Source organism: Fluviirhizobium alvei, from assembly GCF_030551875.1.
Classification (GTDB): Bacteria; Pseudomonadota; Alphaproteobacteria; order Rhizobiales; family Rhizobiaceae; genus Rhizobium_E; species Rhizobium_E alvei.
In genome coordinates this window covers 1-112471 of record NZ_JAUOZU010000006.1, presented here as the reverse complement: position 1 = coordinate 112471, position 112471 = coordinate 1, and the positions used below count along the sequence as shown (strand labels likewise).

At 60.2% G+C, this 112471-nt stretch carries 111 protein-coding genes (1 of these 111 cut by a window edge); 46 read left to right on the top strand and 65 right to left on the bottom strand.

Translation table 11 applies throughout. The features are described 5' to 3' along the window. Positions 1–311, top strand: the 3' portion of a protein-coding gene (locus Q4481_RS06975; RefSeq protein WP_304375609.1) for a DinB family protein. Its footprint begins 205 nt before the window's first position; 311 of the gene's 516 nt are visible here — the last part of the coding sequence; its start codon lies off the left edge, out of view; its stop codon occupies positions 309–311. Between the two features lie 33 nt (positions 312–344). Here the strand turns inward: Q4481_RS06975 and Q4481_RS06970 are convergent, their stop codons facing one another. Continuing rightward, the gene (locus Q4481_RS06970; protein WP_304375608.1) at positions 345–1940 is read right to left on the bottom strand and encodes a methyl-accepting chemotaxis protein; all 1596 of its coding nucleotides are present in this window, start codon (positions 1938–1940) and stop codon (positions 345–347) included. After that, positions 1941–2258 (bottom strand): hypothetical protein, encoded by a 318-nt coding sequence (locus Q4481_RS06965; RefSeq protein WP_304375607.1) that lies wholly within the window; start codon positions 2256–2258, stop codon positions 1941–1943. 258 nt (positions 2259–2516) lie between these two features. Here Q4481_RS06965 and Q4481_RS06960 point away from each other — a divergent pair, with 258 nt between their 5' ends. Beyond that, on the top strand, positions 2517–4394 hold the full coding sequence (locus Q4481_RS06960) for an ABC-F family ATP-binding cassette domain-containing protein (protein WP_304375606.1): 1878 nt from the start codon (positions 2517–2519) through the stop codon (positions 4392–4394). A gap of 350 nt (positions 4395–4744) precedes the next feature. Here the strand turns inward: Q4481_RS06960 and Q4481_RS06955 are convergent, their stop codons facing one another. Together Q4481_RS06955 and Q4481_RS06950 are read right to left on the bottom strand one after the other, a co-directional pair. Next, on the bottom strand, positions 4745–5188 hold the full coding sequence (locus Q4481_RS06955; protein WP_304375605.1) for a hypothetical protein: 444 nt from the start codon (positions 5186–5188) through the stop codon (positions 4745–4747). A gap of 231 nt (positions 5189–5419) precedes the next feature. Further along, entirely contained in the window at positions 5420–6274 is an 855-nt protein-coding gene (locus Q4481_RS06950; RefSeq protein WP_304375604.1) for a LysR substrate-binding domain-containing protein, read from the bottom strand. A gap of 93 nt (positions 6275–6367) precedes the next feature. On the opposite strand from Q4481_RS06950, the gene Q4481_RS06945 reads away from it, so the two are divergent. From Q4481_RS06945 to Q4481_RS06925, 5 genes are all read left to right on the top strand, one after another. Further along, the gene (locus Q4481_RS06945) at positions 6368–6775 is read left to right on the top strand and encodes a tautomerase family protein (RefSeq protein WP_304375603.1); all 408 of its coding nucleotides are present in this window, start codon (positions 6368–6370) and stop codon (positions 6773–6775) included. 115 nt (positions 6776–6890) lie between these two features. Next, positions 6891–7817: a Gfo/Idh/MocA family protein gene (locus tag Q4481_RS06940; RefSeq protein ID WP_304375602.1), complete on the top strand. Its 927-nt coding sequence runs from the start codon at positions 6891–6893 to the stop codon at positions 7815–7817. Positions 7818–7904: 87 nt separating this feature from the next. Beyond that, positions 7905–9305, top strand: coding sequence for a TadE/TadG family type IV pilus assembly protein (locus tag Q4481_RS06935; RefSeq protein WP_377353450.1), 1401 nt, complete (start codon positions 7905–7907; stop codon positions 9303–9305). Between the two features lie 11 nt (positions 9306–9316). After that, positions 9317–9826: a TadE/TadG family type IV pilus assembly protein gene (locus Q4481_RS06930; protein WP_354542186.1), complete on the top strand. Its 510-nt coding sequence runs from the start codon at positions 9317–9319 to the stop codon at positions 9824–9826. Continuing rightward, complete coding sequence (locus tag Q4481_RS06925; RefSeq protein ID WP_304375599.1) at positions 9826–10437, top strand: TadE/TadG family type IV pilus assembly protein; 612 nt, start codon at positions 9826–9828, stop codon at positions 10435–10437. The genes Q4481_RS06930 and Q4481_RS06925 overlap by 1 nt, the downstream gene beginning before the upstream one ends. Before the next feature lie 7 nt (positions 10438–10444). Here Q4481_RS06925 and Q4481_RS06920 read toward each other — a convergent pair whose 3' ends face one another. After that, a complete protein-coding gene (locus tag Q4481_RS06920) occupies positions 10445–10891 on the bottom strand; it encodes a DNA polymerase III subunit chi (protein WP_304375598.1) in 447 nt (148 codons plus the stop codon). 3 nt (positions 10892–10894) lie between these two features. Continuing rightward, positions 10895–12394, bottom strand: a complete 1500-nt coding sequence (locus Q4481_RS06915; protein WP_304375597.1) for a leucyl aminopeptidase — start codon at positions 12392–12394, stop codon at positions 10895–10897. A 120-nt stretch (positions 12395–12514) separates the two neighbouring features. On the opposite strand from Q4481_RS06915, the gene Q4481_RS06910 reads away from it, so the two are divergent. From Q4481_RS06910 to rsmA, 7 genes are all read left to right on the top strand, one after another. Further along, positions 12515–13282, top strand: a complete 768-nt coding sequence (locus tag Q4481_RS06910) for a phosphatase PAP2 family protein (RefSeq protein WP_304375596.1) — start codon at positions 12515–12517, stop codon at positions 13280–13282. Positions 13283–13342: 60 nt separating this feature from the next. Next, positions 13343–14518 carry an LptF/LptG family permease gene (locus Q4481_RS06905; RefSeq protein ID WP_304375595.1) on the top strand — a complete coding sequence of 392 codons (1176 nt, stop codon included), beginning with the start codon at positions 13343–13345 and terminating at the stop codon, positions 14516–14518. After that, on the top strand, positions 14518–15606 hold the full coding sequence (gene lptG, locus Q4481_RS06900) for an LPS export ABC transporter permease LptG (protein WP_304375594.1): 1089 nt from the start codon (positions 14518–14520) through the stop codon (positions 15604–15606). The genes Q4481_RS06905 and lptG overlap by 1 nt, the downstream gene beginning before the upstream one ends. Beyond that, positions 15606–17936, top strand: a complete 2331-nt coding sequence (locus Q4481_RS06895; protein WP_304375593.1) for an LPS-assembly protein LptD — start codon at positions 15606–15608, stop codon at positions 17934–17936. The genes lptG and Q4481_RS06895 overlap by 1 nt, the downstream gene beginning before the upstream one ends. Before the next feature lie 101 nt (positions 17937–18037). After that, positions 18038–18967: a SurA N-terminal domain-containing protein gene (locus Q4481_RS06890; protein ID WP_435532491.1), complete on the top strand. Its 930-nt coding sequence runs from the start codon at positions 18038–18040 to the stop codon at positions 18965–18967. 2 nt (positions 18968–18969) lie between these two features. Beyond that, entirely contained in the window at positions 18970–19989 is a 1020-nt protein-coding gene (gene pdxA / locus Q4481_RS06885; protein WP_304375591.1) for a 4-hydroxythreonine-4-phosphate dehydrogenase PdxA, read from the top strand. Beyond that, on the top strand, positions 19989–20819 hold the full coding sequence (gene rsmA, locus Q4481_RS06880) for a 16S rRNA (adenine(1518)-N(6)/adenine(1519)-N(6))-dimethyltransferase RsmA (RefSeq protein ID WP_304375590.1): 831 nt from the start codon (positions 19989–19991) through the stop codon (positions 20817–20819). The genes pdxA and rsmA overlap by 1 nt, the downstream gene beginning before the upstream one ends. 62 nt (positions 20820–20881) lie before the next feature. Here the strand turns inward: rsmA and Q4481_RS06875 are convergent, their stop codons facing one another. From Q4481_RS06875 to fabD, 8 genes are all read right to left on the bottom strand, one after another. After that, positions 20882–21352: a calcium-binding protein gene (locus Q4481_RS06875; RefSeq protein ID WP_304375589.1), complete on the bottom strand. Its 471-nt coding sequence runs from the start codon at positions 21350–21352 to the stop codon at positions 20882–20884. Between the two features lie 136 nt (positions 21353–21488). After that, complete coding sequence (gmk, locus tag Q4481_RS06870; RefSeq protein ID WP_304375588.1) at positions 21489–22136, bottom strand: guanylate kinase; 648 nt, start codon at positions 22134–22136, stop codon at positions 21489–21491. Between the two features lie 4 nt (positions 22137–22140). Then, positions 22141–23028, bottom strand: coding sequence for a YicC/YloC family endoribonuclease (locus Q4481_RS06865; RefSeq protein WP_304375587.1), 888 nt, complete (start codon positions 23026–23028; stop codon positions 22141–22143). Between the two features lie 31 nt (positions 23029–23059). Continuing rightward, positions 23060–24268 carry an endolytic transglycosylase MltG gene (gene mltG / locus Q4481_RS06860; RefSeq protein WP_377353443.1) on the bottom strand — a complete coding sequence of 403 codons (1209 nt, stop codon included), beginning with the start codon at positions 24266–24268 and terminating at the stop codon, positions 23060–23062. A gap of 104 nt (positions 24269–24372) precedes the next feature. After that, positions 24373–25635 carry a beta-ketoacyl-ACP synthase II gene (gene fabF, locus Q4481_RS06855; RefSeq protein WP_304375586.1) on the bottom strand — a complete coding sequence of 421 codons (1263 nt, stop codon included), beginning with the start codon at positions 25633–25635 and terminating at the stop codon, positions 24373–24375. Between the two features lie 91 nt (positions 25636–25726). Beyond that, the gene (locus Q4481_RS06850) at positions 25727–25963 is read right to left on the bottom strand and encodes an acyl carrier protein (protein WP_304375585.1); all 237 of its coding nucleotides are present in this window, start codon (positions 25961–25963) and stop codon (positions 25727–25729) included. A 316-nt stretch (positions 25964–26279) separates the two neighbouring features. After that, positions 26280–27017: a 3-oxoacyl-[acyl-carrier-protein] reductase gene (fabG, locus tag Q4481_RS06845; RefSeq protein WP_304375584.1), complete on the bottom strand. Its 738-nt coding sequence runs from the start codon at positions 27015–27017 to the stop codon at positions 26280–26282. Positions 27018–27035: 18 nt separating this feature from the next. Beyond that, positions 27036–27980: an ACP S-malonyltransferase gene (gene fabD, locus Q4481_RS06840; RefSeq protein ID WP_304375583.1), complete on the bottom strand. Its 945-nt coding sequence runs from the start codon at positions 27978–27980 to the stop codon at positions 27036–27038. A 171-nt stretch (positions 27981–28151) separates the two neighbouring features. On the opposite strand from fabD, the gene Q4481_RS06835 reads away from it, so the two are divergent. Beyond that, the gene (locus Q4481_RS06835; RefSeq protein WP_304375582.1) at positions 28152–29198 is read left to right on the top strand and encodes an aldo/keto reductase; all 1047 of its coding nucleotides are present in this window, start codon (positions 28152–28154) and stop codon (positions 29196–29198) included. 290 nt (positions 29199–29488) lie between these two features. After that, positions 29489–30739, top strand: a complete 1251-nt coding sequence (locus Q4481_RS06830; RefSeq protein WP_304375581.1) for a TadE/TadG family type IV pilus assembly protein — start codon at positions 29489–29491, stop codon at positions 30737–30739. 66 nt (positions 30740–30805) lie between these two features. Here Q4481_RS06830 and Q4481_RS06825 read toward each other — a convergent pair whose 3' ends face one another. Next, positions 30806–32500 (bottom strand): cation:proton antiporter domain-containing protein, encoded by a 1695-nt coding sequence (locus Q4481_RS06825; protein WP_304375580.1) that lies wholly within the window; start codon positions 32498–32500, stop codon positions 30806–30808. A 553-nt stretch (positions 32501–33053) separates the two neighbouring features. Between Q4481_RS06825 and rpsF the strand changes: the two genes are divergently transcribed. The 6 genes from rpsF to Q4481_RS06795 all read left to right on the top strand — a co-directional run bounded on the left by rpsF (position 33054) and on the right by Q4481_RS06795 (position 38727). Beyond that, positions 33054–33482, top strand: a complete 429-nt coding sequence (gene rpsF, locus Q4481_RS06820; RefSeq protein ID WP_304375579.1) for a 30S ribosomal protein S6 — start codon at positions 33054–33056, stop codon at positions 33480–33482. A gap of 12 nt (positions 33483–33494) precedes the next feature. Further along, positions 33495–33743 carry a 30S ribosomal protein S18 gene (rpsR, locus tag Q4481_RS06815; RefSeq protein WP_304375578.1) on the top strand — a complete coding sequence of 83 codons (249 nt, stop codon included), beginning with the start codon at positions 33495–33497 and terminating at the stop codon, positions 33741–33743. 183 nt (positions 33744–33926) lie between these two features. Further along, positions 33927–34895 carry a DUF2232 domain-containing protein gene (locus Q4481_RS06810; RefSeq protein ID WP_304375577.1) on the top strand — a complete coding sequence of 323 codons (969 nt, stop codon included), beginning with the start codon at positions 33927–33929 and terminating at the stop codon, positions 34893–34895. Positions 34896–34907: 12 nt separating this feature from the next. Then, complete coding sequence (gene rplI / locus Q4481_RS06805; protein WP_304375576.1) at positions 34908–35483, top strand: 50S ribosomal protein L9; 576 nt, start codon at positions 34908–34910, stop codon at positions 35481–35483. Between the two features lie 244 nt (positions 35484–35727). Next, the gene (locus Q4481_RS06800) at positions 35728–37002 is read left to right on the top strand and encodes a cyclopropane fatty acid synthase (protein ID WP_435532492.1); all 1275 of its coding nucleotides are present in this window, start codon (positions 35728–35730) and stop codon (positions 37000–37002) included. 225 nt (positions 37003–37227) lie between these two features. After that, positions 37228–38727 carry a replicative DNA helicase gene (locus Q4481_RS06795; RefSeq protein WP_304375575.1) on the top strand — a complete coding sequence of 500 codons (1500 nt, stop codon included), beginning with the start codon at positions 37228–37230 and terminating at the stop codon, positions 38725–38727. A gap of 2 nt (positions 38728–38729) precedes the next feature. On the opposite strand, the gene Q4481_RS06790 is transcribed toward Q4481_RS06795, so the two are convergent. After that, a complete protein-coding gene (locus Q4481_RS06790; RefSeq protein WP_304375574.1) occupies positions 38730–39170 on the bottom strand; it encodes a GNAT family N-acetyltransferase in 441 nt (146 codons plus the stop codon). Continuing rightward, the gene (locus Q4481_RS06785; protein ID WP_304375573.1) at positions 39167–39568 is read right to left on the bottom strand and encodes a rhodanese-like domain-containing protein; all 402 of its coding nucleotides are present in this window, start codon (positions 39566–39568) and stop codon (positions 39167–39169) included. Before Q4481_RS06785 ends, Q4481_RS06790 begins: the two co-directional genes overlap by 4 nt. Before the next feature lie 86 nt (positions 39569–39654). Here Q4481_RS06785 and ftrA point away from each other — a divergent pair, with 86 nt between their 5' ends. After that, a complete protein-coding gene (gene ftrA, locus Q4481_RS06780) occupies positions 39655–40647 on the top strand; it encodes a transcriptional regulator FtrA (protein ID WP_304375572.1) in 993 nt (330 codons plus the stop codon). Between the two features lie 12 nt (positions 40648–40659). On the opposite strand, the gene Q4481_RS06775 is transcribed toward ftrA, so the two are convergent. The 3 genes from Q4481_RS06775 to Q4481_RS06765 form a co-directional block, all read right to left on the bottom strand. After that, on the bottom strand, positions 40660–40962 hold the full coding sequence (locus Q4481_RS06775; RefSeq protein WP_304375571.1) for an AzlD family protein: 303 nt from the start codon (positions 40960–40962) through the stop codon (positions 40660–40662). Next, positions 40959–41612 carry an AzlC family ABC transporter permease gene (locus Q4481_RS06770; RefSeq protein ID WP_304375570.1) on the bottom strand — a complete coding sequence of 218 codons (654 nt, stop codon included), beginning with the start codon at positions 41610–41612 and terminating at the stop codon, positions 40959–40961. The genes Q4481_RS06775 and Q4481_RS06770 overlap by 4 nt, the downstream gene beginning before the upstream one ends. A 139-nt stretch (positions 41613–41751) precedes the next feature. Further along, positions 41752–42612 (bottom strand): AraC family transcriptional regulator, encoded by an 861-nt coding sequence (locus Q4481_RS06765; RefSeq protein ID WP_304375569.1) that lies wholly within the window; start codon positions 42610–42612, stop codon positions 41752–41754. A gap of 114 nt (positions 42613–42726) precedes the next feature. Here Q4481_RS06765 and alr point away from each other — a divergent pair, with 114 nt between their 5' ends. Then, complete coding sequence (gene alr / locus Q4481_RS06760) at positions 42727–43845, top strand: alanine racemase (protein WP_304375568.1); 1119 nt, start codon at positions 42727–42729, stop codon at positions 43843–43845. Between the two features lie 97 nt (positions 43846–43942). On the opposite strand, the gene Q4481_RS06755 is transcribed toward alr, so the two are convergent. Then, positions 43943–46180 carry a molybdopterin-dependent oxidoreductase gene (locus Q4481_RS06755; RefSeq protein WP_304375567.1) on the bottom strand — a complete coding sequence of 746 codons (2238 nt, stop codon included), beginning with the start codon at positions 46178–46180 and terminating at the stop codon, positions 43943–43945. A 181-nt stretch (positions 46181–46361) separates the two neighbouring features. On the opposite strand from Q4481_RS06755, the gene Q4481_RS06750 reads away from it, so the two are divergent. Next, positions 46362–47060, top strand: coding sequence for a phosphatidylserine decarboxylase (locus Q4481_RS06750; protein ID WP_304375566.1), 699 nt, complete (start codon positions 46362–46364; stop codon positions 47058–47060). Positions 47061–47072: 12 nt separating this feature from the next. Next, positions 47073–47942, top strand: coding sequence for a CDP-diacylglycerol--serine O-phosphatidyltransferase (gene pssA / locus Q4481_RS06745; RefSeq protein WP_304375565.1), 870 nt, complete (start codon positions 47073–47075; stop codon positions 47940–47942). Between the two features lie 45 nt (positions 47943–47987). Here pssA and Q4481_RS06740 read toward each other — a convergent pair whose 3' ends face one another. From Q4481_RS06740 to Q4481_RS06700, 9 genes are all read right to left on the bottom strand, one after another. Next, positions 47988–50126: an AMP-binding protein gene (locus Q4481_RS06740; RefSeq protein ID WP_304375564.1), complete on the bottom strand. Its 2139-nt coding sequence runs from the start codon at positions 50124–50126 to the stop codon at positions 47988–47990. Positions 50127–50288: 162 nt separating this feature from the next. Further along, the gene (locus Q4481_RS06735; RefSeq protein ID WP_304375563.1) at positions 50289–51026 is read right to left on the bottom strand and encodes an SDR family NAD(P)-dependent oxidoreductase; all 738 of its coding nucleotides are present in this window, start codon (positions 51024–51026) and stop codon (positions 50289–50291) included. A gap of 83 nt (positions 51027–51109) precedes the next feature. Continuing rightward, entirely contained in the window at positions 51110–52600 is a 1491-nt protein-coding gene (gene purF / locus Q4481_RS06730; RefSeq protein ID WP_304375562.1) for an amidophosphoribosyltransferase, read from the bottom strand. 64 nt (positions 52601–52664) lie between these two features. Beyond that, complete coding sequence (locus Q4481_RS06725) at positions 52665–53288, bottom strand: CvpA family protein (protein ID WP_304375561.1); 624 nt, start codon at positions 53286–53288, stop codon at positions 52665–52667. 93 nt (positions 53289–53381) lie between these two features. After that, on the bottom strand, positions 53382–54785 hold the full coding sequence (gene radA / locus Q4481_RS06720; protein WP_304375560.1) for a DNA repair protein RadA: 1404 nt from the start codon (positions 54783–54785) through the stop codon (positions 53382–53384). A gap of 93 nt (positions 54786–54878) precedes the next feature. Next, positions 54879–55961: a calcium-binding protein gene (locus Q4481_RS06715; protein ID WP_304375559.1), complete on the bottom strand. Its 1083-nt coding sequence runs from the start codon at positions 55959–55961 to the stop codon at positions 54879–54881. 113 nt (positions 55962–56074) lie between these two features. Beyond that, positions 56075–56647, bottom strand: coding sequence for a regulatory protein RecX (locus tag Q4481_RS06710; RefSeq protein WP_304375558.1), 573 nt, complete (start codon positions 56645–56647; stop codon positions 56075–56077). A 1-nt stretch (position 56648) separates the two neighbouring features. Then, the gene (locus Q4481_RS06705) at positions 56649–58538 is read right to left on the bottom strand and encodes an ABCB family ABC transporter ATP-binding protein/permease (RefSeq protein ID WP_304375557.1); all 1890 of its coding nucleotides are present in this window, start codon (positions 58536–58538) and stop codon (positions 56649–56651) included. 105 nt (positions 58539–58643) lie between these two features. After that, positions 58644–60929, bottom strand: coding sequence for a LysM peptidoglycan-binding domain-containing protein (locus Q4481_RS06700; protein ID WP_304375556.1), 2286 nt, complete (start codon positions 60927–60929; stop codon positions 58644–58646). Between the two features lie 255 nt (positions 60930–61184). Between Q4481_RS06700 and Q4481_RS06695 the strand changes: the two genes are divergently transcribed. Beyond that, on the top strand, positions 61185–61799 hold the full coding sequence (locus Q4481_RS06695) for an LOG family protein (RefSeq protein ID WP_304375555.1): 615 nt from the start codon (positions 61185–61187) through the stop codon (positions 61797–61799). Between the two features lie 18 nt (positions 61800–61817). Here the strand turns inward: Q4481_RS06695 and rarD are convergent, their stop codons facing one another. Further along, positions 61818–62726 carry an EamA family transporter RarD gene (gene rarD / locus Q4481_RS06690; protein ID WP_304375554.1) on the bottom strand — a complete coding sequence of 303 codons (909 nt, stop codon included), beginning with the start codon at positions 62724–62726 and terminating at the stop codon, positions 61818–61820. Between the two features lie 193 nt (positions 62727–62919). On the opposite strand from rarD, the gene Q4481_RS06685 reads away from it, so the two are divergent. From Q4481_RS06685 to Q4481_RS06670, 4 genes are all read left to right on the top strand, one after another. Then, a complete protein-coding gene (locus tag Q4481_RS06685; RefSeq protein ID WP_304375553.1) occupies positions 62920–63468 on the top strand; it encodes a sigma-70 family RNA polymerase sigma factor in 549 nt (182 codons plus the stop codon). Next, the gene (locus tag Q4481_RS06680; protein ID WP_304375552.1) at positions 63455–64225 is read left to right on the top strand and encodes an anti-sigma factor family protein; all 771 of its coding nucleotides are present in this window, start codon (positions 63455–63457) and stop codon (positions 64223–64225) included. The genes Q4481_RS06685 and Q4481_RS06680 overlap by 14 nt, the downstream gene beginning before the upstream one ends. Positions 64226–64253: 28 nt before the next feature. Further along, the gene (locus Q4481_RS06675; protein ID WP_304375551.1) at positions 64254–64973 is read left to right on the top strand and encodes a Bax inhibitor-1/YccA family protein; all 720 of its coding nucleotides are present in this window, start codon (positions 64254–64256) and stop codon (positions 64971–64973) included. Positions 64974–65090: 117 nt separating this feature from the next. Then, positions 65091–65678, top strand: coding sequence for a DUF2076 domain-containing protein (locus Q4481_RS06670; RefSeq protein ID WP_304375550.1), 588 nt, complete (start codon positions 65091–65093; stop codon positions 65676–65678). Positions 65679–66021: 343 nt separating this feature from the next. On the opposite strand, the gene Q4481_RS06665 is transcribed toward Q4481_RS06670, so the two are convergent. From Q4481_RS06665 to cysS, 14 genes are all read right to left on the bottom strand, one after another. Next, positions 66022–66882 carry a hypothetical protein gene (locus tag Q4481_RS06665; RefSeq protein WP_304375549.1) on the bottom strand — a complete coding sequence of 287 codons (861 nt, stop codon included), beginning with the start codon at positions 66880–66882 and terminating at the stop codon, positions 66022–66024. A gap of 74 nt (positions 66883–66956) precedes the next feature. Then, positions 66957–68012 carry a glycosyltransferase family protein gene (locus tag Q4481_RS06660; RefSeq protein ID WP_304375548.1) on the bottom strand — a complete coding sequence of 352 codons (1056 nt, stop codon included), beginning with the start codon at positions 68010–68012 and terminating at the stop codon, positions 66957–66959. Next, complete coding sequence (locus Q4481_RS06655) at positions 68009–68953, bottom strand: aminoglycoside phosphotransferase family protein (RefSeq protein ID WP_304375547.1); 945 nt, start codon at positions 68951–68953, stop codon at positions 68009–68011. The genes Q4481_RS06660 and Q4481_RS06655 overlap by 4 nt, the downstream gene beginning before the upstream one ends. Then, positions 68950–69591 carry an HAD family hydrolase gene (locus Q4481_RS06650; protein ID WP_304375546.1) on the bottom strand — a complete coding sequence of 214 codons (642 nt, stop codon included), beginning with the start codon at positions 69589–69591 and terminating at the stop codon, positions 68950–68952. The genes Q4481_RS06655 and Q4481_RS06650 overlap by 4 nt, the downstream gene beginning before the upstream one ends. Positions 69592–69761: 170 nt before the next feature. Continuing rightward, positions 69762–70424, bottom strand: a complete 663-nt coding sequence (locus tag Q4481_RS06645) for a hypothetical protein (RefSeq protein WP_304375545.1) — start codon at positions 70422–70424, stop codon at positions 69762–69764. A gap of 1 nt (position 70425) precedes the next feature. Then, positions 70426–72042 (bottom strand): citramalate synthase, encoded by a 1617-nt coding sequence (cimA, locus tag Q4481_RS06640; RefSeq protein ID WP_304375544.1) that lies wholly within the window; start codon positions 72040–72042, stop codon positions 70426–70428. A 45-nt stretch (positions 72043–72087) separates the two neighbouring features. Next, positions 72088–72471 (bottom strand): VOC family protein, encoded by a 384-nt coding sequence (locus Q4481_RS06635; RefSeq protein WP_304375543.1) that lies wholly within the window; start codon positions 72469–72471, stop codon positions 72088–72090. Between the two features lie 15 nt (positions 72472–72486). Beyond that, entirely contained in the window at positions 72487–73443 is a 957-nt protein-coding gene (pip, locus tag Q4481_RS06630; RefSeq protein ID WP_304375542.1) for a prolyl aminopeptidase, read from the bottom strand. Beyond that, positions 73440–73931, bottom strand: coding sequence for a GFA family protein (locus tag Q4481_RS06625; protein WP_304375541.1), 492 nt, complete (start codon positions 73929–73931; stop codon positions 73440–73442). Before Q4481_RS06625 ends, pip begins: the two co-directional genes overlap by 4 nt. Then, positions 73928–74443 (bottom strand): GFA family protein, encoded by a 516-nt coding sequence (locus Q4481_RS06620; protein ID WP_304375540.1) that lies wholly within the window; start codon positions 74441–74443, stop codon positions 73928–73930. Before Q4481_RS06620 ends, Q4481_RS06625 begins: the two co-directional genes overlap by 4 nt. A 126-nt stretch (positions 74444–74569) precedes the next feature. After that, positions 74570–75040, bottom strand: coding sequence for a GFA family protein (locus Q4481_RS06615; protein WP_304375539.1), 471 nt, complete (start codon positions 75038–75040; stop codon positions 74570–74572). Beyond that, complete coding sequence (locus tag Q4481_RS06610) at positions 75037–75450, bottom strand: type II toxin-antitoxin system VapC family toxin (RefSeq protein ID WP_304375538.1); 414 nt, start codon at positions 75448–75450, stop codon at positions 75037–75039. Before Q4481_RS06610 ends, Q4481_RS06615 begins: the two co-directional genes overlap by 4 nt. Continuing rightward, on the bottom strand, positions 75450–75695 hold the full coding sequence (locus Q4481_RS06605) for an AbrB/MazE/SpoVT family DNA-binding domain-containing protein (protein ID WP_304375537.1): 246 nt from the start codon (positions 75693–75695) through the stop codon (positions 75450–75452). The genes Q4481_RS06610 and Q4481_RS06605 overlap by 1 nt, the downstream gene beginning before the upstream one ends. A 59-nt stretch (positions 75696–75754) precedes the next feature. After that, positions 75755–77164: a cysteine--tRNA ligase gene (gene cysS, locus Q4481_RS06600; RefSeq protein ID WP_304376068.1), complete on the bottom strand. Its 1410-nt coding sequence runs from the start codon at positions 77162–77164 to the stop codon at positions 75755–75757. A gap of 323 nt (positions 77165–77487) precedes the next feature. On the opposite strand from cysS, the gene Q4481_RS06595 reads away from it, so the two are divergent. Next, a complete protein-coding gene (locus tag Q4481_RS06595; RefSeq protein ID WP_304375536.1) occupies positions 77488–77655 on the top strand; it encodes a hypothetical protein in 168 nt (55 codons plus the stop codon). Between the two features lie 26 nt (positions 77656–77681). On the opposite strand, the gene Q4481_RS06590 is transcribed toward Q4481_RS06595, so the two are convergent. Beyond that, the gene (locus tag Q4481_RS06590) at positions 77682–78293 is read right to left on the bottom strand and encodes a LysE/ArgO family amino acid transporter (RefSeq protein WP_304376067.1); all 612 of its coding nucleotides are present in this window, start codon (positions 78291–78293) and stop codon (positions 77682–77684) included. Between the two features lie 319 nt (positions 78294–78612). Here Q4481_RS06590 and Q4481_RS06585 point away from each other — a divergent pair, with 319 nt between their 5' ends. Then, positions 78613–80769, top strand: a complete 2157-nt coding sequence (locus tag Q4481_RS06585; RefSeq protein ID WP_304375535.1) for a calcium-binding protein — start codon at positions 78613–78615, stop codon at positions 80767–80769. A gap of 62 nt (positions 80770–80831) precedes the next feature. On the opposite strand, the gene Q4481_RS06580 is transcribed toward Q4481_RS06585, so the two are convergent. Continuing rightward, positions 80832–81617 (bottom strand): SOS response-associated peptidase, encoded by a 786-nt coding sequence (locus Q4481_RS06580; protein WP_304375534.1) that lies wholly within the window; start codon positions 81615–81617, stop codon positions 80832–80834. Between the two features lie 95 nt (positions 81618–81712). Here Q4481_RS06580 and Q4481_RS06575 point away from each other — a divergent pair, with 95 nt between their 5' ends. The 8 genes from Q4481_RS06575 to Q4481_RS06540 all read left to right on the top strand — a co-directional run bounded on the left by Q4481_RS06575 (position 81713) and on the right by Q4481_RS06540 (position 86521). Beyond that, on the top strand, positions 81713–82117 hold the full coding sequence (locus Q4481_RS06575; RefSeq protein WP_304375533.1) for an NUDIX domain-containing protein: 405 nt from the start codon (positions 81713–81715) through the stop codon (positions 82115–82117). Then, positions 82114–82530: a TIGR02301 family protein gene (locus tag Q4481_RS06570; protein ID WP_304375532.1), complete on the top strand. Its 417-nt coding sequence runs from the start codon at positions 82114–82116 to the stop codon at positions 82528–82530. The genes Q4481_RS06575 and Q4481_RS06570 overlap by 4 nt, the downstream gene beginning before the upstream one ends. 104 nt (positions 82531–82634) lie before the next feature. Next, a complete protein-coding gene (locus Q4481_RS06565; RefSeq protein WP_304375531.1) occupies positions 82635–82892 on the top strand; it encodes a hypothetical protein in 258 nt (85 codons plus the stop codon). 17 nt (positions 82893–82909) lie between these two features. Continuing rightward, positions 82910–83656, top strand: a complete 747-nt coding sequence (locus Q4481_RS06560) for a hypothetical protein (protein WP_377353590.1) — start codon at positions 82910–82912, stop codon at positions 83654–83656. A gap of 61 nt (positions 83657–83717) precedes the next feature. Then, positions 83718–84563 carry a CAF17-like 4Fe-4S cluster assembly/insertion protein YgfZ gene (gene ygfZ / locus Q4481_RS06555; RefSeq protein WP_304375529.1) on the top strand — a complete coding sequence of 282 codons (846 nt, stop codon included), beginning with the start codon at positions 83718–83720 and terminating at the stop codon, positions 84561–84563. Beyond that, positions 84560–85171: a YfbR-like 5'-deoxynucleotidase gene (locus Q4481_RS06550; RefSeq protein WP_304375528.1), complete on the top strand. Its 612-nt coding sequence runs from the start codon at positions 84560–84562 to the stop codon at positions 85169–85171. Before ygfZ ends, Q4481_RS06550 begins: the two co-directional genes overlap by 4 nt. A 7-nt stretch (positions 85172–85178) precedes the next feature. Further along, positions 85179–85691 carry a tyrosine phosphatase family protein gene (locus Q4481_RS06545; protein WP_304375527.1) on the top strand — a complete coding sequence of 171 codons (513 nt, stop codon included), beginning with the start codon at positions 85179–85181 and terminating at the stop codon, positions 85689–85691. Positions 85692–85783: 92 nt separating this feature from the next. After that, positions 85784–86521: a sulfotransferase family protein gene (locus Q4481_RS06540; RefSeq protein WP_304375526.1), complete on the top strand. Its 738-nt coding sequence runs from the start codon at positions 85784–85786 to the stop codon at positions 86519–86521. 34 nt (positions 86522–86555) lie between these two features. On the opposite strand, the gene Q4481_RS06535 is transcribed toward Q4481_RS06540, so the two are convergent. Beyond that, entirely contained in the window at positions 86556–87068 is a 513-nt protein-coding gene (locus tag Q4481_RS06535) for a hypothetical protein (RefSeq protein WP_304375525.1), read from the bottom strand. Between the two features lie 216 nt (positions 87069–87284). On the opposite strand from Q4481_RS06535, the gene Q4481_RS06530 reads away from it, so the two are divergent. Beyond that, positions 87285–89600 (top strand): Tex family protein, encoded by a 2316-nt coding sequence (locus tag Q4481_RS06530; protein WP_304375524.1) that lies wholly within the window; start codon positions 87285–87287, stop codon positions 89598–89600. Positions 89601–89766: 166 nt separating this feature from the next. On the opposite strand, the gene Q4481_RS06525 is transcribed toward Q4481_RS06530, so the two are convergent. Further along, complete coding sequence (locus Q4481_RS06525) at positions 89767–90321, bottom strand: hypothetical protein (protein ID WP_304375523.1); 555 nt, start codon at positions 90319–90321, stop codon at positions 89767–89769. A gap of 116 nt (positions 90322–90437) precedes the next feature. Then, positions 90438–91436 (bottom strand): glutathione S-transferase family protein, encoded by a 999-nt coding sequence (locus Q4481_RS06520; protein ID WP_304375522.1) that lies wholly within the window; start codon positions 91434–91436, stop codon positions 90438–90440. Positions 91437–91666: 230 nt separating this feature from the next. Between Q4481_RS06520 and Q4481_RS06515 the strand changes: the two genes are divergently transcribed. Then, on the top strand, positions 91667–92980 hold the full coding sequence (locus Q4481_RS06515) for an RsmB/NOP family class I SAM-dependent RNA methyltransferase (protein ID WP_304375521.1): 1314 nt from the start codon (positions 91667–91669) through the stop codon (positions 92978–92980). Between the two features lie 574 nt (positions 92981–93554). Here the strand turns inward: Q4481_RS06515 and Q4481_RS06510 are convergent. The 12 genes from Q4481_RS06510 to rpoZ form a co-directional block, all read right to left on the bottom strand. Continuing rightward, positions 93555–95588: a YgiQ family radical SAM protein gene (locus tag Q4481_RS06510; protein WP_304375520.1), complete on the bottom strand. Its 2034-nt coding sequence runs from the start codon at positions 95586–95588 to the stop codon at positions 93555–93557. A gap of 309 nt (positions 95589–95897) precedes the next feature. Next, positions 95898–96329 (bottom strand): endonuclease domain-containing protein, encoded by a 432-nt coding sequence (locus tag Q4481_RS06505; protein WP_304375519.1) that lies wholly within the window; start codon positions 96327–96329, stop codon positions 95898–95900. A 476-nt stretch (positions 96330–96805) separates the two neighbouring features. Continuing rightward, a complete protein-coding gene (gene era / locus Q4481_RS06500; protein WP_304375518.1) occupies positions 96806–97729 on the bottom strand; it encodes a GTPase Era in 924 nt (307 codons plus the stop codon). Continuing rightward, entirely contained in the window at positions 97726–98460 is a 735-nt protein-coding gene (rnc, locus tag Q4481_RS06495; protein ID WP_304375517.1) for a ribonuclease III, read from the bottom strand. The genes era and rnc overlap by 4 nt, the downstream gene beginning before the upstream one ends. Beyond that, positions 98457–99212 carry a signal peptidase I gene (gene lepB / locus Q4481_RS06490; protein WP_304375516.1) on the bottom strand — a complete coding sequence of 252 codons (756 nt, stop codon included), beginning with the start codon at positions 99210–99212 and terminating at the stop codon, positions 98457–98459. Before lepB ends, rnc begins: the two co-directional genes overlap by 4 nt. Before the next feature lie 65 nt (positions 99213–99277). Then, positions 99278–99679, bottom strand: a complete 402-nt coding sequence (gene acpS / locus Q4481_RS06485) for a holo-ACP synthase (protein ID WP_304375515.1) — start codon at positions 99677–99679, stop codon at positions 99278–99280. Between the two features lie 139 nt (positions 99680–99818). Beyond that, a complete protein-coding gene (locus Q4481_RS06480) occupies positions 99819–99983 on the bottom strand; it encodes a DUF3563 family protein (protein ID WP_304375514.1) in 165 nt (54 codons plus the stop codon). Positions 99984–100105: 122 nt separating this feature from the next. Beyond that, positions 100106–100561 carry a DsrE family protein gene (locus tag Q4481_RS06475; RefSeq protein ID WP_304375513.1) on the bottom strand — a complete coding sequence of 152 codons (456 nt, stop codon included), beginning with the start codon at positions 100559–100561 and terminating at the stop codon, positions 100106–100108. A 30-nt stretch (positions 100562–100591) separates the two neighbouring features. Further along, positions 100592–101203 carry a hypothetical protein gene (locus tag Q4481_RS06470; RefSeq protein WP_304375512.1) on the bottom strand — a complete coding sequence of 204 codons (612 nt, stop codon included), beginning with the start codon at positions 101201–101203 and terminating at the stop codon, positions 100592–100594. 98 nt (positions 101204–101301) lie between these two features. Then, the gene (locus tag Q4481_RS06465) at positions 101302–102234 is read right to left on the bottom strand and encodes a calcium-binding protein (RefSeq protein WP_304375511.1); all 933 of its coding nucleotides are present in this window, start codon (positions 102232–102234) and stop codon (positions 101302–101304) included. 129 nt (positions 102235–102363) lie between these two features. Beyond that, a complete protein-coding gene (locus tag Q4481_RS06460) occupies positions 102364–104592 on the bottom strand; it encodes a RelA/SpoT family protein (RefSeq protein ID WP_304375510.1) in 2229 nt (742 codons plus the stop codon). Positions 104593–104697: 105 nt separating this feature from the next. Then, the gene (gene rpoZ / locus Q4481_RS06455) at positions 104698–105099 is read right to left on the bottom strand and encodes a DNA-directed RNA polymerase subunit omega (RefSeq protein WP_304375509.1); all 402 of its coding nucleotides are present in this window, start codon (positions 105097–105099) and stop codon (positions 104698–104700) included. Positions 105100–105514: 415 nt separating this feature from the next. Here rpoZ and Q4481_RS06450 point away from each other — a divergent pair, with 415 nt between their 5' ends. Further along, positions 105515–106096, top strand: coding sequence for a LabA-like NYN domain-containing protein (locus Q4481_RS06450; protein WP_304375508.1), 582 nt, complete (start codon positions 105515–105517; stop codon positions 106094–106096). A 218-nt stretch (positions 106097–106314) separates the two neighbouring features. Here the strand turns inward: Q4481_RS06450 and smpB are convergent, their stop codons facing one another. Both smpB and dapA read right to left on the bottom strand, forming a co-directional pair. Then, the gene (gene smpB, locus Q4481_RS06445; protein ID WP_304375507.1) at positions 106315–106794 is read right to left on the bottom strand and encodes an SsrA-binding protein SmpB; all 480 of its coding nucleotides are present in this window, start codon (positions 106792–106794) and stop codon (positions 106315–106317) included. A gap of 1 nt (position 106795) precedes the next feature. Then, on the bottom strand, positions 106796–107680 hold the full coding sequence (dapA, locus tag Q4481_RS06440) for a 4-hydroxy-tetrahydrodipicolinate synthase (RefSeq protein ID WP_304375506.1): 885 nt from the start codon (positions 107678–107680) through the stop codon (positions 106796–106798). A gap of 199 nt (positions 107681–107879) precedes the next feature. Here dapA and Q4481_RS06435 point away from each other — a divergent pair, with 199 nt between their 5' ends. Both Q4481_RS06435 and Q4481_RS06430 read left to right on the top strand, forming a co-directional pair. Next, positions 107880–110021 carry a lytic transglycosylase domain-containing protein gene (locus Q4481_RS06435; protein WP_304375505.1) on the top strand — a complete coding sequence of 714 codons (2142 nt, stop codon included), beginning with the start codon at positions 107880–107882 and terminating at the stop codon, positions 110019–110021. Positions 110022–110120: 99 nt separating this feature from the next. Then, positions 110121–111014, top strand: coding sequence for an alpha/beta fold hydrolase (locus Q4481_RS06430; protein WP_304375504.1), 894 nt, complete (start codon positions 110121–110123; stop codon positions 111012–111014). Positions 111015–111085: 71 nt separating this feature from the next. On the opposite strand, the gene Q4481_RS06425 is transcribed toward Q4481_RS06430, so the two are convergent. Continuing rightward, complete coding sequence (locus Q4481_RS06425) at positions 111086–112090, bottom strand: porin (protein ID WP_304375503.1); 1005 nt, start codon at positions 112088–112090, stop codon at positions 111086–111088. Between the last annotated feature and the right edge of the window lie 381 nt (positions 112091–112471).

Sequence of the window (112471 nt, the reverse complement as noted above, 5' to 3'; positions counted from 1 at the left end):
CGCTCGATGAGATCCTGTTTACCGATTTCGACGGTCTGCGCGAGGCGCGCCAGGCGCAGGATGAAATCCTCATCGACTATATCGAAAAGCTCGATGAGACCGCACTCGATGGAGACTTCAGCTTCACACCACTCGTGTCGCCGGAGCCGATCACCCAGAAGCTTGGGCCGACCCTTTCGCATGTTTTCAACCACCAAACCCACCACCGGGGTCAGGTGCATATGATGCTGACGATGCTCGGAAAGCCTTCGCTCGCTCTCGATCTTGTCTATTTCCTGCGCGGCGAAGAGGGGCGTAAATTCATGATGTGAAAAGGGGCCGTCGCCGGCCCCTCGTCAAGTGGATCAGGCGGCCCGCCGGCTCGGCGTTCGCCCCTGTCGATCGGCCATGCGGAACTGTTCCATCAAGCTATCAAGCGCATCGGCTTCGGCGGCCAGGGCATGAACCGCTGCCGTGGATTCCTCGACCATGGCAGCGTTCTGCTGGGTTCCCTGATCGATCGTATGCACGGACTGGCTGATCGTCGACAGGCCGGCCGACTGCTCCCGGGTCGCATTGACGATCTGCTCCACCTGCCCGGCGATCGCTTTGACCTCGTCGCCAATGCGCTGCAGCGCCTGCCCGGTTTCGCCGACCAGATCGACGCCATGGGCGACTTCGCCGGCAGAGGCATTGATCAGTGCTTTTATTTCCTTGGCGGCATTGGCGGAGCGCTGGGCAAGTTCACGGACTTCCTGGGCAACGACCGCGAAGCCCTTGCCGGCTTCACCGGCGCGCGCGGCCTCGACCCCGGCATTAAGCGCCAGCAGATTGGTCTGGAAGGCGATATCGTCAATGACGCCGATGATCTGGCCGATCTGCTGCGACGAACCTTCGATACGGCTCATGGCCTCGACAGCGTTGGAAACGATCTGGGCCGATTTCTCCGCACCACGCATGGCATTTTCAACCAGCCGGTTGACGTTTTCGGCGCGCGTCGCCGTCTGCTGCACTGTCTCGGAGATCTCGGTAATGGCCGCAGCCGTTTCCTCGACGCTGGCCGCCTGATGTTCGGTCCGGCTGGCCAGCTGGTTGTTGGCATCGCGGATCGAAGCCGCCCCGCCCCGCACGTTGGCCGCCGTCGTACCGACTTCGCGCATCGTCGAATCGAGCTTGCCGATCGCATTGTTGAAGGTCTGTCGCAATCCGTCGATGCGTCCGAACAACGGCGTGTCGAGCCGATAGGAAAGATTGCCGGCGGCCAGTTCGTTGAGTGCGGAGGCCAGTTGATCGACGGCGAGGTCCGTCTGGCGCGCCTCCTCAACCTTTTCGGCTTCGCGGCGGCTACGCTCATCCGACATCATGGCATCGGCGCGGCGGGCTTCTTCGGCCCGTTCGGCGGCTTCCGCCTGCGCAGCAATCGCGGCATCTGCCGAGCGACCGGCTGCGCCGAACGAGGCGAAAACAGCCCCTGTGAGTGCGATCAGCACGCCGGATTGCAGGATGAGGATGACGGCATGCAGCAGCACGCGGCTGAAATCCGATTGCCCCGGAAAGACGGCTGACGGCAAGAGGAAATAGAGAACGAGGTGATGCACCGCAACGACGGCGGCATAGCCAATGATCGCGCGCCAATCGATCCATGCCGCACAGATTGCCAGCGTAGCAAAGAAGTACATATGCATGTCGATCTGGTAAGGCCCGCCCTGGAACTGGAACACCAGGATCGCCACCTGCGCTGCAAGGGCGATCGAGGACAGGGTGCGCATGGTGGGGCCAGCGCGCTCGCGCATCCAGATCGCCGTGATCATCGCCGCAATCAAGCCGCTGGCAATGCAGGCGACATAGGTTCCGTCATGGGCGAGCAGAACGGCTGCGAAGAGCGACAGGACGACATTGCACCAGATCAGGGCTACAACGCCATAGGACGCCTTGAGGCGCAAATGATCAAGAGCATTCATTCAGTTTCCCTCCGTACATCCGGCAGCCAGGGCGTGATCGAGCACAAGCACCGCGCCAGCCTCAATCAGACGGCTGGCAAAATTGTTTTCATTGGAATGCGCGACCGCCAGCCATTCGAAACGCGTTGACGAGACAAGCGTCCCCCCGGCGTCCCCGATGATCGCGACTAGCGTCGCGGGATCACTTTCCGGATTGGCCATGACCAGCAGGAATTCACCCCTCGGATAGGCGATGACTGCGAACATGGCCATCAGGCAGAAGCAGAAACCGAACAGAACCAACCGGAAATCCGGTTTGTTTTCATCAGATTGGCTCATGCACGAACCTACCGTCCCAACACGCACTCTCGTCACCGAGGGCAAAACCCATTGGCTCAAATTATAGGCAATTGGACAATATTCCCTTAAGAAAGCGGATTTTTCGGACAGAAAGAGCCAGATCCGAAAGGATTGGGCGGAATGACACCAAATGACGGCAAATATTGATTTTCGTCATTTCGTAATTGCGACGCCGGCGTGACAACAAACCGGCGGAATCACGTTTCCTTCCGGCAGAATTTCCGCTAAAGCCACGGCATGATTACGATTACTGACCTTACGGCCCGCATTGCCGGGCGGCTTCTGCTTGACAATGCCAGCCTCTCGTTGCCCGCGGGTGCCAAGGCCGGTCTTGTCGGCCGCAATGGTGCCGGAAAATCGACGCTCTTCAAGATCATTACCGGGGAAATGGCGCCGGAAACCGGCACGGTGAACTATCCGCGCAATGCCCGCATCGGCCAGGTCGCGCAGGAAGCGCCCGGCACCGATGATCCGCTGATCGAGATCGTGCTTGCCGCCGACAAGGAACGGGCCGCTCTGCTCGCCGAGGCTGAAGTCGCGACCGACGCGCACCGGATCGCCGAGATCCAGGTCCGGCTGGCCGATATCGGCGCCTATTCGGCCGAAGCGCGCGCCGCATCCATTCTTGCCGGTCTCGGCTTCGACGAAGCTGCGCAGAAGCGCCCGGCCCGGAGTTTTTCGGGCGGCTGGCGCATGCGTGTGGCGCTAGCGGCCGTTCTCTTTTCCGAGCCCGACCTGCTGCTGCTCGACGAGCCGACCAACTATCTCGATCTCGAAGGCACGCTCTGGCTTGAGGATTATGTGCGGCGCTATCCGCATACGGTCATCATCATCAGCCATGATCGCGACCTGCTCAACAATGCCGTCAATTCGATCGTGCATCTCGACCAGCACAAGCTGACCTTCTATCGCGGCCCCTACGACCAGTTCGAGCGCCAGAAGGCCGAGGCCGAGGAATTGCAGATGAAGGCGCGCGCCAAGAACGAGGCGCAGCGCAAGCATCTGCAGAGCTTCATCGACCGGTTCAAGGCGAAGGCTTCGAAAGCCAAGCAGGCGCAGAGCCGCGTGAAGGCACTTGAACGCCTTGGCACTGTGGCCGCCGTGGTGCATGACCATGTGCAGGGCTTCACCTTTCCCGAACCGCTCAAGGAAGCCGCCTCGCCGATCATCGCCGTCGAGGGCTGCAGCGTCGGTTATGCGCCCGGCCAGCCGATCCTGCGCAATCTCAATCTCCGTATCGATACCGATGACCGCATCGCGCTGCTCGGCTCGAACGGCAACGGCAAATCCACCTTCGCCAAATTCATCTCGGGACGGCTCAAACAGGAAGCCGGTCGGATGACGGTGGCGCCGAACCTGAAGATCGGCTTCTTCGCCCAGCACCAGCTTGATGACCTGATCCCGGAACAATCCGCTGTCGAACATGTGCGACGGCTGATGCCGGCCGAACCGGAAGCCAAGGTGCGTGCCCGCGTTGCCCAGATGGGTCTGGCGACCCAGAAGATGGACACCGCCGCCAAGGATCTGTCGGGTGGCGAGAAAGCGCGCCTCTTGATGGGGCTCGCCGCCTTCGAAGCGCCGAACCTGCTGATCCTCGACGAACCGACCAACCATCTCGACATCGACAGCCGCCGGGCGCTGATCGACGCGCTCAACTCCTATTCGGGCGCCGTCATCCTTATCAGCCATGATCGCTATCTGATCGAAGCGACGGTCGACCGGCTATGGCTGGTGCGCGACGGCACCGTGAAAGCCTATGACGGCGATCTCGACGAGTATCGCGACCTGATCGTGGGCTCGAGCCGCAAGCCGAAAAAGGACAGGACCGAGCCTGCGCCGGTGATCGAAGAGGCTGCAAAGCCTGCCGCCGCACGCAAGCTCAATCCGATCGCGGTCAAGAAAAAGATCGATGAACTCAGTGACTTGATGGCAAAGATCGAGAGATTGATTCAAGGCATTGATACGGAACTTTCAGATCCCGCCATCTATGCGAAGAACCCGAACCGCGCGGCTGACCTCACCAAGGCGCGGGCGAATGCCGCCGACAAACTCGCCAAGACGGAAGAAGAGTGGCTGGAACTCTCGACCGAATATGAGGATGCGCTTTCGGGCTGAGATCGCTCAAAGTGGCAGTTTTCTTCCGCTATGAGCAGCAGATGCTTGGAATGACGCTGAGGGACGGCATCGCTTGACCGGCGCAAGGAGGCTGGAAATCAGCGAACGCGCCGACGCCATTGCGGCTGTCGACAATGGCGTGAAGATCTGTGTCGCGTCACAGCTATCGGCGTCTGAGCTATCCTGGCCCTTCGTTGATCAAGCTGTTGACAATATGGCGGCGCCCTTTCCCGGGACAAAGATGGCACGGCGGCCTATCTGCGCGGTGTAGCTACCGATCAATTGGTGGAACAAATGCGCAAGAGCAATAACCTACACAGCGAGGAAACCATTACCCTCAAAGGGTCGAGTTAATCACCCCACCCCGGCACGGGGAACTTTCCAGACGTCTTCAAATCAAAAGACGTCATAATCCATCCACTTCCGTCGCTCATAAATGTATATCTTAGAAATAGAAAATGATTCTCCGGAACGTCTTGGTTCGGAAAATACAAATAGTACGTAACAATTTGTATGGATTGACCATATTTCTTTACGGATATTTCGTCATTTACATCAGCCGGCCCGCTTTTTGTCAATGAACTCAGCGCCGCCCTCAGCTGCTCTAAGTTATATTGAACAGAAGGCATTGGCGCCAGGCTGCTCTCGATCGCCGCTACCGCCGCATCTGGTTTTGCTTTAGCCACAAAAGTGCTTATCTCCCTACTCGTGGCGCTGGGATCAACAACGGCGGAAACAGCCGGACTAACCTGAAGAGATGTCAATAGGGAAATCAAATAAAATATTTTGTTCATGATGCATCCACAGCACTAAGACTCAACGTCAATACACTTTATGCTGATTGTCCGCCAACATTCAACTCAATGTAGGTTTCCCTACCCCTAAGAGGAACCTAAGCGCGTTGTTAACCTGGTGCAGTTCTCACCAAGGCGCGGGCGAATGCCGCCGACAAGCTCGCCAGGACCGAAGAAGAGTGGCTCGAACTCTCCACCGAATATGAGGATGCGCTTTCGGGGTGAACCCATTCAGAGTGGCAGTTCGGCGGCAAGCAGCTCGGCCAGCTGTCTGGCCGGAGTTCCGCTCTCAGCCCTCAGACGCAGCGAGAAGATGGCGGGCGCCGTGTCTGGAAGACCAAGGCCGGGCGGCGCTATGGCAAGCCCGGGCCCCAGCCACCGTTTGGTTCGCAGCGTCACGGCCAGTCCCGCCAGCACTGCCGTCTTAAGTCCTGCCAAAGTCTGGCTGGTTGCGGCGATCCGGTAGCCTCGCCCGACACGCGCAAGTGCTGCGAGCGCTTCGGTTCGAAAGCCACAGGGCGGATCGAGAAGTGCCAGCGGCACATCTTCGGGCTTCTGCTGGCCTGCCAATCCATCGTCAGCGGCAAACCAATGCGTCTGGTCCTCAATGAGCGCCAGTTCATGCCGGTCGGCTTCCCCACGCATCGCGAGCGCAATGTCCGTCTCGTTTGCCGCGAAGGCCGCATTGATTTCCGACGTGCGTCCGATCCGGACCTCGATCCTGACGAGCGGGCTCGTCTCGGCAAACAGCCTGAGCAAGCGCGGAAGGCTGGACTCGGCAAAATCCTGGGTCGCCGCGAGCGTCACGCGACCGGCAAGCTTTTGGCCGCGTAAACGCAGCAGCGAATTGCGGTTCAATGCGAGAATTTCGCGGGCCATCCCCAAAAGCTCGGTACCGGTTTCACTCAGCACCCGGCCACGGCCGGCGGGGGCGAGCACCGCCTCGCCCACGATGTCCTCGAGCCGTTTAATCTGTGCCGTGACTGCCGAAGGCGTTCGCCCCACGATCGCGGCGGCGCGCACGAGGGAGCCGGTTTCGGCAAAGGCAACAAAGGTGCGCAGCAGGTCGGGCTCGAGATCCATCATTTCATTTTTCTGGAAATATTCTTGCAATATTATGCGATTTTTTCGCATCGTTCAACGGGCGAGAAAGATCCTGTCAAAACCAGGGAGACAGAGATGCCCATCATTACCGTAACCATCAGCGCCAGGCCCGACCCCAAGCGCTCCACCCGGATTGCCACCGAGATCACGGAACTCACCCATCTTTATCTGCGCAAGGACAAGACGATCACCGCCGTTGCCCTGCAGCATATCGATCCGGACCATTGGTTCACCGCCGGCCAGCCCCTTTCGGAGCAGGAAAAGTCTTCGTTCTGGCTCGATATCAAGGTGGTCGATGGATCGAACACCAAGGACGAACTCGCAGCCTATCTAACCCAGGTCTACCAGGCGATGGCAGCCATTCTCGGCAATCTCCATCATGAGAGCTATGCCCTCGTGCATGAGGTGCCGGCGTCAGCCTATGGCTTTGGTGGCCTGACGCAGGAATACCGCTACATTCAAGCAAAGTTGCCCGGCTCGTGACCTTTGCGACCGCCAAGCCCGCCTGAAAAAGCGTCGCTTCAACGGCGAGGTGCTTGCCCTCGCCGGCCTCTAGAGATAAAGCTCCCGATAAATCATACTTTTCGGGAGGTTCCTCATGCAGAAGATCAGGCTTGGCATCGTCGGGGTCGGAAAGATCGTTCGTGACCAGCATTTGCCGTCCATTGCCGGCAATGGCGATTTCGAACTGGTCGCGACGGCGAGCCGCCATGGCACGGTCGATGGCATCCCGGCCTACCAGACGATCGAAGCCATGCTGGAAGCGCATCCAGAACTTGATGCCGTCTCGCTGTGCATGCCGCCGCAGTTCCGCTATCTCGCCGCCCATGCAGCACTTGAGGCAGGCAAGCATGTGTTCCTCGAAAAGCCGCCGGGGGCGACGATTTCCGAGGTCGAGGATCTCAAGCGCATGGCTGCGGCCAAGGGTGTGTCGCTGTTTGCGAGCTGGCACTCGCGCTATGCCGCCGCTGTCGAGCAGGCAAAGCAGTTCCTCAAGGCTTCCCCCGTCCGCTCCATGAAGGTCACCTGGAAGGAAGATGTCCGTCACTGGCATCCCGGTCAGGCCTGGATCTGGGAACCCGGTGGCCAGGGCGTCTTCGATCCCGGCATCAATGCGCTGTCGATCCTGACCCATATCACGCCGGCACCGCTACATCTCACAAGCGCCGAACTCGAATTTCCGGAAAACCGCGCCGCACCGATCGCGGCTACATTGGCTTTCGGCTCCGCCAACGGGCTTGAAGTCGCGGCCGAATTCGACTGGCGGCAGACCGGCAAGCAGAGCTGGGATATCGAAGCCGATACCGAGGCCGGGCATATGCGGCTTGCCGATGGGGGCGCCAAGCTTTTCATCGACGGCACCCTGACATTCGAGGCTCCGGACCGCGAATATCCGGCCCTTTATGCGCGCTTCGCCGAAATCATCAAGGCAGGCGTCAGCGATGCCGATATCGCCCCCCTCATCCAGGTCGCCGATGCCTTCATGCTGGGCAGGCGCAAGATCGTCGACGCCTTTCACGACTGAGAATACTGCCTTGCACATACGCAATGTTGCTTAACTGAAACGCAAGGCTTTGTGCCTATTCTGGCCACTGATTTCGGCGACCGGAGTATGTATATGAGTTTCCGTTTCGCGACATGCGTGTCGAATGCCGCGCGGGCTTTTCAAGCTCGCTCGAAGGCGTTCGTGCGCTCGTCGGGCGGTAATATCGCCATGTCCTTCGCCATTCTCGCGGTTCCGACGGTGATCGCGATCGGCGTTGGCATCGACTACACGCGCGCCTTCAATACACAGGCTCGGATGCAGGCCGATATCGACGCCGCTCTGATCGCAGCGATCAAGGAAGTCGACAATCTAGATGAGGATACGATCCGGGAAAAGATCGTCGAATGGTTCGCGGCCCAGACCGAACTGGACACGGTGAATTTCAAGGTCCCGGCATCGAGCGTCAAGATCGACAAGAGCAACCGCAAGATCACAGCCTATGCAACGGCAGTCGTTCCGACGACTTTCATGGGCATGGCAAACATCGAGACGATCAATGTCAAGGTCGCGTCGTCGGTGGCGGGGCCGGCAACGTCATATCTGAGTGTCTATATCGTTCTCGACAAGTCGGCGTCGATGCTGCTCGCTGCGACGTCGGCCGGCCAGACCACGATGCTGAACTCTCAGGCCGGTTGCTCCTTCGCCTGTCATGAATCGGAAGGATCAACTTTCTCTTACGGCGGAAAGTCCTACACCAATGTGTATGATCTCGCCAAAGCCATGGGCGTACAATTGCGCACCGATGTGGCAGTCAGTGCCGTCAAGGAAGTGCTCGATATCATCGATTCTTATGATTCGACCCATTCGCGCATCAAGATCGGTCTCTACACACTCGGCAAGACGACCACCCAGCGACTTGCCCCCACCTTCTCGACCAGCGATGCCCGAAAGAAACTGGCTGATGACACCAGCTATCTGACCAGCGCGACCTCGGAGCCTGCCACCTATTTCGACTATTCGATGACAGCGCTCAAGACATTGGTTGGGACCGGCGGCGACGGTACGACGGCAGACAAGCCGCTGAAGCTCGTCCTCATCATGACCGATGGCGTCCAGTCGGAGCGTAACTGGGTGCTCCAAGGCAGCAGCGGTATTCGCTTCCCATCCTCCACCAGCACTTTGCAGAAGGATGTGACGCCGATTAACCCGACATGGTGCAACGACCTCAAGAACCTAAATGCGACTATCGGCGTGGTTTACACCGAATATCTACCGATGACATGGGACTGGGGCTATAACGCCACGGTCGGAAAGACCATGGCCACAAGCAATTTTAAGTCGGTCTGGGGCGGGACAATCGGCTCGAAATACAACAATTACACCCGACGCGATTATATTCCAGTTGCGCTGGATGCCTGCGCCAGCAGCTCCGACCTTTTCATTCAGGCCAGTTCGGCCAGTGAAATCCAGGCCGGCCTTTCGCACATCTTTACCGAATATCTCACGAACGTGCGGCTTACCGAATAGGAATGCGAACGATGAAACGTTTCAAGGCATTTCGGGGTGACAGGAGCGGGAGCGCGGCAATCGAATTTGCCATTCTCGCCTTGCCGTTCATGGTCCTGATCTTTGCCATCATCGAGATTTCGGTGATGTATTTCGTCGATTCCGGCCTCGATGCGGCGCTCCACAAGGCCGTGCGCAAGGTTCGCGTGGGCTCGGCAAAGACCAACGCATGGACGGTCAAGGAATTCAAGGCCGCCGTATGCGCGGACCTGTCCTATTCCTTCTCCTGCAACGCCAATCTCAAGGTTCGCGCCACCGTCATAACTGACATGGCATCCGTCACCCGCGTTTCGGGCATTGCCGCAGGTTCGCTGTCGGTGACGGAGGATTTCAACATCGGCGATTCCGGCGACTATGTGCTGGTTCAGGCCTTTCTGCCCTGGGACCCCGTCATGAAACTCTACAGTTTCTCGACTGCCCGCCTTTCCGATGGAAGCTATGTCCTGGGTGCCGCCGAACTGTTCAGAAACGAGCCCTTCTGATGACCAAGCGCAACTGGCCCTTCTTCAGAAAAGCATCGGGTCCCGAGTTGGATCCGCAACACGCGCCCAGCCGCTTCCGTCGTCTCATGGGCGACAGATCCGGCGTTTCGGCGATCGAATTCGTTCTGCTGTTCCCGATCCTGGTCGGCATGCTTGCCGGTACGGTGGATTTTGGTCAGGCCCTGATTGCCAGCCGCAAGATGAACCAGATCGTTTCGACGCTGGGCGATATGGTGTCGCAGAAATCGAGCTGGACGACGAGCGATATCGACGCGATCATCGCCGGATCGGCCACCATCATCGAACCGTTCTCGAAATCCGATCTGACGATCCAACTCGCAGTCGTGGACGTGTCGTCATCGCTGAGCACCTCGGTCAACTGGGCTCGAGCATACAATACGACGGCACTGACCAAGGGAGCCGCCTCGCCGGTGACGGTTCCGACAGACATTGCGGAATCGGGGGTGCAGATGATCACCGTCAAGGCGACCTACAATCTGACGACGCCCTTCTCCAAGCTCCTGCAGCCGGTCACCGGAGTGACGGCCTACCATTACCAGAAGACCTACATCATGCGGCCGCGCGTCAAGGACACGGTCACCTTGAACTGAACTCTGATCAGGCTTTCTTTTCCCAGCGCCCGTCCTGGTTCTGCTGCCAGTAGGATAGCGTGTTTCCGTCTGCCTTCAGACGTTTCCAGTGCTGGCGGGCCGCCTGCACCTGCTCGTCGTCATGACCATCGAACATGAAGACGATCCGCTGATAACCTTCGAGTTCCGGTGGCTGGGCGCCGTCGATCAGGAAACGGACGCTGGCGCTGTTGGCATTGTCCGGCCCCGCTGTCAGCAACACCGGCTGGGCTGCAGCGGCCTCATCTGCGTCCGTGCCATGCGGCAGGAAGGAATCCTGCCGGTAGGTCCAGAGCAATCCGTCGATTGCAGCGCATCGATCGGCGGATATGGTCTGCACCACGACGCGCCAACTCCGCTCGAGGCATTTCTCAAGCAGAGCCGGCAATGCCTCGTCGACCCGGGTTTCGGTCAGGTGGTAGAAAAGGATGTCCAAACCTTACGCATCCTCGTGGTTGCTGCGCACGAACTGGTCGAGCAGCCGGACACCGAAACCGGAGCCCCAGGACTGGTTGATATCGCTCGAGGGCGAACCCATGGCGGTGGAGGCGATATCGAGATGCGCCCAGGGCGTGTCGCCGACGAAGCGCTTGAGGAACTGTGCGGCCGTGATTGCGCCCCCTTCCCGGCTGCCACCGGTATTCTTCATGTCGGCAAAACGGCTGTCGATCATCTTGTCATATTCGGGGCCGAGCGGCATGCGCCAGAGCCGTTCATGGCTAAGGCGACCCGCGGCAAGCAGCTGGTCAGCCAGCGCGTCATCATTGCTGAACAGGCCGGCATGGTGAGAGCCGAGCGCGACACCAATCGCGCCAGTCAGGGTCGCGAGATTGATCATCAGGGCCGGCTTGAAGCGGTCATTGCAATAATAGAGAGCGTCACCGAGCACCAGCCGCCCTTCCGCATCCGTATTGATGACCTCGATCGTCTGGCCCGACATCGAGCGGACGATGTCGCCGGGGCGCTGGGCATTGCCATCAGGCATGTTTTCGACGAGGCCAAGAATGCCGATGGCATTTACCTTGGCCTTGCGTCCGGCCAGCACCCGCATCAAGCCGGTCACGGCTGCCGCGCCGCCCATATCGCCCTTCATATCTTCCATGCCGGCGGCCGGCTTGATCGAAATGCCGCCGGTATCAAAGACGACACCCTTGCCGACGAAGGCGATCGGCTTGTCCTTGGCCTTGCCGCCCTTCCACTGCATGACGACGAGCCGCGGCGGCCGCACCGAACCCTGTGCAACGCCGAGCAAGGCCCCCATGCCGAGCGTTTTCATCTCGGATTCCGTCAGCACCTCCACCTCGACACCGAGCGCCTTGAGCGCCTGGGCCTGTTCGGTGAATTCCTGCGGGCCGAGAACATTGGCGGGCTCATTGACGAGATCGCGTGCCAGGATGACGCCTTCGGCAACGGCTTGCGCAACGGTCCAGGCCTTATTGGCGGCGGCGGAAGCCGCTGTCACCAGACTGACCTTGACCGACTTGTCCTTGACTGCATCCTCGTCGGCATCGGCCTTCTTCGATTTGTACTTGTCGAACTTGTAGCCACGGAGCGTCATGCCGAGTGCAAAATCGGCGGCCTGTTCGCCACCGACCGCCAGTCCGGGTGCATCGAGATAGACGACCGCGTCTTCCCCGCCCTTCAGCGCCGAGGCGGCAACGCCGCCTGCCTTCAGCCAGTCATGGGCAACGAGTTCTGCCGATTTGCCCATCCCGACGACGATGATCCGTTCGGCCTCCGTGCCCTGCGGCGCCAGAATTTCGAGTTTGGATTGCGCTTTCGCCTTGAATTTGGCGACGCCGGCGGCCTTTGCCAGGCTTGCCGCGACATCAAGCCCATCAGGCGCCGACGTGCTGCCGCTGTCTGAGGCCTGCAGAAGGATGATGGTGCCCTTGGCCTTTGCCGAGCCGGAGAATGCGAAGTCGAATGTCGTGGTCATGCGTCACCTGCAACGGTTTGAAAATTGATTCTGGATCATGCGGCTAGAATTCCGCTTGGCAAGGCCGCTGACCCGATCCTCTGTCATTGAGATGATAAGTTGGCGATTTAAGGATCGATCATGATCCTTCATCCGCCCAAAACCGCCAGTGCCCTCTCCAATGCCATTCTCCTGGCCATCATTCTCCTTGCCCTGATCGGGCTCTTCAATGCACTGCCCTGGCTGGACACCGCCATGTCGCGGCAGTTCTGCCAAATGATCGCGGAAGAGCCGGACGATCCGCTGAGGCTTGCCTGTTCCGGGTTTCCGGCTGCAAGATCGCCGGTTCTTTATGCGCTGCGTATGATACTCTTCTACCTGCCGCCCGCAGCCCTGATGATCCTCCTCGCCAATGCGAGCTGGAACATTCTGCGCGACAGACGCCCGGGGTTGATGGCTTCGGTGCCTGAACTTGCCGCCGCCTATCTGATCGGGCCGATCCTGATCGTCAATTCCATGCTCAAGACGTTCTCCGGACGGCCGAGGCCCTATGAGTCGATCGAGTTCGGCGGCATGCTGCCCTTCGTTCCGGCGGGCGATTTTTCAGGACTTTGCAGCGGCAACTGCTCCTTCGCATCCGGAGAAGCCGCCGCAGCCGGTTGGCTTCTTTGGGTCGTGGCCCTGCTCGCAAAGGCCGGTCGACCGCGACTGGCCTTTGTTCTGGCGGCGGCGGCTCTTGCGACGCCCGCCCTCAGGGTCGTCATGGGAGGTCATTACCTTTCCGATGCCATCACCGGTTTCCTGATCGGCGTCGCCTCCTATCCGCTTGCCGTTATGGCAAACCGCATTGTCACAGAAGCCGGTAAACTGATGAAACAGTCGTTCACGGCTCTTGAACGGACAGGGTAAAAGTGCCAAATCCCATGCTTGCGCCGCGCCATGACAGGCCAGCGCAAACTTGGACAGGTAATGGCGAAGCTCGAATCCTACATTTTCGCACGCATGCTCAGGATGTCGCTGACCGCGCTCATTCCGGTGCTGGCGATCATCTGGACGACGCAGGTGCTGGGTCGGCTCAACCTGGTGACGAACAGCGGCCAGTCCATCTCTTCCTTCTTCATGCTCGCGACCTATCTGCTGCCGACGATTATCCCGATCGTGTTGCCGTTTGCTCTCTCGATCGGGGTGACGCAGACGCTCAACACGATGAATGTCGATTCCGAAATGGCGGTCATCGATGCAGCGGGAGCGCCGCGCAAGATGATCTACAAGCCGGCGCTCATCCTGGCAGCGCTCACCTGCGTGGTCTCCTTTACGGTCGATAACATGGTCGAACCGGTGTCACGGCTTGCAATGCGACAGACGATTGCCGCGGCCTACGCCGATCTTCTGTCGACCGTGATCGAAGAGAAGACCTTTCGCCGGATCGATGAGGGTCTCTATGTCGAGATTTCCGAACGAGGCCAGGGCCGCACCCTGAGAGGCCTCTTCGTCGCCGATTCGCGCGATCCACGTTTCGAGATGCTCTATTATGCCCGCGAAGGTGCCGTGGATGCCAAGGGCGGCACGCTGATCATGAAGGATGGTGAAATCCACCGCAAGACGCTCGAAGGCAGCGTTTCGGTGATCCATTTCGATTCCTACTCCTTCGATCTGTCGGAGCTATCGGAACAGAAGGGACAAGCCCGCCTCAAAGCCGGAGACCGCGATCTTCTTTTCCTGCTCAATCCGGACCTGTCGGACAGGGACTATCTCGCCCATCCCGCGGATTTCCGCGCCGAGCTCCATCGGCGGCTCACCGACTGGTTCTTTCCGGTTACCTTCGCACTGATGTCGCTGGTTGCCGCCGGTTCTTCGCATTCCAGCCGCGAGCTTGGCGTTCATCCGCTTGTCTATTCGCTCGGTTTCGGCTTCGTCTACCGTTGGCTGACATTCTTCCTCGCCGATCGCATCGAATCGGAAACCGGTACGCCGGAAGCGCTCTATCTGTTCGTCATCCTCACGAACATTGCTCTTGTAATGCTGCTGGTGCGGAAATCAGCGCGTCTCGGACGCCGGCGGATTATCCGTACCTCGCTTGAATTCTGCATGAGTGCCGTCACCCGGCTGCTCGCACGCTTCAAATCCGGTGGAAAGGTCGCCTGATGTTCTTCGGCACGCTGTTCCGCTATTTCCTGAAAAGGCACCTTCTGACGCTGATGTGGTTCTTCATCGGTGTCGCCTGCCTGATTTTCGTGATCGATTTCATCGAGACCTCTTCCATCAGCAGCGAAGTCGCAGGCTTCACGCTGCTCGATGGCGTGATTCTTACCCTTTTGCGGGTCCCGCTCCTGCTGCAGCAGACCCTCCCCTTCGTGCTGCTGATCGGCGGCATCACGGTGATGATCGCACTCAACAGACGCCAGGAACTGGTCGTCACCCGCGCGGCCGGCATCTCGGTGTGGCAATTCATCATGCCCTTTGTCACCGGCGCCATCATCACTGGTCTCATCGCCCTGTTCGTTCTCAACCCGCTTGCTGCCAACAGCATGCGGATGGCGACCGAAATGGAAGCGGATCTGCGCAGTTCCAAACAGATTGGCCACAAGGAAGAAACGATTCCCTGGCTGCGCCAGATTACCGAAACGGACGATGTCATTATCGGTGCCCAAAGCGTCGAGGACAATGGAACGACACTGCGCCAGGCCGTTTTCATCCATTTCGGACCCGATCACCGCATCATCATGCGGCAGGATGCCGATACGGCAAAATTGAAACATGGTTACTGGTTGCTTAACAAGGTCACTGAAGCGAAGCCGGGACAAATTCCGGTTGAACTCGAAACGACACAGGTCAGCACCAATCTGGAACAGGAATTCGTCCAGGAACGCCTAACCAAGCCCGATACCGTTGCTTTTCTCGACATACCGGCAAAAATCAGAGCCGCGCGCGCGCTTGGCGTCTCAACCTATGCGCTAGAAACCCAGTTCCATTCGCTGGCATCGATGCCATTCCTGCTCGTCGCCATGACTCTCATTTCGGCAACAGTGTCGTTAAAATTCTCCCGGTTCAATCAGTCGCAAGCTATGATTCTAGGTGGCGTGATTTCCGGCTTCATGCTTTATGTGATTTCCGTGCTCGTAAAAGCATTTGGAAGCAGCGGTGCTGTGCCTCCGTTCGTTGCCGCCTGGATTCCGGTCGTGGTCGCAATGTTCTTGGGCTCCACGATATTGCTGCACCAGGAGGATGGTTAGTGGCGGCAGGCAACCGCAAGGTCGAATCACATTGGCGTACCGCTCTGCTTGCAGGCGCGGCAACGGCTGTGCTTGCGCTTCTGCTGGGTAACCCGGCTCAGGCCCAATCCGCCCCCGAGGATGATTCCAAACTGCTTCTGACCTCGTCAGAGCTCGTCTACGATCAGGATTCCCAGAAGGTCGTCGCAGTCGGCGGCGTGCAGATGAACTATAATGGCTACAAACTCGTGGCCAAACGCGTCGAGTACGACCAGAAGTCCGGTCGCATGATGGCGATCGGCGATATCGAATTCATCGAACCCGGCGGCAACCGGGTCTATGCCGACAAGCTCGATGTGACCGACGATTTTGCCAATGGCTTCGTCGAGGCGCTCAGGATCGAGACCGTCGATGATACCAGGCTCGCAGCGCCGCGCGCCGAGCGGATCAACGGCGAGGAAATGGTCCTCTACAACGGCGTTTACACCGCCTGCAAACCCTGCGCCGAAAATCCCGGCAAGGCGCCGCTCTGGCAGGTGAAGGCGCAGAAAGTCATTCAGAACGGCAAAACGCACACGATCCGGCTCGAAAATGCCCGGTTCGAACTGTTCGGTCAGCCGATCGCTTTCCTTCCGGTGCTTCAGGTTCCGGATCACACGGTCAAGCGCAAGTCCGGCTTCCTGTTCCCGAAGATGAGTTCGGCCGAAAATCTCGGTTTCGGCTTCAGCATCCCCTACTATCAGGTCATATCGGATACGATGGATGCGACCGTCACCACCACCGGCTATACGAAGCAGGGTGTTCTGCTCGAAGCCGAGTTCCGGCAGAAGTTCGAGCTCGGCATGCACACGCTCAGGGTCGCGGGCATCAACCAGCTCAATGCGGATGCCTTCACCTCCGGCACAAGCGATGCACTCGTCAACGAACGTGGCATGATCGCCTCGAAGGCCGAGTTCGATTTCAACGAGCGCTGGAAGCTCGGCTGGGATGTGATGGTCCAGTCGGACAACAACTTTGCCCGCACCTATTCGATCGATGGTCATAGCGATCCGGTCAATACCAATCAGATCTACCTGACCGGTATCGGCGAGCGGAACTTCCTCGATGTTCGCAGCTATTATTTCGATGTGCAGGATGCCGATTCGACGAACCTCGCCGAGCATCAGCAGGCAGTGGTTCATCCGGTCGTGGACTATACCTACTATAGCCCGCAGCCGATCCTCGGCGGCCAGCTGAGCATCACCACGAATTTTACCAGTCTGTCGCGCACGACCACGGATTATTACAATGTGATCAACCGGAATGCGGTTACCGACCGTTTCCGGGGCCTTGCCGGCAATTCGAGCCGGTTCACGTCCGAGGCAGAGTGGAAGCGGACCTTCATTACGCCGTTCGGCCTGTCGCTCACCCCACTTCTTGCCGCGCGCGGCGACGGGTTCCAGCTCAATACGAACAATCCGTACAAGAACCGCTACGACGGTGACTTCTATAGTGACAGCAACGCGACACGCTCGATGCTGACGGCCGGGCTCGAAGCGCGCTATCCGATCCTGATGACGACCGACAATTCGACCCATATCATCGAGCCGGTCGTTCAGATTTATGCGCGCCCCGATGAGCAATATGCCGGCGGCCTGCCGAACGAGGATGCGCAGAGCTTCGTGTTCGATGCGACGAACCTGTTCGAGCGTGACAAGTTCTCGGGCTATGACCGTGTCGAAGGCGGAACGCGCATGAATGCCGGTATCCGCTATACCGGTACATTCGACAGCGGCTATACGCTCAAGGGTATTGTCGGCCAGTCCTTCCAGCTTGCTGGCGAAAACTCCTTCGCCTCGGCAGATCTCGTCAATGTCGGCGCCGATTCCGGACTTGAGACGAAGCGGTCCGATTATGTCGGCGCGGTCGGCGTTTCGGCTCCCAACGGCCTGTCGGTGACGCTTGGCGGTCGGGCGGACGAGAAGGATCTCAGCATCCGTCGCTCGGATGCGACGCTCGCCTACAACAGCAAGATCCTTCAGACCGAAATCACCTATTCGCAGATCGCCGCGCAGCCGGACTACGGCTTCCCGAACGACAATGACGAGATCCAGACGACGAGCGCGATCAAGATCAAGGACAACTGGAGCGTCTTCGGTTCGATGACCTGGGACATCAATCGCTCGATGGCGACCCGGCGCGGAATCGGTTTCAGCTATGACGACAGCTGCACCGTCTTCTCGATCGGTTTCAACCAGACCCGCGATATTGCCGACACTTCGGCCAATGACTGGGAGATCGGTGCAAGATTGAGCTTCCGCACCCTGGGCGACGTCACTGTTGGCGATTCCAGCCTCTACAACAACCAATGACATTGTTTTGCCGCATGGAATGTGCAATTCCAGCAACTGGCTTTATTCAAGCTGACTGAAAAGGCAAAAGGGAGAGTGTTCGGATGCCGAAAACGGCTAAAATGCGTTCAATGATCGTTGGCTTGGCTGCTGCCTTGCTGGCCGTCTATGCGACGCCGGCCACCGTGAGCGTCGCCGAAGCTGCCTCGCAGATCGCAGCTGTGGTCAATGGAACCGTCATTACCTCGTCGGATGTCGCCAAGCGCGTCGCTTTCCTCAGGCTGCGCCGTACCGGCGGCAACCTGCAGGCCAAGGCAAAGGAAGAGCTGATCGAAGAGGTGCTGATGCGCGCCGAGATCATTCGCACCAACTCTTCCGTCAGCCTGGATGATGTCAACGCGGCCTTTGCCCGCTTTGCCTCCGGCAACAAGCTCTCGATTGCACAGCTGAACCAGATTCTCAGCCAGTCGGGTGTCACCGCCGAGCATTTCAAGGCCTATATCGGCATACAGATGAGCTGGCCTCGTGTGGTTCAGGCCCGCTATGGCGGCGGCCGCATGTCCAACCAGGATCTGGTGGCCCGCATGAAGGCCAACAATGGCAAGAAGCCGACCACGACAGAGTATATGCTTCAGCAGATCATCTTCGTCGTGCCGGAATCCAAGCGCGCCAAGATTACGGGCAAGCGCAAGTCGGAGGCGGAAGCCTCGCGGAAGAGCTATCCCGGCTGCGATCAGGGCAAGGTGTTTGCGGCCAACTACCGTGATGTATCGGTCCGTGATCTCGGACGCATTCTCGCTCCCCAGCTTCCGGAAGATTGGAAGCCGCTGATCGAGAAGACCGATCAGGGCGGCACGACCGGAACCCGAGTCACCGAAAAGGGCGTCGAGTTCATCGCGGTCTGCAAGAAGCGCGAAGTCTCCGACGACATGGCCGCGCAGATCGTCTATCAGGCCGAAGATCTCAAGCAGGCCGAGAAGGATGGCGCCAACGCCGACAGCCGCAAATATATCGAAGAGCTGCGCAAGAAGGCGCAGATCGAAACGCGCTGATCATGCCCGCACGGCTTTTGGCGCCGTTGGCGCTTTCCCAGGGAGATCCGGCCGGCATCGGGCCGGATCTTGCGTTGATGGCCTGGCTGGCACGCGATCGCGCGGGGCTGGCGCCCTTTGTCTATATCGGCGCTGCCGATGTTCTCCGGCACCGGGCTTCTCAACTCGGCCTCTCTGTTCCCATCGTTGAAACCGACATCGACGCGGCTTCTGGCCTGTTTTCCGAAAGCCTGCCGGTTCTCTCCACCGGCACCATGCCGCATGTGGTCGCCAGCAAGCCCGACTCCGCCTCTGCCGCCCAGACGATCCGCGCCATCGAATTGGCCGTTTCACTGACGATGGCCGGCAAGACGTCGGCGACCGTTACCAACCCGATCGCCAAATCCGTGCTCTATGCCGCCGGCTTCGGCTTTCCGGGCCATACCGAATTTCTCGCGGATCTCGCCTCGCAAGCGACCGGAACCTCGGTCATGCCGGTGATGATGATTGCCGGGCCGGAACTGCGCACGGTTCCCGTCACCATCCACATTCCGTTGCGCGACGTTCCCGAAGCCCTGACCGAGCAACTGGTCTATGATACCTGCCGCATCACGGCGATGGATCTGAAATCGCGCTTCGGCATCGCAAACCCGCGTCTCGCTGTTTCCGGCCTCAACCCGCATGCCGGTGAAAACGGTACGCTGGGAAGCGAGGATGATGCAATTGTGGCGCCGGCGATCGGACGGCTCCGAGCGGAGGGGATCGATGCGTTCGGCCCCCTGCCCGCCGATACGATGTTCCACAAGGCTGCGCGCGAAACCTATGATGTCGCGATCTGCATGTATCACGACCAGGCCCTCATTCCCGCCAAGGCCCTCGGCTTCGATGACGGCGTCAATGTAACGCTTGGCCTGCCCTTCATTCGCACGTCGCCCGACCACGGAACCGCCTTTTCGCTGGCTGGAACAGGCAAGGCGCGCCCATCGAGCCTCATTGCTGCTCTCAGGATGGCGGCCGACATGGCCGCCAACGGAGCCACCTGATGGCAGCGCTCGACGGATTGCCGCCGCTTCGCGAGGTCATTGCCCGCCACGGGCTCGATGCGCTGAAGTCGCTCGGCCAGAACTTTCTCCTCGATCTCAACGTCACCCAGAAGGTCGCGCGGCAGGCCGGCCGGCTGGAGGATGCGACCGTCATCGAAGTTGGACCCGGGCCCGGCGGCCTCACGCGCGCGCTGCTTGCCCTCGGTGCCCGGCATGTCATCGCCATCGAACGCGACCGTCGCGCGATCCCTGCCCTGCAAGAGATCGCCGATTTCTATCCGGGTCGGCTCACCATAATCGAAGGCGACGCGCTGGAGACCGATTTTGCCACCCTTGCAACGGGGGATGGACCGGTGAAGATCGTCGCCAACCTTCCCTACAATATCGGCACGCAATTGCTGGTGAACTGGCTCACCGGTCCCTGGCCGCCCTTCTGGTCGTCGCTGACGCTGATGTTCCAGAAGGAAGTGGGGCAGCGCATCGTTGCCGAAGCCGGCGACAATCATTACGGACGGCTCGGCGTTCTCTGCGGCTGGCTGACCCATGCCGAGATGATGTTTGATCTTTCGCCGCAGGCCTTTACGCCACCGCCGAAAGTCACCTCCACCGTGGTGCATCTCGAACCGCGGAAGACAATCATTCCCTGCCGTCTCGACCTGCTGGAGCGGGTCACGCATCATGCGTTCGGCCAGCGCCGGAAGATGCTCAGGCAGAGCCTCAAGCCCCTGGGTGGCGAAGCCTTGCTTGCCAGGGCCGGGATCGACCCCGCACGGCGGGCGGAAACGCTGTCAGTCGAAGAATTCTGCCGGATCGCCAACCTGCTCGATTGAGGCAAAAGCGAAAGGCCAGGATCCCGAAGGACCGTGGCCTCATTGCTTCGTTTGTCCGGCTCTCAGAAAAATTCGACGTCGGATGCCTTGAGATCGCTGAGGCGCATGTTATCGAGGAACAGCTTTGCGCCGCCGAAATCGAAGACAAGATCCTCATTGGAGGATGTGGCCAGCGCCACGAGTTGCTTGAAGGAAGAGACGCCGAGCGCATCGTCGATGCGCAGCGTATCGTCTCCGATGCCAAAATCATCGATTTTCGTCGTGCCGCCCGAAAAGAGGAAGGTATCGTCGCCAAAGCCGCCTTCGAGCTTGTTGTTGCCGACACCGCCGTCGAGAATGTCGTTGCCGCTGCCGCCTTCCAGCTTGTCAGCACCGGCGCCACCATAGATCTTGTCGTTGCCGGCAGCCCCTTCCAGTATGTCATCGCCACCGAGACCGAAGATCGTGTCGTTGCCACCCTTGCCGTCAATCTTGTCCGAGTTGCCTGTGCCGACGAGCCTGTTGTTGCCGCCGTCGCCCTGCTTGATCGCCATCTCGTCTCTCCTATCGCTGATGTGATTCCGTCAATAAGAGGAACCTAAAGCAGCATTGCTGACAACCGGTTGATTGCGGTTGTCAGCAGACTGTCAGCGATCGATCAAGGGAGGAAACGTCTCTGCAGACCAGAGGTCAGGCGATCAGTTCGGAAACGAAGTCGAACAGGCCGTGGCGACGATCGCGGCGCAGGCGCTCGGCCTCGACGATCGATTTCACGGCTGAGAAGGCGCGGTCGAGATCGTCATTGACGACCACATAGTCATATTCGAGCCAGTGGCTGATTTCGGCACGCGCATTGGCAAGCCGGGTCGCGATCACCTCGGCACTGTCTTCGGCACGGCGATTGAGGCGCGACTGCAACTCCTCCATGGTCGGCGGCAGGATGAAGATCGACACGACATCGGCCGACATCTTCTCCTGCAACTGCTGGGCGCCCTGCCAGTCGATATCGAACAGCATGTCACGGCCTTCGGAGAGCGCAATTTCGGCCTCTTCGCGCGGCGTGCCGTAGAAGTTGCCATGCACCTCGGCCCATTCGAGCAGCGCATCGCTGTCGCGCAGGCGCTCGAATTCCTTGTGGCTCACGAACTTGTAGTGAACGCCCTCGATCTCGGACGGACGCCGCTTGCGGGTCGTCACGCTGACCGACAGCGACATCTTCTGGTCTTTCTCGAGAATGTTGCGGGCGATGGTCGATTTGCCCGCGCCGGATGGCGAAGAGATCACCAGCATCAAACCGCGTCGCGCGATCTCGATGTGGCCCCGATCCGGCTTGCTCATTCTCTTACTCCAGATTTTGAACCTGTTCGCGAAACTGGTCGATGACGACCTTCAGTTCGATCCCCGCTGCCGTCACCGCGGCACTGTTCGATTTAGAACAAATCGTATTCGATTCGCGATTGAATTCTTGTGCCATGAAATCAAGCTTGCGTCCGATCGGCCCACCTCTGGCGATCAGATCACGCGTCGCGGCGATGTGGGCGCCGAGCCGGTCGAGTTCCTCGCGGATATCGGCCTTGGTGGCCAGAAGCGCCACTTCCGTATGCAGCCTGTCGCGATCGAGATTACCAGCCGCTTCGATCAGCGCTTCGACCTGGACACGCAGCCGTTCGCGGATCTGGTCCGGAGAGCGCGACGTGTCGCTTTCGATGAGGCCAGCCAGGGTCTCGATCGCCGTCACCTGGGAGAGAAGCACCGCGCCGAGTGCTGCCCCTTCCGCCTCGCGCATCTTCCGCATCGAGGCACAGGCTTCAGCCAGCCCCTCCAGCACCGACCGGTCGAGCGCCTCGATTTCCTCGGGCTCTTCGGCAGCATCGCGGAAATCCACCACTCCCCGCAGCCCGAGCAGCGTGTCGAGCGCCATCGGCGCAGGATCGATCAGGTCGCCCAGTTCGTGGCGCAAAGCCAGCACCGCATCGAGAGCCGGACGGTTGATCACCGCAGTCACACGGCTTTCGACCGATTGCACCGTCAGCGATGCCTGGATATTGCCGCGGGCGAAATCGGCGGACAGGAGCCGCCTTGCATCGGCTTCCAGCCGCTCGAATCCAGTCGCCAGGCGCAACCGCACATCAAGCCCCTTGCCGTTGACCGACCGCAGTTCCCATGCCCATTGATAGCGGCCGGAGCGGCCGTCCACACGGGCAAAGCCGGTCATTGATTGCAGTGGCATGCCAGCATCTCCCCTGTCCGCGGCCGGACGCTTAATTCTGTGACGGCTGTTGGGCAGGTTCGGTGGTCTGACCTTCCTCGGCGGCCTTCGCCTCATTGGCCTTGCGCTCGGCTTCCAGTTTCCGCCAGCGCTTCACGTTCGCATTGTGGTCGTCAAGCGTCTCGGCGAACACATGGCCACCGGTGCCATCGGCAACGAAATAGAGATATTTCGTCTTCGAGGGATTGGCGACCGCCTGCAGCGCAGCCTTGCCGGGATTGGCGATCGGCGTCGGCGGCAGCCCCTTGATCACATAGGTGTTGAAGGGCGTTTCCTTGTCGATATCCGAGCGCAGGATCTCGCGGCCTTCCGGACGGCCCTCGCCGCCGAACAGGCCGTAGAGGATCGTCGGGTCCGATTGCAGCCGCATGCCCTTGTTGAGGCGGTTGATGAAGACGGAAGCCACCTGGGGACGTTCGTCCGCCTTGCCGGTTTCCTTTTCCACGATCGAGGCCAGCGTCACCAGTTCGGACTTGTCCTTGATCGGCAAGTCGGTATCGCGGTTCTCCCACACTTCATCGATGAGCCGCGCCTGTGCCGCCTTCATCTGATCGACGATCGTCGTGCGGCGGCTGCCGCGGGTAAACTTGTAGGTATCCGGACGCAGGCTTCCTTCCGGCGGCAGGTCGACGGGAAGATCGCCTTCCAGCACATCGTTCTCGGCCAGGCGGCGGAAGATCTGCTTGACCGTTAGCCCTTCCGGTATCGTCACCGAATACTGGATCGACTTGCCCGAACGCAGGAGTTCCATGACTTCGAGCATGGAAGAATGCGCCTTGATCGCATATTCGCCATGCTTGAGGCTCTCGCCATCGAGAAGATGCTGGGAGATCAGCTTGAAGATCCGGCCTTGCGATACGATGCCGCGGCGTTCGAGATCATTGCCGATCTCGTTGATGCCCGCGCCTTCGCGAACAAGGAAATTGCTATCAGTTTCCAGCGGTCCTGGGGCCTGGTATTCGCGGAAGGCATAGACGACGATAACCACCGCAGCGATCGTCACCAGCGTGACGATGCTCATCAGGAAGTTCATGAAGATGACGACCTGACTGCGTGCCTTGCGCGAACGCTTGGGCGGCACCGGAACCTTCTCCGGTCGCAGGGCTTCCTTCGGCGAAACGGGAATGATGCGGGTCGGCTGCCCAGCTTCTCCGTCCTGCCTTTGTGCGCCACCATTCGATGTTTGGTTCGGATCGGTCAAACTTGGCCCTCAATTCTACACAGAATCGCTCATGCCATTCCTCTTGGAACGCCATTGCGGCAGAAACAGGAAACGGTCGCACCTTCGCGCGGCCGGATTTCGGGTCAGGCGCTGTAGCGCTTCAGCACGATGGAGGCGTTCGTGCCGCCGAAGCCGAAGGAATTCGACAAAGCAACATCGACCTTGCGCTTGCGCGCAACCTTGGGAACCAGGTCGATCTTGGTTTCGACTTCGGGATTATCGAGATTGAGCGTCGGCGGAACCACTTGATCCCGGATCGCGAGCGTGGAGAAGATCGCTTCGATGGCGCCGGCAGCTCCAAGCAGATGGCCGGTGGCCGACTTGGTGGACGACATCGAGACATTGGCGGCATGATCGCCGACAAGGCGTTCGACAGCCCCGAGTTCGATCGTATCGGCCATCGTCGATGTGCCATGAGCATTGATATAATCGACGTCAGACGCATCAAGGCCGGCACGCTTCAGGGCCATGCGCATGCAGCGTTCTGCGCCTTCGCCGTTTTCCGACGGGGCGGTGATGTGGAAGGCATCGCCGGAAAGGCCGTAGCCGACCACTTCGGCATAGATCTTGGCGCCACGCGCCAGCGCATGGTCCAGCTCTTCCAGCACAACGATACCGGCACCCTCGCCCATCACGAAACCGTCACGATCCTTGTCATAGGGACGCGAGGCGCGCTGGGGCTCATCATTATAGGCGGTGGAGAGCGCCTTGCAGGCGGCAAAGCCGGCAAGCGAAATGCGACTGACCGGGCTTTCGGTGCCGCCGGCGACCATCACATCGGCATCGCCAAGCGCAATCAGGCGGGCCGCATCGCCAATGGCGTGGGCGCCGGTCGAACAGGCGGTGACGACCGAATGGTTCGGGCCGCGCAGCTTGTGGCGGATCGAAACCTGGCCGGAGGCCAGATTGATCAGACGGCCGGGAATGAAGAAAGGAGAAACGCGACGGGCACCCTTGTCGCGCAGCGTATAGCCCGCTTCGACGATGCCTTCGACGCCACCGATGCCGGATCCGATCAGAACACCGGTCATCACCTGGTCTTCGTCGGTTTCCGGATGCCAGTCGGCATCATTGAGCGCCATTGTGGCGGCAGCCATGCCATAAACAATGAAAGGATCGACCTTGCGCTGTTCCTTGGGCTCCATCCAGTCATCGGCATTATACGTGCCGTTGGAACCGTCGCCGAAGGGAATGCGGCATGCGATCTTGGCCGGAAGATCCTCGACCTCGAATTCAGTGACGCGGCGTGCGCCGTTTTTTCCGGCCAGAAGATTGGCCCAGGTTTCCTCGGCACCGCATCCAAGCGGGGTCACCATGCCGATACCCGTGATCACCACGCGCCTCATGGTCAGATCTCCACCCTAAGTTTTTTCTGTTTCAAGATGGCAATACGCCGGATATCTGGCAAGATATCCGGCGTATCGTCAAACGCAAGGATCAGGCCTGAGCCTTCTCGATGAACTTCACGGCGTCGCCGACGGTCAGGATCGAGTCAGCGGCATCGTCCGGAATTTCAACGCCGAATTCTTCTTCGAAGGCCATGACGAGTTCGACCGTGTCGAGGGAGTCAGCACCCAGATCGTCGATGAAGCTGGCGCTTTCGCTGACCTTGTCGGCGTCCACGCCGAGGTGGTCAATCACAATTTTCTTTACGCGTTCTGCGATATCGCTCATGTCGGTTTCCTCGACCTTCGTCTCTCTGTTCGCGCCCTTCTGGCGACGATACCCCGATAACACCGCCTCACCCTCAATGAGCAAGAGCGGCAGCTCCGTTTAGCTCCTCCATCCGCGAAAATCCAGACATGGCTATTCGTGGGCCGGGCAGAGCAAGCAAGGACTGCACTCAGTCACTCGCGGCTTAACACGGTTTAATCGCCGCGCAAAGCCAGAAAATGAGCCGTTCCAGCATGGTCAACAAGCGTTTTCAATCGCCGTCGCGGCCCGTTTGGTACCGGTCGATCCGTCGCCGGATCGACTGGAAATCCCAATCTCAAAGCATCGCCATGCCGCCATTGACATGCAGCGTCTGGCCCGTGACGTAGCCCGCTTCTGTCGAGGCGAGATAGACGACGGCAGTCGCGATATCGCTGCCGACGCCCATCTTCTTCATCGGAATGGTCGAGAGAACCGCTTCGCGCTGTTTCTCGTTCAGCTTGTCGGTCATGGCCGATTCGATGAAGCCCGGCGCCACACAATTGACCGTAATGCCGCGGGTGGCGATTTCCTGGGCAAGCGACTTCGAAAAGCCGATCATGCCGGCCTTGGATGCGCAATAGTTCGCCTGGCCCGGATTGCCGATCACGCCGACAACGGAGGTGATGTTGATGATGCGGCCGAAGCGACGCTTCATCATCGGTTGGGTCAGTTCGCGCGTCAGCAGGAAGGCGGCGGTGAGATTGACTTCCAGCACGGAATCCCAATCTGCGTCGCTCATGCGCATCATCAGCCCGTCCTTGGTGATGCCGGCATTGTTGACCAGAATATCGACCCCGCCCATGTCGGCTTCCGCCTTCTGGGCAAGCGCCTTCACTTCCGCGCGGTCGGACAGGTTTGCCGGCAGAACGAACACGCGGTCGCCGAGTTCGGCGGCGAGTGCCTCGAGCTTTTCGCGGCGGGTGCCGTGCAGGCCCACGACTGCACCGCGCGCATGCAGCATGCGCGCCACATCTTCGCCAATCCCGCCACTTGCGCCGGTCACAAGGGCCTTGCGACCCGTCAAGTCAAACATCATCTTTTCCTTTTCGTTTCAGGCGCTGAGCGCAGCAAGGGCGGCATCGATGTCGGCCGGCGTATTGACCGCAACGCCCGTGACATTCTTGTCGATCCGGCGAGCAAGACCGGTCAGGACCTTGCCCGAACCGATTTCATAAAGTGTGGTCGCGCCATTGGCGCCGAACCATTCGACCGTTTCGCGCCAGCGAACCTGGCCGGTGACCTGCTCCACCAGAAGCTTGACGATTTCGGAAGCGGCGGTCACCGGTACGGCGCGCACATTGGCCACCACCGGCACCACCGGATCCTTCGCCTCGACCTTGGCGAGCGCCTCGGCCATGGCTGCGGCAGCAGGCGCCATCAGCGACGAATGGAACGGCGCGGAGACCGGCAGCAACAGCGCGCGCTTGGCACCCTTGGCGGAGGCAAGCGCACATGCCTTGTCGACCGCTGCCTTCTCGCCGGAAATCACCAGCTGGCCACCGCCATTGTCATTGGCAATCTGGCAGGCGCCTTCGGCTGCAGCTTCGCCGCAGACGGCTTCAACATCTGCATGTTCTAGTCCGATGATCGCCGCCATGGCGCCCTTGCCGGCCGGAACGGCCGCCTGCATCGCATTACCGCGAATGCGCAGAAGACGCGCCGTATCGGCCAGCGAGAAAGTGCCGGCCGCACAGAGCGCGGAATATTCGCCGAGAGAGTGACCGGCGACATAGGAAACCTTCGACGCAAGATCGAGACCCTTGGCCTTCATCACACGGATTGCCGCGATCGAGACGGCCATCAGCGCCGGCTGGGCGTTCGCCGTCAGCGTCAGCGTTTCTTCCGGACCGTTCCACATGATGTCGGTAAGCTTTTCGCCCAGCGCGTCATCGACTTCCTCGAAAACCGCGCGTGCTTCGGCATAGTCATCGGCCAGAGCCTTGCCCATGCCGACGGCCTGGCTACCCTGTCCCGGAAACGTGAATGCGACCGCCATTGGCGTTCTCCCTTGGTGCTTTTTGCTTTCCCATTCACGCAATCTTGCAATGAGTCAAGGTTCGAAGGCCTGTCGCGCCCCGCTTTTTCCAGCGAAAATCGGCGCTGACAGGGTTGTCTTGTCATCAATTAACCCTACATTGCGCCGGTTTCGCACTGCAGGATAAATCGAATGAAATTGAACAAGCTCGGCCGCACCGATATTTCCGTCTCCGAAATCTGCCTCGGCAGCATGACCTGGGGCAGCCAGAACAATGAGGCAGAAGCCTTCGAGCAACTCGACTATGCCGCCGATGCCGGGGTGAACTTCATCGATACGGCCGAACTCTATCCGACAACGCCACTCTCTGCCGATACCCAGGGCGACACCGAACGTTTCATCGGCAACTGGATGGCGGCACGGGCCAATCGCGACAAGATCGTGCTCGCGACCAAGATCACCGGGCCGGGCCGCTCCTATATCCGCAGCGGTGTGCCGATCGATCGTCACGAAGTCGAAAAGGCGATCGATCTCAGCCTCCAGCGTCTGCAGACGGACTATATCGATCTCTACCAATTGCATTGGCCCAATCGCGGCCATTATCATTTCCGACAGGCCTGGAACTACAAGCCGGAGAAGCAGGCGCCGACCGCCGACGTGCTTGCCAACATCCACGAGATCCTCGAGGCGCTCGATGTCGCGGTGAAGGCCGGCAAGATCCGGGCGATCGGTCTTTCCAACGAAACGACCTGGGGAACCATGCAGTTCCTGAAGCTCGCCGAACAGCATGGCCTGCCGCGGGTCGCATCGGTGCAGAACGAGTATAACCTGCTCTACCGGCCGCATGATCTCGATTTTGCCGAAGTGAGCCACCATGAAGATGTCGGCCTTCTGTCCTATTCGCCGCTGGCGGCGGGTCTTCTGTCGGGGAAATATCTCGATGGCAACCGTCCTGCCGGTTCGCGGGCCAGCATCAATGCCGATCTCGGTGGTCGCTTCCAACCGCTACAGGAGCCGGCTGTCCGCGCCTATGTCGAGATCGCCCGCAAGCATGGGCTCGATCCTTCGGCCATGGCGTTGGCCTGGTGCCTGACCAAGCCCTTCATGACATCGGTCATCATCGGCGCCACCAGCATGGAGCAGCTGAAGATCGACATCTCCGCAAAGGATATCGAGCTTTCCCGCGAGGTCCTCAAGGAAATCCAGGCCGTGATCCGCATGTATCCGATGCCGATCTGATCAAGACCGAAAACCTCTTACAATTCGATGGCGCGCAGCGAAAGTTGTGTGCCATTTTTTATGACCCTTTTGCTTATGGACGAGACCCGTGGAGGCCGGGAGCGGCCTTCCAATGAAACCGGACATTCAACGACTATTCACGATATTTCCGCAATCAACCAAAAGTGGCTCATTCCACGCCGCTTTGCTTCCATTTTACTGGTGAAATTTACATTTTTCTAATTAGTCGATTTTATGAACGTCTATCACATTCTCAAAATTTATCCGATGCCATCCCCCTGGAGCCGTCCTTGCTTTCCACGCAACCTCGAAACACTGCGCTTCTGAGAAACAACGAAGGCAATCTCGCCATCATCGCCGCATTGGTCTTTGCCGTCATCATCATGGTGGCAGGTGGAGCGATCGACGCGAGCATGGCCTATGTCGAGCGCCGGCACATGCAGGAAGCGCTCGACGCCGCCGTTCTGGCCGCAACCAAGGAAGATGATGCGGCACGCCGGCGCACGAAGGCGATCAGCGTTCTCGATGCCAATCTTGCCGGTTTCAAAGCCGAACTGGCCCTGGCCGAAAGCCAGCCGACGAGCATGGGGGCGAAAACCGCGCTCGGTCTCGAAAAGAATGCTGATGGCAGCATCACGGGAACGTTGCGGCGTCCGCAGACCAACATATTCCTCGGCATTCTGGGATTGGATGAATTCTCCCTTGCCGTAAAATCGACTGCGATCGCCATTGCGTCTGCCGGCGGGCCGTGCATTACGGTTCTCGGCAGTTCCGGCCAGGATGTGCTGATCAATTCTGGAGCCAATGTGAAATCGGACAAATGCGAAATGCATGTCCATTCAACAGCAAATCCCGCCTTCATCATGAACAGCGGTTCGACAATCTCGCTGGCGAAATTCTGCGTCAAAGGCAAGAACTACATCAAGAACGGCGGTACGCTCAGCAATCTGGAGACGGGCTGCTCCGTCGCGGCCGATCCCTATGCCGGCAAGTTCACCGAGCCGACCGTTTCCTCGACCTGCACGACCAGTGGCTATTTCAACAGCTCGACGGTAACGATGCAGCCGGGCGTGCATTGCGCCACCGGTTTCAACGGCACTCCGACCATCACGTTTGCGCCAGGTCTGCACATCATCAAGGGCATGATGGTCATCAATTCCGGTGCGACCGTCATTGCCGATGGCGTGACCTTCTACTTTCCCGATACGTCGAGCGAAATCCGCGCCAATGGCAGTCTGAAATTTACGGCAACGGCGCCGACGAGCGGCACCTACAAGGGTGTGCTGATGTTCGAGAAGACCAGCAACGCCTCCAACAACGCCAACAAGACGCAATATATCTTCAACGGCTCGAAGGGCGAAACGCTCAAGGGCATCATCTATCTGCCCAATCGCAACGTGACCTACAATTCCACGACAAATGTGACAGCGCAGATCAGCATGGTCGTCAACCAGATCATCATGAACTCCGCATCCTGGACGATCGCACCCTTCGTCGACACATCGAGCACCAGCAGTGGCGGCGCGCGCCTGACGGAATAAAGCCCGGCCTGCTGCTCGGGCTTGCGGAAACCGGAACGCGCGATCGCTCCGGTTTCCCGATGTCTGTCAATGAACGCGGCCCAGCATATCCGTCACCATCCGGCGGGCAATCTCCTCCTCGCCCATCAGGACCAGATCAGCACCGGCCGACTTGAGGAATTCGACGCCCTCTTCCGTGTGTGCGCGTGCGACGACCCGGATCTGCGGATTGGTCGTCTTGGCCGCCTCCAGAATATGCGCCGCTTCGAACGGGTCGGGAATGGCGGAAAAGAGCCAGCTCGCCTCCTTGAGGTTGATATGTTCGAGCATGGTCTTTTCGCCGCAATGGCCGACAAAGACCTCGACACCCTTTTCGCGCAGACCTGCGACGAGCGCTTCTTCCTCTTCCACCACCACGAGCGGAATACCGCCAGCAAGCAGCCCTTCGCTGACACGGGAGCCGACACGGCCGTGACCGACGATGATGGCATGGCCCTGAAGACCGGTCGGACGTTCTTCGGCCTTTTGCGTCCCTTTGGGCTGCGGCTCCTGCGGCACAGGTTCCGGCGCTGGCTCGGACATCTTGTCGAGCGCAATGAACAGCAAGGGGTTGACGATAATCGAGACGATCGCACCGGCCACGATGAGGTCGCGCGCGTCTGTTCCAACGATCCCGAGCGACGATCCCAGAACGATCAGGATGAAGGAGAATTCGCCGATCTGCGCCAGGCTTACGGAAATCGTCATCGCCACCGTATGACTGTGGCCGAAAGCACGGACGATCCCGTAGGCAGCAGCCGACTTGCCCACCACGATGATCAGGATCGTCGCTAGCACCGTCAGCGGCTGCGAGACGAGGATCTCCGGATTGAACAGCATGCCGACCGAAACGAAGAAGAGAACGGCAAACGCATCGCGCAACGGCAGCGTTTCCTTGGCTGCCTGATGGCTCAGCTGGGATTCGGCAAGCACCATGCCGGCAAAGAAGGCACCGAGCGCAAAGGAGACGCCGAACAGTTTCGAAGAGCCGTAGGCGACGCCGATGGCGATTGCCAGAACCGAGAGCCGGAAGAGTTCGCGCGAGCCGGTATGGGCCACATAATGCAGAAGGGCCGGAATGGCCCGGCGACCGACAACCAGCATCAGGAGCACGAACAGGCAGACCTTGATCGCCGTCAGCAGGATCGTGCTCCAGAAGGCACCGAATCCGAAATTCAGGAACCAGGCCGGAATTGTCGTCACCTGCTCCTTGCCGCCCAGCATGCCGGCGAGCGGCGGAATGACGACCAGGGTCAGCACCATCACCAGATCTTCGACGATCAGCCAGCCGACCGCGATGCGCCCACGTTCGGTTTCGACCAGCCGCCGCTCCTGCAGCGCCCGCAACAGCACCACCGTGCTCGCAACCGACAGAGCAAGACCGAAGACGATGCCGGCGCCCATTTCCCATCCGGCAACCGCGGCGAGGCCCATGCCCATCAACGTCGCCACCGCGATCTGTCCGATCGCGCCGGGAATGGCGATCGATTTGACCGAGAGCAGATCCTTGAGCGAGAAATGCAGCCCGACACCGAACATCAGCAGCATGACGCCGATTTCGGCCAGTTCGGTTGCCAGTTCCTGATCGGCAACGAATCCCGGCGTAAACGGGCCGATGAGGATACCGGCCACAAGATAACCAACGATCGGCGACAGTTTCAATTTCTGGGCGACAAGCCCGAAAATGAGCGCAAGCCCAAAACCTGTGGCGAGAATGGCGATCAATGGTGTTTCGTGTGGCACGGGACCTCCTGAAGTTTCCTGAGATCAATGTAAGACAAGAGGAAAAATTTTAAATCCCCAACGTGCTGTTTATCGGACGATTTTTTCATTTTCTTGAATTTTTTCGCATTAAAGACCGAAAAACAGAGATTTCTTAAAAATTTTAGTTACACGAACAGAGCGCCGTGAAGCCTCACCAATTGCCTTCCGTCAATTTTTTGATCCGGATGCACCTGCTGCGCCCCGTGAAAACCGTCCGGTGGCTCCGCCCCCCCCGACACGACCTCTGCGGTCCGCGCAATTCTTTGGCCAAGGGGTTGCATTTGCCGGCTTTCCCTCATATAAGCCCGGCCATCAAACACCCGGTCATCTGGCTGGTGGCTGTACGGAAGGCCGGTTCGACGCATCGAACCGTGAGGGAACCAGAGGGTTCCGGCTTCCCGTGTCTCCGCTCTCGACCGTACGGAATTGACGCTTTTCTTGCCCGCGGGCTTGCCCGCAACCAAAGAACAGTCGTTGAGGCTTGGCGCCAAACCGGGTGGGATTGATGAAAACGCAAGAAAGGCAAAGTTTCATGGCTCTCTATGAACACATTTTCCTTGCCCGGCAGGATATCGCCGCTCCGCAGGTCGACGCTCTCGTCGAAACCTACAAGGGCGTGATCGAAGCCAACGGCGGCAAGGTTGGTCGTATCGAGAACTGGGGCCTCAAGTCCCTCACCTACCGCATCAAGAAGAACCGCAAGGCCTTCTACGTTCTCATGGACGTTGATGCTCCGGCTGCTGCCATGCAGGAAGTCGAGCGCCAGCAGCGCTACAACGAAGACATCCTGCGCTTCATGACCGTCAAGGTCGAAGCACATGAAGAAGGCCCGTCTGCCATGATGCAGAAGCGCGACCGTGACGACCGTCCGCGCCGCGAAGATGGCGACCGCCCGTTCCGTCCGCGTGAAGACCGTCCGCGTCGCGATGGCGACCGTCCGTTCCGTCCGCGCGAATCCTAAGGAGATCTGACAATGGCTGAATCCTCTTCCGCTCCGGCACGCCGCCCGTTCCATCGTCGTCGCAAGACCTGCCCGTTCTCGGGCGCCAATGCGCCGAAGATCGACTACAAGGACGTCAAGCTCCTGTCGCGCTACATTTCCGAACGTGGCAAGATCGTTCCCTCGCGCATCACTGCAGTTTCGCAGAAGAAGCAGCGCGAACTGGCGACCGCCATCAAGCGCGCCCGTTTCCTCGGCCTGCTGCCCTACGTCGTAGCGTAATGCGCCTTTCGGGAGCTTGACTCCCGGTCAACTGACTCTGGGGAAGGCGGAAGCGCCTTCCCTCTCCCTTCCACGGTGGGCGTGGATCGGAAATCAGAAATCCCATGTTGGGGACCTGAATCACTTTCTCAGGAACATCCCCTAACTGCTTCATTCCTATGAATGGACAGGACAGCGAGACAGATGAACAACGGATCGAGCCCCATACTCTACGGCATCATTGCCGGCCTCCTCGCCGCCATTCTCATGGCTGCGTCGGGCTATGTGCCTGTGCTCTCCGTACTTCTGCTTTCGCTCTCTCTTGCCGCAATTTTCGTGGCTGGCCTCGGTGCAGGCCTGGTGGCAAGCCTGACGGCGATCATCGTGGCCTCGGCCGCCAATGCCGCGCTCTATTCGTCGCTGCCGAGCTTCTTCTTTACCGCCATTCCGTTGCTACCGGCCGCTGCCATGGCCTATCTTGCCAATCTCGCCCGTCCGGCGTCCGAAATTGGCGGTCCGGACACGGCGATGGCCTGGTTTCCGCTCTCCGACATACTTCTCGTCGGCGCCGTGCTGACGGCGATCGCCACGATCCTGACGCTCAGCCTGCATCCCAACATGGAAGAGCTGTTCGATGCCATTGCGAAGGCTGCAATCCAGATGGCGCAGGAAATGTCGCCTGAGTTTCCGGTCGGCGACGAGACAACGGCCCAGATGAAGCTTGTCCTACAATCACTCTGGCCGCTGGTTCAGAGCCTGCAGATGCTGATCGCGCTTTTCTTCGGCTATTATATCGCAAACCGCATCCTTGCAGCATCGCGTCGCAACACGCGTCCGCGGGAAGATATGCCGACGAGCCTCAGGATGAACCGTCTGGCCATTCTGATCTTCTTTGGCGGTATCGTGCTGATGTTTGGCGGCGGCATGATCGCGCTCATCGGAGCGAGCTTTACCGGCGCTGTTGCCGGCGGCTTTCTGCTTTCGGGCTTTGCCATCATTCACAGCCTGGTGCGCGGAAAGGCCTGGAGCCTGCCCGTTCTGGTGCTGATCTATGCCGTAACGCTGATGGTGCCGCTGATCGGCATCGCCATCATCTTGGCCGGTGGTCTGGCCAATCCGCGCCGGACCATTGCCCTGACCCCACAGAAACCCAACCCATCCAATCAACCCTGAAAGGAAACGAAAATGGAAGTCATTCTCCTCGAGCGCGTGAACAAGCTCGGCCAGATGGGCGAAACCGTCAAGGTTCGCGACGGCTATGCACGCAACTACCTTCTGCCGCTCGGCAAGGCGCTGCGCGCCAACGAAGCCAACAAGAAGCGCTTCGAAGCCGAGCGCAGCACGCTGGAAGCCCGCAACCTCGAGCGCCGTTCGGAAGCCCAGAAGGTTGCCGACCAGCTCGACGGCAAGTCCTTCATCGTCGTCCGTTCGGCTGGCGAAACCGGCCAGCTCTATGGTTCGGTCGCTGCCCGTGACATCGTCGACGTTCTGGCTGCCGAAGGCTTCAACATCGGCCGCAACCAGGTCGATCTCAACACGCCGATCAAGAACATCGGCCTGCACAAGGTCGTTCTGCACCTGCATGCCGAAGTCGAAATCTCCGTCGAACTCAACGTTGCCCGTTCGGCTGACGAAGCCGCCCGCCAGGCCAAGGGTGAAAGCCTCACCTCTGCCGATGCCATCTACGGCGTCGACGAAGATGCCCTGAAGCCGGAAGATTTCTTCGATCCGAACCAGATGGAAGACGGCGACGAAATGTAAGATCAGGTTCGGATTACGCTCCGATCCTTGAGCCTCCGGCAGCCTCTGCCGGAGGCTTTTTGTTAACCATGAGTTGAATTTGCGACCAAATCTGAGCCTTTCCGCTCCTGAAACGTTTTTTCATTCGCTTGAAAAAGCGTAAATCTTTGATACGTTAATTAACTGTTAATCCAAATTGCATGCGTGCCGGCACCGGCAGGCGCCGGCCACATACTGTGTTCTGACAATTGCGTATGGAGATAACATGATGACATCTCTGGTCAGCCGGTTCATTGCATCCATCGTCCGGCGCGGCAATCTAACAATCACATTTGCAAACGGAACCCGGCGAACATTCGGCGATGGCAGTGGCAAGCCGGTGCATGTCGAATTCACCACGGCGAGCGCAGAACGGCAAGTCCTGTTCGACCCGGAATATTATCTCGGCCATTGTTATGGCGAAGGCACCCTGATCCTTAGGCAGGGGTCGATGTATGATCTGCTCGAGGTCGTGTTCACCGGCAATCCGGATGGCGGGCTTGAATACAAGCCCTGGATGAAGGCGCTCGGCAAGCTTCGCTACTGGTTTCGCCATATCCGCGAGAACAATGTCATTCACCGTTCGCGCGCCAATGTGCAGCATCACTACGATCTCACCGGCAAGCTCTACGACCTGTTCCTCGATCAGGACCGGCAATATTCCTGCGCCTATTTCGAAAATTCCGACAGCGACCTCGAAGAAGCGCAGTTGGCCAAGAAGCGCCATATCGCCGCCAAGATGGTGATGAACCGGCCCGGGCTTTCGGTGCTCGATATCGGCTGCGGCTGGGGCGGCATGGCGCTTTATCTGGCCCGCAATGTCGGCGCCAAAGTCAAGGGTGTGACGCTCTCCGATGAGCAGCTCGCTATCGCCCGTGACCGCGCCGGTCAGTCGGGCATTGCCGATCGGCTGGATTTCCAGTTACAGGACTATCGCCATGTCACAGAACAGTTCGACCGGATCGTTTCGGTCGGCATGTTCGAACATGTCGGACGGCCGCACTATCAGGCCTATTTCGACAAGGCGGCGCAACTGCTGAAGAAAGATGGCGTGATGCTGATGCACACGATCGGTCGCACCGACCAGCCGAGTGTCACCAACCCCTTCATCGAGAAGTATATCTTCCCGGGCGGCTATATTCCGGCACTGTCCGAAGTGATGCCGGCGATCGAGAAATCGGGGCTCAAGATCACCGATATCGAGATTCTCCGGCTTCACTATGCCGAAACCCTGCGCGCCTGGCGGGAACGGTTCATGTCCCGCTGGGACGAGGCCAAGGCACTCTATGACGAGCGATTCTGCCGGATCTGGGAATTTTATCTGGCGGCTTCGGAAAGTGCCTTCCGCTGGCAGAATCTGGTGATCTTCCAGTTCCAGCTCGCCCATGATCAGGAAGCGGTGCCGTTGACCCGCGACTATATCCAGACGGCAGAAAACTGCCTGCGCGCGGCCGAGCAGAAGAACGGGCTTTTGAACTTCCCGCATCAGGCCGCGGAATAGGCAATCGCCACTTTTCGTTATGGGGCCCATCGACCTATCATGTCGGTGGGCCTTTCGATTCGGAAGAGTCAATGCAGCTGCGGCAAAATGGTGGGGCTTTTCCACCGTCTCCCGCAGGCCTGTGGGAATCGTCGATAAACCGGCTTTTCCGAAATAGAAGACGACTCTTGCGGCGGATTCGCCCTATAGGATCGACCGATTGACACAGACCGAAAGACAGAGCTCATGAAGGACGTTGCGCGCAGATTGTCGGCGATTTCCAACACGGAAGCGACCCCGACCTATCGCGAATCCCCGAACAATATCGAGGCCGAACAGGCGCTGCTCGGTGCGATCCTGGTCAACAACGATGCCTTCTATCGTGTCTCGGATTTCCTGAAACCGGTTCATTTCCATGAACCGCTGCACCGGCGGATCTTCGAAGTTGCCGGTGACATCATCCGCATGGGCAAGATGGCCAATCCGGTCACGATCAAGACCTTCCTGCCAGCCGACGAAAAGGTCGGCGATCTGACCGTCGCGCAATATCTCGCCCGTCTTGCCGCTGATGCGGTCTCGATCATCAATGCTGAGGATTATGGCCGCGCCATCTATGATCTGGCGCTGCGCCGGTCGCTGATCACCATTGGCGAGGACATGGTCAACATCGCCTATGATGCGCCGCTCGACATGCCGCCGCAGGCCCAGATCGAGGATACCGAACGGCGCCTGTTCGAACTTGCCGAAACCGGCCGTTACGATGGCGGCTTCCAGAGTTTTGCCGATGCCGTCAGCCAAGCGATCGACATGGCCGGCGCCGCATTCGAACGCGACGGCAACCTGTCGGGCATTTCCACCGGCATTCATTCGCTCGATGCCCGCATGGGCGGTCTGCAGCGCTCCGACTTGATCGTGCTCGCCGGACGCCCGGGCATGGGCAAGACCTCGCTTGCCACCAACATTGCCTACAATATCGCGGCCGCATACGAGCCGGAGGTGCTGCCGGACGGATCGTTCAAGGCCAAGAATGGCGGCGTCGTTGCCTTCTACTCGCTCGAAATGTCGGCCGAACAGCTTGCCACCCGTATCATCTCGGAACAGACGGAAGTCTCCTCCTCCAAGATCCGCCGCGGTGACATTTCCGAGGCCGATTTCGAGAAGCTCGTCGCCTGCTCGCAGATGATGCAGAAGATCCCGCTCTTCATCGACCAGACCGGTGGTATCTCGATCGCCCAGTTGGCCGCACGAGCCCGTCGCCTCAAGCGCCAGCGCGGTCTCGACGCGATGGTGGTGGACTATATCCAGCTCATGCAGGGCTCGAAGAAATCGGGCGAAAATCGCGTGCAGGAAATCACCGAAATTACCACCGGCCTCAAGGCGCTCGGCAAGGAACTCGGCGTGCCGATCATCGCGCTGTCACAGCTGTCGCGTCAGGTCGAAAGCCGTGAAGACAAGCGGCCGCAGCTGTCGGACCTGCGTGAATCGGGCTCGATCGAGCAGGACGCCGACGTGGTGCTGTTCGTGTTCCGCGAGGAATATTACGTCAAGAACCTTGAACCGCGCGATCCGGACGATCCGAAATATGCGGAATGGGAAGCGCAGATGGACAAGGTCAAGGGCACGGCCGATGTCATCATCGCCAAGCAGCGTCACGGACCGACGGGCACGGTGAAGCTGGCCTTCCAGTCGGAATTCACCCGCTTTACCGATCTGGCCGATCCGAGCTTCACCCAGTACGAACACTAGGGTCAAAGATCGAGATGGAAGCGGGCTTTGGCTTCATGCCACCCGCCTTCCCGCTCGTAGAAGCGGATCGCGTCGCTATTCCACTGCGGTGTCTGCCATTCCAATCGCCGGCATCCGGCAGAACGAGCCACATCGGCAACCGCCATCAGGAGACGTTTGCCGAGCCCCTCGCCCCGATGGCCTTCTCTGACATAAAGGCAATCGAGATGGGCGTAGCGCTCGGCGCGCCACAACGCGGTATCGAAGGTCAGGGCGGCGTAGCCGAGCGGTCCATCGTGGCCGCAGGCGAGAAGGATCTGGATCGCCAAACCGGGTGCCAGGAGCACCCGTAACTGTTCCAGCGTGATGGGGGCATTCGACCGTTCAAAGGCCGCATGCGCCCGTATCATTGCCAATATCTCCTCGGCATCGTCCGGTTCGGCCCTGCGGATCGTGATCATCATCCGGCCTCGACTGCAGTCAGGGCAAAGCCCTCGTCCAGCCAGCCCGTAATGCCGCCGGCCATGATCTTGACCGGGCGGCCAAGTTCCGCGAGCCGCAAGGCGCCGCGTGCGGCTCCATTGCAATGCGGGCCGGCACAATAGGTGACGAAGATGGTCCCTTCCGGCCATTCGGACATGCGGTTTGCGGTAATCTTGCCATGCGGCAGGCTGACGGCACCCGGAATGTGGCCGCGTGCATAAAGCGCCGGACTGCGGACGTCGAGCAACACGAAATCCGCTCCCTTCGACAGCGCATCATGGGTGTCCCAGCAATCGGTCTCGAACGCGAACTCGGCGGCAAAATGTTCGCGTGCAATGGCGCTGGGGGCTGGTGAAATTGCGGTGACGGCGCTGGCCATGGGGCTGTTCTCCTTGTTGATGTTGCGATCATCGTCTGGCAGACAGCTCTTTACAATTGGCGCAAATGACAATAATCGTCAAAATAATGACAAAGCAATCAGACCAGTTGACCGGCCCCAGCGTCATCGCGCTCGTTTATGACGGGCTGTGCACCTTCGAGTTCGGGATCGTCACCGAGATTTTCGGCCTCAACCGGCCGGAGATGGGCTCAAACTGGTACCGGTACGCCAGCGCCGCAATCGATGACGGACCAATGCGCGCCCATGGCGGACTGACCGTCGTAGCCGATGGCGGCCCGGATCTGATCAACACGGCCGACATTATCGTCGTGCCCGGCTGGCGCGGCCAGGACATGCCGGTGCCGGACGATCTCTGCCAGCGGTTATGCGCGGCCCATCAGCGCGGCGCGCGCCTGGTTTCGCTCTGTTCCGGCGCCTTTGTGCTTGCCGCCACTGGCCTTCTCGATGGAGGCACAGCGACCACGCACTGGCGTTATGCCGAAGCATTGCGGCGCCGTCATCCCTCGGTCCAGGTCGATGAAACTTCGCTTTACCGCAGCCATGACCGGATCTTCACGGCGGCCGGCAGTGCTGCCGGCATCGATCTGCTGATCGAACTCGTGCGGCTCGATTATGGCGCCAAGGCTGCGAATTCGGTCGCTCGCCGGCTGGTGATGCCGGCGCATCGTACTGGTGGGCAAGCGCAATTTCTCGAACGGCCCGTCGCGACGCGCGAAGGGAGCGAGATTGCGCCGCTTCTGGATTCGGTCCGCGGCGACCTTGCTGCCGACTGGACGATCGCCAGCATGGCCCGGCTATGCCGGATGAGCGATCGCACCTTTCTCCGACGTTTCAGCGAAGCGACCGGCGCCACACCCGGCGATTGGCTCGCCGCAGAACGGGTCGATGCCGCCAAACAGTTGCTCAGTCATGGCGACACGGCGATGGAGGATGTTGCGCAGGCTGTCGGCTTCGGCTCGGCCCATACGATGCGGCATCACTTCCGTCAAAGGCTGGGCATCAGCCCGACCGCCTACAGGGCCCGCTTCATGGACGAACTGGTTCAGAGCCCGGCTTGAAAGGCTCGTGCGTCAAAGTCCTCCTCCTCGCAGAAGCGCCACCGCGACCACACCGATCGTCAGGCTCGCCAGCATCGGCAGACGCAATGCCGCAAGTGCTGTCAGGCCGCAGGCGATCGTCTCGGCCAAGCCGGTCGCAAAGGCCGTCGGCGCGATCACAGCCATGAGGACGGCTGGTGGAATGGCTTCCAGGATCCGCTTCTGGCGGTCGCCGATGGTGGCGAACCGGTGGATCACCAGACCCGACAGGCGCGTCATGATGGTGACAAAGGCCATCGCGAGGATGGCGGCGAATGTTGCGGGATCGATGGTCACCGTGCCCCCTCCTGCCGCTCCGTGATCGCGGCGGCGATGAGACCAGCCACCGCACCGGCCGCGATATACCAGACACCCGGCAGCAGATGATGGACAAGGGTCGCCATGGCAGCGCTCGCGAGCAGTACCACAGCGGTCGATCGTCCCTTCCAGAAGCCAATGACGAGCACGACGAACACGGCAGGAAAGGCAAAATCGAGACCGATCACCGCCGGATCGCCGATCAGGGCGCCGATCATTCCGCCGGCAAAGGCCGCAAGAACCCAGACACAATAGAAGGGCGCGACCAGACCGGCAAAGAAGGCGGGCGTCAGGCGCCTCTCACGGGCGCGGAATTCCGCTATTGCCCAGATTTCATCGGCGAGAAACAGCATCGCCAGCACCTTCTCGCCGGAGCCGAAGGCATCGAGCCGACCGGCCAGCGACGCGCTCATCAGCACATGGCGGATGTTGACGAGCAGTGCGGCAAAGCCGAGCGCGCTCCAGCTCGCCGGATGGGTCCAGAGATCGATGGCGACGAATTGCGAACCACCGGCGAAGACCAGCGCGCTCATCAGCCCCGCTTCCATCATCGATAGACCCTTGGCCACAGCTGCAGCGCCGAACACCATGCCGATCGGGATGACAGCCACAATCAGCGGCGCGATCATCCGCACCCCGCCTGAAAATTCCCCCGATATGCTGTGCCTTGTCTCTGGTCCGATCTGTCCGTGCATGTCTGCTCCTGCCCTTCTTAGGTCGGAGCGTTTCTAACCGCAGAGAGAAGCCGGTTCTTGCACGAAAGTGCTGTCACCCCCTACGGAACACCGAGGGTGTGATCCCGGTGCGGGCCTTGAAATGGCGGCTGAAATGGGCCTGATCGGCAAAGCCGCAGGCGAGCGCCGTCTCGGCGATTGCCTCGCCGCGCCGCAACCGCTTGCGCGCTTCCCGAATGCGCAGATCGGTCTGGTAGGCATGCGGCGTAGTGAAATAGGTCTTGCGAAACGCACGGATCATATGGGCGCGGCTGAGGCCGGTCACTGCACTCAGCCGTTCCAGCGAGATCTCGTCGGCAAAATGGGCGGCGATATAGTCGCGGGCATGGCGAATGGCGATCGGCTCGCTGGCGGAGGGAAGCACCAGAAGCTGGCTGCCATGGCGCTGGAACATCGCGGCCAGCACCGAAAACATCCGCTCCTCGCTTTCAAGCTCGCTGGCGCCATTTTCCAGCGCCCGGTGCGCGCGATGAAAGCGTGCCGCCAGTTCCGGATCCTGCAGCAACTGCCGGGAAAAAGCCGGCGTTCCCCGAAAGCTGCGTCCCGTCACATCCTCGAGCACGGCGGTGAAATAGGCCTGGTCCGGATAGATCATCCGGTAGCGATAGCCCTCCTCCACGCCCGGCGCGCCATCATGGATTTCGCCGGGATTGATGAGATAGAGCGAGCCGGGACCGGTATCCTCCCTCTGGCCACGGATCATGGCGCGCTGGCAGCCGGCCTCGATGGCACCGATCGAAAAGGTATCGTGGGCGTGCGGCGCAAATTCATGGGTGAGAAAGGTTGCCTGCATGCATTCCATGCCGGCGAAGCGCCTGTCGCGCCAGAACCGCGTCATTTCTCCTTTGGCGACCGGAAAGGCCTCGGTCGCCTCTTTCTGCGAAACACCCTGCATGGGAGGAGTTTAGCGCGGCAGTGTCATGACGTCTTGAACAAAAGTGCTGCACCGGTCGATCGACCGGGCAAGACGCATTGCACCGGTCTTGTTTTGGCATTATGCAGCCGGCCCATGACCATAGCGCTTTCCGACCCCGCGACTGATTTCGACCATGCCGGTGCCCGGCTGACGATCGATATCGGCGCCATTGTCGAGAACTGGAAGGCGCTTTCGGCGCGCGCAGGCGCGGCGCGCACCGGTGCCGCGATCAAGGCCGATGCCTATGGGCTCAGCGCGAAGACGATCGCGCCGGCTCTCGCTAGAGCCGGGTGCCTCGATTTCTTCGTTGCCGATCCGGCCGAGGGCGCACGGATCCGCCCCTCTCTACCGGACGCGCGCATCTTCGTTCTCTCCGGCGTCTGGGAAGGCCAAGAGCGGATCATCCTCGAGCATGGGCTGATCCCGGTCATCGGATCGATGGAACAGTTGGCTCTGTTCACCGGCACGACCGCCCCCTTCGCGCTCTATGTCGATACGGGCATGAACCGGCTCGGCGTCACGGTTGGCGAAGCCTTTGCGCTGGCGCGGAATGGCGTGCGACCCGAGCTGGTTGTCAGCCATCTTGTGTGCGGCGATCAGCCCGATCATGCGATGAATGCGGCACAATGCGAATCCTTTCAGGCGGTTGCGGCAGCCTTTTCGGGTATTGAATCAAGCCTTGCCAATTCCGCCGGCATCTTTCTCGGATCGCGCTACCATTTCGACCTAACCCGCCCGGGCATTTCGCTTTATGGCGGCGAGGCAATCAACGGCCAGCCGAACCCGATGCGGACCGTCGTCTCCGTCGAGGCGCGCATCCTGCAGGTGCGGTCCGTCAAGGGCGGCGATGTGGTGAGCTACGGCGCGACCCACCGCTGTTCGCAGGATGGCCGCATCGCCATCGTCGCCGCCGGTTATGCGGATGGCTGGCACCGTTCGCTGTCGGGATCGGGCGTGCCACTGCGTCAGACGGGATTGGCCGGCGCCAGCGTCAGCATCGAGGGGCAGCGGGCGCCGATCGTCGGTCGCGTGACGATGGATCTCACCATGATCGACGTCACCGACATTGACGAAAAGCTCGCCCGGCCTGGCACTTACGTCGAACTGTTCGGACATGGAATCACGCTCGATGAAGCAGCCGCGAGCGCCGGCACCATCGGCTATGAACTGTTGACCAGCCTTGGGCGCCGCTACCGGCGCCGCTTCCTCTAACAGGCCGCTACAAATCGTAAGCCTGTGTAGCTGAAGCGTGGTGACCTCTTCTCCCCAGCGGGGAGAAGAGCGAACGCGCCGTATGCTCCTGACAAGCCTATTCCGCCGCCTGCAGCCCAGGCTCGCGATAGGGCGCCACCGTTATGGCGATACCATTCAGCACCGAGTTGCCGGAGAGCGGATCGCGCGCCGCCTCATCGAGCAGGCGGTTGACATTGACGCCCGGATTTCGGGCGGCCAGCCCCAGCCGGGCACCAGCGAGATCATGGCCCCAGCCGTGCGGCACCGAGATCACGCCCGCCATCATGTCATCCGACCATTCGATCTCGACGACAATCGAGCGTCCCGCCGCCGACAGGATCGCCTTGCCGCCATCGGCAAGGCCAAGGCGGGCGGCATCGTCGGGATGGACGAGCGCCTTGCAGCGGTTCGGCCCCTTGGCGAGGATCGGCAGATTGTGCATCCAGCTGTTGTTGGAGCGCAGATCGCGCCGGCCGATCAGCAGCATCTCCGGGACCGGATCGGACAAATCCGCCTCGACACGCGCGAGATCGGCGATGAAGAGCGGTGGCGCCAGTTCGATGCGGCCGGAGGGCGTGCGCAAGAGTTCGGGCATGCGCGGTTCGTGCAGCCCGAGATCGAGCCCCTTGCCGGAAGCAATCACCTTGGCAAGCGTCAGCCCATCCGGCTTTGTCCCGAACTGGTCGCCATAGGGACCGGTCCGCAATTCGATCTCCACCAGCCGCTCCGGTCCGCTGAAGGCACTCGCAGCGGCCAGAACCTGCGGCGCCAGATCGCCGGCAACGCGGCTGATTTCCGCGAGCGTCAGTTCGTCGTCGAGTGCTTGGAGATCGGCATCGGCGCCGAGCCCGCGCAGGATTGCCTGCAGACGCAAAAGCATCTGCCATTCATGCGGACGACTGTCCGGATCGGCGATCACCGGTTCGGAAAAGCGGGCGGTGTTGCGCCAGGCGAACTGGTTGAACACATAGTCCCAATGCGACTCGGCAAGCGGCGACAGGCCGGGCAGGATCACATCGGCATGGCGGGTCGTTTCGTTGAGATAGATGTCGAAGCTGATCATGAAATCGAGCTTGTCCAGGGCCTCTGACAGGCGGTCGCCATTGGGCGTCGACAGGACCGGATTGGTGCCGATCGAAATCAACGCCCGCAGGCGATCCTCGTTCTCGCTTGCGATTTCACCGGCCAGCGAGGAGACCGGAAATTCGCTCATCACCTCGGCAATGGCTTCGGCGCGGCTCGTATAACGGCCCAGCGCAACGCCGCGACCGATGCCGGGCTTTCCTCTCGTGTTGGCCGCAAAGGCAGCCGCCTTCGGGAACATCGCCCCGCCCTCGCGGTCGAGATTGCCGGTGAGGATGTTGATGACATCGACGAGCCAGCTGTTGAGCGTTCCAAAGGATTGCACGCAGGTTCCGATACGGCCATAGAGCACGGCGCGTTCCGTTTTCGCCAGCTGGCGCGCGAGATCGCGGATCGTTTCGGCGGTCATGCCGCAACGATCGGCGACCCGCTCGGGCGAGTAAGGCTCAACGGCGGCCCGCAGGTCCTCCAGCCCATCGAGATGATCGGCAAGATGCCCCGTATTGACGAGGTCCTCGGCAAACAGTGTCTCGACGATCGCCAGCAGCAGGAAGACATCGCTTCCGGGCCGGATGAACAGATGTTCGCTGGCAAGGCGCGCAGTTTCGGTGCGGCGCGGATCGATGGTGATCATGCGGCCACCGCGTGCGATCAGCGCCTTCGCCTTACCCTTGAAGTCCGGCACCGTCCAGAGACTGCCGTTCGAGGCCGCCGGGTTGGCTCCCAGCACCACCAGCAGATCGGTGCGAGTGATATCCGGCACTGCAATCGACATCCAATGGCCGAACATCAGGCCCGAGGAGACATGTTTGGGGATCTGGTCGACGGTGGAAGCCGAATAGACATAGCGCGTCCGGCTCTGGCGGATCAGCCGCTGGGCATAGAGCGCCAGCGAATAATGATGGGAGACCGGGTTGCCGAGCACGAAGCCGAGTGCATCCGGCCCATGGGCCGCGAGGATCGGCAACAGCCGCTCTTCGATCAGCGCGAAGGCCTCGTCATAGCTTGCCTCGACAAGTCGCCCGTCCTTGCGGATCAGCGGCGTCCGCAGCCGGTCGGGATCGTTGTGGAGATCGGCGAGTGCCACGCCCTTGGGACAGATGTAGCCTTCCGAGAAAGGATCATCCTCCGCGCCGCGGACGGCAATGACGCGGCCATTCTCATGCGTGACGTCAAGGCCGCAGGCGGCCTCGCACAATGGACAGATGCGGTATCCCGTTTCGATCGCCATGATGTCCTCCCATCGAAGCCAGGCATGACTATCAGCCATTTCGCGCTTTCGTTCAATGGTGAACATTCATGACCCTATTGCCGCACCCGGACGTCGATCCGCCCGACAGGCCTTGACGGCGGTTGAAGCGAACCCCATTTCGCGCTAGGGCACATATTCAAGAACAAGGAGTATATCCGTCATGAGCCTCGTCGACACGATCCGCAACACGCTGGTGCCCATTCACAAGGAAGGCTACAAGTTCATTGCCGCCTTTTTTGCTGGATCGGTGGTGCTCGGCCTGCTTTGGCAGCCGTTGTTCTGGATCGGCCTGATCCTGACGGCCTGGTGCGCCTATTTCTTCCGCGATCCGGAACGGTTCACACCGCAAAGCGATGATCTGGCGATCAGCCCCGCCGATGGCAAGGTCTCGCTTGTCACCCGCGCACTGCCGCCGTCCGAGCTTGGTCTCGGCTCCGAGCCGATGCTGAAGATCTCGGTCTTCATGAACGTGTTCAACTGCCATGTGAACCGTGCGCCGATGACCGGTACGGTCGAACAGATCGCCTATCGCGCCGGCAGCTTCCTGAGCGCCGATCTCGACAAGGCAAGTGCGGAAAACGAGCGCAACGGCATGGTGCTGACAACGGCGCGTGGCCGCATCGGCGTCGTTCAGGTCGCCGGTCTCGTCGCCCGCCGCATTCTCTGCTGGGCCGTTCCGCACACGTCGCTGGAAACCGGCGAGCGTTTCGGCCTGATCCGGTTTGGCTCGCGCCTCGATGTCTATCTGCCGGAAGGGTTCACGCCCGCCGTCACCGTGGGCCAGACGGCCATTGCCGGCGAAACCGTGCTGGCGAAGTTCGGCACCGAAGACGGCCCCACCATTTCGCGTCGCCAGTAACCGGAGCCGATCATGGACAATGCCGCGATGCCGCCCCCCGACAATGGCCACCATGATGATGGTGCTCGCGGGCCGCGCCTGCGTGAAATCCCGCTGCGCATGATGGTGCCGAACCTGATCACGGTTCTTGCGATCTGCGCGGGTCTTTCCGGCATCCGGCTGGCCTTCGAGGGCCGCTATGAACTCGCCGTATCGATGGTTCTGCTCGCAGCCTTTCTCGACGGGATCGACGGGCGCGTGGCACGCATGATGCGCGCCACCTCGAATTTCGGCGTCCAGATGGATTCGCTGGCCGATATCGTCAATTTCGGCGTCGCTCCTGCGCTCGTCCTTTATGTCTATACGCTCGATCAGGCCCGTTCGATCGGCTGGATCGCCGCTCTCATCTATGCGATTGCCGCCGGCCTCAGGCTCGCCCGTTTCAATGTCATGGCCGAGCGTCCGACCAAGCCGAAATGGCTGTCGGAGTATTTCGTCGGCGTTCCGGCTCCGGCCGGCGCACTACTCGTTCTTTTGCCGGTCTATGCCGGTTTTCTCGGCATCGAGGCGACGCCGCTGTTCGGCTATATTTCCGCCGCCTACACGGTCGCGATCGGCTATCTGCTCGTCTCGCGCATTCCGGTCTGGTCCGGCAAGGCGCAGGGCATGATCCGGCGCGAAAACGCGCTTCCGTTCATTCTCGTCGTCGTGCTCTATGTCGCGCTGCTCATGAGCTTCACATGGGAAGTGCTTGCGGCAACGTCGGTGCTCTATCTCTGCACCCTTCCCTTCGGCGCCCGTCACTGGATGAAGAAATACGGCAGCCTTCCAGCCTCCGAGACCGATGTCGAGGAAGGCTTGGTGCCGGTGGACCGGACGCGCACGAGTTCCGGCGACGATTGATCCGTTTGCGCGGGACGGGATCCTCCCGCGCACACCAGGAGCGCCTCACTGTGGCAAGCGTTCGGCGGCCAGCTTTTCGGCGCTTACATAATCGGTCTTGCCGCTTCCCAGCACCGGGATCTGTTCGACGCTGACGATATCTTGCGGCACCATCAGTTCGGTCGCGCCGAAACTGCGCGAATAGCGCCGCAACTCATCGAGCACGGCCGGCTTCTTCGTCGTAACCAGCACGATCCGTTCGCCCTTGCGCTTGTCCGGTAGCGCGATGGCCGCATGCTCGTCTTCCGGCCAGAGATGCTGCACCATGATTTCGACGGCGCCGAGCGACACCATCTCGCCGGCAATCTTGGCGAAGCGCTTAGCCCGTCCCACGATCGAAATGAAACCGCGCTCGTCGATCGCGACGATATCGCCGGTATCGTGCCAGGGCCCCGACATCATCTGCACTTCACCGGGACGGTTGGAATAGAGATAGCCCAGCATCACGTTCGGACCGCTGATCAGCAGTTTGACGCCTTCATCGATGCCCTCGACCACCTCGGTCATCATCTCCATGCCCGGCAACAGACGACCGACAGAGCCTTCCTTCTGCATTGAGGAGGAATTGACGGCCACGACGGGGGATGCCTCCGTCATGCCGTAACCTTCGACGATCTCGGCATTGAACCGCTCGCGGAACAGGGTCCGCGTCGGTTCGCGCACCGCCTCCGCTCCGGCAACGATCAGCCGCAAACTGTCGAAATCACCCTCCTTGGCGGCCTTGCCATAGGCATGCAGAAACGTGTCGGTGCCGAACATGATGGTGGGCTTGAGCTTGCGCGCCACCCCGGGAATGATCTTGTAGTGGATCGGCGACGGATATTGATAGAGCGTGATGCCGAAGAGCAGCGGCAGCAGCGTTCCGCCCAGCATGCCGAAGGAGTGGAAGGCCGGCAGGACGTTGAACAGCATGTCGGTCGACGAAATATCGATGCGGCAATCGGCCTGGACCGCGTTGGCAATCAGATTGCGCGAGGAGAGCACGACGCCCTTGGGCGTTCCTTCCGAGCCGGAGGTGAAGAGGATCAGCGCCGGCGCATCGATTGATCGCCTTTCAAGCGGGCGGCGCCAGAGCAGAAGCGCCACCAGCTTTTCCCAGAGCGTAATTTCGCCGCTCAGATCCTCGACATAGACCAGCCGCGTACCTTCGGTTTCGATCCGTTTCACCAGCGCTTCGAGACTGGCCTTTTCGATGAAGGCGCGTGAACTGATCACGGTTCCGATGCTCGCCGTCCTGAGCGCCGAGCCGATGGCGGCAGGTCCGGCGGTATAATTGAGCATGGCGGCGATCCGTCCGCCCGACAGCAGGCCGAAAAGGCTCATCACCATGACATTGGTATTGGGCAGTAGCACGCCGACTGCCTCACCCGGCTTTGACAGCGACCGATAGCGATTGCCGAGCGCGCGGGCCCCGACGAGGATCGAACGATAGCTGAGCTTGCCGCCCAGCGCATCGAGCAGGATTTCCCGCCCGGGACCGAAAAGGCGCGCGCTCGCCACCAGTGTCTCGAACAGGTTGGCGGAAAAATTCATCGAATTGAACTTGGCCAGCGTCAGCCCGTCCATCATCCGGTCGGCGATCGTCTGGTCAGTATAGCCGCTGAGGCTGAATTCGGGTGCGGCGGCCAGCACCATCTGCGGCAGTAGCGTTCGCGGCGCCTGTTCGGGCGTGGCGTGCGACCAGAGCGAATGGCGGGTGCCGCGGATGTAAAGCGGCTGGATGCGCGTGTTGGTGTCGCGCGCAATCGCGCCAACCTCACGCAGAAGCGCCTGCGTTTCAGGCGAAGCCTCGACCTGCGGCGGCAGGTAGAGGCAGATATAGCCCTGGCTGGCGAGTACCGATCGGATCAGGTTGTGGCCCTGGCTGTCGGCCATGTCCGGCGTCAGGTGGAACGTCTCGATCGGCAGCACCGATTGCAGGATCGCCCGGTCGAGACCGGACTGTTCGAGGATGCAGTAAAGTACCGGCCCCCGCGTTTCCGCCGCTGGCGGCAGTCCCTTGATCCGCAGCCCGTAAAGGAACTTGTACTGGGAAAATTTCAACGCCTGGGGAAAGGTGCCGCCGATTTGCCGCCTCTCGCGGAAAGCCGTCGCCAACCAGACGAGCATGGCGGCACCGACGACCGCCAGAATGGAACTGAACACGCAGACCCCCCAAGGCTGAACACTGCAACTATTTTGCCAGTCGACTGTGTTCGCAAGAAGAATTTCTGCGACAGTGGCAATAATCCTCCGCTTTCACCGCCGTTTTCGGCGGCAATAGCGAAAAATCAAGTTACCCAAGGCGTCGATGACAGGGGGGTCGGCTTACGGCATCGAATAGGAGGCGAAACGCTTCTCGCGAACGATATAGAGTTTCCCGGTCTCGGTCATCTCGGGCGCCACAAGCGGCATCAGGTCGGCGGCCACTTCGGACGGATGCGGCAGCGTTGCCGGATCTTCGCCCGGGAAGGCCTGCGCGCGCATGGCGGTGCGGGTGGCTCCGGGATCGACAGAGAGGATCCGCAACGGCAGGCGTTCTGTCTCGGCGGCCCAGGTGCGCGCCAGCGCTTCGACGGCGGCCTTGGAAGCGGAATAGGCGCCCCAGAACGGCCGGCAACGATGGGCTGCCGCCGAAGAGAGGATCAGCGCCCTGCCCTGATCGGATTTCTGCATCAAGGGATCGACCGAGCGGATCAGCCGCCAGGTGGCGGTGACATTGATGTTCATCACCTTTTCGAACACCTTGGCCTCGATATGGCCGACCGGCGAAATCACGCCCAGAATGCCGGCATTGGCGACCAGGATGTCGAGCTTGCCCCAACGTTCGTGGATTGCACCGCCAAGCCCATCGATCGCGCCCATATCGGCGAGGTCGAAAGGCACCAGGGTGGCGCTGCCGCCAACCGCCTTGATGGCATCGTCGAGTTCTTCCAGACCACCGACGGTGCGCGCGCAGGCCACCACATGGGCGCCGGCCTTGGCCAGTTCGATGGCGGTGAAATAGCCGATGCCGCGCGAGGCGCCGGTGACCAGGGCGATGCGGCCGGAAAGGTTGATGCTCATGCTTGTCTCTATGTCCGTTATTCGTTTGAAGGCCTGTCGCGTCTCACCGCTTACGGCAGCCACCGGGTCTGCTACAGAGCGACTTAGCCGCCGGCGGCCAGAACCGAGCGCTTGGAACCGGCGGTTTCCGCATCCTTGTCGAGAAGGCGGGTCGGATAGTCACCGGTGAAATAGTGGTCGGTGAATTGCGGCTTCTTGGGATTGCGCGCTTCGCCGCCGACTGCCTGATACAGCCCGTCGATCGACAGGAAGGCGAGTGAATCGGCGCCGATATGTTTCGCCATCGCATTGACATCGGAATACTGGTTGGCGAGCAGCTTGTCGGCATCCGGCGTATCGATGCCATAGAAGTCCGGATAGAAGATCATCGGGCTGGCGACGCGGATATGGACTTCCTTGGCGCCGGCATCGCGGATCATCTGCACGATCTTGATCGAGGTCGTGCCGCGGACGATCGAATCGTCGACCAGAACCACGCGCTTGCCGGCAATCATCGCCCGGTTGGCCGAATGCTTGAGCTTGACGCCGAAAGCGCGGATCTGCTGCGTCGGCTCGATGAAGGTGCGGCCGACATAGTGGTTGCGGATGATGCCATATTCGAACGGGATGCCGCTCTGCTGGGCATAGCCGAGCGCTGCCGGCGTGCCGCCATCGGGAACCGGCACAACCACGTCAGCCTCCACAGCGGCTTCCTTGGCGAGGTTCATGCCCATGTTCTTGCGCGCGACATAGACGCTGCGGCCGCCGACGACCGAATCCGGGCGGGCGAAATAGACATATTCGAACAGGCAGAGCCGCTCGGGCTGCGGATTGGTCGACTTGCGCTCGTCGATGGTGATCGAACCATCCGGCTGCATTTCGCAGATGATGACTTCGCCATTCTCGACATCGCGGATATACTTGGCACCGATAATGTCGAGCGCGCAGGTTTCCGAGCAGAAGATCGGCTTGCCGTCGAGTTCGCCCATCACGAGCGGGCGGATGCCGATCGGGTCGCGAGCGGCGATCAGCTTGGTGCGGGTCAGCGCCAGCATCGAATAGCCGCCTTCCATCTGGCGGATCGCATCGATGAAACGGTCGGTGGAATTGGTATAGCGCGAGCGGGCGATGAGATGCAGCACGACTTCGGTATCCGAGGTCGACTGACAGATGGCGCCGCCTGCAATCAATTGCCGGCGCATCGTCAGGCCATTGGTGAAATTGCCGTTATGGGCAACGGCAATGCCGCCGACTTCGAGTTCCGCAAACAGCGGCTGCACGTTGCGCAGCGCCACTTCGCCGGTGGTCGAATAGCGTGTATGGCCGATCGCCATGGCGCCCGGCAGTTTGGCGAGGGTTGCCGGGTTGGTGTAGTGATCGCCGACCAGGCCCATATGCTTTTCGGCACGGAACTGCTGGCCATCGAAGGAGACGATACCGGCGGCTTCCTGGCCACGATGCTGGAGCGCATGCAGGCCGAGCGCTGTCAGCGTCGCCGCCTCCGGATGTCCGAGAATCCCGAACACGCCGCATTCTTCATGCAGCGTGTCGCCGTCGAGTTCGTCAATCATCGTGATGGCTGCGCCGTCGCTCATTTTTTTGGCCCCTGGGTCTGGTTGGGGTTAAAAATTCAGGGCCCGGAAATCCGGGCCCAGCTGGTCATTGTTGCGGTGCTGTCTGAGCACCGTCGGTTTCGTCGGCAGGGGGCGTGTCCACCGCCCCGTCGGTGGGAGGGGTGGCCGTCTGGTCGGCATTGCCCTCGTTGTTCATTTTCTCTTCGATCTTCTTGCGCAGGAGCGCAGCAACATCTTCCGGCAGCGCATTCTTCAGCTTTTCGCCGAGATCATCCAGGAAGGGCTTCGATTTGGCCGACGCCACCCATTCCGGATGCTTTTCCCGCGGCACCCATTCATTGAAGAACTGCACCGCCACCACGAGGATCAGGATGCCGCGTGCGGCACCGAAGATGAAGCCGAGCGTCCGGTCGAGCGCGCCGATGCGGCTGTCGATGATCCAGTCGGCAATGCGCATGGTGATATAGGAGATCACGATGAGCGCGATCAGGAAGATCGCGGCGGCAGAGGCGATGATCGCGAACTTTTCCTCGGCGATGAAATTCTTCGCGTAAGGCAATCCGAGCGGATAGAGCTTGTAGGCGGCATAGGCCGAGCCGAACCAGCTGACGACGGACAGGACTTCGCGCGAGAAACCGCGCACCATGGCCAGCACCGCCGAAAACAGCGTCACCGCAAGCACAATACCGTCAAAACCAGTAATAGGCATCTGTCTCTCTCCAAGAGGCATCGTCACCGATGCCTGCCACCACTCTGCCGGAACCGCGCCTCTATAGCATTCAGCATTCCGGCCGCGATAGCCTCAATCCTCTTCATCCCCGGTCTGGCCCACATGTTTCGACCCGGCAATGCCGACGACGAGGTCCGTCAGGCCCTCCAATGCCGTCAGGCGGGTCGAGCCCGTCTTCGGCAATTCGGCGGATCCTGCCGGCAACGCCGCTTTCTGAAAGCCCAGCTTTTCGGCTTCCTTAAGGCGAAGACCTGTATGACCAACCGGCCGGACGGCGCCCGACAGGCTTATTTCGCCGAAATAGACGCAATCGGGTGGAAGAGCAAGACCGGCAAGCGACGAAACCAGTGCCGCCGCCACGGCGATATCGGCGGCCGGTTCCTGGATCCGGTAACCACCGGCGACATTGAGATAGACATCATGGCTTGAAAGCCTCACCCCGCAATGAGCTTCGAGCACGGCGAGAATCATCGCGAGCCGGGAGGAATCCCAACCCACCACCGCGCGACGCGGCGTGCCGAGCGAGGTCGGCGCCACCAGCGCCTGCACCTCCACCAGCACAGGCCTTGTTCCCTCCATGCCGGCAAACACGGCCGCCCCCGGTGCTTTCGCATTGCGCTCGCCGAGAAAGAGTTCGGACGGGTTCGGCACTTCTTTCAGCCCGGCATCCGACATTTCGAAGACGCCGATCTCGTCGGTCGGTCCGAAACGGTTCTTGACGTTGCGGAGGATGCGGTAGTGGTGGCCGCGATCGCCTTCGAAATAGAGAACGGCATCGACCATATGTTCCACCACGCGCGGGCCGGCGATCTGGCCGTCCTTGGTGACATGGCCGACCAGCACGATCGCCGCCCCCGTGCTCTTGGCAAACCGGATCATGGCCTGCACGCCGACGCGCACCTGGGTCACGGTGCCGGGAGCGGCTTCGGCCATGTCGCTCCAAAGCGTCTGGATCGAATCAATGATGACGAGATCGGGCCGCTTGCCATCGGCGAGCGTGGCGAGAATATCCTCGACATTGGTTTCGGCGGCGAGCAGCACGCCGGCATCGGCCGAACCCAGGCGCTGGGCGCGCAGACGCACCTGCGCCACCGCCTCTTCGCCAGAGACGTAGATGATGCGATTGTTGCGCCGGGCAAGGGCTGCGGCGGCCTGCATCAGAAGCGTCGATTTGCCGATGCCCGGATCGCCGCCGACCAGAAGCACCGATCCGCGCACGAAGCCGCCGCCGGTGACGCGATCGAGTTCGGAGATACCGGACTGGATGCGCGGCGCCTCCTCGATCTCGCCCGACAACATGGTGAGCGTGACCGGCTTGCCCTTCTTGGCCACCTTGCCCGGTCCACCGCCGATCCCCGAGGTCGGATCTTCCTCGATGATCGTGTTCCAGGCGCCGCAGCCATCGCATTTGCCGGCCCAGCGGGAATGCACGGTGCCGCAATTCTGGCAGATGAACTGGGTCTTGGTCTTGGCCATCGTCTGTTGTCCTCGATCGGAACGCTGCGCGGAAACGGAGTTCCGGCATAGAGGAAAGAGAACAAACAGGCAACAATTATCGCCGGTGGATTGTCAGAACCAGCCAGCATCCTCCGGAGCCGATTTGGCGAAATCCACCGTTTGCGGGAAGATTTCGAAATCTCGATTGGTCAGTACCAGATCCTTGGAGACGATCGCGAAGAGTCTGGCTCCTTCACCGCCCTTACCATCGGCATCGAACAGCAGCCGCCCCGTATCCGTCTCATAGATGATGCGATCATCGGCATCGAGCGCCAGTCCCTGTTTGTTGGCCGTAAAGGCCCCGGTCGCAAGCCTCCCGAGCGCCAGTCCTTCGAACACGCGGGCACCAAGCTCGAACTGATCGTCGGTCGGATTGAAATCGAGGATCCGGTCGACATTGCGCCGCGGATCAAGGGATGTCACGAAATAGAATTCGTCTTCGCCGGCACCGCCCATGATCGTGTCATTGCCCAAATCGCCGGAAATCTGATCGTCGCCAGCGCCAGTCATCAGGCGATCATTGCCATTGCCGCCATTGAGTTTCCCGAACAGTTCGCCATAGCGCCCGTCGTAAACATCGTTGCCTTCTCCCAGATAGATACAGCCGGTGATCTCGCCCGCGTTCTTGATCGTGTCGTTAGACATACTGAGACTATAGAATGCACTGCTTTCCTCCCGAGCGATGATTTCGCCATGATTGCGCAAGAGGAAATCTTCGTCGCCCACCCGATAGACGGCTATTTCAGGTCCGCTGATCACACCCTTGTTGAGGATGACCGTCTGGGAATTATCGTTGGTACCATTCACCGTAATGCCGAAGTTGCGCCCCGATATTTCGCCTCGGTTTTCAATCCGGCTGTCGTAGGAGGACATTTCCACCGCGGCCGAATTACCGAGACTCCCGATATAGCCATCTCTGCCGACGATGAGGTGATTGCGGCTTGAAAGGAAAGGCTCGCCGCCGACCCTCAAGGCGACAAGCGCGGCCGCAAGCGTGCCCTGAATATTGATGAAATTGTAGCTGCCCCCGCCGAAAATGCCGTAATTGTCGGTCGAAGCGACGAGAATATTGCGCGCGATGAACACATCTTCGTTATCGGCTAGCGTCTTGCGGATACCGGTTCCCGTTTCATTGCTGGTCGGCATATAAACCATATCGTCTCGCTCCTGTTTTCCGGAAAGCGAAACCGATAGAGGGCGTGAGGCGAACACGCATGGCATTGGGCGAACTGAAGGGGCAAATTCTAGGATGCTGTTCCGGCCTAACTTCAAAGACGCTGGGTGTTGAACAAAATCTCCTCGGCTTCCTCGATCGTCAGGTCCAGCACCCGGCGGCCAATCTCGAAGGAGAAGCCGGCCCGTCCGAAGGATGCCATTTCCTTGTCATCATTCGGCTCGGTCGCGTCGGGTCGGCGGAACGGCCCTAGGCGCCGCTTGCGGGCATGGACAATGGCGGCCTGGAAATCATCGCTGTCGGTTAGCGCTTCGCGGGCCAGGTCGCGATCGACCCCCTTGATGGCAAGCTTTTGCGCGATTACCCGGCGGGATTTGCCGCTGCGGGCACCCGAACGCGCCGAAACTTCTGCAAAAGCACGATCGTCGAGCGCCTTGTTCTGGTAGCCGAAACGCACCGCCTCTGCGGCAAGGGCCTGGAGATGTTCGTCCTCGATCGCTTCGAATTTCTGACGCGCCTTGCGGATGATGGCATCGCGCAACTGCTTTTCCGTCATCATCGATTTTGTCAGCCGGTAGGCGGCCGAGTTGCGAGCCCAGGCGAGCATGCGTGCCGTCGGTAAAACGGCACGTGGTTCGCCCGCATCGTCTGCGTCCGGCTCGGACATATCACTCTCCGGCCGGCTTGCCCCGCACGACGACGCCGAGTTCGTCGGTCTCGCGCACCTTCTTGAGCTGCTCTTCGACCTCGGTGGCCTCGCGCTGGCGGTTCCACATCTGCGCATAGAGCCCGTTCTGAGCCAGAAGCTCCGAATGCGTCCCCTGCTCGGCGATACCACCGTCGCGCAGGACGATGATCTTGTCGGCATTGACGACCGTCGAAAGCCGATGCGCGATGACGAGCGTCGTGCGGTCCTTCGATACTTCGTCGAGTGCGGTCTGGATTTCCTGTTCCGTACGTGTGTCGAGGGCGGATGTCGCCTCGTCGAGGATCAGGATTGGCGGCGATTTCAGAATGGTGCGGGCGATGGCGACGCGCTGCTTTTCCCCGCCAGACAGTTTCAGGCCGCGTTCGCCGACCATCGACTTGTAGCCTTCCGGCAGGCTCTGGATGAACCGGTCGATCTGAGCGATCTCGGCGGCGTGGCGCACTTCGTTCTCGCTGGCGCCGGGTCGTCCGTAACGGATGTTGTAGGCGATCGTATCGTTGAAGAGCACCGTATCCTGCGGCACCATGCCGATGGCCGAGCGCAGGCTCCTCTGCGTCACGCCACGCACATCCTGCCCATCGATGGTGATCGCACCCGACTGCACGTCATAGAAGCGGTAGAGAAGACGCGAGATCGTCGATTTGCCGGCACCGGACGGACCGACGACGGCGACTGTGTGACCGGCAGGAACATCGAAGGACAGGCCCTTGAGGATCGGGCGCGCCGGATCATAGGCGAAATAGACATCCTTGAACGAGATGGCGCCATGGCCGACAACGAGCGGCTTCGCATCGGGCGCATCCTCGATTTCGGCATCGACCTCGAGCAGATCGAACATCTGTTCGATATCGGTCAGGCCCTGGCGGATTTCGCGATAGACGAAGCCGATGAAGTTGAGCGGAATGGCGAGCTGGATCAGCATGGCATTGATGAAGACGAAATCGCCGATCGTCTGGTCGCCGCGCTGCACGGCCATGGCCGACATGATCATCATCACCAGTGTCCCGACGCCGAAGATCACCGCCTGGCCGAAGTTCAGCCAGCCGAGCGAGGTCCAGACCTGGGTGGCCGACTTTTCGTAACGCGCCATCGACTGGTCGAAGCGGCTCGCTTCCATGTCTTCGTTGCCGAAATATTTGACCGTCTCGAAATTCAGAAGCGAGTCGATCGCCTTCGTGTTCGCTTCGGTGTCGGAATCGTTCATCGAGCGGCGGATCGAGATACGCCAGTCGCTGGCCCGCACAGTAAACCAGATATAGACGATGACCGTGACCGCTGTGACGGCAAGATAAGAAAAGCCGTAGCCCCACCAGAAAATGGCAGCCGTCAGCACGAATTCGAGCAGCGTCGGAACGGAATTGAGGATCGTGAAGCGGACGATCGTTTCAATGCCCTTGGTGCCGCGTTCGATGACGCGCGACAGGCCGCCGGTGCGCCGTTCGAGATGGAACCGCAGCGAGAGCTTGTGCAGGTGAACGAAGGTCTTGTAGGCCAGCTGGCGTACCGCATATTGCCCGACGGAGGCAAAAAGCGCATCACGCAGCTGGTTGAGACCGGCCTGGGCAATGCGGGCGATGTTATAGGAAACCACCAGCGTCACGGCACCAGCCATGAACAGCGGCAGGATGCCACTGGTGTCGATCTTGCCGTTCAGCGCATCGGTCGACCATTTGAAGAAGTAAGGAACGGCAAGCAGGACGATCTTGGAGATCACCAGGAAGAAGGTTGCCCAGACGACCCTGAGCTTGAGGTCCGGTCGTTCCGACGGCCACATATAGGGCCAGAGATTGACGATGGTCTGTAGCGTTTTGCCGGATTCGGCTGAAACGGTCTTGGTCTTGCCTGCCATGGGAAATCCGAATGTCTGGAAACAAAGAGCGGTGATCCCGCCCGGATCACCGCCTCAGTGTTTCAGATAAGAATGAAACGCGGCCAGCGCAAGCTGGCCACGGAATTATTGCAGGCCGAGCCGCTTGCGGTGCAACTGCTCGGAATTGTCGAGCGGCTTGTCCGGAACGCCGAAGATCTGGCCGGGCATGATCTTGTCCGGATCGGAAATCTGCGCCTGGTTGGCGAGATAGATCGTCGTATAGCGGACGCCCTTGCCGTAGACGCGGCGCGAGATCTGCCACAGCGTATCACCGCGACGGATGATGACCGAACTGTCGCTATGCTTGAGCGGTGCCTGCACGATCTCCTTCGGCTGTTCTTGCGTGCCGGCGCTGGAGGATGCGGAAGCATCGCCCGAAACCGGCTGTTCGGCCTTGGATGCAACTTCGGCGGTCTCGCCGGCGGGTTTCGCCTGCGTATCGGCGGCAGCCGGTGTTTCAACCTTGGTTGCTGGCGTTTCAACTGCAGTCGTTGCAGGCTTTGTATCCGTCGCAGCCGTCTCCGACTTGGTCGCCGCGTGCTGGCCCCCATCGGTCTCGATCACCGGGGCGATGGCCAGGCCAACGCCGGTCTCGATCGAGGCCAGCGCCGATTTGATCGCGGCGGCATCCGTCGGCAGGTTCTTGAGCGCATCGAGCGCCTTTGCCGCTTCGGCCGAAGTCTTGGACGCCATTTCGACGATCATAGGATCGACGCCCGCCGGCAGCTTGAGATCGGCAAGCGATTTCAATGCGATCTCGGTTGCGGAACGTGCTGCGGCCAGTTCTTCGGGCGACGGCGTCTTGCCATTGTCATAGAGGCCCTTGAGGAGGCCAAGCGACTTGCGGGCTTCCTCGCGCGCTTTGTCGAAGGTGCCGTCGGCCAGGGGCTGCATCGCGCCCTTGGTTTTTTCGCCGGATGCATCGGCAACAGCGGCCAGCTGCTCGCCTTCCGGACGGAAGAACGGAACCGAGGCACGCAGTTCGACCTTCTTGCCGTCAGTGCCCAGAAGATCGGCACGGATCGTGTGATCGCCAACCGTCAGCGGCAGCACACCTTCGGCAACGAAACGACCCTGCGCATCGGCCGTCACATCAGCCAGAAGCTTGTCGTCCGCATAGATTCGAAGAGCGGAACCGGGGCGGGCATTACCGGCGACGAAGAGCTTGTCGCCTTCGATTTCGACCGCACTGACGGAAACGGCAGCCGGCTTGGCATCCGCTTGCGCCACAGGGGTCTCTGCGTTTTTTTGCTCGGTGGCGGCAACATCAACATTCGGCGCGGTGCCGGCGAGGTCCGCCGAAGCGCTCGGCAGGTCGGGCGTTACCGGCGTTTTGGAATCGGCGCCGGGTTCAACGGCCTTGGTGGCGGTTGCAGCGGCGTCTGCGGCCTTGGCGGCCGTTTCGACCGGCTTGGCTTCCGGCATGGTCAGAATGCGGGAGGCTTCGCCCGGCTTGGTCACCATCGCCAGAAGTTCGCCCTTGCCATCGGCCGGCACCGAAATGGTGGCGGTCTCTTCGGATGTCTGGACCTTGCCGTCCTTGCCGGTCGCCTCGATGACAATCGAATGGTCGCCCGCCGGAAGCGGATTGTCGAGAATGGCAACGAAATCGCCCGTCGCACCAACATCCGCCTTGGCGATCTCCTTGCCCTGATCCATGAAGCGCAACGCAGAGCCCGGTTCGGCACGGCCGGCAATCACGGTATTGCCGTCCGGCTCGACGCGAACAACATCAAATGCCGGCAGGCTTGCCGCTGCATCCTTCGCCTCGGCGGGCTTGGCTTCGTTTTCGGTCTTGTTCACGGGCGCAGCCGCACCGTTCTCGGCAGGCTTAAGGCCGAAGGCCTCGCCCAGGGTGGACTTGAGCTCCTCATAGGTCTTGCGGGCGCCTTCTGCATCGGTCGGCATCTTGTCGAGGATGGCAAGACCCTTCTTGGCCGCATCCTGCGCCAGCCCGACAGCGCCGCCGGCGAGCTTGTCGATGCCTTCCGGCACGGAAATGTCGGCGGCGGATTTCAGTGTGGCCTGCAGCTTGGCCTTGGCGGCAGCGATTTCCTCGGCTGTCGGCATCTTGCCATCGGCGAAAATCTTGTCGAAATCCGTCATCGCGCCAAGCGCATCGGACTTCAGCCGCGCCATTTTCTCGAGAGCGATTGACTTGAGGTCTTCGCCAGTGTCGCTGGCCGTCTTCTTGACCTCTTCGGCCGCCTTGTTGACGGTGTCTGCCGCCTTGGTGACCGTCTCTCCAGCCTTCTGGGCGAGATCCTGGACCACGTCCTTGCCGCGCATTTGCGGCAAGACCAGGAAGAACATCAACAGCGCGGCGATCACCAAAACGCCAAGAACCACCCAAATGGCGCGGTTTTTCATCTTCACCTCTCTATCGGGGATCCGCCATGCCGATCGGCACAGGCAGCATTCCCAACCCCATTCAAACCCAAGAAGCTCAGGCGAGCCCGATCGTTCCACGCCTTGCGGCGACAACCCGATCGTTCGGCGAACCTATCAGAATTGCTAACGTTTTCCGCCGTTGTCAGCAAGCAAATCCGGCCTTTTGACGCCTTCCTCCCTGCTTTTGCGGCAAATTCCTTGACTGGCCCTGTGCCAAATTGGCATTTGGGGCGCATGAGCGACAAAAAATCCCCGATTCGATCCATCTGTGTCTATTGCGGCTCCCAGCCGGGACGCGATTCTGCCTACATGGAAGCCGGGCGCGCGCTCGGCAAGTCCATCGCCGATCACGGGCTGCGACTCGTCTATGGCGGCGGCACCCGCGGCATCATGGGCGGCGTCGCCTCCGGCGTTCTGTCCAACGGCGGCAAGGTGATGGGCATCATCCCCGAATTCCTGATGGACAAGGAAGCCTCGCGCCATTCGCTGGAATCGCTTTCCGAACTCGTCGTCACCACCAACATGCATGAGCGCAAGCACCGCATGTTCGAAGAATCGGATGCATTCGTGACGCTTCCGGGCGGCATCGGCACGCTTGAAGAAATCGTCGAGATCATGACCTGGGCGCAGCTCGGCCGCCATCGCAAGCCGATGGTGTTCGCCAACATCGGCGGCTTCTGGAATCCGATGATGGACCTGATCCAGCATATGGCCGAGGAAGGCTTCATCCACACCGCCCATCTCGTCAAGCCGCTGATCATCGACCGGGTCGAGGATATCGTTCCGGCGATCCTGGCTGCCGGCAACCCGGCGGATGAGAGCGACGAGGCCGTTCTTTCCAAACTCTAAGCGATGACTGCGCGGGCTTCAGCGCCCGCGATACATCGAGATAGAGTAGATAACCAGACCCAGCCAGATCAGCCCGAAAGCGACGAGCTTGGTCATGCCGAACGGTTCGTGGAACACGAAGACGGCGCTGAGGAAGATCATCGTCGGCGCGATATATTGCATGATGCCGATCGTCGACAGTCTGAGCAGCTTGGCGCCGTTGGCATAGAGCATAAGCGGAACCGCCGTGATGATGCCCGCCGCCATCAGCAGCCAGGTGTCGGAGGCCGATCCGGTCAGGAAATGCCCCTCGCCGCGGCTCTGAAGATAGATGAGGTAGCCGAGCGCCGGCACCGACAGGATCAGCACTTCGAGAAAGAAACCCTGGTTCGGGCCAACCGGCAGCGTCTTGCGCAAATAGGCATAGAAGGCCCAACTCACCGCAAGGCTGATCGAGACCCAGGGAATGCCACCCGTTTCATAAGTAAGAATACCGACCGCCGTGATTGCGAGCCCGATCGCCACCATCTGGCCGGGACGCAGCTTCTCGCCCAGCATCACCGCACCCAGGCTGACGCTGAGCAGCGGATTGATATAGTAGCCGAGTGCGGATTCCAGGGCCCGGTCCGCCGCAATCGACCAGACATAGATCAGCCAGTTGACGGTGATGATCGAGGCGGTCACCGCCGCCATCGACAGCATTTTCGGGTTGCGCAAGGCGGCAATCACATCGCCCATGCGTCCGCGCAGAAGCAGGATCACGCCGGCAATCGGCAAGGACCAGACGACACGATGGGCCACCACTTCGAGCGCCGGCACATGGGCCACAGCCTTCATGTAATAGGGCAACAGGCCCCAAAGCAGGTAGGCCGCCAGCGCATAGAGAAATCCCGGCAGCGTATCTTTGTTTTCGGGCGCCTTGGCGCTTTCGGTCTGCTCGCTGGCCATCGTCTCTCTCCTTTTTCCGTTCATTAGGAGCGTGAAGGAGTGCTTACCAATTCATTCGCTTGATGAAAGGATCACTTTTCCGAAATTGAACGGTCAGGTGATGAAAGCCTGCGTGCGGATTCCCATTTTCTGATCGAAAACAATTTTTCATCCGGGATGGAATGAGGAGCTGCCGGGCTCCGTATATGGTGGCATGAGCAAGCAAGGTTCCACATTCAACATCATCGGACAGCTGGCGATCCTGCGTCGCTATGCCAGATCCCTGGTGCGCGATGCCGAAGAGGCCGAGGATCTGGTCCATGATGCTCTGGTGAAGGCCTATGAGCGTCAGGCGACGTTCCGGACCGGCGGCAATCTGCGCGCCTGGCTGATGTCGATCCTGCACAATACCCATATTGACCGTGTGCGCAGCAAACGGTCCGAAACACGCCGGATGGAAGCGATCGCCGACATCAGCGATGGCAGCCGGCCGGCCAACCAGGAACTGTCCGTGCGGCTGGCACAGGTGCAATCCGCCTTCTTCGACCTGCCGGAAGATCAGCGTGCGGCGCTGCATCTCGTGGCGATCGAGGAGCTTTCCTATGAAGAGGCTGCTCAGGCACTCGGCATTCCGGTCGGAACGCTGATGTCACGCATCTCGCGGGCCCGCGCCAAGCTCAGAAACTTTGAAGACGACAAGCCGGCCGAACGCACCACGCCCCGGCTCAGACTGATTGGAGGCTCCGACGATGAGCACGCATGACCCGATCCTGGACAGCGACCTCAACGCCTATGTCGACGATCAGCTGGATGTTGGTCGCCGCATCGAGGTCGAGGCCTATCTGTCCGAACATCCCGATATCGCCGCCAAGGTGATGGCCGACCTCAGGGTGAAGGACGAGTTGCGCCTCGCGCTCGCCGAACTCCGCCCGGTTCCGAGCCAGAAGACCCGTGACGCCGCCCGCCGTCTCGAACAGGCCCTGTCGCGCAAGCGCTACTCGGCCTTCATGCAGCGCGCCGCCATGATCGCGCTTCTGATCGGCGCCGGCTGGGCCGGACATGCCTATCTCGGCCCGTTCGGCTTTACCGATGTCGTCGCGTCCGAACAGCCACCGGTTTTCGTGCGCGAGGCGGTTGCGGCCCATCGCACCACCCAGCTGCGCAGCAGCATGGTGTCGCAGGCAACGCCGGGGAAATTCGACCCGGCGGAGATCCGCGCCTCGACCGCGATCGCACTGCCGGACCTGCCGGCTGGCTGGAAGGTCACCGATACCCAGATCTTCCCGTCCGCCAACGGGCCGAGCGTGGAGCTCGCGATCGAGGAACGGTCTGGCAGGCGCCTGTCGCTGTTTGCGGAGCGACCGGGAACCTTCTCGGTCGAGCCGGTCAATGAAGTCACCGATACGGATGCCGTGGCCGCCTACTGGCAGATCGGCGATGTCGCCTATGCCCTGGTGGCCGACCCCGGCACCGGCAAATTGCGCGAGGCGGCCGACCGTCTTGCGCGAACCCTTTACTGAACGACGTCCTAACAACGAGGAGATCGCTATGGACCCCGTACATCCGCGCTTCGGAATGAATCCTGCCCAGGCGCAATCCGACGCCCTTTTCGACGAGGGCCTGCGCAAGCACATGCTGCGCGTCTACAATTACATGGGCCTCGGCCTGGTCATCACCGGCCTGGTCGCCGTCTTCGTCGGCTCGACGCCTGCGCTTTACGTGCCGATTTTTTCGAGCCCGCTGAAATGGGTGGTGATGCTCGCGCCCCTCGCCTTCGTCTTCTTCTTCTCCTTCCGCATCCATTCGATGTCGGCAAGCGGAGCGCAGACGATGTTCTGGGCCTTCTGCGCCGTGATGGGACTGTCGCTGGCCTCGGTGTTCCTGGTCTTCACCGGAACCTCGATCGCCCGTACCTTCTTCATCGCCGCCACGATGTTCGGCGCCACCAGCCTCTATGGCTACACGACCAAGCGCGACCTCTCCAACTTCGGTTCCTTCCTCATGATGGGCCTGATCGGCGTCGTCATCGCCTCGGTGGTCAACATCTTCCTCGGTTCGAGCGCGCTGCAGTTCGCCATATCGGTGATCGGCATCCTGGTGTTCGTCGGCCTGACCGCCTGGGACACCCAGAACATCAAGGAACAGTATGCGGAGAATTTCGACCAGGAGAGCCAGCAGAAGCTCGCCGTTTTCGGTGCCCTGTCGCTCTACCTCAATTTCGTCAACATCTTCCAGCTGCTTCTCAACTTCACCGGTGAACGCGAGTAACCGGAACCGACAGCCGCCGCGCCTGCTCTGGCGGGCGTGGCGGACCCGATTGAATGGACGACGAAGCGCTTCGGTTGCCTTTTGACACCAGCGCTTCTGACAAATGGAGACTGATCCATGGATTATTCCGACCGCCAGGCAATTGACGCGCTCTTCGGCAAGCTGGCGGATGCCGAACGCCAGACGGGCCCGCGCGATGCCGAAGCGGAAACCTACATCCGCGATCGCATCGCCAGCCAGCCGGCCGCGCCCTACCTGATGGCCCAGACCGTCGTCATCCAGGAACAGGCGCTCAACGCCGCCCAGCAACGGATCGAAGAACTCGAATATGAACTGTCGACGCGACAGTCCTCTTCGGGCGGTTTCTTCGCCTCCCTGTTCGGCAATTCGTCGCAGCCGCGTTCGGCGCCGCCGCGCATGCCGCCACCGCCGCAAGCTCCGGGCATGGCCTCGCCCCAGGCCAACCCCGGTCCGTGGGGCCGCAGCCCTGTCGGCTCTCCCCAGCCGCAGGGCGGCGGTTTCCTCGCCGGTGCGGCACAGACGGCCATGGGTGTGGCCGGCGGCGTGCTGCTCGGCAATGCGATTGCCGGCATGTTCGGCGCCGATACCGCGCATGCGGCCGAGAACAAGAACGAGGATGAAGACAAGGACCAGCAGGATGACGGCGCCGACGATGGCGGCGACGACAGCTTCTTCGATTTGTGAGGACACGGTCCTGAACATTGCAACGCCCGGGCAAGACCCGGGCGTTTTTCGTTGGGATGCGGTTATACCAAGCGTCGATGATAGGAATTGATTGCGCCGGAGCGATTTTGGTTTCCGGCGAGGAGAAAACCACAGACGGACCAGAAGGTCCGGCGCGGATTTTCGACGACGTCCGGAGGGCAAAAGCGCCCGGTCCTCCGGATGGGCCGGACATCCTTCCCCGACTTTGTCGCAATCCTCGACCGATGCCTTTGCATCGCTCTCCGGTATGCTCCGCGTCGGATGACGGCGTCCGGTCCCACGCAATCGGTTTCTATCATTGACGCTTGGTATGACAGTCCGATCAGGCCGCCGGGCTTTGCTCAAGACCACGGATATAGCTGCGCAACTCGCAGGGCTCGCGCGGCACGCGCTTGATGCTGAACACCTGGTTGAGCACCGAAGAGCCCACATGCGGCGAGCGCAGCGTGCGCGGAATGCGGCGAGCCATCAGTGCACCGTTCTCGCGGCGAACATGATCGACGATTTCCGAATTGAACTTGATATTGAGGCAATAGTCGCACAGCGTGAACGGCAGCGCCGCGGTCTTGCCCGTCAGGCAGAGATAGGCGGCGATCGTCGGTGGGATCATTTCCTCGGTGACAAAGCCGCAGGGACCCATCGGATAGACCTGCTGGTAAAGCCGCGCCATGAAGCCGAACGCATCGCGGGTGAAGAACTGGCCCTCTGCCTGACCACCGAAGAAGAGCGGCAGTCCGAGCTTTCCGAGGAAAAGCTTGACGCGCGGATCATCCAGCATCTCCTGCTTGAACAGGTGCCAATCGGTAACCCAGTCGAAGATCTCGGTCTGCGCGCCGAGTTCGTACTTGCGGATATGGGCGGCAAGCCCCGGCTTGACCAGCATTTCGTTGGACGAGATCATCGCGATCTTGTCGAAATCCAGTCCGAGTTCGCTTGCATGTTCGAAATTGGCGATGTGGGTATGGAGGATCCCATGGCCCCAGACCGTTTCGAGCGAGCGCGGATTGATGATGACATTCGGCATGTCGCAATAGCGGTGAAATTCATCCCGGGGAGCGGTGGCTCCTTGGGACACATGCAGCACCACCGTTGCCTCGGGGCAGAAAAAACGAATGTTTTCCAGCTGGTCGCGGACCATGTCCGGACGCTCGTGGACGGGAAGGGAAAGAATAATACCGCTCATGAAATGACCTTGGCTGAGGGTTGAAAAAGGGAACGGGGCTTGCCTTCAGCCGGTCAGGCGGCGGGGTCAGCCAGTCAGTCTTCGAAACGCAGTCTGGTTGCCATGCGGCTTTCGCCGGGGGCCAGTTCCAGCGCATGGGCCGTGGTGAAAGGAACGGTCGGATGCGGAGCGCTGACGAGGCTGTAGCGACCGACCGGCATGTCGAAGAGCACCTGCGGGGCAGAAAAGCCCATCCCCTCGAGCCGCGCGAGCGTCTCCGTCCGGGCACTTTCCGGCCGGATCGAAAGGAAGACGACGCGATGGCCTTGCTCGATCAGATCGCGGGTGGCGACGACCGCCTCCTCGTTGACGCCGACGGCATCGAAGCGCGGTGCGAAATGGGCGTTGCCGCGCTCGAAAATGAACCCGTCGAGCAAGATGAAGTAGGTTCCCGTCTTCTGCAGGTTGCGGCGCCATTCGTTGATTGTGCCCCAATCCTCGTAATCCGAGACCGGCCGACCGCGGAAAGGTTCGCCTTCGAGGATCATGGTGGCGATGATGTCGGATGTATAGAGTTCGCGCTGGCCCAGCGTGCGGTGGCCGGTCAGCCGTTCATAGCAGTCGAGGAATTGCGACGGTTTGCGGAAGAAATAGCCGCCGACCGAGAAGCGGTCGGAAATCACTTCCTTCTCGCGGATCGCGGTGATCACGCCGGATTCATCGACCCGGATATAGCTCTTGTTGCGCGGATTGATGGAATCGAAATTGTTGAGAGATTCACAGCTGACATAGTTATAGGGCTGCTCGATCGCATCGAGCGAAAAACCGTTGTCGCTGTCCTTGATCAGGAATGGCTCGTCGAGACCGGTCGCCCGAATCGTCCGCACCACCGTTTCGGGCTGGCTGGCCGTCGGCTCGTCGAGTACGACGACGGTGATTTTGCGACCGAAAGCCGAGATGAGCCCGGCACGGGCATCATATTTCTCGTCATGTTCCTTGAGGATCGTGACGATGAGATCCGACAGATCGAATTCCAGCTTGCTGACCGCCTCGACGATCATCGGCAGGCCACGGTTGGAGGGCAGCGTCCATTTCGGCGGCACGCCCGGAAAACGCGACGAGCGACCGCCGCAGGGAACGATAACCTTCATTGGGCCGATCCTGTTGTTGACTGGAATTCATCGCAAGCGCGTGCGATCAGCACATCGAGCCGGTCGAGAACGAACTGCCGGTCGGCCTCCGTGCGGGTGTAAGGCAAGATCCGCGCAAAATGGACGCAGAGAATGAGGGCGATGATCGGCTGGGCTCCCGGCAACTGCGCTTCGGAAAAGCCGATCAGCCGGTCGCGCAGATAGTGGATGATCCCCGGCGGCAGTGCCGCTGACTTGCGCGTGTACCAGCCCCCTTCGAGATCCTGGTCGAGCTTGGCGACATCAGCCAGCCAGTGCGGAAAGAACGTGTCGAGCAGATCGATGAAATAGATCCGCCCGTCCTCGGTCACGACGATGTTTTCAAGCGTCAGATCGCCATGGCAGGCGGTTTGCGTCAGTTCCTCGGGCAGGTTTGCCGCGCTGACGAGCGCGACCAGCCGCTCCATGATCTCGCGACCGCGCATCTCATCGACCGGAAGCGAGGCCAGGATCTCGCGGCACTTGCTGAGCATGACATCGCGCGGCACCAAAGCCTGGCGATCATCTTCCAGCGCTGCAAACCGGCCGAGACTGGCGCACAGCCCATCGGCAAAAGCGCGGACATCGTCAAATTCCGCGGTTCTGAGGAAGGAGATGCCGTCGAGCCCCTTCACATAATCCATGTCGAAGAAATAGAGCCCGTCGAGATCGCCCTCATCAAGAATGCGCGGCGTGGCGGCAATGGCATCGAGAAGGCTGCCGGTCAGTTTCTGCTTGATCGCCTGCGTTTTCAGGCGCGCATTGCCGGAAACCGATCCCGAAATCTTGCGCACGAAGGGCGGCGCCTCATCCTCGCGGATGAGAACGATCCGCGCGCCGGAGAAGCCCTTGAGCTCGATCTCGCTGCGGTCGTCTGCGGCCTTCTGTTCCGGTGCGGGTAAAATGCTGCCGCGAACGCTCATGCGCCCGCTCCGGTCCGGCGCCAGGCGGGAATGGCCTGGCGGGTATCGTACACCTGCATTCCGGCGGCACGGGCAGCCGAGACGCCATCATCCATATCCTCGAACACCAGGCAGGCATCCGGCGCCACATCGAGCGCTCTGGCTGCTTTGAGATAGCCTTCCGGAGCCGGCTTGCCCTTCTCGACATCATCGCCGGTGATGATGACGCGAAAGGTCTGCGTCCATCCCATGGCGCGGAGCGTCGTCGTCACGCTGTTGCGTGAACCCGACGAAACGAGCCCGATCGGATAGGCCTGCCGCATGACATCGATGAGCATCGCGGTGGGCAATGCATCGGGCTTCTGCTCGGAAAACAGCACATTGGCGCGCGCCACCTTGCGCTTGTGGATTTCTTCGACCGGCACCGGGCATGGCCGGTCGCCGATTAGACGCGGAATGGTCTCGCGCGCCGCACCGCCGGACCGGGCGATGAAATCGTCAAAGGCGAGCGGAATATCGAATTCGGCGAGCACATCGCGATAGGCGGCGTAGTGGATCGGCATCGTATCGACCAGCGTGCCGTCGAGATCGAACAGCACCGCCGCGACAGCCTGCCGCGCCGTAGCACCGAGATCGAGAAACTGACCGGCTGAAACCATGAACCACCCCTGCGCGACGAAGCCTCATTCCGTCAGAGGGACCGGCTGTCTGAAACCAGAGCTAGCGCTGCGGTCTTGCTTGAAACTTGAGTGGATCAATCGGTTTCAGAAAATTGGCTTGCGGCACTCAGCGTCCGAGACGGCAACGCCAGCAGCTCATCCAATCGAGTTCAAATCGATGGCTTGGCCTGATTGTTTGCCGCCACGGCCGAAATGAAGCTGGCCAACGCGAACGGATCGACATCGAATTGTTCCGTAGAGATTTCCACCGTCTTGCCACCCCACCATCGCAGCATCGAATTGAATATCCTGTGATCGAGCCGGAATCGCCGAAAGGAGACCGTCGCGTCAGGCTTCAAGCGGACTGAAACGAAGGTCCCTCCTTTGCCTGCTTCGATGGAGGTGGAGGCGACATCCCGCCAGGCAATCGGATTGCGGGTCACGCGACTGTCGAAGATCTGGTTCTCATCGAGGGTAATTTTCGCGCCGCCTTCGAACAGCTGGACATAGAGATTGGCCAGACCCCGATTGGCCATTTGCAGAAACATGAACCCAATCAGCCCGATCACCGGAAGGATGAAAAGCATCGGTGCCAGGTAGAATTTCTTCTCATGGTAGGCGGCCCAATTCTGTTTCGGGCCCCACAGGACGAAGCAGAGAGTGAGCATGGGCACCAGCATAATCGGCACGACAGTCATCATCCACCAGGACAGATCGGCTCGACTGCCGCCAATCTCCGCCGGAAGCCGAAACTCGATATCCGGCGGGTTCGATACAAAAATCGTTCGCGTCCCCGGCAAACGGTAGACACCCTTTTCATCCGGCTGGGTCATATCACTCTGCAGCAACCTTGCCGGCCTGATCGCGATTCTTGAGCAGCTTGTAGACGATCGAATCCATCAGCGCCTGAAACGATGCATCGATGATGTTGTCGGAAACGCCAACCGTCCACCAGCGCGCGCCGGTCGCATCGGTCGATTCGATCAGGACGCGGGTGATCGCCTCGGTGCCGCCATTGAGGATACGGACCTTGTAATCTGCCAGTTCCAGATCGGCGATTTCGCGCTGGTATTTGCCGAGATCCTTGCGCAGCGCGATATCGAGCGCATTGACCGGACCATGGCCTTCGGCGACCGACATGGTTTCCTTGCCGTCGATCGACAATTTCACCACCGCCTCGGAAACGGTTTTCAGATTGCCATTGGCATCGAAGCGGCGCTCCACCATCACGCGGAAGCTCTCGACCTTGAAGAAATCCGGCACCGAACCCAGCGTGCGGCGGGCGAGCAGTTCAAAGCTCGCATCCGCCCCCTCATAGGCATAGCCGGAGGCTTCGCGGTCCTTGACGATGCCGATCAGCTGGTCGAGCTTGGGATCGTCCTTGGACACCACGATGCCGCGACGCTTGAGCGCGTTGATGAAGTTGGACTTGCCGCCCTGGTCCGACACCATGACCTTGCGCAGGTTGCCGACCGTTTCCGGCGGCACATGTTCATAGGTGCGCGGATCCTTGAGAAGAGCCGAAGCGTGGATGCCGGCCTTGGTGGCGAAGGCCGAGGCGCCGACATAGGGCATCTGGTGATCGGGCGAGCGGTTGAGCAATTCATCGAAGGCGTGGCTGAGCCGCGTCAATCCCTGCAGCCGTTCCTCGTCGATCGACGTCGCGAACCGCTCCGCAAAGGCGGGTTTGAGCACAAGCGTCGGGATGATGGTGACGAGATTGGCATTGCCGCAGCGCTCGCCGATCCCGTTCAGCGTGCCCTGGATCTGGCGGACGCCGGCCTCGACAGCGGCGAGCGAATTCGCCACCGCCTGGCCGGTATCGTTATGGGCATGGATGCCGAGATGGGTTCCCGGAACGCCTGCCGCGATCACCGCCGCGACGATGTCCCGCACCTCCGAGGGCTGGGTGCCGCCATTGGTATCGCACAGAACCACCCAGCGCGCGCCGGCCTCATAGGCGGTGCGGGCGCAGGCGAGCGCATAATCGGGATTGGCCTTGTAACCATCGAAGAAATGCTCGCAATCGATCATCGCCTCCTTGCCAGCGGCAATCGCCGCTTTGACGGTCTGATCGATCGAATCGAGATTTTCCTCGTTGGTGCAGCCGAGCGCCACCGCGACATGATAGTCCCAGCTCTTGGCGACGAAACAGAGCGCATCGGATTTCGATTGCAGGAGTGCTGCCAGTCCCGGATCGTTGGAGACCGAAACGCCGGCGCGCTTGGTCATGCCGAAGGCAACAAAGGCAGCGTCTTCGGTCCGCTTCTTCTCGAAGAACTTGGTGTCGGTCGGGTTGGCGCCCGGATAGCCGCCCTCGACATAGTCAAGCCCGAACTCGTCCAGCATCGCAGCAATGGCGATCTTGTCCTCGACGGAAAAATCGACGCCCGGCGTCTGCTGCCCGTCGCGTAAGGTTGTGTCGAAGAGGTAGATGCGTTCGCGTGTCATTCGGGTGTACCTTGTCGTGCCAGTGCAGGATCCGTTCTGGCGAAATCATTCGGGAAGGTGGCAGACCGCCTCGATATTGTTGCCATCCGGATCACGGACGAAGGCGCCGTAGTAGTTCGGATGGTAGTGCGGACGCAATCCCGGAGCGCCGTTGTCTTGACCACCTGCTGCAATTGCTGCGGCATAGAAGGCGTCGACCTCGGCACGGGAGGCCGCGGTAAAGGCCATGTGAACGGGCGGCGTCTGCCGTTCGCCCTCATGGAGCCAGAATTGCGGACGCTCGCGGCCATAGCCCACCACGACCTTGCCGCTGGTAAATTCCACAGGCACGGTGGCCAAAAGCGAAATGCCAAGTGGCGCCAGCGCCTGATCATAGAAGGCAATCGCCGCTTCGGGGTTGGAAATGCTCAGCCCGGTATGGTCGATCATCTTTTGTCCTCCTGTTCAGATTTTCCCCGCATACCGATCGGTCGCCTCGATCAGAGCATCGAGAATTCCAGGCTCCGAATAGGCGTGCCCCGCCCCCTCGATCAAGCGGAATTCCGCTTTCGGCCAGGCCTTATGCAACGCCCAGGCATATTTGAGTGGGCACGGCATGTCGTAACGGCCGTGAACGATGGTGCCGGGAATATCGGCGAGCTTGTGGGCGTCGCGCAGCAACTGGCCCTCGTCCAGCCAGCCGGCATTCATGAAGAAGTGGTTTTCGATCCGGGCAAAGGCAAGCGCGAAATTGTCCTCCCCGAATCCACCCGATGTTTCCGGTTCCGGCAGAAGCGTGATCGTCTCACCTTCCCACAGGCTCCAGGCCTTGGCGGCAGCAATCTGCACGGCGCGGTCCTCGCCAGTCAAACGGCGGTGATAGGCGGCCATCATGTCGACGCGCTCGGCCTCCGGGATCGGCGCCAGAAAGCGCTCCCACTTGTCGGGGAACATTTGCGAGACGCCGAACTGGTAGTACCAGGCGAGTTCTGCCTTGGTCAGCGTATAGATGCCGCGCACCACCAGTTCGCTCACCCGCTCGGGATGGGTTTCGGCATAGGCGAGCGCGAGCGTCGAGCCCCAGGAGCCGCCGAAGACCTGCCATTTCTCGACGCCCATCAGAATGCGCAGCCGTTCGATGTCGGCCACCAGATGCCAGGTCGTATTGTTGTCGAGGCTGGCATGCGGGGTAGATTTGCCGCAACCGCGCTGGTCGAACAGCATCACGTCATAGAGTTTCGGATCGAAGAGCCGCCGATGTTTGGGCGAAATGCCGCCGCCCGGACCGCCATGCAGGAACACGGCCGGCTTGGCGCCTTTGGTGCCGGAACGCTCCCAATAGACGCGGTGACCGTCGCCCGTGTCGAGGAAGCCGGTCTCGTAGGGTTCGATCTCGGGATAAAGCGTACGCAGGTCTGTCATTGTGTCGGCTCCGGCGGCCAGATGGCCGTATCATGATCGGGATGCTGATGGTTGGTCACGGCGATGGCCTGGTAACGGCTTTCCTGCTCTTCGGCAGTCTCCGAACCGATGCTGACCGGAAGGGAATCGAGTCCGCCAAACCAGCTTGTCTTGCCATAGACATCGGATTGCCATTCCGGCGGCACCGCCTCGGGCTGATCGAGCGTGGCGAGCATGATCGCGACATGGTCGCCACCCTTTTCGCGATAGAAGAGCGGCGTGCCGCACCGGTTGCAGAAGCCGCGTTCGACGAGATCGGACGATGAAAACCAGGACGGCGTCCCGCGCGTCATTTCGAAATCGGCGAGGGCTGCGCCGCCCAGCGCCGCGAAATAATTGCCGGCCGCCTTCTGGCACATGCGGCAGAAACAGAGATGCGGGCTTGACGGCTTTTTCGCTAGCCGATAGCGCACCGCGCCACACTGGCAGCCGCCGGAATAGGTGCTCATACGCCCTCCTCCTTCGGTCGCCAGGGCTCGGCGGCGAGCGCCTCCTTGGGCGTCCAGTCCACCGTGTCATGGTCCGGATGCTGAAAGGTGACGATATCCGTCAGGAAGGGAGCCGCCTCGAGATCGTCTTCGGTGACGCGCTCTGGCAATTCGTGCAGGTGATCGACAAAGTCGATTTTGGCCTCGACGCCAAACTGCACCGTGGGCGGCAGCCGCTGCGGTTCATCAAAGGCACCGATGGCAAGTCCGACGCCATCAGGTGCCTCATAGCAGAGCGGCGTGCCGCAATTGTCGCAGAAACCGCGCAGCACATGGTTCGACGAGGGGAAATAACGCGGACGGCCCCGCGTCCAGGTGAGCGTCGCCTCGCCGACCGAGACGAGCGGCGCGAAGAAGGAGCCGAACGCCTTCTGGCACATGCGGCAATGGCAGATCGAGGCATCCTTCGGCGCACCTTCCAGTCGAAAGCGCACGGCACCGCACTGACAGCCACCGGTATGGATCTCGCTCATCGGTCCCTCCTCACAAGACGCCGGTGAAATAGAGCACGGCAACCACGATCAGAACCAGCGCCACCGCCTTTCCGACCAGCGCATAGATCAGCCATTTCGGCATCTGCGTATTGGGGTTGGGCGCGTTCATTCCTCATCCTCCGGCCATTTGTCGGTATCGTGATCGGGATGCTGCCAGCTTTCGATCGCGGCGAACCGGGCCTCGATTTCGGGATCATCGAGAGCCGGTTTTTCGAACAGATGATCGATCCAGGGCAGACGGTGCTTGTGATTGACCTGGATCTGCGGCTCGAGCTTTTCGGGATGATCGAAGGCGGCGATCGCCAGTTCGATGCCCTCGCGGGTCTGGTAGGTCAGGGGCGTCCCGCAATGATTACAGAAGCCGCGATGGATCTTGGCTGACGACCGGAACAGCGACGGCGCGCCGCGCGTCCATTCGAGATGGGCGTGATCGGCCGTCACCAGCGCCCCGAAAAACGAGCCGAAGGCCTTCTGGCACATGCGGCAATGGCAGATTGAGGGGCGACCGAGATGGCTGGCGCGAAAGCGCACCGCGCCGCACTGGCAACCGCCGGTCATGATTTCGCTTGCACTCATTCGTGAGGCCTTTCGATCCAGTTTTCGAGCTTCAGCCCGTCGATGCGGGAGAATTCGCCGATATTGTCGGTGACGAGGGTAAGGTCGAGCGACCTTGCATGGGCTGCGATGAGGAGGTCGTTGGAGCCGATGACCACACCCCGCCGTTCAAGATCGGCCCGCACCAAGCCATAAGCGGTCGCGGCGGCTGATGGATAGTCCAGCACGGTGATCCGTGTCAGAAGATAATCAATATCCGCCGCAAGCCTGAGCGATCCCTTCTTCGTCACGCCATAGCGCAATTCCGAAGCAACAATTGCGCTCGTGCAGACAGCGTCGAGACCATGGTGCTCCAGCATCCTTGCAGAACCGCCATTCACGTTGCGAAGGATGTCGGACAGAATGTTCGTATCGAGCATGAAGGATGGCATCAGAGCTCGACTTTCTCCGGCGGCGGATCCACCAATCTCTCGTCAGGCAGGTCATCACCCGTCAGCGGTTCGCGCGATCGAAGCCACAGGAAGAAGTCGCGATCGTCGCTGCTCGGTTCCACGATCAGGCGATTGCCCTCCTTGCGCATGGTCGCTTCGTCACCGAGGAAATCAAAATCCTGAGGGATCTCGATGGCCCTGTGCCCATCTTTCAGGACAATTTTCACATGCCGGATTTCGTTCATGCCGATGCCTCCGTTGGCCGTACGATAAGAATAGGCCAGACCACGCAAAACGCCAATCTTTACCGCTTGATCTCCCAGGTCGTCACGCGCTCGCCCGTCTCCTTGTCCTTGCCGTCCTTGAGCTGGATGCCCTTGGCCAGCAGTTCGTCGCGGATCCGGTCGGCCTCGGCGAAGTTCTTCGCTTTCAGCATTTCCAGACGCATGGCGATGATCGCCTCGATACCCTCGACGAGCGCGCTATCGAGTTGTCTGGCTTTCGGGGTCAGGCCGAGAAGGGCCGCGCTGGCAGCGAATTCCGGCGCACCGGCCTGCGCCAGCGCATGCAGGACCTGGACCGCCGCGACGGTATTCAGATCATCGGCAAGGGCTGCGATCACCGCCTCGCTTGGCGCCGATCCGTCATCTTCGATCGCCGGCCATTTGGCAATCAGCCGCTCGGCCTCCTCAAGTCGCTTGACCGAGAAATCGATCGGTTCGCGATAATGCGTCATCAGCATGGCGAGCCGCAGCACCTCGCCCGGCCAGGAGCGCCCACCGAACTTCTCGGTGGCGAGCAGTTCGTGGATGGTGACGAAGTTGCCCTCGGACTTCGACATCTTGCGGCCTTCGACCTGCACGAAGCCATTGTGCATCCAGAGATTGGCCATCACATGGGTGCCATGGGCGCAGCGCGACTGGGCGATCTCATTCTCATGATGCGGGAAGATCAGGTCGAGCCCGCCGCCATGGATATCGAATGTGTCGCCGAGATAGCGCTGGCTCATCGCCGAGCATTCGATATGCCAGCCCGGGCGGCCATATATGGCGATTGTCTGGCCATTCTCGGTGAAATCCGCCGGCCAGCCCGGCTCGTTGGCTTCGGACTGTTTCCAGAGCACGAAATCGCCGGGATTGCGCTTGTGGGCCTCCACCGCAATGCGAGCGCCGGCCTGCTGGTCCTCGAGCTTGCGCTTGGAAAGCTGGCCGTAATCGGCCATCGAGGCGGTGGCAAACAGCACCTCCCGCCCCTCGCCGCCTTCAGCGACATAGGCATGGCCCTTGTCGAGCAGCGACTGGATGATCGCCACCATCTGGCGGATATTGTCGGTGGCGCGTGGCTCGACCGTCGGCGCAAGGCAGCCGAGGGCTGCGACATCCTGATGGTACTGCGCTTCGGTCTTTTCGGTCACCAGCCGGATCGCGGCGTTGAGCTCCATTCCGGGATGATCGCGCAAGGCCCGGGCATTGATCTTGTCATCGACGTCGGTGATGTTGCGGACATAGGTGACATGGCTCTCGCCATAGACATGGCGGAGCAGCCGATAGAGAACATCGAAGACGATGGCCGGTCGCGCATTACCGATATGGGCGAAGTCATAGACCGTCGGGCCGCAGACATACATGCGCACATTGTTCGGGTCGATCGGCGTAAACGGCGCCTTTTCCCGCGTCAGCGTATTGTAGAATTTGAGTTCGGGACCCTTGCCCATCATTCCGTCTCCCAGCCTGCATGCCGTCGCCGCTGTCCGGGCGTTTCAGGTTCTCTGGGATCAGGAGACGAAAACGGCCGGGCCAGCGAATGCTAGCGAATAATCTTCCGGCAAATGCAAATGATCGTTTTCATGGCGTCGTTATTGCGCGTTCGCGTGCGAGCGTCAAGCGAGCGCATGTCACTCCGGTAACAGATTATCCGTCAGCGCCAGAATAACGATGGGTAACGCAAGAAATCGGTGCGTCACGCCATGCTTTTGTCCCAATCATACGGGCATAAGGGGATGCACAGAAAGAACTGAGATTCAGGATCCATAAACCGATGCAACCGACTGAAAAAAGTAAACAACTCGTTAATGGTCTCGAGGCGACTTTCCGACCGATCGGCCCGCGTGACCTGCTCGCCGCCGCACTTGCCATGCGCGCTCCGGAACAGGCAAAGAAGTCTGCCCATGACGGCAAGGAAAAGTCCGGGATCCGCGTCGCCTGAAGCGCGCGTGACCGACCTGTCGGTCCCTACCGGAAGAGTTCGATCGCCAGGCTGAATGCCAGGAGCGACATGACGAGACCGATGATCGCGTCCAGCACCCGCCAGGCGGAAGGACGCGAGAACAACGGTTCCAGCAGTCGGGCTCCGTAACCGAGCCCGAAGAACCAGACGAACGAGGCGAGCGCCGCTCCGAGCCCATAGGCCAGGCGCTCCTGTCCCTCGAAGGTTGCCGACAGCGACCCGAGCAGCACCACCGTATCCAGATAGACATGCGGATTGAGGAAGGTGAAGGCCAGGCAGGCTGCCACAGCTGCCGCCAGCCCCCTGTCCTCGGTCTTCGCCGCCACCATGATTTCCGGATTGAGCGCCCGACGGAAGGCGATGAAGGCATAGGTTGCCAGAAAGAGCGCGCCACCGGCCGTTACGAGCGTGATCAGGGTCGGATGTTGCGAGATCACCGTTCCGAGACCGCCGACGCCCAACGCAATCAGCACCGCATCCGATAGCGCGCAGATCAGGCACAGCACAAACACATGCTGCCGCAGCAGTCCCTGGCGGAGGATGAAGGCATTCTGGGCGCCGATGGCAATGATCAGCGATGCACCGAGAAAAAATCCCGAAAGGGAAGCTTGAAGCAGAGAGGGCATGGGCGGCTCGTTCGTCAAAGCCCCTCGTTAGTTGAGACCGGGTGAACAGGCAAGCGTCGGAGGGGCGAGCCCGCATATCAGCCGTTTATGATCATCGTTAATTATTTCCTTCCATACCCACTTTTGAGGATGACGATTTAAACAACGAAGTCGTAGAGACTCTCCGCTTGAGTGCCGGAGATATGCGTCAGCCGAAATCCAGGATTTTCGGCTGCTTTTCACTGTCAGTTCAAGCTTTCGCTCGGCGCCGGTCAGCCTATCGAGGATTGGCCGGTCTGCTTCCAGCAACGCTCAAGGAATGACAGGCGCAATGACCACCTTTTCCATCACCAAGACCACGGGCACGAGCGCGGACACGACCGGCTTTACCGAAGTGACCGACAGCCTCACCGATTTCGAGACAACGGTCGGCAACGCCCATTACATCGATTGCACGCCGTCCAGCGATGTCCTGTTCTACAGCAACTACATATCCGGCGTGTACCAGCTGACCTTCAAACTGCAGGGCGAAACTAGCACTTCGATCCTCGATGTGAGAACCAGCGGCATCCATCAGTATGTGGATATGCAGCATATCGGTGCCGTCGGCGATGCCGACGTTTATCTGATGTCCTATATGCGCGACGACTATTTCTATTACGTGGTCTGGGACGACGCCAACAACAAATGGTATGATGGCCAGATTTCCAACGGTGTCACCAGCATCGACAAGATCTACTACAACACCGATGGCGACATCATCTACAAATACACCACCACCAGCGGCGTGAAATATGCGACGCTGGATTCCGGCATCATCTCCAACACGGCGCCGTCGCTGGTCGATTATGATAGCGCCATCAGCGACAGTGAAGCCCTCACCATCGGCGTGGCATCGCTTGCGACCGATGCCGAATCAGACGCGCTCTCCATTACGAACGTCTATGTGAAATCGATCCTGACCTCGGACGATTCGAATGGTGGCGCGCTCGCGGCCATCGATGCCGATGGCAATATCGTCTTCGCCTATACCGGTGCGCTCGATGCCACCACCCTGGCCACCGTCACGCTCGGCTATACGATCTCCGACGGAACCAACACGGTGGATGGCGACCAGATCGTCATTACCGTGGAAGGGTCTGCCGCAACAACGCTGAACCTCAGCCTCGTTCAGGCCCAAGCGCTGATCGATACCTACGGCAGCGATGCCGATCTCGGCGCGATCACCGCCGTGACGCTTGCTGACACGGCAGCGACAATCGAAGGCCTGAGCAGCACCCAGCTCAGCACTCTTCGGTCCTTCGGCGTCACGTCGGTCGATGCGACGGATGGCGAACTCACGCTCGATATCTCGACCATCCGCAACTTCATCACGGCCAGGGTGATCTTTACCGCCGATGATACGGTTAGCGTCTCCGACACTGCGGCCAACCTCGCAACCTTGACGACGACAGAAATCGAATTCGGCGCTCAGGCCCATGTCGATTCGATTACGGCGACCGACGGCGATCTCACCCTGTCGATGGCGCAGGCTCTTGCCCTCATCGCGGGCGGTATCACCGTGACGGGAGACAACGCGCTCATCGTCACCGACACCGCTGCCAAGATCGAAGCGCTGGAAAATACCGATCTCGCCAATCTTTCTTCGCTCGGCGCAACGATCATCGATGCTTCGGATGACGCCCTAACCGTCAACGCCACCTTCATCGACACGATGGTGGACAACAACCTTGCCTTCGGGTCCGACGATACGGTTGTTCTCAGCCTCACTGCGGCGGACGCCAAGTCCTATTCGGATTCGGATCTTGCCAGTCTCGCAGCGGCCGGTGTCGACACGATCGACATTTCCGACGGGCCGAAGCAGTTCCTGGCCAGCTTCGTCACCGCATTGACCAATGCCGGCATCAACCTTTTCGATACAGCCGATGTGTTCGTCGCGACTGGTCGCAAGGACATCTTTACCGGTTCGGCTGCGAATGACGATATTACCGGAGCAGGCGGCAACGATAAACTGACGGGTGCTGCGGGGGATGATTCCCTCTACGGGAACTTCGGAAACGATATCCTCAATGGCAATGCCGGGCTCGACCTTCTGAGCGGTGGTGAAGGCAATGACAAGCTTTTCGGTGGCGACGACAATGACAGGCTCGATGGCGGCACCGGCGACGACCGGCTGTTTGGCGATGCCGGCGCCGACCAGATCTTTGCAGGTGCGGGTCGTGACGTCATCACCGGCGGCACAGGTGCCGACACCTTCTATTTCCTGGCAGGCAACGGCATCGATATCATCGCCGACTTCATGGGGTCCGACGGGGTCCAGGACAAGATCGATCTCGGCAAGATGGAAGGCATCGACCGGATGGCCGATATTCGGGAAATCGCCAGCCAGGTTGGCGATAATGTGGTGATCAACTTCGGTGATGGTGACCGGATCATTCTGAGATCGTTCGACCTCGGCGATCTCGGACGGGCCGATTTCTTGTTCTGACCACACCGAGCCCGGTGCGCCTTACGCCAGCGCACCGGGACTTCTCAGGACCGGGGAACCCTTCAGAACAGGTCCATCTGTCCATCATCGGCCCGCCCCTGGCGGGCCGTCTTTTTGGGACGCGGCGGTTCGGGCTCTCCGGCAACAGGATGAATGCGATCCTGGATATCCGGGCCGGTATTGGCAACCTTGTTGACGCGATCGGACACCGGGATCACCTCGAAGAGATCGTCCTGCGGCGACCGCATGAGATCGAGCACCTCGCGCGGTTCCTGCGTCTTGCAATCGAGCCAGCGCGTGAAATCCTCAGGCGCGATGACCACCGGCATCCGGTCATGAATCGCGCGGAACGACGGCGAAGCATCCACGGTCAGAATGGCGCCGGTATCGACTTCCGAACCGTCAGCCGACGACCAGGTTTCCATCAGGCCGGCAAAGGCAACGATCTTGCCGTTCTTCGGCTTGACCCAATAGGCCTGGCTCTTCTCCCCCGATCCTTTCGGCGGCCGATGCCATTCGTAGAAGCCGGAGGCCGGGATCAGGATGCGTCGATGGCGCATCGCCGCGCGGAAGGAAGCTTTGGAGATCGCGGTTTCCGCACGCGCATTGATCAGCAACGGAAAATCGGCCGGATCCTTCACCCAGCCGGGCATGAAGCCCCAGCGCAGGAGAACCGCCTTGCGGTCCGGCCGGTTGGAACCGGGCTCGGCACTGTCGGCGGCCACGATCGCCAGAATCGGCTGGGTGGGCGCAATGTTGTAGCGCGCCGGAAAATCCTCGATCTCCAGCAGCGCAAACAGCTCGCGCACCTCTTCGGGTGACGCGGTCAGGGAAAATCGTCCGCACATGGCAAAGCTTTGGCAGTTGGCCGTCGCAAGGTCAATCGGACAGCTTGGATGATCGAATGAGTTGCGAACCATCGCACGGAATGCATATTGGGGACATGCAACCCGAATCCGCCGCCTCCGCAATTCTCATCCGCACCGGTCGTATCCTGCTCGTCAGACGCAGGAACCCGCCGGCGCGCGACATGTATGCCTTTCCCGGCGGCCGCGCTGAACCCGGCGAAACGCCTGAACAGAATGCACTCCGGGAATTTTATGAGGAAACCGGAATTCAGGCCCATTCCCCGCGTCATTTCGCCTTCTACGATCTCAGATCGGAAGGGGTCGACCAGAATTTCCATCTCAACGTCTTCCTGGTCGAGGCCGACGAAGATGCCGATGCAGTGGCGGCTGATGATGCGGCTGATGCCGGCTGGTATTCTCCGCGCGAGATCCGCAATCTGCCGGTGCCCGAAAGCGTCATGGAATGCGTGCTGCGCATCGAGCGGGAAATCTTGCGATGATCCGGCCTCTTGTTGTTGCATCCGTTCTCCTTGCCTCTGTGCTGGCACCGGTCGCGCGGGCAGAGGAAGCCAAGAAGGAGGAGCCTCCGGTGGTGAGCGCACCGGAAATGCCGACCCCCTATGATGAAAAGCTCCTGCGGATGTCGGAGATCCTTGGCTCTGTTCATTACCTGCGCAACCTCTGCAAGGGTGGCGAGGACGAATGGCGCAACCTGATGGCTCAATTGCTGGCCGAAGATACGAAAAACGAACCGCAACGCGCCGCAAGATTGACGGCGGCATTCAATCGCGGCTACCGCGCCTTTGCCTCGACCTATGTGAAATGTACCCCGCAGGCGCGGGCTGCGGAGGCGCAATACCGTGCCGAAGGAGCAACACTGGCGGCCGAAATTGCAGCCCGCTTCGGGAATTAACCAAAAATTAACCTCTTTTGATTGCGCCCGGTGCCGATTTGAGAAAACCTTGCTATTGGAATTAACGGATCGGTAAGGTCCGTTCGACCGTAAGGAATTGCAAAATGGAAGCGAGCCTCAAGAAGATTGACGACATGATCGTCCATGAGAAGATGCAGGCTGCGCTGGAATACCAGACCGAGGCCTGGGCCGACGGGCGCGCCGACGGTATCGAACCGGAAATCATTGCCGAAGCTGCCATTTGCTTTGCAATGCAGGAAACGATCCGCCTTTATGGCGAAGAAGGTGCGGAAGCGTTGCTTGAGAGCCTCAAGGAGCGCATTCTGGCGGGGGAATTCTCGCCGGGACGCATTATGCAGTGACGATTGGAGTTGAGATGATGCCTTCCATAGGCGCGTCTTTTGCATTCAGAACCCTCCTCATTCTCCTGATGGTCGGAGGACCGGTTACCTACGCTGCGGCGCTGACAGAGCCGAAGCGCCCTCCCCAGACCGAACTTCAGAAGGACGGCCAGACCCCGAATGACGGGATGGACGATCCCGACGCAGCCGAAGATTCTGCCGAGGACCCCGCGACCGGCCTGCCGATGCCGGATTCCCTGATCGACAAGAATGCCAAGGACAATGCCGGTCCGGCGGTCGATGATCATTCCGACATTCCTGTCGAGATCATTCTCGATCCCGCGTTGCTGCCGGCGCCGGTGCAGAAATTGCGCGTCGCACTGGTGGAAGCCGCCGCATCGGGCGATGTCGAACGGCTGCGTCCGCTGCTCGGCGACGCCAAGGAACCGACCCAGATTGCCATCGGTGACGCGCCGGAAGATCCTATCCTCGGCATCAAGAGCATTTCAGGCGATCCGGATGGGCGAGAAATTCTCGCAATCATGCTGGATATCCTGTCGACCGGTGCCGCTCTTGTAGACAAGGGTACGCCCAACGAGACCTATGTCTGGCCCTATTTTGCCGAAAAATCGCTCGACAAGCTGTCGCCGCCCGAAATCGTGGAACTCTACCGCATCGTCACAGCGGCCGATGTGGTCGATATGAAGGAATTCGGCGGTTACAACTTCTATCGCATCGGCATTTCCGCCGATGGCAAATGGAAGTTCTTCGTCGCGGGAGACTGACGGACGCTTGCCGGGCGGCAGAACTGTGATTACCTGAGGGCGAGACAACCGGAATCGCCCCATGCCCCTCGCCTCCGTTGACAATCGCGCCCTTATTGATGTGACCGGCCCGGATGCCGCCCATCTTCTCCAAACGCTGATCACCACCGATATCGAGGATATCGGCGATGGCGAGACCTGGCCGGGCGCGCTCCTCACGCCCCAGGGAAAAATTCTCTTCGAATTCCTGATCGGCCGCAGAGGGGATGGCTTCGTGCTCGAGACTGCAGAGGCTGACGCCGATCCACTCATCAAGCGGCTGACGCTTTACCGCCTGCGCGCCAAGGTCGATTTCAAGCGACGGGAGACGGCAGCAATCGCCGTAGCCTGGGACGATGCCGTGATCGCGGGCGAATGTTTCCGGGACATGCGCTTCGCCAAGGCCGGCCTCACCCTCCATCGTCTTTATGGGACCGTGGCCCCGGCGGACGATGGCGCCTACCCGGCGTTGCGGCTTGCCAATGGCATTTCCGGCGCCGGCGAGGATGACGGCCTCAAGGACTATTTCCCGCATGATCTTCTCATGGACCGGAATGGCGGGCTCGATTTCCGCAAGGGCTGCTATATCGGGCAGGAAGTGGTGTCGCGCATGCAGCACCGCTCCACCGCGCGGCGGCGCCTTGTGCGCGTCATCGGCCCATCCCCGTTGCCGGAAAGCGGCAGCGCCATTTCCGTTGGCGACCGCAGCATCGGCGAACTGGTGACAAGCGCGGGCAATGACGGGCTTGCCGTGGTCAGGATCGATAAGGCTGGTGCGGCGATGGTCGAGGAGGTTCCGATCACCTGTGGCGGCATTGCGGTAACGCTTGCCCTGCCTGCCTGGTCCGGTCTCGAATTTCCGCGCGAAGCAGACGAGGCGCAGTCATGAGCGGCAAGCAGCCGCCGCGTGCCTGGCAGCGGATGCTGTCGGGTCGCCGGCTCGATCTGCTCGATCCGTCGCCGCTCGATGTCGAGATCGTCGACATTGCTCATGGTCTGGCGCGCGTGGCACGCTGGAACGGCCAGACCCATGGCGACCATGCCTTTTCGGTCGCCCAGCATTGCCTCGTGGTCGAGGAGATTTTCCGCCGCCAGAATCCGGCGTCAAGAGCGGATGAGTGGCAGATGGCCCTGTTGCATGACGCGCCCGAATATGTGATCGGCGACATGATTTCGCCCTTCAAGTCCTTCGTCGGCGGTGGATACAAGACGATCGAAAGCCGGCTGGAGGCCGCCGTCCATCTCCGGTTCGGCCTGCCGCCGCATCCGACGGCGCTGCTCAAGAGCGCGATCAAGAAGGCGGATACGGTTTCGGCCTATTTCGAAGCAACGGAACTCGCCGGCTTCACCATGGCCGAGGCCCGCAAATTCTTTGGCCAGCCGCGCGACATCTCCAAGGACAATCTTCCCCTCGTTCCGATGCCAGCGCTTGTGGCGCAACGTCTTTTCGTGGAACGTTTCGAAGCGATCGAAACCGCCCGCGCCCAAGCCAAATAGGACAGTCATGCCCACGATCCTCGTGTCCCCCCTGTCGAAGATTGCCGAAGTGGCCGCCCGCAACGGCGTCACCGAAATGATCAGCCTGATTGCCGAAAAGCAGGATTTTCATCGGCCTGGCATCATCGATCCGGGCCGGCATCTCAATCTCGCCGTCAACGATATCGCCTTTGCCGGCGGCGATGGCCTGATCGGTCCGGCTGAAGCCCATGTGCGCGCCATCGTCGATTTTGCCCGCGCCTGGGACCGCGATCGGCCGCTGCTCGTCCATTGCTGGATGGGGGTATCGCGATCCCCGGCCGCCGCATTGATCGCAGCGCTTGCCGTCGATCCCGAACTCGATGAAGACCGTCTCGTCAAACGCCTGCGTGACGCCTCACCGCAAGCCAGCCCCAATAGCCGGCTGGTGGAGCTGGGCGACAATGTGCTCGATCGGTCGGGCAATCTCGTTCGCGCGGTCAAGGCCATCGGCCGTGGCAGGGATTATGAGGGGGACGCGCCTTTCGCACTTGAGTGGTAGGACCATTGGCAATGGATCTGGTGGCTTCACGCGCCAGATGCTGCAAGCATGTCAAAGTTAGCAATTCGAGATCATTGAAGGTATAGAACCTGATGCCCAATCAATTCGTTATCCTCGCCCATGCGCGCACTGGTTCCTACAATCTCGTCAGTTTGCTGGACTCCACAAATGACGTCTCCTGCTACGGCGAATTGTTCAAGACCAAACGGATCGAACTGAACAAGTTTCGCCTCAACAAAATCAGCTTCCAGACGACTGAACAACGCGATACGGAACCAGCACGATTTTTATCCGAGCTGCGCAATCTCACGCCCCGCAAACATTTCGGCTTCAAGATTTTCCCGCAGCATCTGGTCAATGTCCCGCCGCTTGAGTCCGTCCTGGAAAGCTGGAAATGGGTGTTGCTGTTCCGCGATCCGCTCGAAACATACGCCTCTTACCTCCGAGCGCATTCGACCCAGGTCTGGACCCATCGGAAAGGGCAAACGATCGAAGATTCAAAGCTGAAGGCACCGGTACGCTTTACCGAGGAATCGTTAGCAGCCTTCATAAAAACCTATGGCGGCCACCTCGCGAAATGCCGGGAGGTCGCGGCAACCCGCGACAGCTTTGCAATCAGCTACGACCAGATTGGCGAACCTGCAACCATGGCTGCGTTGCTTTCTTTCATCGGCTCGCAAGCCCGTCCCGAAGAGTTGACAAGCACCTATCGCAAGCAGTTTACGGGCTCGCTTGCCGATGGCTTCGAGAACTGGGACGAGTTGCAGGACCATATTGAAAAATATTCGCCCTTCCCGATCTTGCCGGAAACCACGGTTCGCGCTTCCTGACGCGTCGGCCCTCTCCGGTTAGCAGCTCGCCAACCTATGAATGAGACAGCGAAAACTCGAGTTCCGCCATGGGCAAGGCACCCTGCAGATCTGCGGGGAGATCCAGCTGGTCGGAAAGCGTCTGCGCCTGAACAGCCCGGCCATGGGCCATCGCCAGATTCATTACTTCCTTGTGGATCTGCTCGAAGATCATCTCGCCGGTCAGCACAACATCTTCGCGGATATCGGAGAGACCGAGGCGGGCGATTTCGACCAGCCGCGCCTCCTCCTCATGCATCTTTTCGATTTTTCTGAGCAGGACGAGGCGGATATAGTCAGAGATGAAGCGATCCCGCAAATCGCCCTCGCCGCGCAGCAGACCGAGGCAGTAATAGTCCCAGGCCGAGACTTCGCGATCGCGGACGCGGAGCATCAGGCGCCCGAACTTCTTGCGGGCCGCCTTGATGACCTTTCTTGCCATGGCGCGAACGGCACGCGCGGCAAAATCATCGATCAGCCCCTTGTAGACACAGGCTACGAAACCACTCTCACCCGCCTCAGGCAACATCACTCCTCCGTTGATCAAATTCGTAACCCGCTCTGGGACGTCGCAGCAATCAGTTTCTGATAGGCGATTCCTTACGAGAAAGTTAGCCGGCTTGCTTTGCCCGTGGCTTGCCGTGACCGATCGATGCCTGTTGAATGGCTGTGGGGAAAGATGCTCTGCCCTTTCCTTTTCGCATTCGGCAGCTATCTTCCGCCCACCTGATTTGAGGACGACAGAATGCCAGCAGACAATGCGCGCCTTTCCGCCACCATCGCCGCCGAGATCAATGCGCGGCCCCAACAGGCGCTTGCCGCCATCGAACTGATCGATGAGGGTGCAACTATTCCCTTTATCGCCCGCTACCGCAAGGAAGTGACCGGCGGTCTCGACGATACGCAACTGCGTCAACTGTCCGAACGGCTCGTCTATCTGCGCGACATGGAATCGCGCCGCGACACGATCCTCTCCTCGATCGAGAGCCAGGGAAAGCTGACCGACGAATTGCGGCTGCAGATCCTGCGGGCCGAAAGCAAATCGACGCTCGAAGATATTTACCTGCCCTATAAGCCCAAGCGGCGCACGCGGGCGATGATTGCCCGCGAACGCGGCCTACAGGGTCTTGCGGATGCCATTCGCGCCAACCGCAATGCTGATCCCGCCAAGCTTGCCGAAGCCTTCATCAAGGACGAAGTGACCGATGCCAAGATGGCGCTTGAAGGCGCCCGCGACATCGTCGCCGAAGAACTGTCGGAAAATGCCGCCCTTATCGGCCGGCTGCGCGATCATATGCAGGCCAATGCCGAACTGGTCGCCAAGGTTGCCGATGCCAAGAAGGAAAATGCCGAAAAATTTTCCGACTATTTCGACCATCGCGAATCCTGGGCCAAGGCGCCGAGCCATCGCATTCTCGCCATGCTGCGCGGCTGGAACGAGGAAGTGTTGAGCGTGACGATCGAGGTCGATGCCACAGACACATCCGCCGTCAAGCCGGCCGAACGGATCGTCGCGGCAAGCCTCGATGCATCGGGCAATGGCGCCGGCGACAGCTGGCTGCGCGATGTGGCCGGCTGGGCCTGGCGGGTCAAACTCTCCTCCTCGCTGTCGCTCGATCTCATCCGCGACATGAAGGAACGCGCCGAGGAAGAGGCGATCCGGGTCTTTTCGCGCAATCTCAAGGATCTGCTGCTTGCCGCCCCTGCCGGATCGCGTACGGCGATGGGGCTCGATCCCGGCATCCGCACCGGCGTCAAGGTCGCCGTCGTCGATGCCACCGGCAAGCTGCTCGATACGGCCACGGTCTATCCGTTCCAGCCGCGCAACGATCTCATGGGCGCACAGGCCGAACTCGCCTCGCTGATCCGCAAGCACAAGGTCGATCTGATCGCGATCGGCAATGGCACCGCAAGCCGCGAGACCGAGCGGCTCGCTGCCGACCTGATCGCCAAATTGCCGGCGCCGAAGCCAACCAAGGTCATCGTCTCGGAAGCTGGTGCCTCGGTCTATTCGGCCTCCGAACTTGCCGCGCAGGAATTTCCCAAGCTCGACGTGTCGCTGCGCGGTGCGGTCTCGATTGCGCGGCGCCTGCAGGATCCGCTCGCCGAACTCGTCAAGATCGAGCCGAAATCGATCGGCGTCGGCCAGTATCAGCACGATGTCGACCAGGGCAAGCTCGGCCGATCGCTCGATGGCGTCGTCGAAGATGCGGTGAATGCGGTCGGGGTCGATCTCAACACCGCTTCGGCGCCGCTTCTGTCGCGCGTGTCGGGCCTGTCGTCCTCGATCGCCGAAGCCATCGTTGCCTATCGCAACGAAAATGGCCCCTTCAAGTCGCGCAAGGATCTTTTGAAGGTGCCGCGGCTGGGGGCCCGCACCTTCGAACAGTGCGCCGGCTTCCTGCGCATTGCCAATGGCAGCGAACCGCTCGACGCCTCCTCCGTGCATCCGGAAGCCTATGAGGTGGCGCGGCAGATCGTCAAAGCCTGCGGCCGCGACCTGCGCGACCTGATGGGCGATTCCAGCGCGCTCAAGAAACTCGATCCGCGCCAGTTCATCAACGAGACCTTTGGTCTGCCGACCGTCAAGGATATCATTGCCGAGCTTGAAAAGCCGGGCCGCGACCCGCGTCCGGAATTCAAGACCGCGACCTTCGCCGATGGTGTCGAGGAGATTTCCGACCTGCGTCCGGGCATGCTGCTCGAAGGGACGGTCACGAACGTCGCCGCCTTCGGTGCCTTCGTCGATATCGGCGTCCATCAGGACGGGCTCGTGCATGTGTCCGAACTGGCTGACCGTTTCATCAAGGACCCGCATGAGGTGGTCAAGGCCGGCGATATCGTCAAGGTCCGGGTCGTCGAGGTCGATGCCAAGCGCAAGCGCATCGCACTGTCGATGAAGAAGGAAGCGTCAGGCCCCCGCGAGCCGCGCGAGGACAGGCGTCCGGGATCGTCGCCCAACAATTTCCGCGCCTCGCCCAAGCCGCCGGCCGGCAAGCCGCAGGCCCCGAGCCAGGGCGCCTTCGGTGCCGCCCTGATGGAAGCGATGAAGAAGAAGTGAGGAGTCTCCTCTCCCCTTGCGGGAGAGGCTTCGGAGCGACCGGCGCAGCGCGGCAAAGCAAAGAACTTGTTCTGAGCTAAGTAGGCTCAAGGGCAGGCCGAGCGAAAGCCGTTGTTCGAGAGGGGGGCCTAATGCGCGAACTAAGCGCAGGCGTCCTTGAGCCGGTTCATTCGTCGAAGTAACCTGCTTTAAACAAGCGCTGGATGCGATCCCTGATGTCATCATTCAATAGGCTATCCTGGAGGATGATCATTTCCTCGATCCAGTTCCAATCTTTGGATCGCTCCCAGATCTCGATTTCCTGTTTCAGCCGAACCGGCTGATAGAAAGTGGGGGTTATTGTACGCCCATTTGCACGAACGGTCACATCTCCCCGCCAGCCTTTCATGTCGATTTCCGCTTCATCCTCTTCAGATCGAAGCTCGATACTCAAGAAATTAGCCTCATTAGACCAATTCCCTGATCGCTCGACATATTTTGCCGCATCGACTTTCGGCAAACCATAGACCTTCTTCAGCAGCCGCACGGCACCTGCCTGGTTAACGCCACGCTTCTTGTTCGCATCCAGAAAGACATGGATCTCTTCCGGGGTCACAACCATTTCGAAAGCCTGCATCAACGTCATGTTGAATTTTTTACGGAGCGCTTTCACGATGTCCAATGGCAAATGGCCGGATGCAACCATGTTGCGAACAAACAGATGGCTGCTTTCTTCAGTCATTGCTCCACACTTCATTTGGTTGTCATCGACAAGCATTCACCAAAGTGGTTGTGTAGAGTTTTGTCAATGGACCTGCCATCCTCAGAACAGGTCATGAGCAGATGCAGCCTTCCGCGTCAACGCACCCACACACCCCTGCCCTTGAGCCGGTCGCGATCATGCGGCCGCGCATAATCCACCGCTGGCCCGACCGGCACGATGCGGGTGGGGTTGATATGGGCGATCGAATAATAGCCCTTCTTGATATCGGCGAGAGAGACCGTGTCGGTGATGCCCGGCCACTGGTAGAGCTCGCGGGTATAGTTTGCGAGGTTGGGATAATCCTCGATACGGCGGATGTTGCATTTGAAGGCGCCGACATAGGCGACATCGAAGCGGATCAGCGTCATGAACAGGCGGATATCGGCCTCGGTCAGGAATTCGCCGGCAATATAGCGGTTTTCACCAAGATGGGCTTCAAGCCGGTCGAGCGTTGCAAAGAGGGCTACGACCGCGCTTTCATAGGCCTCCTGGCTCTGGGCAAAGCCAGCCTTGTAGACGCCGTTATTGACCGTGTCATAGATCAGCGCATTCCAGTCATCGATCACCTTACGCAGCGGCTCGGGATAGAAATCGAGCCGGTTGCCGGTAAACGCGTCGAATGCATCATTGAGCATGCGGATGATTTCGGAGGATTCGTTATTCACGATCTTGCCCTCCTTGCGGTCCCAGAGCGCCGGCACCGACACCTTGCCCGAATAGGTCGGGTCGCTCAGCGTATAAAGCTGGTGCTGGTAGGAAATGGCGGGCGTATGACTGCCGGTCTCCTGCGGGGTCGGATATTCCCAGCCATTGTCGGTCATGGCGCCATCGGCGATCGAGACGGAGATAACATCTTCGAGCCCCTTCAGGTTGCGCATCACATAGGTCCGCGAGGCCCAGGGACAGAGGCGCGAAATGAAGAGCTGATAGCGGCCCGGCTCGGCCTTGACGCCCGGCTGGCCATCGGGCCCCGGCCCGCCATCGGCCGTCAACCAGCTGCGAAAACGGGTCGGCTCGCGATGGAACGCGCCATTTTTCATTTCGCTTGCCGCGACATCGTCATTGACCCATTTTCCGTTCAGCAATTGCGGCATGGCGCACCTCCGTGATGTTGTGCCTCTCCCATGAACCCGAACCGGGGATCGATCAAGCCGCCCTGAGGTTGACGGATTGTCAAGCGAAAGAGACGCAGTGGTTCAGGCAAGCCTATCAGGGGATGAATGTGCGGGGATATGGCAGGGAACGAGAACCCTCCTTTCACGCAATTGTCAGCCGAAGGAGTTTCGCCTATGAGGGGCCATCGCCCCCAATCGACAGTGTATCCGTGACCGCCGCCGAACGTCTTAAAGCCATTCTGGATCTGATGCAGGAAATCGAGACCGCCGCGCGGCCCGCCGATGCGGTCGTCTCGGCCTGGTTTCGCGCCCGCCGCCAGATCGGCGACCGGGATCGCGGCACCATTTCCGAAGAGCTCTATGCGCTGATGCGCCATCATGCTCGGCTCGGCTGGTGGCTCGAGAAGCACGGTCGCGAAGCGACCCCGCGCAACCGGCTCATCGCATGGCTCGTCATCAACGGTCGTATGGCACTCGCCCAGCTCGAGAGCCTTTTTTCGGGCAAGCCAGCGGCGCCAAACGGGCTTAGTGAGCCGGAACGCACGCTGATCGGCAAATTGCAGGGCTCTACGATCGAGCATCCCTCGATGCCGGAAGAGGTGCGCACCGAATGCCCGGCCTGGGCGCTCAAACCTCTGCGGCAGCGGTTCGGTGACCAATTCGGACGCGAGATGGCTGCCCTCCTCAAGCCCGCATCGCTCGACCTGCGCGTCAATCCGCTCAAATCCGACCGCGCGGCGATGCTGCGCTCGCTGCGCGATCTCGGCCTTGAGGCCGAGCCATGCCCGATGGCGCCCTTTGGCATCCGGGTGGCGAAACGTCCATCGCTGTCGGATCTGCCGATGCTGAAAAGCGGCGCGGTCGAGATCCAGGACGAGGGCTCGCAACTGGTGGCGCTCCTCGTCGCGGCGCGACCCGGAGAACGCGTTGTCGATTTCTGCGCCGGCGCCGGCGGAAAGACGCTGGCGATGGCGGCTGAGATGGCAAACCGGGGCCATATCATGGCCTGCGACATAAGCGACGGACGGCTGAAACGAGCCGCCGAACGGTTCCGCCAGGCCGGTTTTCACAATATCCAGACGCGGCTGCTGACGAGTGAATCCGACAAATGGGTCAAGCGCCACAAGGCGAGCTACGACCGTGTGCTGGTCGATGCGCCCTGCAGCGGCAGCGGCACCTGGCGACGCAACCCCGATGCCCGCTGGCGCGCCTCCGAGGCCGACGGGCTCGATGGCCTCGTGGCCCTGCAGGCTCGAATTCTCGCAAGTGCCGCCCGGCTCGTCAAACCCGGCGGCCGGCTGGTCTATGCCACCTGCTCGATGCTGCCGCAGGAAAACGAACAGCAGGTTGCCGCCTTTCTTGCCGCCTCTCCCGCTTTCGAAGCGGTGCCGCTTGCCGATACCGAGTTGCACCAGATCCAATCCGCCCATCCTGACTATCTGTCGCTGACGCCGGCGCGCCACGATACCGATGGCTTCTTTGCCGCCGTCCTGCAGCGCAAGGCCGAGCCTGTCGCAGGCTGAGACGAGCCATCCTCTTCTCCCCTTGGGGAGAAGTGCCGAGCGCATGCGAGGCGATGAGGGGTTCTTCTGCGCCATTGCCTGAATAGGAAAACCCCTCATCCAGCCCTGCGGGCCACCTTCTCCCCAAGGGGAGAAGAGGGAGCCAGCCAATTCCGTCGTGCAGGATAGTAGAGTCCAATGGCCCGGGGATGCAAAGTAGCCTCACCTCTTCTCCCCTTGGGGAGAAGTGCCGAGCGCAAGCGAGGCGATGAGGGGTTCTTCTGCGCCATTGCCTGAATGGAAAACCCCTCATCCGGCGCTAACGCGCCACCTTCTCCCCAAGGGGAGAAGAAGGAGCCAGCCGGATTCTTCGTGCAGAATAGCAGAGGCTAATGGCCCGGGGATGCAACGTAGCCTTACCTCTTCTCCCCTTGGGGAGACGTGCCGAGCGTAGGCGAGGCGATGAGGGGGCTATCTGCGCCATCGCCGGAATAGGAAAACCCCTCATCCGGCGCTAACGCGCCACCTTCTCCCCAGGGGGAGAAGAGGGAGAATGCCTCGCCGGACCAGCCAATCCGCAAATCAGCCAAGCCCGTTACTTTTTCGGAAACGGCACACCCTTGGTGGTGAATTTCAGCGAGCGGCTGTTTGGACGCGCCGGGCGCTTGACGGCGGCGGCCTTGCCGGTGCCGGGCGGCTGATGCGCCGGCACCAGCTGTTCGGGGCGCGAGCCGATGAGATCGGGCCGGCCCATTTCCTTGAGCGCTTCGCGCAACAACGGCCAGTTTTCCGGATCATGATAGCGCAGGAAGGCCTTGTGCAGCCGGCGCTGGCGGGCGCCGCGCACGGTCTCGACCTTGTCGGTGGCGCCACGGCGCACGCCCTTCAGCGTGTTGATGCCGGTGTGATACATGGCCGTCGCCGTCGCCATCGGTGACGGCAGGAAGGTCTGCACCTGATCGGCGCGATAGCGGTTCTTCTTCAGCCACAGCGCCAGATGCAGCATATCCTCATCCGTCGTGCCGGGATGGGCAGCGATGAAATAGGGAATGAGGTAATATTTCTTGCCGGCCTCGCGGGCGGCGGCATCGAACATTTCCTTGAACTTGTCATAGGTGCCGATGCCGGGCTTCATCATCTTGTCGAGCGGGCCGCGCTCGGTATGTTCCGGCGCGATCTTAAGATAGCCGCCGACATGGTGCGTCACCAGTTCCTTGACATATTCCGGGCTCTGGACGGCGAGATCGTAACGGACGCCGGAAGCGACCATCACCTTCTTGACGCCCTTGACCTCGCGCACCTTGCGATAAAGGCGGATGAGATCATCATGCGAGGTGTTGAGATTGGGACAGATGTCGGGGAACACGCAGGACGGCAGGCGGCAGGCGGCCTCGATCTTGGGATCCTTGCAGGCCATGCGATACATGTTGGCGGTGGGGCCGCCGATATCCGAAATCACGCCGGTAAAGCCAGGCGTCTTGTCGCGGATCAGTTCGATCTCGCGCAGGATCGAGGCTTCCGAGCGGTTCTGGATGATGCGGCCCTCATGTTCGGTAATCGAACAGAAGGTGCAGCCGCCGAAACAGCCACGCATCACCGTCACCGAAAACTTGATCATGTCCCAGGCGGGAATCGGCTGATCGCCATAGGACGGATGCGGCGCCCGCGCGTAAGGCAGATCATAGACCGCATCCATCTCTTCCGAGGTGAGCGGGATCGGCGGCGGGTTGAGCCAGAGGTCGCGGTCGCCATGACGCTGGACGAGCGGCCGGGCATTGCCGGGATTGGCTTCGCGATGCAAAACGCGGGAGGCGCGCGCATAGGCCTCGCGATCCTTTTCGACCACTTCGAAGGATGGCAGGCGGATCACGGTATCGCCGGGCCTGCGGGTCGCACCCTCATCGGCGGAATCGAGATCGTCGGCATGCAGCTCGAAATAGCCTTCCGGCACCTTGCGGAACAGCGCCACGCCGCGAACGGATTCGAGATCGCGCGGCGTTTCGCCATCGGCGAGGCGCTGGGCGACTTCAACCACGGCGCGTTCGGCATTGCCGTAGATCAGGAGATCGGCCTTGGCATCGGCGAGGATCGATCGGCGCACCTTGTCGGACCAGTAGTCGTAATGCGCAATGCGGCGGAGCGACGCCTCGATGCCGCCGAGCACCACCGGCACATCCTTGTAGGCCTCGCGACAGCGCTGCGAATAGACGATCGTCGAGCGATCCGGCCGGGCCCCGCCCTTGCCGCCCGCCGTATAGGCATCGTCCTGGCGGATCTTGTGGTCCGACGTGTAGCGGTTGACCATCGAATCCATATTGCCGCCGGTGACGCCAAAGAACAGGCGCGGCTTGCCGAGCGCCCTGAAAGCTTCAGCCGACTGCCAGTCGGGCTGCGATATGATGCCGACGCGGAAGCCCTGCGATTCCAGCAACCGGCCGATGATGGCCATGCCGAAGCTCGGATGATCGACATAGGCGTCGCCTGTCACCAGCACGACATCGCACTGATCCCAGCCGAGCGCGTCCATTTCGGCGCGGCTCATCGGCAGGAAGGGGGCGGCCGTTCCGCCATGCGGACGCGGGCGTGACAGGGATTGGACGGTGGCTTGGGCGCTGGCTATGGTTTCCATGAGCGACCTATAAGATGACGGGGCGGCAAATTCAACCTGACTTCTATCAACTCGGGGAAGCGGGATAGGATCCAAGCCGGATGGGCTGTTCTATCCGATAAATGGGGCGCCTTGACGACATGATTTCACCTTCACGCGAATGGCTGAGCCGCCCCGCGGTGTGGAAATTGCCTTGCCCTCCCCACAAGGAGGAGGGGCTAAGATGTTGCACCCGCCCTGCCCCAAATCAGCGCCTTAACTCACGGAAAGGCCAATATGAAACGACGTAAATGGCAGTGCCGGTACGGTTGGCAAAAGGGATCGGCGGGGTTAAGCCCCTCCCCCTTGTGGGGAGGGGTTGGGGAGGGGAAATGCATACCCGCCATCGTCAAACCCGGTCAGCAGGTGACGAACCGATCGCACGATTTCTGTGAACACGAAATCCGGCCCGTCGATGATCTGGCCGTTGTCGAACCGAAGAACCGTAAAGCCCTGCGCCTTGAGAAACCGGTCGCGGGCCGCATCATGGGCTCTGCCCTTGTCGGTCTCGTGGCTATCGCCATCGACCTCGATCACCAGACGGGCCGACAGCCAGGCAAAATCGGCGATGTAGGGTCCGATCGGGGTTTCGCGACGAAAGCGGGCGCCATAGCGTCGCAGATCTCGCAGCATATCCCACATCGCCTGCTCGGCTCTGGTCAATTTTCTTCGCAGCGTCTTGGCGCGGGTCCGTGTGACTGGCTCGATGTTGGAATGCGGCATGGCATGCCTCAAGCAACGTGGGGTCGTGGGTGAGAATACCCCTCCCCAACCCCTCCCCACAAGGGGGAGGGGCTAACCTGTTGCACCCGCCCTGCCCCAAATCAGCGCCTTAACTTACGGAAAGGCCAATATGAAACGACGCGAATGACAGTGCCGGTTCGGATGGCCGAAACGGATCGGCGGGGTTAAGCCCCTCCCCCTTGTGGGGAGGAGTGCAGCGCTGGCGAATTTACCCCTCACCAAGCGCGTCCAGCGTTCGACCTTCGGTCTCGCGCGGACTTGCTCCTGCTTTCGCGCGGTCCGTACTCAGTCCTTCTGCGCTCAAAACAAATTCATTGTTATACCCGGCTGCGCCGGTCGCTCCAAAGCCTCTCCCGCAAGGGGAGAGGTAGGGCGCCACGCGCAACGCCTCACGATGTCGGAAACAGCGCCGCTCGTACGCTTACTCTTATTGGGAGGGGAAAAGGCCCTTCAACTCACTTGGTGAAATCGAGACCCATCTCGCGGAAGCGGGCGGGGTCGTCGCCCCAGTTCTCGCGCACCTTGACGAACAGGAAGAGATGCACCGGCTGTTCGAGGATTTCGGACAGCTCCTTGCGCGAGGCGGTCGAGATCGCCTTGATCGCCTCGCCATTCTTGCCGAGGGCGATCTTCTTCTGGCTGTCGCGCTCGACATAGATCACCTGCTCGATCCGCACCGAGCCATCCTTGCGCTCTTCCCACTTCTCGGTCTCGACATGCGAGGCATAGGGAAGTTCCTGATGCAGGCGCAGGAACAGTTTCTCGCGGGTGATTTCGGCGGCGAGCTGGCGCATCGGCAGATCCGAGATCTGGTCTTCCGGATAGAACCACGGCCCCTCCGGCAAAACATCGGCGAGATAATCGAGAAGATCGGTGCAGCCCGAACCGGTGAGCGCCGAGATCATGAAGGTGCGTTCGAATTCGATCGCCGCATTGGCGGCCTGCGCCAGCGCCAGAAGATCCTCGCGCTTGACGCGATCGATCTTGTTGAGCACCAGCACCTTCTTCTGCCTGATATCCTTCAGCCCCTCGAGGATCTTTTCGGCATCGCCCTTGAGGCCGCGTTCGCTATCGATGAGGAAGAGGATGATATCGGCATCCTTGGCGCCGCCCCAGGCCGAGGTGACCATGGCGCGATCGAGCCTCCGGCGCGGCTTGAAGATGCCGGGCGTATCCATGAAGACGATCTGGGCATTGTTGTGGATCGCGATGCCGCGAATGATGGCGCGCGTCGTCTGCACCTTGTGGGAGACGATCGAAACCTTGGCGCCGACGAGCTGATTGAGCAGCGTCGACTTGCCGGCATTGGTGGCGCCGATGAGGGCGGCAAAACCGCTATGGGTCGGCGCTGCGGTTGTTTCGGTCTCTTGGTCGGTCATTGTGCCTGTCCATCCTCTTCGATCGGAGCATCGGCCCAAATGCCTTCACGCACAAGCACCTTCTGCGCGGCTTCCTGTTCTGCGGCCCGCTTGGAGCGGGCAATGCCGGTTTCGGATCCATGGCCGGCAATTTCCACCATCACGGTGAATTCCGGCGCGTGATCGGGGCCCGACCGGCCCATCATGCGATAGATCGGGGCGGCACCGATGGTCTGATGCGCCCATTCCTGCAATTCGGTCTTGGCGTCGCGTCGAACCGGCACCGGATTGGTGGCCCGCGCCTGCCAGTGGCGCAGCACGAAAGAGCGCGCCGCCTCCAGCCCGCCATCGAGATAGATGGCGGCAATCAGGCTTTCGACCACATCGGCGCGCACATTCTTCATGCGGATGCCGGTGACCTTCTTGAGATCGGAACCGGTGCGGATGAAACGATAGAGTTCCATCCGGTCGGCGACATCGGCGCAGGTATCGGCGGACACAAGCTGGTTGAGGCGAACCGACAGTTCACCCTCGGCGGCCTCGCGGAAGGTGGTGAACAAAAGCTCGGCGATGCAAAGGCCGAGCACGCGATCGCCTAAAAATTCCAGCCGTTCATAATTGCCGCGCTTGGCAATCCGGGCGCTCGCATGGGTGAGCGCCCTGTCCAATCGCTGCTTGTCCTTGAAGACATAGCCCAGCCTGGCTTCGAGATCGTCCCGCTCCAAACCGGTAAGGACCCGGTCTCCGCTCATTGAATGCCCTTGAAGAAGCGCGACAGGCGCAGGTTTGCCGGCCAGTTCCACACTTCATAGAAGGGCGTCTTGTTGCCGATCGAGAAAATGATGAAGGTAGCGCGGCCGACGAGATTTTCCTCCGGCACGTAACCGACGGTGAAGCGGCTATCGGTCGAATTGTCGCGGTTGTCGCCCATGAAGAAATAATGCTTCGCCGGCACGACGAATTCTTGCGTATTGTCGGCTCCAGAGAGGGGGTCAAGATCGAGCGTGTCGTAGCTGACGCCATTGTCGAGCGTTTCGCGGTAGACAGGGACCGCTCTGCCGTTTGTTTCGGAATCGTCGGACTTGAAAGTGCCGGCAGCATCCCGAGGTACGGCCTTGCCGTTGATGTGCAGGACACCATCGATCATCTGGATTTTGTCGCCCGGCAAGCCGATTAGACGCTTGATGTAATCGACCGACGGATCGGGCGGCAGACGGAAGACGATGACATCGCCGCGCGCCGGTTCGGAACCGAACAGGCGGCCCTTGAACCATTCGGGATTATAGAGCGGCAGCGAATAGCGCGAATAGCCGTAGGCGAACTTGTTGACGAGCAGGTAATCGCCGACGAGCAATGTTGGCACCATCGAACCGGAGGGAATCGTGAAGGGCTGTAGCAGCACAGTCCGGATGATCCCGGCCAGGATGAAAGCCTGCACCAGCACGACGATCGTTTCCCAGAATGCATTCTTTTCTTCCGGCTTGTTGTTTTCAGCCACGCTCATCTAGTCCTCTCGGGTCAATTCAGGAAAAACTCTCTAGCCCTTTCCGGGCGCGCGGGCAACCGGCATCAGGCGAGCGGCCGGGCCTCGATAATCACGAAAGCCTGGGCGAGCGGGAAATCGTCGGTGATCGTCAGATGGATCAGCGGCTCGTGGCCGGGCGGCATCATGGAAAGAAGCCGTTCGCCGGCATGGCCGGTCAGCTGCATGGTGGGCTTGCCGCCGGGCAGATTGACGACGCCCAAATCCTTCCAGACGACGCCATGGGCCACACCGGTACCGAGCGCCTTGGCGCAGGCTTCCTTGGCGGCGAAACGTTTCGCATAGGAGGCGGCGCGGTTCTTGCGCCCGTCGGACTTTTTGCGTTCGATTTCCGTGAAGCAACGTTCAACGAAACGCGGCCCGAACCGCTCAAGCGTCTTTTCAACGCGACGGATATCGATGAGATCGCTGCCGATACCGATGATCATGGCCTGCTCTCCTTTGGTTCACTGGAAAGCAGCCTTTAGAACAAAGGCAAGGCAATGAAAACCGCAATCGAACAGTCGTTGTTCGAAGGCGGTTCCCGGAGCCGGCATTCACCGGCCCCTGCAAGTCACTCTGATCAGATCAGAGGATGCCGTTGCCACGGCCGCGGAACATACCGCGATCGATCTGGCGCTGGCGATATTCAAGATCAACGCGATCGACGCTACCGTTGAGGTAGGCCATTTCGCGATCCTGCACAGAGGGGACCTTGAGCTTGGAAGCGATTTTCGTGAAGTAACCAAACATGATCTTTTCCTTTCTTTCGCTCCTCCCGTTGACAACAAAGGTAATACATTTGCTGCAATGCACAAGGATTGAAAGATCCATGCTGCCATGCAGTATGCGCATGGCTGATGGAGAAGCGGCGATCAGGGCCGGAGATAGAGATAGCCTTCGGCCTGCAGATCGGCGATCCGGACGACGCCCCCTTCGCTTGCGACCGAAAAACCGGCCATCAGCTGGCTTTCTTCCAACGACAGACCGTGCAGCGTATTGCCGCAGGCAACGAGTGCCACGCCATCGGCAACGCGGTCTGCGACCTGTCGCTTCATGTCGGGGCTTGCCTTGGCTTCCTCGAACGCCTTCAGCGCCGGACCGTGGACGACGAGGACGATGCGGACCTTGGCCGGACCGCCCTTGCCCTCGATATGGTTGCGAATGTTGCCGAGCACGAAATTCACCCTTCCCGGCTCCGACAGATGATAGACGACCTTCTGAACGGTTTCCGTGGCCCGGGCAACTGCGGGCTCAAGGCTGGCGCCCACGGTGCCGCCCATGACAGCCGGCAGGAAGCGGGCAAAAAAACTGCGTCTCGAAAAAGGCATGATCCCTCCGTGCCGATCGCGCGTGGATGACTACTGGGTAATCACACCCTTGGCGATCTTTTCCCTGGTCTCCTCGTCATAGATGACCGGCAGGCAATCTTTCAGATCCGTCCGGTCGAGACGGAAGAGCTTGTCATCGGCGCCGAAGCGGGCGTTGCGGGGAATGGAATCGGCGCCGTTGGTTTCATCGTCGGCATCGGCGGAGGGATCGTAGATGCGGACCTGGTCGGGAATCTCGACCAGGATGGCGCTCTCATCCTTCACCCGTACCGCGAGACTGCCGCCGTCGCATTCCACGCCGCAACCGAGCGTCTGCCTGCCATCCTCGCTTTCGCTGCAGCCGCCCGAGATCTGGAACGGTTTGCGAATATGGCGGAAGTTCACCTGCATGTTGAGACTGTAATAGGGATCGGGACCGACCTGGCGGGTGACATAGACCAGCATGTCGGTGACGTTCTGCTCGGGATGGCTCGCAAGATGTGCTTTCGTATAGTGACGGCTGAAGCAGGCATAGGCCTCGCCACTGGCTGCGATATGGCCGAAAATGCGTTCGACATCGCTTTCTGCGCGGGCGGATGTGGCGGCAGGGAGAAGCGCCGCCAGACCGGCCAGCATTCCAAGACAGTTGAGCATGCCCGACATCGACGCCTCCTGATGCCAACGTTCATTCCGATCTGAAAGACGTATAGCACAGGGGATCTATTCGCCGGAACGCCCTTGTTGCGCGGGCAATCGAACGATCAGAAGAAGCCGAAATCGAAATCCGCAGCCGAGAGCTCGGATTTCGAGACACCATTCAGCGTCAGGACGGTATCGGCATCAAGCGTGATGATGGCATTGCCGTTGCGATAGGCGATCGAAAGATCGTCGAAACTGTCGATCTGGGTTTCCATCTGACCATAGACGAGATGGATAATATCCTTGCCAACGCCGAAATCGGTGATCGTGTCCTTGCCGGAATAGGCGAAGAAATCGAACGTATCGGCCCCCTTGCCACCGGTGATCTTGTCTGCGCCACCGCTGCCATCGAATTCCTCGGCGCCGGCCCCGCCCTTGAAGACATCCTTCATGGTCGTGCCGAAGAAGGTTTCGATGCTGGTGATCGTATCGGTTCCACCCCAGGCGTTGCGGACAGTGCCTTTGACATTGTCGACGATGATGCCCATCGTGCCGCCGTCAAGCAGTGCTTCCTCGAATTTCAGCGTGTCGATGCCGTCGCCGCCATCGATGATGTTGTTACCGGCCGAACCGATGATGTAATCGTCACCGCCCATGGCACGGATCGTATCGTTGCCAGGATTGGCACCGTAGACGAGAATGTCCTCAAGGTCGGTTCCGACGATGAGATCCTTGCCGGCCTGCAGCTTGCCCAAAAGCGTTCCCACATCGGCGCCGAAGATGGACTTCATGGCGAAGGAGCCGTTGGTGACCGACAGAACCAGATCACCGTCATAATTGCGGAATTCGATGGTGGTTGCGGTGCCCGCCGTCGCATCGCCACTCTTGTTGAAGCTGAAGCCGGTGCCCTTGAAGGTGATAGAGCCGCCGAATGCGTCGCTCAGAACCGCTTGCGACGTCGTTTCCCCTTTTTCCAGCCCGAGACTGTCGAAATTGATGGCGGTCTGGATAAGGCCATAGGAGCCCATTGCCGCCTTGATCGCGATCTTTGCCATGTAATGTTTCCTGAAACGAATCTTTCAATCAGGAGCAATTTCAAGCATAGTTTTGTTAACAAGAAAACAAATAAAACAAAGGGCACAGTCATGCCCGTTGTTCTTGATGTTTTTCAATTCCAAATCAGATCAATCAAACACGCGCTTGATCGTCGAGATACAATCGAGATCCTTGAGCTGTGCAAGAAGATGGCTGAGCTGGCGCAGATCCCACACTTCGAGATCGATCGCCATTTCAGTGAAATCGGGCGCCACGCGCACCATGGACAGGGTGCGGATATTGACATCGGCGGTGGCGATGGCTTGCGAAACCGTGGCCAGCGTGCCGGGCTCATTGATGGCATTGACGAGGATGCGGGCCATGAAGCGCGACTTGTTGGCTTCGTCGAGATCCCAGCGGATATCGATCCAGCGATCGGGCTGTTCGTCAAACTTCTGCAGCGACGGCGACTGGATCGGATAGACGGTAATGGTCTTGCGCCCGTCATGAATGCCGACGATGCGATCGCCCGGGACGGCGCCGGAATCGGCAAAACGCACCTCGATATCATCGGGCAAGCCGCGGAACGGCTGGATCGCCTCGGCTTCGTCATCCGCCTCCTCGACGATCCGCGTCTTCTGGCCTTCGGGGATCTTGAACATCATACCCTGGGCCGAGCGGACGTTGAACCAGCCCTCCTCACCCGGCACCTTGGTGGTGACGCGCTCATCCTGATAATCCGGAAAGACCGCCTTCAGAACATCAAGCGAAGAGAGTTCGCCGCGACCGACGCTGGCGATCGCATCCTCGACATCCTTGTGGCCAAGCCGGTGGACAGCCGAGCGCATGATGTCGCGCGCGAAAACCTTGCCCGCGCGCTCGAAGGTCCGTTCGAGGATGCGCTGGCCGAGGCCGGCATATTGCTTGCGGATCGCCAAGCGGGTGGCGCGGCGGATGGCCGAGCGCGCCTTGCCGGTGACGACGATCTCCTCCCATGCAGCCGGCGGAACCTGAACGCCCGAACGGATGATCTCGACCTCGTCGCCATTGGCAAGCCGCGTGACCAGCGGCATGATGCGACCGTTGATCTTGGCACCGACGCAGGTGTCGCCGATGTTGGTATGGACGGCGTAGGCGAAATCGATCGGGGTGGCGCCGCGCGGCAGCGCAATCAGCTTGCCCTTGGGCGTGAAGCAGAAGACCTGGTCCTGGAACAGTTCGAGCTTCGTATGTTCCAGGAACTCTTCCGGATTATCGCCTTCGGCCAGCGATTCAATGGTGAGACGCAGCCAGGAATAGGCATTCGACTGGCCCTTGGCCGCCTCGCCCGGTTGCGGCGTGTAACCATCCTTATAGAGCGTATGCGCCGCGATACCATATTCGGCGATATCGTGCATGCGACGCGTGCGGATCTGCAGTTCGATGCGCTGGCGCGCCGGCCCGACGATCGTCGTATGGATCGACTGGTAATCGTTCTGCTTCGGCGTCGAGATATAATCCTTGAAGCGGCCCGGCACGACACGCCAGCGCATATGAACGATGCCGAGCGCCTTGTAACATTCCGGCACCTGATCGACGACGACGCGGAAACCATAGACATCCGACAGTTGCTCGAAGGACAGCGATTTCGACTGCATCTTGCGGAAGACCGAATAGGCCTTCTTCTGCCGGCCCTTGACAGCGGCCTTGTCGAGCCCGTTCGCCACCAGAAGTTCGGTCAGTTCGCCTTCGATCTTGCGCACCAGATCGGCATTGCGGTCGGAGAGATCCTGAAGCCGCTTGGTGATCGTGTCATGCGCTTCTGGGTTGAGATGGCGGAAAGAGAGTTCCTCCAGTTCCTCGCGCATGTCCTGCATACCCATGCGGCCGGCAAGCGGCGCATAGATATCCATCGTCTCTTCAGAAATGCGCGCCTTCTTCTCCGGCGTCATGTGATCGAGCGTGCGCATGTTATGCAGCCGATCGGCCAGCTTGACGAGAAGCACGCGCACATCATCGGAAATCGCCAGCAAGAGCTTGCGGAGATTTTCGGCCTGCTTGGCCTTCTTTGACACAAGATCGAGCTTCTTGATCTTGGTGAGGCCTTCGACCAGCCGGCCGATATCCTCGCCGAACAGGCGGTCGATCTCCTCCCGCGTCGCGCTCGTATCCTCGATCGTGTCGTGCAGGAGTGCAACCGCGATGGTCGACTCGTCCAGATGCATGTCGGTGAGGATGGCGGCGACTTCGAGCGGATGCGAAATATAGGGATCGCCGCTCGCGCGTTTTTGCTGGCCATGCTTCTGCATGGCATAGACATAGGCTTTGTTCAGCAGGGCTTCATTGACATCTGGCTTGTACTTGTGAACGCGCTCGACGAGCTCGTATTGCCGCATCATTGAAGGACTGCTCCGGAATTCACCAAAAAACGAAGCGCCAATCATAAGACTGGCGCTTCATTGTGCAATCAAGATTGCTTCTAAATCGAAAGATTCCGTAAACGATCAATAATCGTCGTTCTTTTCCGGCGGAACCAGACCTTCGATACCGGCCAGAAGCTCTTCTTCCGACATCTGGTCGAAGTTGATGGTTTCCGGCATATCCTCGTCCTCGTCGACGCCTTCGCCCTGGGCTTCGCCAGCGAGCAGCGAGGACGCATCGGGTTCCGGCTCGTCCACTTCGACATGCTTCTGCAGCGAATGGATCAGATCTTCCTTGAGATCGCCCGGCGACAGCATCTCATCGGCGATTTCGCGGAGCGCGACGACCGGGTTCTTGTCGTTGTCGCGATCAACGGTGATGGGGGCGCCCTGCGAGATCAGGCGCGCGCGATGGCTCGCCAACAAAACCAGCTCGAAGCGGTTGTCTACCTTATCGATGCAATCCTCAACGGTGACGCGGGCCATTGCCTGTCCTTCAGCTATTCGAAATTCTTGCTATCCGGCAGCCGATAGCCCCTTAGCGCGACAAATTCAAGGCAAAACGCCCCATATCCGCAAAAAAGCAGAATCCAGGAGCGCTCCTGCGCCATCATCTGGCCGTCAATTCACCCTATAAAAGGACAGCCAACGGGCAAAAGTGCTCCGTTTTTGCCTCTGCAAGCCCAAGTCAGGTGACTTATTTGCTTTTCCACCGCTATTTGGCGCAAAAACGCTTCAAACAGGCATTCTAAATTCGTTTTCACCAAGATTTTGCTTGGAATTTTCATGCCGATAATCTAAAGCGAAATGTATATGAATGAATCATAAAATAGCAGCTCAGTTATAAGATAATCAAAACTATCTTGAGGCAACTGGGAAGCATTTTTGAAAGGAAAGAAATATGTTCGACCCACGGGAAAAAATTGCATTATTTATAGATGGAGCCAATCTTTACGCAGCTTCGAAAAGCCTCGGTTTCGACATTGACTATCGTAAACTTCTGAAGGCTTTTCAGAAACGCGGATACCTTTTGCGTGCCTATTACTATACAGCCCTCATCGAGGATCAGGAATACTCCTCGATCCGGCCCCTGATCGACTGGCTGGACTATAATGGTTACAAGGTTGTAACCAAGCCGGCAAAAGAGTTCACGGACTCACTTGGCCGCCGCAAGATCAAGGGCAATATGGACATTGAACTCGCGATCGACGCGATGGAACAGTCCGAAGTGGTCGATCATCTCGTGCTCTTTTCCGGCGATGGCGATTTCACGACGCTGGTCGAAGCGCTGCAGCGCAAGGGCCGCAAGGTTTCGGTCGTTTCGACCATGGCAACCCAGCCGCCGATGATTGCCGACGATCTCCGCCGCCAGGCCGACCATTTCATCGACCTCATTACGCTCAAGGCCGAGGTTGGTCGCGATCCGTCGGAACGCGCACCGCGTCCGGTCGAACCGGTTCAGGATGTTCTCGACGAGCTTTAAGCCTGTCCCGACATTTTATGCTACACACCAGCGGGCACGATTTCGTGCCCGTTTGCGTTTGGGGGATATGTGGCTCGACACAATCGGCCCTCTCCACTGCCATCCTCGGCCATGTGCCGAGGATCTGCCTTGATCTGCCAAAAAATCGACGTCGAGGGCGCATTCGGCGGCAGCAGATGGTCGGGACAGGCCCGACCATGACGGAGGGGACCGGGCGATCAGCCCTTGTCGCGCAGCAGCCTGCCCTTTTCACGGTTCCAGTCGCGCTCTTTTTCCGTGGCGCGCTTGTCGTGCAGTTTCTTGCCCTTGGCGAGCGCCAGTTCGAGCTTGGCGCGGCCGCGATCGTTGAAATAGATCTTGAGCGGCACAAGCGTCATGCCTTCGCGGTTGATGGCCACCCGGAGGCGGCGCATTTCCTTGCCCGACAGCAGCAGTTTGCGCGGCCGCCGCGGAGCATGGTTGAAGCGGTTGGCCTGCAGATATTCCGGCAGGTAGGAGTTGATCAGCCAGATCTCGCCATTCTCGTCGCTGGCATAGGATTCGGCAATGTTCGCCTTGCCTTCGCGCAACGATTTAACCTCGGTACCGGTGAGCACCAGTCCCGCTTCATAAGTATCGACGATTTCAAAATTGTAGCGGGCCTTGCGGTTCTCCGCCACAATCTTCCTGACCGATGTCGGCCTGCCTTTATGCGTCATATCAATTCGTCAGACCTGCATGGGCGAGAGCAGCATCGAGCGCGGCTTCGGTGGCCGGCTCAAGCACCGGAACCAGCGGCGAACGCACGGTGCGGCTCATGCGGCCAAGCTTCGACAGCGCATATTTCGCGCCGCAAACGCCAGGTTCCATGAAGATCGCCTTGTGCAACGGCATCAACTTGTCCTGATAGGTCAGTGCCTTGGCATAATCGCCAGCGAGCGTTGCCGCCTGGAATTCGGCACAGAGTTTCGGCGCCACATTGGCGGTAACCGAAATGCAGCCGACGCCACCATGAGCGTTGAAGCCGAGCGCCGAAGCATCTTCACCCGAAAGCTGGATGAAGGATGTGCCACAGGTGATGCGCTGTTCGGAGACGCGCTCGATCTTGCCGGTCGCATCCTTGACGCCAACGATGTTCTTGTGCGCAGCCGCAAGCTTGCCCATCGTTTCCGGGGTCATATCGACAACGGAACGACCCGGAATGTTATAGATGAAGATCGGCAGCGATACGGCTTCGGCGATCGCCGAAAAATGCGCGATCAAGCCCTTCTGCGTCGGCCGGTTATAATAGGGCGTGACGACCAGAAGCGCATCGGCGCCGGCCTTTTCGGCATGCTGGGCCAGCTCGATCGCTTCGACCGTGTTGTTGGAGCCAGCACCGGCAATGACCGGCACGCGCTTGGCCGCGACCTGGATGCAGAGTTCCACCACACGTTTGTGTTCCTGATGCGACAAGGTCGGAGACTCACCTGTCGTTCCCACGGGCACGAGACCATTGCTGCCTTCGGCGATCTGCCACTCGACATGGGCGGCGAAAGCCGCTTCATCGAGGCTGCCATCAGCCGTAAAGGGTGTCAGAAGGGCGGGAATGGAACCCTGAAACATGCAACTACTCCTCATCGGGCGCTCAACCCATGCTTTGGCCGTAATCCTGATTTACGGAAGGCGGACATTATATAAGGGCGGCCCGTGCAGCAAGCCGCCAGATTGGCGAATTTCGTCGCATTGAGACAGGATTCAGCGGTTTAACCACTCGTTGACCATAGGGGCCGCATAATCGGGTGAAAGATTGCCGGAGTAGCAGATGAAACGGATGATCATCGCCAGTCTGGTTCTGTTGGCCGGCGGCGCCAGCATGTTCGGCATTCTCGGCGCCGATGCCGGTCGGCGCCCGATGGCGCCGGCAGAAAACACCCCGACTCTGCGTCCGATCAGCCTCAAGGCGGACCGGGTTGCCGCCCTGCCGAAGCCGCTCGATTCTGCGGCACCGGACAGCGACAACATTACCAATGCCATTTCGCCGATCGAGACCACCGACCTTCAGCCGAGCGAAACATTCCGCGACGGCTTGCGCGCGCTCGCCCGCCGCGACAGTCTTGGTGCCATTGCCGAACGCGACCGCCTGCCTTCGGCATCCAACGAACGGCTGACGCTGACCTGGGCGATTGCGGTTTCCGGCCAGCGCGCGGTTCCTGCCGCCGAAATGCTTGAGGCTCGAACCCTCTTGCGGGGCTGGCCGGCAATCGAGGATATCAACAGCAACATTGAAAACGCGCTTTTACGGGAGAATGCGCCGCCGCAGATGGTGCTCGATTTCATGGCTGGCGGCGAACCACGCAGCGCCGATGGCGTGATCATGCTGGCGCGTGCCCTCAAGTCCGTGGGACGCGACAACGAGGCCAAGGAACTGATCCGTTCCGCTTGGCAAGGCCGGGTGATGAAGGTGGAGGACGAGGACCGGATTCTCGGCGAATTCGGGACCGATCTTACGACTGCGGACCATCTGCGCCGGATGAAATATCTGCTCTATTCGGATCAATATGCGCGTGCCGCGCGTTTTGCTTCGCTTGCGAAGGCCGAAACGCTGGCAACCGCTTTTTCCGCCATCGGGCGCCGGGCCAAGGATGGCAAGGCTCTTCTGGAGAAGGCGCGTGCCGAATGGGGCAAAGACCCGACCTTTCTCTATCTGCAGATCCGCCGCCTGCGCCAGACCAGCCAGTATGAGGCGGCGGCAAAACTGCTCGCGCGGATGCCGGATCAGACATCCGATCTCATCGATCCCGGCAAATGGTGGATCGAAACGCGGATTGTGAGCCGCGGCCTCTTCGATGTCGGTCAGGCGGCGGAAGCCTACAAGCTGGCGATTGCCCATCGGCTGATGGATGGCGACGATCGCGCCGAAGCGGAATTTCATGCCGGCTGGTATGCGCTGCGCGGCATGGGCAAGCCCAAGATCGCCCGCCCGCATTTCGAACAGCTGCTTCTTGCCAGCAATCGTGCGCATGACCAGGCGCGGGGTTATTACTGGTTGGGGCGAACCGATGAGGCTCTGGGCGACAGGAGCAAGGCGCGTCTTTCCTTTGAACGGGCCGCCAGCCATCCGACGACCTTCTATGGACAACTGGCGGAAGCCAGGCTTGGCCTGACAGACCGACCGCTCGGCACCGCTGCGGCCAATGGCGCTGCACTCATCGATTTTGCCAACCGGCCGCAGATCCGTGCGCTTTCGCTGCTCAAGCAATCCGGCGAAGATGGTCGCGCCCGGCGGCTCTACCTTTCGCTTGCCCGGTTCTACGGCGATCAGGATTCGCTGCAGATGCTGTCCGCCCGCGCGCTTAGCGACTACGGTCCCAGCCTGGCGCTCGCGATCGGCAAGGCGGCGCAGAACCAGGGCCATGATCCCGGTCTTGCGGCCTATCCGCTCGGCGCCATTCCGGAAACAGCCGATATCGACAGGAGTGCGCGCGCCCTCACCCACGCGATCGCGCGGCAGGAAAGCGCCTTCAACCCGCAGGCCGTATCGCATGCCGACGCGCGCGGACTTCTGCAAATCCTGCCATCCACCGCCAGAAAGGTGGCAGAGCGCAACCGCATTGCCTGGGCGGAGGAGAAACTTCTCACCGACCCGGCCTACAATGCCACGCTCGGCTCGCGCTATCTCGATGAGCAGATCCAGAAATTCAATGGCTCGCTGGTGCTGACATTCGCGGCCTATAATGCCGGTCCCAACCGGATTCCGGACTGGATCGGCCGTTATGGCGATCCACGCAGGATGACACTGGATGGCGTTGTCGACTGGATCGAACACATTCCGTTTCACGAAACGCGCAACTATGTTCAGCGGGTGATGGAGAATTATCAGGTTTACAAGCGCCTGCTCTCCGAAAGCACCAATATCGCAAGCGACCTCACCATCAACGGACGCCCGCTGCAGAAGGTCAACTGAATTGGCTGGGCGTCTTCGATCCGGGCGATGACATTTTCAGGGCGGGTCTTGACCGCGGGTCGATCTTTGCCTTTGCTCGGCGTTCGACGAGGAGGCACCATGACGAACCAACAAGATTTTCAGACTTTTCAGTTTTCCACCGACGACGGGCTGATGCTCAGCGGTCGTCATTATGGTCCGGATATCGAACAGGATACGATTCCGGTTGTGTGCCTTGCAGGACTGACCCGCAACGGCGCTGACTTTCACAGGTTTGCCCTGTTGCTCTCCGACCTGGACATTTCGGTCGTTACGCTCGATTCGCGCGGTCGCGGCCAATCGGACCGGGATCCCTCCCCCGCAAACTATAATGTGATGCGCGAGACACAGGATGTCCTGATCCTGCTCAAACATCTCGGAATCGGCAAAGCCATTTTCGTCGGCACGTCGCGTGGCGGCCTTTTGCTGCATGTGCTTGGCAATCTCGCACCCGACAGAATTGAAGCGACGGTTCTCAACGATATTGGTCCGGTCATCGAGGCGGCCGGCCTACGGGCCATCGCCGCCTATCTCGGCGAGGCGACAATTCATCAGCGACTGGAAGATCTCGCCGCAGCCCTCAAGATCCGCCATGGCAACGAGTTCCCAATTCTCGACGAGTCCGACTGGCATGAGATGGCCGACGCAATCTCACAGCCGACAGAGCGCGGACTGGAAGCCAATTTCGATCCGGGCATCGTCGCCCCGCTGAAGGATATGGACTTTTCTCAGAACCCGCCCGATCTCTGGGATGCGTTCAAGGCGCTTACCAACAAACCGCTTCTGGTGATCCGGGGAGAAAACTCGCTGCTGTTGTCCGCGCAAACCGTTGAACAGATGCTGGAAAAGCATCCGAACGCCAAAGCGCTTGTCGCACCCGGCCAGGGGCATGCGCCGTTCCTCCATCATCCGACGATTACGGCGCCTATCATCGACTTCATCGTCGCACGGGGAACGGAAAGCCGAATCGTCTGATCAGATATCTCTTCCCAATACGAAAAAGCCCGGCTGACGCCGGGCTTTTCCTGTCCGTTTGGACGATCGTCTTAGAACGAGCGCTCGAAACGCAGCATGCCGTACTTTTCGTTGCCGCCGGCATCGAGGTCCTTGTAGGCGCCTTCGAGCAGGACGGAGAAGCCCGGAGCAACCGACCAGGCAACGTCAGCGATCAGCATCCAGTCGCCATTATCCCAGTACTGGAAGTCCTTGGCGAGAGTGATCGAGTCGGTGACCTTGGCAGAAACGCCGACGATCGCGCTGAAACCGTCATAGTTGAAGTAACGGTTAGCTTTGTCATCCGAGTACAGAGCAAGAGCAGCAAAGCTGAACATGCCGACAGAACCCGAAACCTTGGCCTTCACAGCCAGCGAATCAAGCGATTCGTCGTAGCCTAGACCAGCATAGGCGGTGTAATCGCCGAAGGTACCAGACACGCCGCCCGAAACGTCCGGAATGTACTTGTGATTGTCATGCGGCAGATTATCAACATCGAGCTGGTTGGCATCGTTGTCGAGCGAGATCCAGGCCGAAACCGAACCGAGGTTTGCCGTGTAGCTGATGTACTGCTTGCCATCCTGGAAGCCGTCATCTCCACCCCAATCGGTCAGACCGCCGTAGCCGAAGAAACGCGACCAGGGCAGATCGTAGTTACCGAATTCAAGACCACCAATACCGAAGTAGTAGAAGAAGTTGACGCCGTTGGTGCCGTTATCGTCCTGGTCGCCCTGCAGGCGAACCCAACTGTAGACGGTGCCCCACTCGGAATCGTTCTTGGCTTCGAAATCGAGGCGAACGCGGGAATGATGATAATAGTAGGTCGGCGTGTTCGGGCCGGCAACGTTTTCAAAATTCTTTTCGTAGCGGAACTGGCCGCCGATCTTCAGGCAGGTTTCGGTGCCCGGGATGTAGAAGAAGCCGGTGCCGTAGGCATCGCAGACCTTGACATATTCCATGGGTTCCGGCTCGGCAGCGACAACAGCGTCGGCAGCCTGAGCGCCAGAAACCACTGCCAGTGCAGCGGCGGAGCCGAGAAGAAGGCTCTTGATGTTCATATCTTTCTCCAGTCTGTTAAATCACGGGAAGGTTCTATGGCAAACGCTATGAAATTCATTTCAACCCCGTATCCAGACAATGGTCGCATCGAGCCGATTCCACAATCCAAATCACGCCGAACCAAACTCAAACAAGATAGCGAGCTAACGATTGTTACAAAAACATCACAGTTTAAGTCATGAATGAAAAGTCATGACCTCCACGAAAGGCGAAGGCAACTATCCCTTAACGAAAAAGCCCGGCTGACGCCGGGCTTTTCCTTAAGCACTTGGTCGATCGTCTCAGAACGAGCGCTCGAAACGCAGCATGCCGTACTTTTCGTTGCCGCCGGCATCGAGGTCCTTGTAGGCGCCTTCGAGCAGGACGGAAAAGCCCGGAGC

What these genes read in the sequence shown, in the direction of transcription:
- Q4481_RS06710 (WP_304375558.1), bottom strand. Translation starts at nt 56,647, where the DNA reads ATGTCCGAGCCGGACGCAGACGATGCGGGCGAACCACGTGCCGTTTTA.
- Q4481_RS06575 (WP_304375533.1), top strand. Translation starts at nt 81,713, where the DNA reads ATGCAACCCGAATCCGCCGCCTCCGCAATTCTCATCCGCACCGGTCGT.
- Q4481_RS06625 (WP_304375541.1), bottom strand. Translation starts at nt 73,931, where the DNA reads ATGAGCACCTATTCCGGCGGCTGCCAGTGTGGCGCGGTGCGCTATCGG.
- Q4481_RS06565 (WP_304375531.1), top strand. Translation starts at nt 82,635, where the DNA reads ATGGAAGCGAGCCTCAAGAAGATTGACGACATGATCGTCCATGAGAAG.
- radA (WP_304375560.1), bottom strand. Translation starts at nt 54,785, where the DNA reads ATGGCCAAGACCAAGACCCAGTTCATCTGCCAGAATTGCGGCACCGTG.
- Q4481_RS06510 (WP_304375520.1), bottom strand. Translation starts at nt 95,588, where the DNA reads ATGGAAACCATAGCCAGCGCCCAAGCCACCGTCCAATCCCTGTCACGC.
- alr (WP_304375568.1), top strand. Translation starts at nt 42,727, where the DNA reads ATGACCATAGCGCTTTCCGACCCCGCGACTGATTTCGACCATGCCGGT.
- Q4481_RS06930 (WP_354542186.1), top strand. Translation starts at nt 9,317, where the DNA reads ATGAAACGTTTCAAGGCATTTCGGGGTGACAGGAGCGGGAGCGCGGCA.
- Q4481_RS06705 (WP_304375557.1), bottom strand. Translation starts at nt 58,538, where the DNA reads ATGGCAGGCAAGACCAAGACCGTTTCAGCCGAATCCGGCAAAACGCTA.
- Q4481_RS06935 (WP_377353450.1), top strand. Translation starts at nt 7,905, where the DNA reads ATGTATATGAGTTTCCGTTTCGCGACATGCGTGTCGAATGCCGCGCGG.
- Q4481_RS06545 (WP_304375527.1), top strand. Translation starts at nt 85,179, where the DNA reads ATGCCCACGATCCTCGTGTCCCCCCTGTCGAAGATTGCCGAAGTGGCC.
- fabD (WP_304375583.1), bottom strand. Translation starts at nt 27,980, where the DNA reads ATGGCGGTCGCATTCACGTTTCCGGGACAGGGTAGCCAGGCCGTCGGC.
- fabG (WP_304375584.1), bottom strand. Translation starts at nt 27,017, where the DNA reads ATGTTTGACTTGACGGGTCGCAAGGCCCTTGTGACCGGCGCAAGTGGC.
- Q4481_RS06605 (WP_304375537.1), bottom strand. Translation starts at nt 75,695, where the DNA reads ATGAACGAAATCCGGCATGTGAAAATTGTCCTGAAAGATGGGCACAGG.
- Q4481_RS06695 (WP_304375555.1), top strand. Translation starts at nt 61,185, where the DNA reads ATGAGCGACAAAAAATCCCCGATTCGATCCATCTGTGTCTATTGCGGC.
- rpsR (WP_304375578.1), top strand. Translation starts at nt 33,495, where the DNA reads ATGGCTGAATCCTCTTCCGCTCCGGCACGCCGCCCGTTCCATCGTCGT.
- rpsF (WP_304375579.1), top strand. Translation starts at nt 33,054, where the DNA reads ATGGCTCTCTATGAACACATTTTCCTTGCCCGGCAGGATATCGCCGCT.
- pdxA (WP_304375591.1), top strand. Translation starts at nt 18,970, where the DNA reads ATGCCCGCACGGCTTTTGGCGCCGTTGGCGCTTTCCCAGGGAGATCCG.
- Q4481_RS06435 (WP_304375505.1), top strand. Translation starts at nt 107,880, where the DNA reads ATGAAACGGATGATCATCGCCAGTCTGGTTCTGTTGGCCGGCGGCGCC.
- Q4481_RS06425 (WP_304375503.1), bottom strand. Translation starts at nt 112,090, where the DNA reads ATGAACATCAAGAGCCTTCTTCTCGGCTCCGCCGCTGCACTGGCAGTG.
- Q4481_RS06675 (WP_304375551.1), top strand. Translation starts at nt 64,254, where the DNA reads ATGGACCCCGTACATCCGCGCTTCGGAATGAATCCTGCCCAGGCGCAA.
- rsmA (WP_304375590.1), top strand. Translation starts at nt 19,989, where the DNA reads ATGGCAGCGCTCGACGGATTGCCGCCGCTTCGCGAGGTCATTGCCCGC.
- Q4481_RS06475 (WP_304375513.1), bottom strand. Translation starts at nt 100,561, where the DNA reads ATGCCTTTTTCGAGACGCAGTTTTTTTGCCCGCTTCCTGCCGGCTGTC.
- Q4481_RS06450 (WP_304375508.1), top strand. Translation starts at nt 105,515, where the DNA reads ATGTTCGACCCACGGGAAAAAATTGCATTATTTATAGATGGAGCCAAT.
- rpoZ (WP_304375509.1), bottom strand. Translation starts at nt 105,099, where the DNA reads ATGGCCCGCGTCACCGTTGAGGATTGCATCGATAAGGTAGACAACCGC.
- Q4481_RS06585 (WP_304375535.1), top strand. Translation starts at nt 78,613, where the DNA reads ATGACCACCTTTTCCATCACCAAGACCACGGGCACGAGCGCGGACACG.
- acpS (WP_304375515.1), bottom strand. Translation starts at nt 99,679, where the DNA reads ATGATCATCGGTATCGGCAGCGATCTCATCGATATCCGTCGCGTTGAA.
- Q4481_RS06850 (WP_304375585.1), bottom strand. Translation starts at nt 25,963, where the DNA reads ATGAGCGATATCGCAGAACGCGTAAAGAAAATTGTGATTGACCACCTC.
- rnc (WP_304375517.1), bottom strand. Translation starts at nt 98,460, where the DNA reads ATGAGCGGAGACCGGGTCCTTACCGGTTTGGAGCGGGACGATCTCGAA.
- Q4481_RS06580 (WP_304375534.1), bottom strand. Translation starts at nt 81,617, where the DNA reads ATGTGCGGACGATTTTCCCTGACCGCGTCACCCGAAGAGGTGCGCGAG.
- lptG (WP_304375594.1), top strand. Translation starts at nt 14,518, where the DNA reads ATGTTCTTCGGCACGCTGTTCCGCTATTTCCTGAAAAGGCACCTTCTG.
- Q4481_RS06785 (WP_304375573.1), bottom strand. Translation starts at nt 39,568, where the DNA reads ATGGCCAGCGCCGTCACCGCAATTTCACCAGCCCCCAGCGCCATTGCA.
- era (WP_304375518.1), bottom strand. Translation starts at nt 97,729, where the DNA reads ATGACCGACCAAGAGACCGAAACAACCGCAGCGCCGACCCATAGCGGT.
- Q4481_RS06595 (WP_304375536.1), top strand. Translation starts at nt 77,488, where the DNA reads ATGCAACCGACTGAAAAAAGTAAACAACTCGTTAATGGTCTCGAGGCG.
- Q4481_RS06530 (WP_304375524.1), top strand. Translation starts at nt 87,285, where the DNA reads ATGCCAGCAGACAATGCGCGCCTTTCCGCCACCATCGCCGCCGAGATC.
- Q4481_RS06460 (WP_304375510.1), bottom strand. Translation starts at nt 104,592, where the DNA reads ATGATGCGGCAATACGAGCTCGTCGAGCGCGTTCACAAGTACAAGCCA.
- smpB (WP_304375507.1), bottom strand. Translation starts at nt 106,794, where the DNA reads ATGACGCATAAAGGCAGGCCGACATCGGTCAGGAAGATTGTGGCGGAG.
- Q4481_RS06645 (WP_304375545.1), bottom strand. Translation starts at nt 70,424, where the DNA reads ATGACCCAGCCGGATGAAAAGGGTGTCTACCGTTTGCCGGGGACGCGA.
- Q4481_RS06470 (WP_304375512.1), bottom strand. Translation starts at nt 101,203, where the DNA reads ATGTCGGGCATGCTCAACTGTCTTGGAATGCTGGCCGGTCTGGCGGCG.
- Q4481_RS06970 (WP_304375608.1), bottom strand. Translation starts at nt 1,940, where the DNA reads ATGAATGCTCTTGATCATTTGCGCCTCAAGGCGTCCTATGGCGTTGTA.
- Q4481_RS06570 (WP_304375532.1), top strand. Translation starts at nt 82,114, where the DNA reads ATGATCCGGCCTCTTGTTGTTGCATCCGTTCTCCTTGCCTCTGTGCTG.
- pssA (WP_304375565.1), top strand. Translation starts at nt 47,073, where the DNA reads ATGGACAATGCCGCGATGCCGCCCCCCGACAATGGCCACCATGATGAT.
- cimA (WP_304375544.1), bottom strand. Translation starts at nt 72,042, where the DNA reads ATGACACGCGAACGCATCTACCTCTTCGACACAACCTTACGCGACGGG.
- Q4481_RS06610 (WP_304375538.1), bottom strand. Translation starts at nt 75,450, where the DNA reads ATGCCATCCTTCATGCTCGATACGAACATTCTGTCCGACATCCTTCGC.
- Q4481_RS06550 (WP_304375528.1), top strand. Translation starts at nt 84,560, where the DNA reads ATGAGCGGCAAGCAGCCGCCGCGTGCCTGGCAGCGGATGCTGTCGGGT.
- cysS (WP_304376068.1), bottom strand. Translation starts at nt 77,164, where the DNA reads ATGGGCAAGGGTCCCGAACTCAAATTCTACAATACGCTGACGCGGGAA.
- Q4481_RS06700 (WP_304375556.1), bottom strand. Translation starts at nt 60,929, where the DNA reads ATGAAAAACCGCGCCATTTGGGTGGTTCTTGGCGTTTTGGTGATCGCC.
- Q4481_RS06725 (WP_304375561.1), bottom strand. Translation starts at nt 53,288, where the DNA reads ATGCCTATTACTGGTTTTGACGGTATTGTGCTTGCGGTGACGCTGTTT.
- Q4481_RS06960 (WP_304375606.1), top strand. Translation starts at nt 2,517, where the DNA reads ATGATTACGATTACTGACCTTACGGCCCGCATTGCCGGGCGGCTTCTG.
- Q4481_RS06940 (WP_304375602.1), top strand. Translation starts at nt 6,891, where the DNA reads ATGCAGAAGATCAGGCTTGGCATCGTCGGGGTCGGAAAGATCGTTCGT.
- purF (WP_304375562.1), bottom strand. Translation starts at nt 52,600, where the DNA reads ATGAGCGACGGCGCAGCCATCACGATGATTGACGAACTCGACGGCGAC.
- Q4481_RS06480 (WP_304375514.1), bottom strand. Translation starts at nt 99,983, where the DNA reads ATGTTTGGTTACTTCACGAAAATCGCTTCCAAGCTCAAGGTCCCCTCT.
- ftrA (WP_304375572.1), top strand. Translation starts at nt 39,655, where the DNA reads ATGACAAAGCAATCAGACCAGTTGACCGGCCCCAGCGTCATCGCGCTC.
- Q4481_RS06540 (WP_304375526.1), top strand. Translation starts at nt 85,784, where the DNA reads ATGCCCAATCAATTCGTTATCCTCGCCCATGCGCGCACTGGTTCCTAC.
- Q4481_RS06755 (WP_304375567.1), bottom strand. Translation starts at nt 46,180, where the DNA reads ATGGCGATCGAAACGGGATACCGCATCTGTCCATTGTGCGAGGCCGCC.
- Q4481_RS06905 (WP_304375595.1), top strand. Translation starts at nt 13,343, where the DNA reads ATGGCGAAGCTCGAATCCTACATTTTCGCACGCATGCTCAGGATGTCG.
- Q4481_RS06810 (WP_304375577.1), top strand. Translation starts at nt 33,927, where the DNA reads ATGAACAACGGATCGAGCCCCATACTCTACGGCATCATTGCCGGCCTC.
- Q4481_RS06715 (WP_304375559.1), bottom strand. Translation starts at nt 55,961, where the DNA reads ATGGTTTATATGCCGACCAGCAATGAAACGGGAACCGGTATCCGCAAG.
- Q4481_RS06925 (WP_304375599.1), top strand. Translation starts at nt 9,826, where the DNA reads ATGACCAAGCGCAACTGGCCCTTCTTCAGAAAAGCATCGGGTCCCGAG.
- Q4481_RS06615 (WP_304375539.1), bottom strand. Translation starts at nt 75,040, where the DNA reads ATGAGTGCAAGCGAAATCATGACCGGCGGTTGCCAGTGCGGCGCGGTG.
- Q4481_RS06875 (WP_304375589.1), bottom strand. Translation starts at nt 21,352, where the DNA reads ATGGCGATCAAGCAGGGCGACGGCGGCAACAACAGGCTCGTCGGCACA.
- Q4481_RS06915 (WP_304375597.1), bottom strand. Translation starts at nt 12,394, where the DNA reads ATGACCACGACATTCGACTTCGCATTCTCCGGCTCGGCAAAGGCCAAG.
- Q4481_RS06910 (WP_304375596.1), top strand. Translation starts at nt 12,515, where the DNA reads ATGATCCTTCATCCGCCCAAAACCGCCAGTGCCCTCTCCAATGCCATT.
- Q4481_RS06790 (WP_304375574.1), bottom strand. Translation starts at nt 39,170, where the DNA reads ATGATGATCACGATCCGCAGGGCCGAACCGGACGATGCCGAGGAGATA.
- Q4481_RS06945 (WP_304375603.1), top strand. Translation starts at nt 6,368, where the DNA reads ATGCCCATCATTACCGTAACCATCAGCGCCAGGCCCGACCCCAAGCGC.
- dapA (WP_304375506.1), bottom strand. Translation starts at nt 107,680, where the DNA reads ATGTTTCAGGGTTCCATTCCCGCCCTTCTGACACCCTTTACGGCTGAT.
- Q4481_RS06835 (WP_304375582.1), top strand. Translation starts at nt 28,152, where the DNA reads ATGAAATTGAACAAGCTCGGCCGCACCGATATTTCCGTCTCCGAAATC.
- Q4481_RS06800 (WP_435532492.1), top strand. Translation starts at nt 35,728, where the DNA reads ATGATGACATCTCTGGTCAGCCGGTTCATTGCATCCATCGTCCGGCGC.
- rarD (WP_304375554.1), bottom strand. Translation starts at nt 62,726, where the DNA reads ATGGCCAGCGAGCAGACCGAAAGCGCCAAGGCGCCCGAAAACAAAGAT.
- Q4481_RS06890 (WP_435532491.1), top strand. Translation starts at nt 18,038, where the DNA reads ATGCGTTCAATGATCGTTGGCTTGGCTGCTGCCTTGCTGGCCGTCTAT.
- Q4481_RS06670 (WP_304375550.1), top strand. Translation starts at nt 65,091, where the DNA reads ATGGATTATTCCGACCGCCAGGCAATTGACGCGCTCTTCGGCAAGCTG.
- Q4481_RS06955 (WP_304375605.1), bottom strand. Translation starts at nt 5,188, where the DNA reads ATGAACAAAATATTTTATTTGATTTCCCTATTGACATCTCTTCAGGTT.
- Q4481_RS06650 (WP_304375546.1), bottom strand. Translation starts at nt 69,591, where the DNA reads ATGGTTTCAGCCGGTCAGTTTCTCGATCTCGGTGCTACGGCGCGGCAG.
- gmk (WP_304375588.1), bottom strand. Translation starts at nt 22,136, where the DNA reads ATGAGCAAGCCGGATCGGGGCCACATCGAGATCGCGCGACGCGGTTTG.
- Q4481_RS06465 (WP_304375511.1), bottom strand. Translation starts at nt 102,234, where the DNA reads ATGGCAAAGATCGCGATCAAGGCGGCAATGGGCTCCTATGGCCTTATC.
- Q4481_RS06525 (WP_304375523.1), bottom strand. Translation starts at nt 90,321, where the DNA reads ATGACTGAAGAAAGCAGCCATCTGTTTGTTCGCAACATGGTTGCATCC.
- Q4481_RS06635 (WP_304375543.1), bottom strand. Translation starts at nt 72,471, where the DNA reads ATGATCGACCATACCGGGCTGAGCATTTCCAACCCCGAAGCGGCGATT.
- Q4481_RS06520 (WP_304375522.1), bottom strand. Translation starts at nt 91,436, where the DNA reads ATGCCGCAATTGCTGAACGGAAAATGGGTCAATGACGATGTCGCGGCA.
- Q4481_RS06430 (WP_304375504.1), top strand. Translation starts at nt 110,121, where the DNA reads ATGACGAACCAACAAGATTTTCAGACTTTTCAGTTTTCCACCGACGAC.
- pip (WP_304375542.1), bottom strand. Translation starts at nt 73,443, where the DNA reads ATGACAGACCTGCGTACGCTTTATCCCGAGATCGAACCCTACGAGACC.
- Q4481_RS06505 (WP_304375519.1), bottom strand. Translation starts at nt 96,329, where the DNA reads ATGCCGCATTCCAACATCGAGCCAGTCACACGGACCCGCGCCAAGACG.
- Q4481_RS06665 (WP_304375549.1), bottom strand. Translation starts at nt 66,882, where the DNA reads ATGAGCGGTATTATTCTTTCCCTTCCCGTCCACGAGCGTCCGGACATG.
- Q4481_RS06560 (WP_377353590.1), top strand. Translation starts at nt 82,910, where the DNA reads ATGCCTTCCATAGGCGCGTCTTTTGCATTCAGAACCCTCCTCATTCTC.
- Q4481_RS06620 (WP_304375540.1), bottom strand. Translation starts at nt 74,443, where the DNA reads ATGAGCGAGATCCATACCGGTGGCTGTCAGTGCGGTGCCGTGCGCTTT.
- Q4481_RS06750 (WP_304375566.1), top strand. Translation starts at nt 46,362, where the DNA reads ATGAGCCTCGTCGACACGATCCGCAACACGCTGGTGCCCATTCACAAG.
- Q4481_RS06535 (WP_304375525.1), bottom strand. Translation starts at nt 87,068, where the DNA reads ATGTTGCCTGAGGCGGGTGAGAGTGGTTTCGTAGCCTGTGTCTACAAG.
- lepB (WP_304375516.1), bottom strand. Translation starts at nt 99,212, where the DNA reads ATGAGCGTGGCTGAAAACAACAAGCCGGAAGAAAAGAATGCATTCTGG.
- Q4481_RS06660 (WP_304375548.1), bottom strand. Translation starts at nt 68,012, where the DNA reads ATGAAGGTTATCGTTCCCTGCGGCGGTCGCTCGTCGCGTTTTCCGGGC.
- Q4481_RS06795 (WP_304375575.1), top strand. Translation starts at nt 37,228, where the DNA reads ATGAAGGACGTTGCGCGCAGATTGTCGGCGATTTCCAACACGGAAGCG.
- Q4481_RS06865 (WP_304375587.1), bottom strand. Translation starts at nt 23,028, where the DNA reads ATGCCACTGCAATCAATGACCGGCTTTGCCCGTGTGGACGGCCGCTCC.
- fabF (WP_304375586.1), bottom strand. Translation starts at nt 25,635, where the DNA reads ATGAGGCGCGTGGTGATCACGGGTATCGGCATGGTGACCCCGCTTGGA.
- ygfZ (WP_304375529.1), top strand. Translation starts at nt 83,718, where the DNA reads ATGCCCCTCGCCTCCGTTGACAATCGCGCCCTTATTGATGTGACCGGC.
- Q4481_RS06735 (WP_304375563.1), bottom strand. Translation starts at nt 51,026, where the DNA reads ATGAGCATCAACCTTTCCGGCCGCATCGCCCTGGTCACCGGCGCCTCG.
- Q4481_RS06765 (WP_304375569.1), bottom strand. Translation starts at nt 42,612, where the DNA reads ATGCAGGGTGTTTCGCAGAAAGAGGCGACCGAGGCCTTTCCGGTCGCC.
- Q4481_RS06655 (WP_304375547.1), bottom strand. Translation starts at nt 68,953, where the DNA reads ATGAGCGTTCGCGGCAGCATTTTACCCGCACCGGAACAGAAGGCCGCA.
- Q4481_RS06680 (WP_304375552.1), top strand. Translation starts at nt 63,455, where the DNA reads ATGAGCACGCATGACCCGATCCTGGACAGCGACCTCAACGCCTATGTC.
- Q4481_RS06685 (WP_304375553.1), top strand. Translation starts at nt 62,920, where the DNA reads ATGAGCAAGCAAGGTTCCACATTCAACATCATCGGACAGCTGGCGATC.
- Q4481_RS06965 (WP_304375607.1), bottom strand. Translation starts at nt 2,258, where the DNA reads ATGAGCCAATCTGATGAAAACAAACCGGATTTCCGGTTGGTTCTGTTC.
- rplI (WP_304375576.1), top strand. Translation starts at nt 34,908, where the DNA reads ATGGAAGTCATTCTCCTCGAGCGCGTGAACAAGCTCGGCCAGATGGGC.
- Q4481_RS06950 (WP_304375604.1), bottom strand. Translation starts at nt 6,274, where the DNA reads ATGATGGATCTCGAGCCCGACCTGCTGCGCACCTTTGTTGCCTTTGCC.
- Q4481_RS06770 (WP_304375570.1), bottom strand. Translation starts at nt 41,612, where the DNA reads ATGATCGCGCCGCTGATTGTGGCTGTCATCCCGATCGGCATGGTGTTC.